At 70.9% G+C, this 112,256-nt stretch carries 109 protein-coding genes (1 of these 109 cut by a window edge); 64 read left to right on the top strand and 45 right to left on the bottom strand.

Annotated elements, in window-relative coordinates; all coding sequences use genetic code 11:
* Positions 1–283, bottom strand: the start of a protein-coding gene (locus tag AQJ27_RS01625; protein ID WP_067360441.1) for a GAF and ANTAR domain-containing protein. Its footprint begins 422 nt before the window's first position; 283 of the gene's 705 nt are visible here — the first part of the coding sequence; its start codon is at positions 281–283; its stop codon lies beyond the left edge, outside the window.
* 258 nt (positions 284–541) lie between these two features.
* Here AQJ27_RS01625 and AQJ27_RS01620 point away from each other — a divergent pair, with 258 nt between their 5' ends.
* From AQJ27_RS01620 to AQJ27_RS01605, 4 genes are all read left to right on the top strand, one after another.
* A complete protein-coding gene (locus AQJ27_RS01620) occupies positions 542–802 on the top strand; it encodes a WhiB family transcriptional regulator (protein WP_054232519.1) in 261 nt (86 codons plus the stop codon).
* Between the two features lie 112 nt (positions 803–914).
* The gene (locus AQJ27_RS01615; protein ID WP_067360438.1) at positions 915–1,349 is read left to right on the top strand and encodes an ATP-binding protein; all 435 of its coding nucleotides are present in this window, start codon (positions 915–917) and stop codon (positions 1,347–1,349) included.
* A 97-nt stretch (positions 1,350–1,446) separates the two neighbouring features.
* On the top strand, positions 1,447–1,851 hold the full coding sequence (locus AQJ27_RS56245; protein ID WP_067360435.1) for a hypothetical protein: 405 nt from the start codon (positions 1,447–1,449) through the stop codon (positions 1,849–1,851).
* 232 nt (positions 1,852–2,083) lie between these two features.
* A complete protein-coding gene (locus AQJ27_RS01605) occupies positions 2,084–2,419 on the top strand; it encodes a hypothetical protein (protein WP_201264235.1) in 336 nt (111 codons plus the stop codon).
* 66 nt (positions 2,420–2,485) lie between these two features.
* Here the strand turns inward: AQJ27_RS01605 and AQJ27_RS01600 are convergent, their stop codons facing one another.
* The gene (locus AQJ27_RS01600; RefSeq protein WP_067360432.1) at positions 2,486–2,944 is read right to left on the bottom strand and encodes an ATP-binding protein; all 459 of its coding nucleotides are present in this window, start codon (positions 2,942–2,944) and stop codon (positions 2,486–2,488) included.
* 402 nt (positions 2,945–3,346) lie between these two features.
* On the opposite strand from AQJ27_RS01600, the gene AQJ27_RS60475 reads away from it, so the two are divergent.
* The 3 genes from AQJ27_RS60475 to AQJ27_RS01585 all read left to right on the top strand — a co-directional run bounded on the left by AQJ27_RS60475 (position 3,347) and on the right by AQJ27_RS01585 (position 5,985).
* Positions 3,347–4,267 (top strand): lamin tail domain-containing protein, encoded by a 921-nt coding sequence (locus tag AQJ27_RS60475; protein ID WP_079064727.1) that lies wholly within the window; start codon positions 3,347–3,349, stop codon positions 4,265–4,267.
* Between the two features lie 135 nt (positions 4,268–4,402).
* On the top strand, positions 4,403–4,996 hold the full coding sequence (locus AQJ27_RS01590) for a helix-turn-helix domain-containing protein (protein WP_067360426.1): 594 nt from the start codon (positions 4,403–4,405) through the stop codon (positions 4,994–4,996).
* Positions 4,997–5,088: 92 nt separating this feature from the next.
* Positions 5,089–5,985: a class I SAM-dependent methyltransferase gene (locus tag AQJ27_RS01585; RefSeq protein ID WP_067360423.1), complete on the top strand. Its 897-nt coding sequence runs from the start codon at positions 5,089–5,091 to the stop codon at positions 5,983–5,985.
* A 2-nt stretch (positions 5,986–5,987) separates the two neighbouring features.
* Here AQJ27_RS01585 and AQJ27_RS01580 read toward each other — a convergent pair whose 3' ends face one another.
* From AQJ27_RS01580 to AQJ27_RS01570, 3 genes are all read right to left on the bottom strand, one after another.
* Complete coding sequence (locus AQJ27_RS01580; protein WP_067360420.1) at positions 5,988–6,392, bottom strand: hypothetical protein; 405 nt, start codon at positions 6,390–6,392, stop codon at positions 5,988–5,990.
* A gap of 71 nt (positions 6,393–6,463) precedes the next feature.
* Positions 6,464–6,862: a hypothetical protein gene (locus AQJ27_RS51625; protein WP_079064726.1), complete on the bottom strand. Its 399-nt coding sequence runs from the start codon at positions 6,860–6,862 to the stop codon at positions 6,464–6,466.
* 173 nt (positions 6,863–7,035) lie between these two features.
* Positions 7,036–7,926 carry an LLM class F420-dependent oxidoreductase gene (locus tag AQJ27_RS01570; RefSeq protein WP_067362617.1) on the bottom strand — a complete coding sequence of 297 codons (891 nt, stop codon included), beginning with the start codon at positions 7,924–7,926 and terminating at the stop codon, positions 7,036–7,038.
* 124 nt (positions 7,927–8,050) lie between these two features.
* Here AQJ27_RS01570 and AQJ27_RS01565 point away from each other — a divergent pair, with 124 nt between their 5' ends.
* The 16 genes from AQJ27_RS01565 (at position 8,051) to hypE (ending at position 25,037) form a co-directional block, all read left to right on the top strand.
* A complete protein-coding gene (locus AQJ27_RS01565) occupies positions 8,051–9,682 on the top strand; it encodes a glycoside hydrolase family 43 protein (RefSeq protein ID WP_067360417.1) in 1,632 nt (543 codons plus the stop codon).
* A 160-nt stretch (positions 9,683–9,842) separates the two neighbouring features.
* Positions 9,843–11,660: an enoyl-CoA hydratase-related protein gene (locus AQJ27_RS01560; protein ID WP_067360415.1), complete on the top strand. Its 1,818-nt coding sequence runs from the start codon at positions 9,843–9,845 to the stop codon at positions 11,658–11,660.
* Positions 11,661–11,709: 49 nt separating this feature from the next.
* Positions 11,710–12,798, top strand: a complete 1,089-nt coding sequence (locus AQJ27_RS01555; RefSeq protein ID WP_067360412.1) for an NADH-quinone oxidoreductase subunit B family protein — start codon at positions 11,710–11,712, stop codon at positions 12,796–12,798.
* 85 nt (positions 12,799–12,883) lie between these two features.
* Entirely contained in the window at positions 12,884–14,668 is a 1,785-nt protein-coding gene (locus AQJ27_RS01550) for a nickel-dependent hydrogenase large subunit (protein WP_067360409.1), read from the top strand.
* Positions 14,665–15,276 carry a hypothetical protein gene (locus AQJ27_RS01545; protein ID WP_067360407.1) on the top strand — a complete coding sequence of 204 codons (612 nt, stop codon included), beginning with the start codon at positions 14,665–14,667 and terminating at the stop codon, positions 15,274–15,276. Before AQJ27_RS01550 ends, AQJ27_RS01545 begins: the two co-directional genes overlap by 4 nt.
* Positions 15,273–15,929, top strand: coding sequence for a DUF5947 family protein (locus AQJ27_RS01540; protein WP_067360404.1), 657 nt, complete (start codon positions 15,273–15,275; stop codon positions 15,927–15,929). Before AQJ27_RS01545 ends, AQJ27_RS01540 begins: the two co-directional genes overlap by 4 nt.
* Positions 15,926–16,642, top strand: a complete 717-nt coding sequence (locus AQJ27_RS01535) for a DUF6084 family protein (protein WP_067360401.1) — start codon at positions 15,926–15,928, stop codon at positions 16,640–16,642. The genes AQJ27_RS01540 and AQJ27_RS01535 overlap by 4 nt, the downstream gene beginning before the upstream one ends.
* The gene (locus AQJ27_RS01530; RefSeq protein ID WP_067360398.1) at positions 16,639–18,087 is read left to right on the top strand and encodes a hypothetical protein; all 1,449 of its coding nucleotides are present in this window, start codon (positions 16,639–16,641) and stop codon (positions 18,085–18,087) included. The genes AQJ27_RS01535 and AQJ27_RS01530 overlap by 4 nt, the downstream gene beginning before the upstream one ends.
* Entirely contained in the window at positions 18,084–18,644 is a 561-nt protein-coding gene (locus AQJ27_RS01525; protein ID WP_096239665.1) for a hydrogenase maturation protease, read from the top strand. Before AQJ27_RS01530 ends, AQJ27_RS01525 begins: the two co-directional genes overlap by 4 nt.
* An 11-nt stretch (positions 18,645–18,655) precedes the next feature.
* Positions 18,656–18,760, top strand: coding sequence for a DUF6893 family small protein (locus AQJ27_RS60700; protein ID WP_373558897.1), 105 nt, complete (start codon positions 18,656–18,658; stop codon positions 18,758–18,760).
* Between the two features lie 156 nt (positions 18,761–18,916).
* Positions 18,917–19,312: a hydrogenase maturation nickel metallochaperone HypA gene (gene hypA / locus AQJ27_RS01520; protein WP_067360395.1), complete on the top strand. Its 396-nt coding sequence runs from the start codon at positions 18,917–18,919 to the stop codon at positions 19,310–19,312.
* A gap of 3 nt (positions 19,313–19,315) precedes the next feature.
* Positions 19,316–20,086 carry a hydrogenase nickel incorporation protein HypB gene (hypB, locus tag AQJ27_RS01515; protein ID WP_067360392.1) on the top strand — a complete coding sequence of 257 codons (771 nt, stop codon included), beginning with the start codon at positions 19,316–19,318 and terminating at the stop codon, positions 20,084–20,086.
* Positions 20,083–22,506, top strand: a complete 2,424-nt coding sequence (gene hypF / locus AQJ27_RS01510) for a carbamoyltransferase HypF (protein WP_067360390.1) — start codon at positions 20,083–20,085, stop codon at positions 22,504–22,506. Before hypB ends, hypF begins: the two co-directional genes overlap by 4 nt.
* 20 nt (positions 22,507–22,526) lie before the next feature.
* Positions 22,527–22,835 carry a HypC/HybG/HupF family hydrogenase formation chaperone gene (locus tag AQJ27_RS01505; protein ID WP_054232499.1) on the top strand — a complete coding sequence of 103 codons (309 nt, stop codon included), beginning with the start codon at positions 22,527–22,529 and terminating at the stop codon, positions 22,833–22,835.
* Positions 22,832–23,956 carry a hydrogenase formation protein HypD gene (hypD, locus tag AQJ27_RS01500; RefSeq protein ID WP_067360387.1) on the top strand — a complete coding sequence of 375 codons (1,125 nt, stop codon included), beginning with the start codon at positions 22,832–22,834 and terminating at the stop codon, positions 23,954–23,956. Before AQJ27_RS01505 ends, hypD begins: the two co-directional genes overlap by 4 nt.
* A gap of 91 nt (positions 23,957–24,047) precedes the next feature.
* Positions 24,048–25,037 (top strand): hydrogenase expression/formation protein HypE, encoded by a 990-nt coding sequence (hypE, locus tag AQJ27_RS01495; protein WP_235613445.1) that lies wholly within the window; start codon positions 24,048–24,050, stop codon positions 25,035–25,037.
* Between the two features lie 127 nt (positions 25,038–25,164).
* Here the strand turns inward: hypE and AQJ27_RS01490 are convergent, their stop codons facing one another.
* A complete protein-coding gene (locus AQJ27_RS01490) occupies positions 25,165–25,959 on the bottom strand; it encodes a COG4705 family protein (RefSeq protein WP_067360383.1) in 795 nt (264 codons plus the stop codon).
* 302 nt (positions 25,960–26,261) lie between these two features.
* Here AQJ27_RS01490 and AQJ27_RS01485 point away from each other — a divergent pair, with 302 nt between their 5' ends.
* Together AQJ27_RS01485 and AQJ27_RS01480 are read left to right on the top strand one after the other, a co-directional pair.
* On the top strand, positions 26,262–26,753 hold the full coding sequence (locus AQJ27_RS01485; RefSeq protein WP_235613416.1) for a VOC family protein: 492 nt from the start codon (positions 26,262–26,264) through the stop codon (positions 26,751–26,753).
* Entirely contained in the window at positions 26,750–27,586 is an 837-nt protein-coding gene (locus AQJ27_RS01480) for an SDR family oxidoreductase (protein WP_067360381.1), read from the top strand. The genes AQJ27_RS01485 and AQJ27_RS01480 overlap by 4 nt, the downstream gene beginning before the upstream one ends.
* Positions 27,587–27,635: 49 nt before the next feature.
* On the opposite strand, the gene AQJ27_RS57805 is transcribed toward AQJ27_RS01480, so the two are convergent.
* From AQJ27_RS57805 to AQJ27_RS57200, 5 genes are all read right to left on the bottom strand, one after another.
* Positions 27,636–27,791, bottom strand: coding sequence for a hypothetical protein (locus tag AQJ27_RS57805; protein WP_201264236.1), 156 nt, complete (start codon positions 27,789–27,791; stop codon positions 27,636–27,638).
* 204 nt (positions 27,792–27,995) lie between these two features.
* The gene (locus AQJ27_RS57800; RefSeq protein WP_201264237.1) at positions 27,996–28,403 is read right to left on the bottom strand and encodes an LLM class flavin-dependent oxidoreductase; all 408 of its coding nucleotides are present in this window, start codon (positions 28,401–28,403) and stop codon (positions 27,996–27,998) included.
* A 138-nt stretch (positions 28,404–28,541) separates the two neighbouring features.
* On the bottom strand, positions 28,542–28,730 hold the full coding sequence (locus AQJ27_RS01470) for a ferredoxin (protein WP_067360379.1): 189 nt from the start codon (positions 28,728–28,730) through the stop codon (positions 28,542–28,544).
* Positions 28,727–30,016 carry a cytochrome P450 gene (locus AQJ27_RS01465; protein ID WP_067362609.1) on the bottom strand — a complete coding sequence of 430 codons (1,290 nt, stop codon included), beginning with the start codon at positions 30,014–30,016 and terminating at the stop codon, positions 28,727–28,729. Before AQJ27_RS01465 ends, AQJ27_RS01470 begins: the two co-directional genes overlap by 4 nt.
* 91 nt (positions 30,017–30,107) lie before the next feature.
* Positions 30,108–30,347, bottom strand: coding sequence for a hypothetical protein (locus AQJ27_RS57200; RefSeq protein ID WP_167552103.1), 240 nt, complete (start codon positions 30,345–30,347; stop codon positions 30,108–30,110).
* 574 nt (positions 30,348–30,921) lie between these two features.
* Here AQJ27_RS57200 and AQJ27_RS01460 point away from each other — a divergent pair.
* Complete coding sequence (locus AQJ27_RS01460) at positions 30,922–31,716, top strand: SigB/SigF/SigG family RNA polymerase sigma factor (RefSeq protein WP_201264256.1); 795 nt, start codon at positions 30,922–30,924, stop codon at positions 31,714–31,716.
* A gap of 154 nt (positions 31,717–31,870) precedes the next feature.
* Here AQJ27_RS01460 and AQJ27_RS01455 read toward each other — a convergent pair whose 3' ends face one another.
* The 3 genes from AQJ27_RS01455 to AQJ27_RS01445 all read right to left on the bottom strand — a co-directional run bounded on the left by AQJ27_RS01455 (position 31,871) and on the right by AQJ27_RS01445 (position 34,498).
* A complete protein-coding gene (locus AQJ27_RS01455; RefSeq protein WP_067360377.1) occupies positions 31,871–32,176 on the bottom strand; it encodes an ANTAR domain-containing protein in 306 nt (101 codons plus the stop codon).
* A 216-nt stretch (positions 32,177–32,392) separates the two neighbouring features.
* A complete protein-coding gene (locus tag AQJ27_RS01450) occupies positions 32,393–33,703 on the bottom strand; it encodes an ABC transporter permease (RefSeq protein WP_067360375.1) in 1,311 nt (436 codons plus the stop codon).
* 3 nt (positions 33,704–33,706) lie between these two features.
* Complete coding sequence (locus AQJ27_RS01445; protein ID WP_067360373.1) at positions 33,707–34,498, bottom strand: ABC transporter ATP-binding protein; 792 nt, start codon at positions 34,496–34,498, stop codon at positions 33,707–33,709.
* A gap of 161 nt (positions 34,499–34,659) precedes the next feature.
* On the opposite strand from AQJ27_RS01445, the gene AQJ27_RS01440 reads away from it, so the two are divergent.
* Genes AQJ27_RS01440 through AQJ27_RS01430 form a run of 3 tightly spaced genes read left to right on the top strand, consistent with a single transcriptional unit; the run spans position 34,660 to position 36,955 of the window.
* Positions 34,660–35,340: an ABC transporter permease gene (locus AQJ27_RS01440; protein ID WP_067360371.1), complete on the top strand. Its 681-nt coding sequence runs from the start codon at positions 34,660–34,662 to the stop codon at positions 35,338–35,340.
* On the top strand, positions 35,337–36,008 hold the full coding sequence (locus AQJ27_RS01435) for an ABC transporter permease (RefSeq protein ID WP_067360369.1): 672 nt from the start codon (positions 35,337–35,339) through the stop codon (positions 36,006–36,008). Before AQJ27_RS01440 ends, AQJ27_RS01435 begins: the two co-directional genes overlap by 4 nt.
* Positions 36,005–36,955, top strand: a complete 951-nt coding sequence (locus AQJ27_RS01430; RefSeq protein ID WP_067360367.1) for an ABC transporter substrate-binding protein — start codon at positions 36,005–36,007, stop codon at positions 36,953–36,955. Before AQJ27_RS01435 ends, AQJ27_RS01430 begins: the two co-directional genes overlap by 4 nt.
* Before the next feature lie 55 nt (positions 36,956–37,010).
* On the opposite strand, the gene AQJ27_RS01425 is transcribed toward AQJ27_RS01430, so the two are convergent.
* A complete protein-coding gene (locus tag AQJ27_RS01425) occupies positions 37,011–37,850 on the bottom strand; it encodes a DUF1206 domain-containing protein (protein WP_067360365.1) in 840 nt (279 codons plus the stop codon).
* Between the two features lie 421 nt (positions 37,851–38,271).
* On the opposite strand from AQJ27_RS01425, the gene AQJ27_RS01420 reads away from it, so the two are divergent.
* Entirely contained in the window at positions 38,272–38,868 is a 597-nt protein-coding gene (locus tag AQJ27_RS01420; RefSeq protein WP_067360363.1) for a hypothetical protein, read from the top strand.
* Positions 38,865–39,263: a hypothetical protein gene (locus AQJ27_RS01415; protein WP_067360361.1), complete on the top strand. Its 399-nt coding sequence runs from the start codon at positions 38,865–38,867 to the stop codon at positions 39,261–39,263. Before AQJ27_RS01420 ends, AQJ27_RS01415 begins: the two co-directional genes overlap by 4 nt.
* Before the next feature lie 145 nt (positions 39,264–39,408).
* Here the strand turns inward: AQJ27_RS01415 and AQJ27_RS01410 are convergent, their stop codons facing one another.
* From AQJ27_RS01410 to rhaI, 7 genes are all read right to left on the bottom strand, one after another.
* Positions 39,409–40,593, bottom strand: a complete 1,185-nt coding sequence (locus AQJ27_RS01410; RefSeq protein WP_067360359.1) for an ABC transporter ATP-binding protein — start codon at positions 40,591–40,593, stop codon at positions 39,409–39,411.
* A gap of 22 nt (positions 40,594–40,615) precedes the next feature.
* A complete protein-coding gene (locus tag AQJ27_RS01405) occupies positions 40,616–41,263 on the bottom strand; it encodes a LutC/YkgG family protein (RefSeq protein WP_067360357.1) in 648 nt (215 codons plus the stop codon).
* Entirely contained in the window at positions 41,260–42,741 is a 1,482-nt protein-coding gene (locus AQJ27_RS01400; RefSeq protein WP_235613417.1) for a LutB/LldF family L-lactate oxidation iron-sulfur protein, read from the bottom strand. The genes AQJ27_RS01405 and AQJ27_RS01400 overlap by 4 nt, the downstream gene beginning before the upstream one ends.
* Positions 42,738–43,493, bottom strand: a complete 756-nt coding sequence (locus AQJ27_RS01395; protein WP_067360355.1) for a (Fe-S)-binding protein — start codon at positions 43,491–43,493, stop codon at positions 42,738–42,740. The genes AQJ27_RS01400 and AQJ27_RS01395 overlap by 4 nt, the downstream gene beginning before the upstream one ends.
* A 96-nt stretch (positions 43,494–43,589) precedes the next feature.
* Entirely contained in the window at positions 43,590–45,056 is a 1,467-nt protein-coding gene (locus tag AQJ27_RS01390; protein WP_235613418.1) for a rhamnulokinase, read from the bottom strand.
* Positions 45,053–47,092 carry a bifunctional rhamnulose-1-phosphate aldolase/short-chain dehydrogenase gene (locus AQJ27_RS01385; protein WP_067360351.1) on the bottom strand — a complete coding sequence of 680 codons (2,040 nt, stop codon included), beginning with the start codon at positions 47,090–47,092 and terminating at the stop codon, positions 45,053–45,055. Before AQJ27_RS01385 ends, AQJ27_RS01390 begins: the two co-directional genes overlap by 4 nt.
* Before the next feature lie 135 nt (positions 47,093–47,227).
* Entirely contained in the window at positions 47,228–48,388 is a 1,161-nt protein-coding gene (gene rhaI / locus AQJ27_RS01380) for an L-rhamnose isomerase (protein ID WP_067360349.1), read from the bottom strand.
* Between the two features lie 329 nt (positions 48,389–48,717).
* Between rhaI and AQJ27_RS01375 the strand changes: the two genes are divergently transcribed.
* From AQJ27_RS01375 to AQJ27_RS01325, 10 genes are all read left to right on the top strand, one after another.
* On the top strand, positions 48,718–50,235 hold the full coding sequence (locus AQJ27_RS01375) for a sugar ABC transporter ATP-binding protein (RefSeq protein ID WP_067360348.1): 1,518 nt from the start codon (positions 48,718–48,720) through the stop codon (positions 50,233–50,235).
* Positions 50,236–50,572: 337 nt separating this feature from the next.
* Positions 50,573–51,613 carry an ABC transporter permease gene (locus AQJ27_RS01365; protein ID WP_067360344.1) on the top strand — a complete coding sequence of 347 codons (1,041 nt, stop codon included), beginning with the start codon at positions 50,573–50,575 and terminating at the stop codon, positions 51,611–51,613.
* Positions 51,606–52,586, top strand: a complete 981-nt coding sequence (locus tag AQJ27_RS01360) for an ABC transporter permease (RefSeq protein WP_067360342.1) — start codon at positions 51,606–51,608, stop codon at positions 52,584–52,586. The genes AQJ27_RS01365 and AQJ27_RS01360 overlap by 8 nt, the downstream gene beginning before the upstream one ends.
* 100 nt (positions 52,587–52,686) lie before the next feature.
* Positions 52,687–53,772, top strand: coding sequence for a rhamnose ABC transporter substrate-binding protein (gene rhaS / locus AQJ27_RS01355; RefSeq protein ID WP_067360340.1), 1,086 nt, complete (start codon positions 52,687–52,689; stop codon positions 53,770–53,772).
* Between the two features lie 17 nt (positions 53,773–53,789).
* The gene (locus AQJ27_RS01350) at positions 53,790–54,110 is read left to right on the top strand and encodes an L-rhamnose mutarotase (RefSeq protein ID WP_067360338.1); all 321 of its coding nucleotides are present in this window, start codon (positions 53,790–53,792) and stop codon (positions 54,108–54,110) included.
* Positions 54,111–54,189: 79 nt separating this feature from the next.
* Positions 54,190–55,614 (top strand): BNR repeat-containing protein, encoded by a 1,425-nt coding sequence (locus AQJ27_RS01345; protein WP_067360336.1) that lies wholly within the window; start codon positions 54,190–54,192, stop codon positions 55,612–55,614.
* A gap of 76 nt (positions 55,615–55,690) precedes the next feature.
* Positions 55,691–56,716: a LacI family DNA-binding transcriptional regulator gene (locus AQJ27_RS01340; RefSeq protein WP_067360334.1), complete on the top strand. Its 1,026-nt coding sequence runs from the start codon at positions 55,691–55,693 to the stop codon at positions 56,714–56,716.
* Positions 56,717–56,850: 134 nt separating this feature from the next.
* Positions 56,851–58,152, top strand: coding sequence for an alpha/beta fold hydrolase (locus AQJ27_RS01335; RefSeq protein ID WP_067360332.1), 1,302 nt, complete (start codon positions 56,851–56,853; stop codon positions 58,150–58,152).
* Between the two features lie 31 nt (positions 58,153–58,183).
* The gene (gene sigJ, locus AQJ27_RS01330) at positions 58,184–59,086 is read left to right on the top strand and encodes an RNA polymerase sigma factor SigJ (RefSeq protein ID WP_067360330.1); all 903 of its coding nucleotides are present in this window, start codon (positions 58,184–58,186) and stop codon (positions 59,084–59,086) included.
* Positions 59,087–59,366: 280 nt separating this feature from the next.
* Positions 59,367–60,209, top strand: a complete 843-nt coding sequence (locus tag AQJ27_RS01325; RefSeq protein WP_067360328.1) for a pentapeptide repeat-containing protein — start codon at positions 59,367–59,369, stop codon at positions 60,207–60,209.
* On the opposite strand, the gene AQJ27_RS01320 is transcribed toward AQJ27_RS01325, so the two are convergent.
* Positions 60,177–61,661, bottom strand: coding sequence for a cytochrome P450 (locus AQJ27_RS01320; RefSeq protein WP_067360326.1), 1,485 nt, complete (start codon positions 61,659–61,661; stop codon positions 60,177–60,179). The genes AQJ27_RS01325 and AQJ27_RS01320 overlap by 33 nt on opposite strands.
* 122 nt (positions 61,662–61,783) lie before the next feature.
* Between AQJ27_RS01320 and AQJ27_RS01315 the strand changes: the two genes are divergently transcribed.
* Positions 61,784–62,401, top strand: coding sequence for a TetR/AcrR family transcriptional regulator (locus AQJ27_RS01315; protein WP_067360324.1), 618 nt, complete (start codon positions 61,784–61,786; stop codon positions 62,399–62,401).
* Between the two features lie 98 nt (positions 62,402–62,499).
* Positions 62,500–63,225, top strand: coding sequence for a DUF2470 domain-containing protein (locus tag AQJ27_RS01310; protein WP_067362597.1), 726 nt, complete (start codon positions 62,500–62,502; stop codon positions 63,223–63,225).
* On the opposite strand, the gene AQJ27_RS01305 is transcribed toward AQJ27_RS01310, so the two are convergent.
* From AQJ27_RS01305 to AQJ27_RS01290, 4 genes are all read right to left on the bottom strand, one after another.
* Entirely contained in the window at positions 63,193–64,422 is a 1,230-nt protein-coding gene (locus AQJ27_RS01305; protein ID WP_201264239.1) for a lactonase family protein, read from the bottom strand. The two genes, AQJ27_RS01310 and AQJ27_RS01305, sit on opposite strands and share 33 nt — an antisense overlap.
* A gap of 135 nt (positions 64,423–64,557) precedes the next feature.
* Complete coding sequence (locus tag AQJ27_RS01300; protein WP_067360322.1) at positions 64,558–65,598, bottom strand: hypothetical protein; 1,041 nt, start codon at positions 65,596–65,598, stop codon at positions 64,558–64,560.
* A 51-nt stretch (positions 65,599–65,649) separates the two neighbouring features.
* Positions 65,650–66,921, bottom strand: a complete 1,272-nt coding sequence (locus AQJ27_RS01295) for an aromatic acid exporter family protein (protein WP_067360320.1) — start codon at positions 66,919–66,921, stop codon at positions 65,650–65,652.
* Positions 66,922–67,054: 133 nt separating this feature from the next.
* Positions 67,055–67,684: a CGNR zinc finger domain-containing protein gene (locus AQJ27_RS01290; protein WP_067360318.1), complete on the bottom strand. Its 630-nt coding sequence runs from the start codon at positions 67,682–67,684 to the stop codon at positions 67,055–67,057.
* 134 nt (positions 67,685–67,818) lie between these two features.
* Here AQJ27_RS01290 and AQJ27_RS01285 point away from each other — a divergent pair, with 134 nt between their 5' ends.
* Both AQJ27_RS01285 and AQJ27_RS01280 read left to right on the top strand, forming a co-directional pair.
* On the top strand, positions 67,819–68,817 hold the full coding sequence (locus AQJ27_RS01285; RefSeq protein ID WP_067360316.1) for a quinone oxidoreductase family protein: 999 nt from the start codon (positions 67,819–67,821) through the stop codon (positions 68,815–68,817).
* A gap of 85 nt (positions 68,818–68,902) precedes the next feature.
* A complete protein-coding gene (locus AQJ27_RS01280; protein WP_079064724.1) occupies positions 68,903–69,796 on the top strand; it encodes a DUF3626 domain-containing protein in 894 nt (297 codons plus the stop codon).
* On the opposite strand, the gene AQJ27_RS01275 is transcribed toward AQJ27_RS01280, so the two are convergent.
* On the bottom strand, positions 69,736–70,383 hold the full coding sequence (locus AQJ27_RS01275) for a PAS domain-containing protein (protein ID WP_067360312.1): 648 nt from the start codon (positions 70,381–70,383) through the stop codon (positions 69,736–69,738). The genes AQJ27_RS01280 and AQJ27_RS01275 overlap by 61 nt on opposite strands.
* A 136-nt stretch (positions 70,384–70,519) precedes the next feature.
* Here AQJ27_RS01275 and AQJ27_RS01270 point away from each other — a divergent pair, with 136 nt between their 5' ends.
* The gene (locus AQJ27_RS01270; RefSeq protein WP_067360310.1) at positions 70,520–73,699 is read left to right on the top strand and encodes a bifunctional cytochrome P450/NADPH--P450 reductase; all 3,180 of its coding nucleotides are present in this window, start codon (positions 70,520–70,522) and stop codon (positions 73,697–73,699) included.
* A gap of 21 nt (positions 73,700–73,720) precedes the next feature.
* On the top strand, positions 73,721–74,704 hold the full coding sequence (locus AQJ27_RS01265) for a phosphotransferase family protein (protein ID WP_067360307.1): 984 nt from the start codon (positions 73,721–73,723) through the stop codon (positions 74,702–74,704).
* Between the two features lie 78 nt (positions 74,705–74,782).
* Here AQJ27_RS01265 and AQJ27_RS01260 read toward each other — a convergent pair whose 3' ends face one another.
* From AQJ27_RS01260 to AQJ27_RS01245, 4 genes are read right to left on the bottom strand one after another with little or no spacing between them, the layout of a single operon-like run.
* Positions 74,783–76,141, bottom strand: a complete 1,359-nt coding sequence (locus tag AQJ27_RS01260; RefSeq protein WP_067360305.1) for a GH1 family beta-glucosidase — start codon at positions 76,139–76,141, stop codon at positions 74,783–74,785.
* 29 nt (positions 76,142–76,170) lie between these two features.
* On the bottom strand, positions 76,171–77,064 hold the full coding sequence (locus AQJ27_RS01255; RefSeq protein ID WP_067360303.1) for a carbohydrate ABC transporter permease: 894 nt from the start codon (positions 77,062–77,064) through the stop codon (positions 76,171–76,173).
* Entirely contained in the window at positions 77,057–78,058 is a 1,002-nt protein-coding gene (locus tag AQJ27_RS01250; RefSeq protein WP_067362593.1) for a carbohydrate ABC transporter permease, read from the bottom strand. The genes AQJ27_RS01255 and AQJ27_RS01250 overlap by 8 nt, the downstream gene beginning before the upstream one ends.
* 14 nt (positions 78,059–78,072) lie before the next feature.
* The gene (locus AQJ27_RS01245) at positions 78,073–79,389 is read right to left on the bottom strand and encodes an ABC transporter substrate-binding protein (RefSeq protein WP_067360301.1); all 1,317 of its coding nucleotides are present in this window, start codon (positions 79,387–79,389) and stop codon (positions 78,073–78,075) included.
* Positions 79,390–79,558: 169 nt separating this feature from the next.
* Here AQJ27_RS01245 and AQJ27_RS01240 point away from each other — a divergent pair, with 169 nt between their 5' ends.
* On the top strand, positions 79,559–80,941 hold the full coding sequence (locus AQJ27_RS01240) for an ROK family transcriptional regulator (protein WP_067360299.1): 1,383 nt from the start codon (positions 79,559–79,561) through the stop codon (positions 80,939–80,941).
* Positions 80,942–81,265: 324 nt separating this feature from the next.
* Here the strand turns inward: AQJ27_RS01240 and AQJ27_RS01235 are convergent, their stop codons facing one another.
* Together AQJ27_RS01235 and AQJ27_RS01230 are read right to left on the bottom strand one after the other, a co-directional pair.
* On the bottom strand, positions 81,266–81,715 hold the full coding sequence (locus AQJ27_RS01235) for a DUF3455 domain-containing protein (protein ID WP_235613419.1): 450 nt from the start codon (positions 81,713–81,715) through the stop codon (positions 81,266–81,268).
* 166 nt (positions 81,716–81,881) lie between these two features.
* On the bottom strand, positions 81,882–82,385 hold the full coding sequence (locus AQJ27_RS01230; RefSeq protein WP_067360298.1) for a hypothetical protein: 504 nt from the start codon (positions 82,383–82,385) through the stop codon (positions 81,882–81,884).
* A gap of 91 nt (positions 82,386–82,476) precedes the next feature.
* On the opposite strand from AQJ27_RS01230, the gene AQJ27_RS01225 reads away from it, so the two are divergent.
* Together AQJ27_RS01225 and AQJ27_RS01220 are read left to right on the top strand one after the other, a co-directional pair.
* Complete coding sequence (locus AQJ27_RS01225; RefSeq protein WP_067360296.1) at positions 82,477–82,842, top strand: MerR family transcriptional regulator; 366 nt, start codon at positions 82,477–82,479, stop codon at positions 82,840–82,842.
* A gap of 251 nt (positions 82,843–83,093) precedes the next feature.
* Complete coding sequence (locus AQJ27_RS01220) at positions 83,094–83,927, top strand: alpha/beta fold hydrolase (RefSeq protein ID WP_067360293.1); 834 nt, start codon at positions 83,094–83,096, stop codon at positions 83,925–83,927.
* Positions 83,928–83,940: 13 nt separating this feature from the next.
* Here the strand turns inward: AQJ27_RS01220 and AQJ27_RS01215 are convergent, their stop codons facing one another.
* Both AQJ27_RS01215 and AQJ27_RS01210 read right to left on the bottom strand, forming a co-directional pair.
* Complete coding sequence (locus tag AQJ27_RS01215) at positions 83,941–84,900, bottom strand: SDR family NAD(P)-dependent oxidoreductase (protein ID WP_067360291.1); 960 nt, start codon at positions 84,898–84,900, stop codon at positions 83,941–83,943.
* A gap of 461 nt (positions 84,901–85,361) precedes the next feature.
* Positions 85,362–86,399, bottom strand: a complete 1,038-nt coding sequence (locus tag AQJ27_RS01210) for a PHP domain-containing protein (protein WP_067360289.1) — start codon at positions 86,397–86,399, stop codon at positions 85,362–85,364.
* 153 nt (positions 86,400–86,552) lie between these two features.
* Here AQJ27_RS01210 and AQJ27_RS01205 point away from each other — a divergent pair, with 153 nt between their 5' ends.
* From AQJ27_RS01205 to AQJ27_RS01190, 4 genes are all read left to right on the top strand, one after another.
* Positions 86,553–86,789, top strand: coding sequence for a hypothetical protein (locus AQJ27_RS01205; RefSeq protein WP_067360287.1), 237 nt, complete (start codon positions 86,553–86,555; stop codon positions 86,787–86,789).
* 276 nt (positions 86,790–87,065) lie between these two features.
* A complete protein-coding gene (locus AQJ27_RS01200; RefSeq protein ID WP_067360285.1) occupies positions 87,066–87,452 on the top strand; it encodes a hypothetical protein in 387 nt (128 codons plus the stop codon).
* Between the two features lie 3 nt (positions 87,453–87,455).
* Positions 87,456–88,208, top strand: coding sequence for a hypothetical protein (locus AQJ27_RS01195; RefSeq protein ID WP_067360283.1), 753 nt, complete (start codon positions 87,456–87,458; stop codon positions 88,206–88,208).
* Positions 88,205–88,582 (top strand): peptidase inhibitor family I36 protein, encoded by a 378-nt coding sequence (locus AQJ27_RS01190; RefSeq protein WP_067360281.1) that lies wholly within the window; start codon positions 88,205–88,207, stop codon positions 88,580–88,582. Before AQJ27_RS01195 ends, AQJ27_RS01190 begins: the two co-directional genes overlap by 4 nt.
* Before the next feature lie 103 nt (positions 88,583–88,685).
* Here the strand turns inward: AQJ27_RS01190 and AQJ27_RS01185 are convergent, their stop codons facing one another.
* The 3 genes from AQJ27_RS01185 to otr(A) all read right to left on the bottom strand — a co-directional run bounded on the left by AQJ27_RS01185 (position 88,686) and on the right by otr(A) (position 92,157).
* On the bottom strand, positions 88,686–89,246 hold the full coding sequence (locus AQJ27_RS01185; protein WP_096239714.1) for a VanZ family protein: 561 nt from the start codon (positions 89,244–89,246) through the stop codon (positions 88,686–88,688).
* 206 nt (positions 89,247–89,452) lie between these two features.
* Complete coding sequence (locus AQJ27_RS01180) at positions 89,453–90,115, bottom strand: DUF4230 domain-containing protein (RefSeq protein WP_067360277.1); 663 nt, start codon at positions 90,113–90,115, stop codon at positions 89,453–89,455.
* A 185-nt stretch (positions 90,116–90,300) separates the two neighbouring features.
* Complete coding sequence (gene otr(A), locus AQJ27_RS01175) at positions 90,301–92,157, bottom strand: tetracycline resistance ribosomal protection protein Otr(A) (protein WP_067360275.1); 1,857 nt, start codon at positions 92,155–92,157, stop codon at positions 90,301–90,303.
* 247 nt (positions 92,158–92,404) lie between these two features.
* Here otr(A) and AQJ27_RS01170 point away from each other — a divergent pair, with 247 nt between their 5' ends.
* A complete protein-coding gene (locus tag AQJ27_RS01170) occupies positions 92,405–93,358 on the top strand; it encodes a ribose-phosphate diphosphokinase (RefSeq protein ID WP_067362587.1) in 954 nt (317 codons plus the stop codon).
* A gap of 147 nt (positions 93,359–93,505) precedes the next feature.
* A complete protein-coding gene (locus tag AQJ27_RS01165; RefSeq protein WP_067360272.1) occupies positions 93,506–93,757 on the top strand; it encodes a hypothetical protein in 252 nt (83 codons plus the stop codon).
* A gap of 6 nt (positions 93,758–93,763) precedes the next feature.
* Here AQJ27_RS01165 and AQJ27_RS01160 read toward each other — a convergent pair whose 3' ends face one another.
* The gene (locus tag AQJ27_RS01160; RefSeq protein ID WP_235613420.1) at positions 93,764–95,761 is read right to left on the bottom strand and encodes a carbohydrate-binding protein; all 1,998 of its coding nucleotides are present in this window, start codon (positions 95,759–95,761) and stop codon (positions 93,764–93,766) included.
* A 246-nt stretch (positions 95,762–96,007) separates the two neighbouring features.
* Between AQJ27_RS01160 and AQJ27_RS01155 the strand changes: the two genes are divergently transcribed.
* The 7 genes from AQJ27_RS01155 to AQJ27_RS01125 all read left to right on the top strand — a co-directional run bounded on the left by AQJ27_RS01155 (position 96,008) and on the right by AQJ27_RS01125 (position 106,883).
* The gene (locus AQJ27_RS01155) at positions 96,008–97,399 is read left to right on the top strand and encodes an ABC transporter substrate-binding protein (RefSeq protein ID WP_067360268.1); all 1,392 of its coding nucleotides are present in this window, start codon (positions 96,008–96,010) and stop codon (positions 97,397–97,399) included.
* The gene (locus tag AQJ27_RS01150) at positions 97,396–98,337 is read left to right on the top strand and encodes a carbohydrate ABC transporter permease (protein ID WP_079064723.1); all 942 of its coding nucleotides are present in this window, start codon (positions 97,396–97,398) and stop codon (positions 98,335–98,337) included. The genes AQJ27_RS01155 and AQJ27_RS01150 overlap by 4 nt, the downstream gene beginning before the upstream one ends.
* Positions 98,334–99,200: a carbohydrate ABC transporter permease gene (locus AQJ27_RS01145; RefSeq protein ID WP_067360266.1), complete on the top strand. Its 867-nt coding sequence runs from the start codon at positions 98,334–98,336 to the stop codon at positions 99,198–99,200. The genes AQJ27_RS01150 and AQJ27_RS01145 overlap by 4 nt, the downstream gene beginning before the upstream one ends.
* Before the next feature lie 8 nt (positions 99,201–99,208).
* On the top strand, positions 99,209–101,032 hold the full coding sequence (locus tag AQJ27_RS01140) for a glycoside hydrolase family 36 protein (protein WP_235613421.1): 1,824 nt from the start codon (positions 99,209–99,211) through the stop codon (positions 101,030–101,032).
* A complete protein-coding gene (locus AQJ27_RS01135) occupies positions 101,029–102,027 on the top strand; it encodes a LacI family DNA-binding transcriptional regulator (protein WP_067360262.1) in 999 nt (332 codons plus the stop codon). The genes AQJ27_RS01140 and AQJ27_RS01135 overlap by 4 nt, the downstream gene beginning before the upstream one ends.
* A gap of 480 nt (positions 102,028–102,507) precedes the next feature.
* Complete coding sequence (locus tag AQJ27_RS01130) at positions 102,508–104,271, top strand: glycosyl hydrolase family 28-related protein (RefSeq protein ID WP_235613422.1); 1,764 nt, start codon at positions 102,508–102,510, stop codon at positions 104,269–104,271.
* 551 nt (positions 104,272–104,822) lie between these two features.
* Entirely contained in the window at positions 104,823–106,883 is a 2,061-nt protein-coding gene (locus tag AQJ27_RS01125) for a SpoIIE family protein phosphatase (protein ID WP_067360258.1), read from the top strand.
* Positions 106,884–107,038: 155 nt separating this feature from the next.
* On the opposite strand, the gene AQJ27_RS01120 is transcribed toward AQJ27_RS01125, so the two are convergent.
* The 3 genes from AQJ27_RS01120 to AQJ27_RS01110 are packed head-to-tail and all read right to left on the bottom strand — an operon-like array spanning position 107,039 to position 109,403.
* Complete coding sequence (locus AQJ27_RS01120; protein WP_067360256.1) at positions 107,039–107,299, bottom strand: non-oxidative hydroxyarylic acid decarboxylases subunit D; 261 nt, start codon at positions 107,297–107,299, stop codon at positions 107,039–107,041.
* A gap of 32 nt (positions 107,300–107,331) precedes the next feature.
* On the bottom strand, positions 107,332–108,750 hold the full coding sequence (locus AQJ27_RS01115; protein ID WP_067360254.1) for a non-oxidative hydroxyarylic acid decarboxylases subunit C: 1,419 nt from the start codon (positions 108,748–108,750) through the stop codon (positions 107,332–107,334).
* A 32-nt stretch (positions 108,751–108,782) separates the two neighbouring features.
* On the bottom strand, positions 108,783–109,403 hold the full coding sequence (locus AQJ27_RS01110) for a non-oxidative hydroxyarylic acid decarboxylases subunit B (RefSeq protein ID WP_067360252.1): 621 nt from the start codon (positions 109,401–109,403) through the stop codon (positions 108,783–108,785).
* A 118-nt stretch (positions 109,404–109,521) separates the two neighbouring features.
* Here AQJ27_RS01110 and AQJ27_RS01105 point away from each other — a divergent pair, with 118 nt between their 5' ends.
* A complete protein-coding gene (locus AQJ27_RS01105) occupies positions 109,522–110,463 on the top strand; it encodes a helix-turn-helix domain-containing protein (RefSeq protein WP_067360250.1) in 942 nt (313 codons plus the stop codon).
* Between the two features lie 164 nt (positions 110,464–110,627).
* On the opposite strand, the gene AQJ27_RS01100 is transcribed toward AQJ27_RS01105, so the two are convergent.
* Both AQJ27_RS01100 and AQJ27_RS56240 read right to left on the bottom strand, forming a co-directional pair.
* Positions 110,628–111,008 (bottom strand): anti-sigma factor antagonist, encoded by a 381-nt coding sequence (locus AQJ27_RS01100; protein WP_067360248.1) that lies wholly within the window; start codon positions 111,006–111,008, stop codon positions 110,628–110,630.
* A gap of 438 nt (positions 111,009–111,446) precedes the next feature.
* Positions 111,447–111,731: a hypothetical protein gene (locus AQJ27_RS56240; RefSeq protein ID WP_159064309.1), complete on the bottom strand. Its 285-nt coding sequence runs from the start codon at positions 111,729–111,731 to the stop codon at positions 111,447–111,449.
* Positions 111,732–112,256 lie beyond the last annotated feature (525 nt).

The following is a 112,256-nucleotide window of genomic DNA, read 5'->3' as shown; positions in this document are numbered from 1 at the left end:
TCTGCTGACGGTCGGTCACGGCGTCGAAGCACGGGCCTTCCCGCAGATCCTGCTGGATCCGGTCCGCACGTCGCACCACGTCGCTCGTCGCCGCCAGAGGACGCACCTCGCCCCGCCGCACGGTGAGGATGCCGGCGTCGTCGCAACCGTTGATCAGAACCGACGCATGCTCCACGACACGGTCCAGCGTGCCCTGGACCGTGTCCTGGGCCAGCAGATCCCGCGCCATTTCCGCCAGGGCGACGGCGAACTGCTCCCAGACCTCGCCGGGCTCGTGCGACATGTGCCACCTGCTTGTTCGTCGAAGCGCCGCCGACGCTCATCCGCGATCCCATCTTGCCACTCGGGCGTCCCCGCCGCGCCGGACGGGCGTGCGGGGGCGCCGTGCCCGTACACGGCTGTCCGCGCCGTTCCTCGTTCAAACCGTGCGGTCCCCACGAAACCGGCTGTTTCGCAGGTGCGATCAAGGGTGACCCGAAGGAGGACCGAAGTCCCACCAACAACAGATCGCGCAAGACCATCGCGATCACAGGAGGCCCCCATGAACGACTGGCGCGAGTCCGCGGCCTGCCGGAGCGTCGACCCCGACCTGTTCTTCCCCATCGGCAGCACAGGCCCCGCGCTGCCGCAGGTCGAGGAGGCGAAGGCCGTCTGCCGACACTGCCCCGTCCGTGAGGAGTGCCTGAGCTGGGCGCTCGACACGGGGCAGACCATCGGTGTCTGGGGTGGTACGAGCGAGACCGAACGACGCGCGCTGAGGCGGCGTACGGTCGCCCGCAGGTCCCGGGACACCGGATCGTAGGGACGCGGTCGCGAAGGGTGGACGACGCCCGCGCGGTGCGAGGACACCCTGTGCGAAGGCGCGTGGGGCGATGACGAGCAAGACATCCCGCCGACGAGACCGGGGAGGCGCGATGGAAAGCGACCCGAACGGGGACGAGAAGGTGCCGGGTGACGAGCCCCCGGGCCTCACCAGCACCTTTCCCGGACAGCTGCGCAACGTGACCGACGCCCGCCTCGTGGCGGACGACTATCTGTGCGAACTCGCGCGGACCTCACCGCCCGGAGCGGCCGAGCACTGGGACGACATCCTGCTGGTGGTGACGGAGCTGGCGGCCAACACGGTCCAGTACGCTCCCGGCCCCTTCGAACTCCGGATCCGCCCCACCTTCGACGGCGTGCATGTCACGCTCCGCGACAGCAGCCCGACGCCGCCCGCGCCCCGCCGCGTCGACCCGGCGCACGGCGCGGGCGGGATCGGCTGGCACCTCGTCCACGCGCTCTGCCACCAGGTGAGCGTCGTGGTGCGGCCCGACGGCAAGGATGTGCACGCCTTCCTGCCCTGGTGAGCGCTTCTTCGCCGCCGGCAGGTGTCGGTTCGCGCGACCGGGGCACACGGGACTGCCGAAGGACACATCAGCCCCCGCACCTGAACGAGGTGGAGCAGTGAGCCTGGAGCAGCACCGAGCGTCCGGTCCCGTCGACGACACGGGTGACGAGGTGCCGGAGCCCTCCGACGAAGAGCGTGCCGCCTGGGCGCGGGTACGCTGCTCGGCCACGGGAATGCGCCACCACGAGGCGAGGTCCGCGCTGGCCACCGCCCGCAAGGCGGCTCGCGGCGGTTCGCCCACCGGCCGGGACGCGGTCGTCGCACGGGCGGAGGCCGAGGAGTGGGAGCGGGTCACCGGGACGCTCGCCGACCACGCGGGGCCCTACGACCCCGCCGACGACCCCTTCGTCCAGGGCGAGCAGGACGCTCGCGACAGCCGCGCCCTTCTCGCCCTGCACGCCCCTGCTTCCCCTCCCGCCCCCGATGCCCCTCGCGCAGAGACACTGCCGCACCAACGGTGAACGGGACCCTGAACCGGACCGGAAGCGGACCGGGATCGGGTCGGGACCGGGGGAGTGCCCCGGAGCAGCCCGGACCGCATTGTCAGTGCCCTCCGCAACAATGCTGAGCAGCGAGAACGTCACCGCTCCCGGCGGTACGCGATCGAACCCGTCCGTCGAAAGGCCGCCCGCACATGACGCCCGCTCTCCGACGCCGCGCCGTGCCGCGAGCCCTGAACGGAGACTGCTGACGATGCTCCGATCCCTCCCGCGCACGCCCGCTCCGCTCGGCCCCGGCGGTGCCGAGGTCCTGCGTCTGATCACCGTCCAGCGCGTTCCCGTCTGCCTCACCGTGCATGCCAACGGGCGGCGCCGGTACGGCTACTGGCAGCCCCTCAGTTCCGTTTCCGGCCGCGGTGGTTGTTACGTGGCCCTGCCCACGGACGAGTGCGACGCGCTGCACGCGGCGGGCCGGATCGAGCTGGGCGACCCGGTGGTGGATCCGGCGAAGACCACGTACCCGGTGCGTCCCGTCGGGCGAGGCGCACCCTCCGCGACCGGCACACCCCGCCAGGCCCTCACGGCGTGAACTCGTTGCGGCCGCGGCCGACCCCTGGACTGCGGCGGCGTCGTCCCAGCCCTGGTGATCCCGGTCCTAGCGCGGTGAGAGCGGTACGACGGCAGTGATGCGCTTGCCGCCGGCGCGGAGCTCCGCGATGGTGATGTCGCGGGCGAGGCGGCAGATGATCGGCCAGCCATGGCCTCCGATCCTCATGGATCCCGGCTCGTCGGGATGCTCTGCCGGTGTGGGCAGCTCCCGGCTGTGGTCGCTCACCGACAGGCGTACTTCCCGGTCGACCAGCAGCACCTCGAACTCGGTGACACCGCCGCCGTGCAGCATCGCGTTGGTGGTGAGTTCCGAGGCGACGAGCAGGGCGTCGCCGACGGCGACGGCATCGCTCGCGCCGTCGCGCCCGCCGGAGCGTCGTACGTCTTCTTCGAGCGCGTGCCTGACCGCCTCGCGCACCTCGGCCGGGCTGCCCGGTCCGGGTGAACGCAGCCGGCCGGGAACGGTCGTGGTGTCGGGGGAGTTCGTCCGGTGCTCCGCACACATGCCTCTCTCCTCTGCGTTCTACTACTACGCCTGACCTGGGAAGCTCAGCGCAAACCTGTCCGTTGGGGCAGGACGCCCCCTGGGGCCGTGATCCACTTTCGGGTGATGGCCGGGTCGGGCGTGGAGGGTCGGCGCCTCACGGGGACCCTTCCGAGGCGTGTGCCCGCAAGGGAAAGCCTTCTGACGAAGCGGCAAATCGTCGCATTCAGGACATAAATGGACGTTACATGCGAGTGTCACGGAAATATGGCTGATCGGTAACAGAGCTCATGTATCGCCCGAATCATCGAAGGGTGAGAGCAATGTGTGCGCGTCGGCCAGCAGGCCGCACACCCGCACACGCACCCCGGAACGGACCGCGTTGGACGGCCGCGGGATGCCAGCACCCAGTAGGAGGGCTTTGTGTCCGCTTCTGCGTTTGTGACCGTTCGCCGTCTCGCCGCCGCCACGTTGACGGTGGTGGCGGTGGCCGGCGCGGCGACGCTGCCGGCGTCCGCGGCCGACCGCACGGATCGCCAGGCCGCCGTGAGAATCGCCGACGTGCAGCACGGCTTCGTGGGCCACGGGGTCCGCTCCAACCGGTCGCTCAACAGCGAGTGGGTGGAGGTCACCAACGGCGCCCGCCGTGCGGTGAACCTGAGCGGCTGGACGCTGTCGGACCGTGACGGTCACACGTACACCTTCCACCACTACCGGCTGGACGGCCGCTCCGTCGTCCGTGTCCACACCGGCATGGGCCGCGACAACTCCCGTGACCTCTACCAGGACCGCCGCAGCTCCGTGTGGGGCGACCGCTCCGACACGGCCGCCCTGCGCGACGAGCACGGCCGCCTGGTCGACACCCTCTCCTGGGGCGCCCGTCACCCCGGGAACCGTGACGGCAGCTACAGGGGTGAGCGCGGAGTCGAGTACCGCGGCGGGCGTGCCGGTGAGCACCGGGGTGAGCGTGGTGGCGAGCACCGCGGCGAGCACGGTGGCCGTCGTGACGTCGGCGGCCGCCACGACGTCGGTGGGCGTCATGACGTCGGTGGCCGCCATGACGTCGGTGGGCGTCACGACGTGGGTGGGGGCCGCGACCTCGGTGGCCGCCACGACGTAGGTGGGGGCCGCGACCTCGGTGGGCGTCATGACGTTGGTGGGCGTCACGACGTGGGTGGGGGCCGCGACCTCGGTGGCCGCCACGACGTAGGTGGGGGCCGCGACCTCGGTGGCCGCCACGACGTAGGTGGAGGCCGCGACCTCGGTGGGCGTCACGACGTAGGTGGAGGCCGCGACCTCGGTGGGCGTCATGACCTCGGAGGGCGTCACGACGGCCGCCGTTGATCCTGTTCCGTCGCTGACCGTATAGCCGTACGGCGGCTCGACCCCGGCATGGTGGAGGACCCCGCCCTGGTGGCGGGGTCCTCCCACGCGTACGACGCCGACCGCACCTTGCCGCAAAGGCATACGAAATTGCCCATGGCGCAAGACGATGGTGGACTGGACAGCCTGGTACGCAAACGCATCCGCGCCCTGCGTGTGGCCCAGGGCTGGTCCCTGGAGGAGCTGGCCACCCGCGCCCGGGTCAGCCAGTCCACGCTCAGCCGCATCGAGAACGGCCGGCGCCGCCTGGCCCTGGACCAGCTCGTCACCCTCGCCCGCGCCCTGGACACCTCCCTCGACCAACTGGTCGAGACCGCCGCGGACGACGTCGTCTCCCACCCGATGATCGACGCGGCCCACGGGCTGATGCGCTGGCCCATCAAGGCGGAACCCGGCATGACCGTCGTGCGCCGGCACATGACCGAGCCGCCGCCCGACAACCCCTCGCGCATGCGCGCCCACCCGGGCCGCGAATGGCTCGTCGTTCTCTCCGGCACCGCGAGCCTGCTTCTGGGCGATCGGCGCTTGCGGATCGAGACCAACCAGGCGGCGGAGTTCCCCACGATGCTCCCGCACGCCATCGGCGCCGAGGGCGGACCGTGCGAGATCCTCGGCATCTTCGACCGCGACGCCCGCCGCGGTCACCAGCGTGGCGAGGACGTCGGGAAGACGAACCGCCCGTCATCGTGACGGTTTGCGTGTTCCGCAGCCCAGCAGGCCATCGTCTTGCTCATTCAGCAACCCGCCAGGGCACACGCGCAGGGCCCGCTTAGCGTGGGCGCATGAACCCCCCCTCCCCGCACACGGCGCCCCACGGCGCGCACCCTGTTCACGAGCACGAGCACGAGCACGAGCACGAGCACGAGCACAACGCAGGCGACCAGACGGAGATCCTGGACCTGGACGCGGAAGTGCTCGCCGAACACCTCGCGTCCATCACCGCCTGGCTGCCCATCGGGACCGGCCCCCGCCACATCGTGGATCTGGGCTGTGGGACCGGAGCCGGTACCCTCGCTCTGCTCGAGCGCTTTCCCGAGGCGGAGTTGACGGCCGTCGATCTCTCGTCCGCCCACCTGAACCGTCTGCGGGAGAAGGCAGCCGCAGCCGGAGCGGCCGACCGCGTGCGTATCGTGCGGGCCGACCTCGACACGACGGCGTGGCCCGAACTCGGCACGCCGGAGCTGGTCTGGGCGTCGGCCTCCATGCACCACATGCCCGACCCCGACCGCACCCTGCGCCAGGTCCACGACCTGCTGGCACCGGGCGGGCTGTTCGCCGTCGTCGAGCTGGCCGGTTTCCCCCGGTTCCTGCCCGAAGACGCCCCGCAGGACGCTCCAGGTCTGGAGGAACGCTGCCATGCCGCGCTCGACCACCATCACGCCGAGCAGGTCCCCCACCGCGGCGCCGACTGGGGAACCAAGCTGACAAAGGCCGGCTTCACCGTCGAAGGCGAACGCACCGTCGCCGTCGACATCGGCCCGCCCCGCACCGACGCGGCAGGCCGCTACGCACTCAGCGGTCTGCGCCGCATGCGCGGCGGCGTCGCGTCCGCCCTGACGACCGAGGACCTGGCCGCTCTCGACCGGTTGCTCGACACCGGCGGCCCGCACAGCATCCTGCGCCGTATCGACCTGAGTGTGCGCACCGAGCGCACGGTGTGGGCCGCACGCCGCACCTGACGTTACGACGTGCAGACGTTCTTCAGCTCGTCGGCCGCGTCATTGATCTTGCTGGAGTCGGGGTCGGTGTCGCCGTTCAGGATGGCTCTGTTGTAGTCGGCGACGGCCTTGTTGAGCTTGTCGACCGCCTTGTCGACCTTGCCGTCGTCCGTCTTGTCGTCGATCTTGTCGAGGTTCTTGTTGATGGTCTCGATGGACTTGTCGGTCCGGGTGGGATCCTTCGCCGCGTCCAGGCCGGCCTCGTTGATCGCCTTGAGGCTGTCGGCGATCGTGTCGGCGTTCTGCAGGCAGTCCAGTGAGTTGTCGACGCCGTCGCAGCCGGTGGCGAGCCCGGCGGTCAGGGCGACGGCGGCCAGGGTGGTGGCGAGGGTGGCGACGCGGCGTCCATGTCGGCGGTCGGCGGTCATGGGAGGGTCCCTTCAGAGGAATTCGGGCGTGACTGGGCGAGGGGGCAGCGGAAGCGGGGTGGGTCGGCCGGTCAGTACCAGGGCTGGTCGACCGCCTGGACCGGCTTCTTCCGGCGGCCGGCGACGAGGCCGCCGGCGGCGCCCAGCGAGACCAGACCCATGCCGACGGCGGCCATGATCCCCTTCACGCCGTCCATGGTGAGGTAGCAGACCGCGGCCACGGCGCCGTTGAACAGGAACAGGAACCACAGCACCGGCGGCGTCGACAGGAACGCCTTGATCTTCGGCTTCTTCGCGATGCGCGAGCCCGCCACGAGTGACACGGCGATACCGGCGTACGTGGCCACGTCCTTCTGCGTGCCGTCGAGGACGGCGCCGGAGGCGGAACTCGCGGCGAGGCCGCCCACGAAGAACGACCAGAGCAGCAGGTTGGCGACGAACGAGCGCACGGCGGCGAACAGTGACTTCACGGGATCTTCCTTCGGCAGGGGACCCGCAGGTCCGTTGCGATCTCTGCCGTCAACGATCCCGTCGCCCGCCCGCCGCCACGAGGGACCGGCCCCCCGGATCGATGGTGTAGCGCGTTACACCATGTGAGCCACCACGGAGGGGACCGGCGAGGACCTGGAAGCGCGGGGGAGAGTCAGAGCAGGATGCCCGCCAGCCGGCGCCACTCCTCGAGCGGGAGGGATTCGGGGGTCTGTCCGGTCACCACCTGGAGCGCCACATGGTCGGCGCCCGCCGCGTGGAAGGCCTCGACACGGGCGCGGATACGGTCCTCGTCGCCCCAGGCGAACATCGCGTCCACGAGGCGGTCGCTGCCGCCGTCCGCGAAGTCGGACTCGGCGAAGCCCAGCCGTAGAAAGCTGTTGGTGTAGTTCGGCAGCGACAGATAGAAGGCGAGGACGCCCCGGGCGAGCGTGCGGGCGCGGTCCGGGTCACTCTCCAGGACGACCTTGAACTCCGGTGCCAGCAGCGGGACTTCGCCCAGGATCTCGCGGGCCTGCGCGGTGTGCTCCGGCGTCACGAGGTAGGGGAGCGCCCCGGCGGCGCGGTCACGTGAGAGCTCCAGCATCTTCGGGCCGAGGGCGGCGAGCATCCGGCGTCCCGCGGGCACTCCCTTCGCGTCGAGCTCGTCCAGATACGCGACCATGCTCGCGTAGGGGCGACGGTACTGGTCCGCGATCTTGGCGTGGCTCACCCCGAGGCCGAGCACGAAGCGGCCGAGGTGGGCCGTCTCCAGCTCCGCGAAGCCCGCCGCGCTCGCGAAGGCGTCCTGCGTCCAGATGCTCTGGATGCTGGTCCCCACGATGAGCCGCTCGGTCGCCGCGAGGAGCGGCGCCGCGTTCTCCGCGGTGCCGCTGCCGCCCAACCAGGCCGCGCCGAAGCCGAGTTGCTCCAGCTCGGCGGCGGCCTCGGCCCGCTCGCCACGCCCCTGCGCATCCTCCGAGCGCAGGCCCCCGCTCCAGATGCCGTACCGCCCGACGGCCTCCTTGAGCGAGCGGACCTGGCTCTCGGTCGTGACGTCGTTCATCGATTCCGATCCCTTCGGTGTGTACGGGCTCCCGGCGGCGGAACCACCGTTGCCTGCGAACGTGTTCGACACTACGGTCCTCTTCGATCACCCGCTCGCGATCATCGCCCGTCGAAGGAGACGCATGCGGCAGCGGACCGCGCAGGTCGTCCGGAACCCGGTCCTGGCCGGCTCGCACCCGGATCCGTCCATCCTCCGCGTGGGAGCCGATTTCTACCTGGCGACCTCGACGTTCGAGTGGTGTCCGGGGGTACGGCTGCACCATTCCAGGGACCTCGTGCACTGGCGGCCCCTGGGCGGCGCCCTGGACAGCACCCGCCTGCTGGACCTGACCGGGTGTCCCGACTCCGGCGGGGTGTGGGCGCCGAACCTGAGCCACGCGGACGGCTTGTTCCACCTCGTCCACAGCAATGTGTCGACGTACGCGGGCGGCTTCACCGACAGCCCCAACCACCTGGTCACCGCGGAGTCGATCGACGGGCCCTGGTCCGACCCGGTGCCCCTGCACGCGCGCGGTTTCGACGCCTCCCTCTTCCACGACGGCGCCGACAGCCGACTGGTGAACCTGGTCCACGACTGGCGTCCGGGCCACGGCGGCTCGGCCGGCCTGGAGGTGACCCGCTACGACCGGGCCACGCGTCGCCTGGTCGGCGAGCCCGAACCCGTCGTGCTGCCGCCCGGGGCCGGCTGGATCGAAGGCCCCAACCTCTACCGCCGCGGCCCCTGGTACTACCTGCTGACCGCGGACGGCGGCACGGGCTACGACCACCAGGTCACCGTCGCCCGCTCGCGCACCCTGACCGGCCCCTACGAACGCGACCCCGCGGGCCCCCTGATCACCGCCCGCCACCACCCGGACCTGCCCCTGCAGAAGGCCGGGCACGGCAGCCTGGTGGACACCCCCGGCGGCCTGTCGTACCTCGCCTACCTCGTCGCCCGGCCGCACACACGGCACGGACCGTGCGTCCTGGGCCGCGAGACCGCGCTGGCACCCGTCACCTGGACCCCGGACGGATGGCCGCGCACCCCCACCGGCCTGCCCTCCCTGGAGATACCGGCCCCCGATCCGCTCGCCGACGGCACAGACCCGCGCCCGGCCGACCACGACGACCTGGGAGACCCGGCGGATCCCGACGACTTCGACCGGCCGGTGCTGGGACCCCAGTGGTCCACACTGCGCCGGCCCCCGGCCCCCGACTGGCTGTCGCTGACCGACCGTGCCTCCCACCTGCGGCTGCGCGGCGGCCGCTCCCCGCAGAGCCTCATCGCCCCCAGCCTGGTGGCACGCCGGGTGACCGCCGCGCGCTGCGCGTTCGAGGCCACGATGGAGTACCGGCCGCGGACCTTCCAGCAACTGGCCGGGATCACCGCGTACTACAACACCCGCAACTGGTACTTCCTGCACGTCACCGCGGACGACGAGGGGCGTGCGGTGCTGCGCGTGGCGGCATGCGACCGGGGCGCGCTCACCGTCGACGAAGCGGGCGGGGAACCCCTCGGCGACGCCACGCGGCTGCGCCTCGGTCTCGACCTCGACGGATCCGCCCTGCGCTTCCGCTACGACACGGGACCCGGCTGGCGTCCCCTCGGCCCGGCACTCGACGCGACCGTGCTCTGCGACGAACACGCCGAGGAGATGGAGGGCGACCGGATCCGCGCCCTCGGGTTCACCGGCGCGTTCGTCGGCCTCTGGGCCTGGGACCTGACCGGGGGCGGTCTGCCCGCCGACTTCGACGAGGCGGCGTACCGCATTTAGGGCCTGTCGTCCGGATCAGGACCGGGCCGCCGGGTGGCGGGTAGGCGTCCGCTTTCGGGTGACCCCTCAGCCTGTCGTCGGGGCGCGGCGGTTCGGCGTGTCCGAGCATCGCAGTCGACCGGGGCGTCGCCGCCCGCACCGTCCGCCGCCGGAGCTCGCCGTGCACATCCTGCTCGTGGCCAGCGCCTTCAACAGCCTCACCCAGCGCGTCCACGTCGAACTGCGCGACCACGGGCACACGGTCGCGGTGGAACTCGCGCTGCCCGAGCGCCCGTTGGCCGAGGCCGTCCGACGGCACGCGCCGGACCTCGTGCTCGCGCCGATGCTGAAGACGGCGATCCCCCGCGAGGTGTGGGCCGCGTACCCGTGCTTCATCGTCCACCCGGGGCCCTTCGGGGACCGGGGGCCGTCCTCGCTGGACTGGGCGATCCAGCGGGGCGCCGACCGATGGGGGGTGACGGTCCTTCAGGCGGTCGAGGACATGGACGCCGGGGACGTCTGGGCGTCCGTCGACTGCGTGGTCCCGCCGGTGGGCAAGAGCGACCTGTACCGGGGCGAGATGGCCGACGCCGCGCTCACGGCCGTCCTGCTCGCCGTGGAACGCTTCGCCTCCGGGACCCACACCCCGCGCCCACAGGGCCCGGCCCACGCCGAATACACCCCGGTGCGCATCCGCCCGTACCTCGACCAGAGCGTCCGGCGGATCGACTGGGACGCCGACTCCACGGAGACCGTCCTGCGCAAGCTGCGCGCGGCGGACTCGCAGCCCGGCGTGCTGGACGTGGTGTGCGGCGCGGAGTGGTACCTGCACGGCGGACACCCCGAGGGCGGCCTGCGCGGCGCCCCGGGGGAGTTGCTGGCCACCCGGGCCGGCGCGATCTGCCGGGCCACGACGGACGGCGCCGTGTGGATCCCCGAGCTGCGGCGCAGGCGCGCTCCGGGACAGCCGCCCACGTACAAACTGCCCGCCGCGCAGGCACTCGGCGACCGGCTGCCGTCCCTGCCGGAGCTCGCCGCACCGGACTGCGCGGACCCGCGCCGGCGCACCTGGACGGACATCGCGTACCGCGAGGAGGGGAGCGTCGGAGTCCTCTCGTTCTCGTTCCCCGGCGGCGCGATGAGCACCACGCAGTGCCGACGCCTTCTCGACGCCTACCGACAGGCGTGCGCGCGGCCCACCTCGGTGCTGGTGCTGGGCGGGCAGCGGGACTTCTTCTCCAACGGAATCCACCTCAACGTCATCGACGCCGCCCAGGATCCCGCCGCCGAGTCCTGGGCCAACATCAACGCCGTCGACGACCTAGTCGAGGCGGTCCTGACCACCACGGACCGCCTCGTGGTCGCCGCGGTCGCGGGCAACGCCGCGGCGGGCGGGATGATGCTCGCCCTCGCCGCCGACGAGGTCTGGTGCCGCGCCGGCGCCGTACTCAACCCGCACTACCGGCTCATGGGCCTGTACGGCTCGGAGTACTGGACGTACACCCTGCCGCGCCGCGTGGGTGCGGCGACGGCCGACCGGCTGCTGGGCGAGGCCCTGCCGATGAGCGCGGCGAGCGCCCACGACCTCGGGCTCGTCGACCGGGTGGTCGACTGCGGCCCCGGGGACTTCGCCGCGGAGGTCGGCCGCCTCGCGGCCCGGCTGGCGGCGCTGCCGGGATCACCGTCCCGGATCGCCGCGAAGAAGGCCGAACTGGAACGCCAGGAGTGCGGCGAGCCCCTGGCCGCCTTCCGGGAGCGGGAGCTGACCAGGATGCGCCGCACCTTCGACGACCCGGACGCCCCCTACCACGCACTGCGCCGCGCGTTCGTTCACAAGCGACGACCGCAGTCCACCCCGCCGCACCTCGACCTCGCGGCGACCACGGCCACGAGGGCGGCGGCGGGAGCGGGAGCGGACCGGTCCACGAGGGCGCGTGTCACTGGAACGGCCCTGGATGACCTCTCGCGTCGGCCGGATGGCTGGTACGAAGAGAGCTGATGGTCGAAATATAGGCTTTTGTCCCTCACCTCCCCGAGGAGGCGGTCCCATGACAGCGGCGACACCCAGTACGGCCGGCGCGACGAACGCCGGTGGTGCGCCCGCCGACGAGACGCCCACGATCCACATTCTCTGGATCAACGCCGGGCTGAGCTGCGACGGCGACTCCGTCGCGCTGACGGCGGCCATGCAGCCGAGCATCGAACAGATCGCGCTCAGCGCTCTGCCGGGGCTGCCCAAGATCGCCGTCCACTGGCCCCTCATCGACTTCGAATGCGGTCCGGTCGGCGGCGCGGACACGTTCATCGAGTGGTTCTTCAAGGGGGAGCGGGGCGAGATCGATCCGTTCGTGCTGGTCGTCGAGGGGTCCATCCCCAACGAGTCGATCAAGCCCGAGGGCTACTGGTGCGGCTTCGGCGACAACCCCGAGACCGGCCAGCCGATCACGACCAGTGAGTGGATCGACCGGCTCGCGCCCAAGGCGCTCGCCGTCGTCGCCATCGGCACCTGTGCCACGTACGGCGGCATCCACGCCATGGCGGGCAACCCGACCGGCGCGATGGGCGTGCCCGACTACCTCGGCTGGGACTGGAAGTCGCACGCGGGCATTCCCATCGTGTGCGTCCCCGGCTGCCCCATCCAGCCCGACAACTTCGCCGAGACGCTGACGTACCTGCTCTACCAGGCGGCCGGCTCGGCCCCGATGATCCCGCTCGACGACAAGCTGCGCCCGTCCTGGCTGTTCGGCGCCACCGTGCACGAGGGCTGCGACCGCGCGGGCTACTACGAGCAGGGCGAGTTCGCGACGACCTACGACTCGCCCAAGTGCCTGGTGAAGCTGGGCTGTTGGGGACCGGTCGTCAAGTGCAACGTGCCCAAGCGGGGCTGGATGAACGGCATCGGCGGCTGTCCGAACGTCGGCGGCATCTGCATCGCCTGCACCATGCCCGGGTTCCCCGACAAGTTCATGCCGTTCATGGACGAACCGCCGGGCGCGAAGTTGTCCTCCAAGGCCAGCGGCGCCTACGGCGCGGTGGTCCGCAGACTCAGGTCGCTCACGATCAACACCGTGGACAAGGAGCCGAAGTGGCGCCACACGGGAGACAAGATCACCACCGGATACCGGCCGCCGTGGTGAACCCCCGCCCCACCTGAGACGCAGCTCCACCACCCCGTCCACACCCTCCCGGACCACCCGCGCGAAGAAGGGCACGACACACACGATGGCACCGAAGACGAAGGCGGCCGGCGACGGTAGCGGCCTGATGGAGATGGCCTGGGACCCGATCACGAGGATCGTGGGCAGCCTGGGCATCCACACGAAGATCGACTTCAAGCAGAAGCGGGTCGCGGAGTGCTACAGCACCTCGTCCGTCTTCCGCGGCTACAGCGTCTTCATGCGCGGCAAGGACCCCCGCGACGCGCACTTCATCACCAGCCGCATCTGCGGGATCTGCGGGGACAACCACGCCACCTGCTCGGTGTACGCGCAGAACATGGCGTACGGCGTGAAGCCCCCGCACCTCGGTGAGTGGATCATCAACCTCGGCGAGTCCGCCGAGTACATGTTCGACCACAACATCTTCCAGGAGAACCTGGTCGGGGTCGACTACTGCGAGAAGATGGTCAAGGAGACCAACCCGGGCGTCCTCGAACTCGCCGAGCGCACCGAGGCGCCGCACGCCGCCGAGCACGGCTACCGCACGATCGCCGACATCATGCGGTCCCTCAACCCCCTCGAAGGCGAGTTCTACCGCGAGGCGCTCCAGGTGAGCCGCTACACCCGGGAGATGTTCTGCCTCATGGAGGGCCGCCATGTGCACCCCTCCACGCTCTACCCGGGCGGCGTCGGCACCATCGCCTCGGTCCAGCTCTTCACGGACTACCTCAGCCGTCTGATGCGCTACGTGGAGTTCATGAAGCGGGTCGTCCCCCTCCACGACGACCTGTTCGACTTCTTCTACGAGGCGCTGCCCGGGTACGAGGAAGTGGGACGCCGACGGGTGCTGCTCGGCTGCTGGGGTGCGCTCAACGACCCCGAGTACTGCGACTTCACCTACGCCAACATGACGGACTGGGGCCGGCGGATGTTCGTCACCCCCGGCGTGATCGTCGACGGCAAGCTCGTCACCAACGACCTCACCAAGATCAACCTCGGTATCCGCATCCTGCTGGGCAGTTCGTACTACGAGGACTGGGAGGGCCAGGAGCAGTTCGTCACCCACGACCCGCTCGGCAATCCGGTCGACCCGCGCCACCCCTGGAACCAGCACACCATCCCCGCCCCGCAGAAGCGGAACTTCGACGACAAGTACAGCTGGGTCATGTCGCCCCGCTGGTTCGACGGCAAGGACCACCTCGCCCTCGACACCGGCGGCGGCCCCATCGCCCGCCTGTGGTCCACCGCGCTGTCCGGACTCGTCGACACGGGATATGTGAAGGCGACCGGCCACAGTGTGGTCATCAACCTGCCGCGCACCATGACCAAGCCCGAGACCACCTTCGAGTGGAAGATCCCGCGCTGGAGCAACGCGCTGGAACGCAACCGCGCGCGCACCTACTTCCAGGCCTACACCGCCGCCGTCGCCCTGCACTTCGCGGAGAAGGCGCTGGAGGAGGTCCGCGCCGGACGCACCCAGACCTGGGAGAAGTTCGAGGTGCCCGACGAGAGCATCGGCGTCGGCTTCACCGAGGCGGTCCGCGGTGTGCTCTCCCACCACATGGTGATCCGCGACGGCAAGATCGCCAACTACCACCCGTACCCGCCGACCCCGTGGAACGCCAGCACCCGGGACACCTACGGCACGCCCGGCCCGTACGAGGACGCCGTGCAGAACACGCCGATCTTCGAGGAGAACTCCCCGGAGAACTTCAAGGGCATCGACATCATGCGTGCCGTCCGCAGCTTCGACCCCTGTCTGCCGTGCGGCGTGCACATGTACGTCGGCGGCGGCAAGACCGTCCAGAAGATGCACATGCCCACCGGCCTGAGCGGACTGGGCGGATGAGCGCGGGCACGACCATCGACGCGACGAAGGCGGCACCGGCGGTCGACGCGGTGCGCACCGGGCAGCGGATCGAGGACGTACTCGACCGGCTCGCCACCACCGGTGACCCGGCCGCCCGCGCGGCGGCCGAGGAACTCGTCCAGGCCCTCATGGACTTCTACGGCGCGGGCCTGGCCCGGATGCTCCACCTGCTGTCCACGCCCGTGGGCCGCAGAACCCCCGGTGATCCGCTGGCGAGCCTGCTCGGCGACGAACTGGTCGCGAGCCTCCTCGTCCTGCACGACCTGCACCCCGAGGACCGGACGACCCGTATCACCCGGGCGCTCGACAGCGTCCGCGAGCACGAACTGGACGTCGTGGACTTCGACGAGGAGACGGGCACCCTACGGCTGCGGGCGCCCGGAGGCGGCGGATGCGGCTGCGCGGCGAGCGGTACGACGGCCCAGCAGGCGGCCGAGGACGCGCTGGCCTGCTTCGCGCCGGAGGTCACGGCGGTCGAGGTACAGGCCGCCGGCCGCTCGGGGGAGCCCACGCTGCTCCAGATCGGTACCGGCCCCGGAACCCGCGCCGGCACCACCGCAGGACCGGCCCCGGCGAAGGCCCCATGAACGCGCCCCCGGCTCCCCGGCCGGCCACGCGCGACTTCGGGCTGCGCAGGTTCCTGACGGGACGTGAACCGCGGCCGGAGCGATGCGGACTGTGCGCGGTGGCGGTGGACGAGGCACGCCACCGCCACCTGGTGGACATCGAGCACCGGGCCATCGTCTGCGCCTGTACGTCCTGCGCCCTGCTGATGGAACAGCCGGGCGCCGCGCGCGGCCGTTTCCGCGCCGTTCCGGACCGCTTTCTCACCGACCCGGACCACCACCTCGACGAGGGTGCCTGGGAGGCGCTGCAGATCCCGGTCGGCGTCGCCTTCTTCTTCCGCAACGCCGCGCTCGACCGGCTGGTGGCCCTCTATCCGAGCCCGGCCGGGGCCACCGAGAGCGAACTCGATCCGGCGACGTGGAGCGCCGTCCTCGGCGACAGCCGCCTCGCCGAACTGCTCGAACCCGATGTGGAGGCGCTGCTGCTGCGCCGCCACGAGGGCCGCTGCGAGTGCTATCTCGTGCCCGTCGACATCTGCTACGAACTGGTCGGCCGGATGCGCCTGTTGTGGCAGGGCTTCGACGGCGGCGCCGAGGCCCGCGCCGCGCTCGACACCTTCTTCGAACACGTCGGGCGACGCGCCCGCCCCGTACGCGAGGAGGGCCCGGCGTGACGGAGTTCGCCTTCACCTGCACCGGCGTGCGCGCGGACCGGTTCGCCGCCGGACCGACCCTGGTCTTCCGGCTGCGCATCACCGCGACCGGCGACGAACCGGTCCACGCCATGGCGCTGCGCTGCCAGATCCGAATCGAGCCCGCCAAGCGAGGCTACGAGACCGCGGAGGCCGAGGGGCTCGCCGACCTCTTCGGCGAGCGCTCGCGCTGGGGCAGCACCCTCCAGCCGGTGCAGTTCGCCCAGGTCTCCGTCATGGTCCCCGCCTTCACCGGGGAGACCGAGACGGACCTCGTCGTGCCGTGCACCTACGACATGGACATCGCCGCGACCCGCTACTTCGACGCGCTGACCAGCGGTGAGGTGCCGCTGCTGATGCTGTTCTCCGGCACGGCGTTCACCGGAGCGGGCGGCTTCCGCGTCGAACCCGTCCCGTGGGACCGGGAGGCGGTCTTCCGGATGCCGGTGGCCACCTGGCGGGAGATGGTCGAACAGCACTTCCCCGGCTGCGGCTGGATCCGGCTGCCCCGCGACACCATGGACGCCCTGCTCGCCTTCCGTTCCCGACGGGCCCTGCCCTCCTGGGAGGCGACCGTGCGGGCCCTGCTCGACGAGAGCGGCGGGGCGGCTCCCGCGCCACCCCGAAGATTCAGTCTCACCGGCATCACCAGCACCACCAGTACCACCAGTACCACCGGAAGGACCGCTCCGTGAGCGTGACCACGTTCGCCCCGGAGACCGAGGCACGCCTCGCCGTCGCCCGGCAGGTGGCCGACGCCGTCCTCTTCGAGGGCTATGTGCTCTACCCGTACCGTGCCTCCGCGGCCAAGAACCGGCTGCGCTGGCAGTTCGGCGTGCTCGTCCCGCCCGCCTGGGGCGCCGACTGCGAGGAGCACGAATTCCAGCACACCGAATGCCTGATGGAACCCAAGGCGGACGCCACCCTCGCGGTCGAGCTGCGCTTCCTGCGCGCCCGGCGCCGCACGGTCCAGCGGGCGCGCCCGGACGGCGCCTTCGAGACGGTTCCCGAACTCCGGCTCGGCGACCGGACGCTGGTCCCCTGGGACGAGGGAACGGAGGAGCGCGTCGAGGCGGTCGTGCCCGTCGACGAACTCCTGGGCGACGGAGTGCGGATCCCCTTCGACCGCCCCGCGGGTGAGGACACCGAGCCCGTCCTCGACGAGAACGGTCGCCTCGTCGGCCGGATGGTCCGCCGCTACGAGGAGACGAGCGGCGTACTCCGGCTGTCCGCGAGCGAACTCGACGGGCCCTACCGCGTGCTGCGGCTGACCGCGATCGTCGAGAACACCAGCACCTGGACACCCACGGACGGCACGGCGGCCGACCGGGACGCGGCCCTCCCGCGCTCCCTGGTCGCCACCCACCTCCTCATGGGGCTCGGCGCGGGGTCGTTCCTGTCGATGACGGATCCCCCCGAGTGGGCCAAGGGTGCGGTCGCGTCCTGCCGCAATCTGCACACCTGGCCGGTCCTTGCAGGCGAACCCGGGCGCGCGGACGTGGTGCTGTCCTCGCCGATCATCCTGGAGGACCACCCGGCGATCGCCCCGGAAAGCCCCGGGGCCCTGTACGACGCCACCGAGATCGACGAGATCCTCGCCCTGCGCACCGCCGCGCTCACCGACGAGGAGAAGCGCGAGGCCCGGGGCACCGACGACCGGGCTGCCGCCGTGATCGACCTGGCGGACACCATGCCGCCCGAGGTCCTGGAACGCCTGCACGGGGCGGTGCGCAGTCTGCGCGAGGTGACCGGAGCGGGCGCGACGACCGCGACGGCGTCGGCTCCGGTCGCGGACGGCTTCCCCGACGAGTTCGGCGTGCCGCGTCCCGACACCCCGTGGTGGGACCCGGCGAGCGACGCCGGCTTCGACCCGGGGCAGGACCGGATCGTCGTCGACGGCCGCTCGCTGGGCGCGGGAAGCAGGGTGCTGCTGCGGCCCGGGCTGCGCCGCACCGACGCACAGGACCTGTTCGTGGCGGGCCGTACGGCGAAGGTCGAGGCCGTGCTGCACGACGTGGACGGCGGAGTGCACCTGGCGGTGACGGTCGAGGACGATCCGGGCGCCGACATCCGCCGCGAACAGGGCCGCTTCCTCTACTTCCAGCCCGACGAGGTCGAACCGCTGGAGGACGAGGCATGAGCCTGCCCGTGGACCCACCCCGCCAGGAGAGCGGCAAGGTCCTCGTCGCCGGGATCGGGAACATCTTCCTCGGCGACGACGGCTTCGGCGTGGAAACCGTGCGCGCGCTCACCGGGCGGCAACTGCCCCCGCACGTCGAGGCCGTGGACATCGGCGTACGAGGCGTGCACCTCGCGTACCAGGTCCTCGACGGTTACGACACCCTGATCCTGGTGGACGCCACCGCGCGCGGCGAGCGCCCCGGCACCCTGTACGTCATCGAGCACGACAGCGCCGACGCGGGCGAGCCGCACGGCGTCGCGCTCGACGGCCACCGGATGACCCCCGACACGGTGCTCGCGCTGCTGGGGACCCTCTGCGCCACAACCGGCGGGCAGCCACCGCGCCGCACGCTGGTCGTGGGATGCGAACCCGCCTCCGTCGAGGAGGGCATCGGGCTCAGCCCGCCGGTGTCGGCCGCCGTGCCGGAGGCCGTCCGGCTGATCGAAGAGTTGCTGCGGGCCGACGAACCGGGAGAGTCCGCGCCGCGGGCCACGGTCGGCGAAGCCGCGAAGTGAGGAGAGAAGCCATGATCAAGACCCTCGTCGGCGGCGCGCTGGCCGCCGTTGTCACCGCCGTCCTCGTGCAGATCCTGCCCGACCTCAGACGCTACCTGCGGATCAGGAGCATGTGAGCCGGCGTCCTCCCGGTCGTACGCCCCTGCCGCGCGGCGCCGTTGCGGCGAACGGCGTACGCGGCCGGCCGACGACGGCGTGCCGGTCCGCCGCCCCCGGACGCCTCCCCTCTAATGAGGGGCGGCGGACGCCCTGCCCGAGACGGAGACCGGTCGATGCACGAGATGTCCCTCGCGATGGCGGTGATCGGCCAGGTGGAAGAGGCGGCGCAGCGGGCCGGTGACGTCACGGCCGTGCGCTCGGTACGGCTTCAGGTGGGCGAACTGGCCGGTGTCGTACCCGACGCCCTCTCCTTCTGCTTCGAACTGGCCTGCGCCGGAACCGTGCTGGAAGGCGCCGAACTGGTCACCGAAGCCGTGCCGGGCCGGGCCCGCTGCGCACCCTGCGCGCACGAATGGGCCGTCGGCATGCCGCCCGCGCTGACCTGCCCGCGGTGCGGCGGAGCCACCACGGAGCTACTGGCGGGCCGGGAACTCCAGATCCTCAGCGTGCAGTGGGAGGACGGCCCGACGCACGCCCACCCCCGCGAACCGATCTCCGAGGAGCGCTGAACCATGTGCCGTGTGGTCGATCTGCAGCAGGCCGTCCTGGCCAAGAACGACGAGACCGCGCACACCCTGCGCGCCGGCCTTGCGGCCCGTGGCACCACGGTCGTCAACCTGCTCTCCAGCCCCGGCAGCGGCAAGACCGCCCTGCTGGAGAGGGAACTGGGGCTCGCGCGCGAGCGGTCCGTGCCGGTCGCGGCGCTCACCGCCGACCTCGCCACCGAGAACGACGCGCAGCGGCTGGCCCGCTCGGGCGTCCCGGTCAAGCAGGTCCTCACGGACGGGCTGTGCCACCTGGAGGCCGGGATGCTCGGCCGCCACCTGGAGGGCTGGCTGCCCGACGACACCCGGCTGCTGTTCGTCGAGAACGTCGGCAACCTCGTCTGCCCGGCCTCCTACGACCTCGGGGAGACCCTGAGAGTGGTGCTCGCCTCCGTGACCGAGGGCGAGGACAAGCCGCTCAAGTACCCCACCGCCTTCGGCCTCGCCCACCTGGTGGTGGTCACCAAGACCGACATCGCCGAGGCCGTCGAGTTCGACGAGGCGGCGTTCCGCGCGAACGTCGAGCGGGTCAACCCCGGAGTGGACGTGCTGCTGACCTCGGCCCGCCGGGACCGGGGCGTCGGCGCCCTGCTCGACCGGGCGCTGGCGGCCGCGGACGGCGCCCCGCTCCATGAGCCCGTCATGGCACGCCGACCCGACGGAGCCTCACACACCCACCGACATCACGGCCACGAGCACCCGCACGGCACCGGCGCCATGGCGCACTCCCACTCGTGAGCGGTCCGCCCTCCCCGGCCGCCGTCGCCGACGGGACACCGCTGCGCCGACGGGTCACCGTACGGGGTGTCGTGCAGGGCGTCGGCTTCCGCCCGTACGTCTACACCCTCGCCACCGGCCTCGAACTGTCCGGCCATGTCACCAACACCCCCGAGGGCGTCATCGCGGAGGTCGAGGGCACCCCCTCGGCCGTCGCCCGCTTCTGCGACCGCATCGCCGTCCAGGCACCGCCGCTGGCCCGCGTGGACTCCGTGCACCACGACGACGTACCCGTCACCGGTGACGCCGCGTTCACCATCCTCGCCTCCCGCACGGGCGGACCGGCGGGCACCCTGATCCCGCCGGACACGGCCACCTGCGCCGACTGCCTGCGCGAACTCGCCGACCCCGCCGACCGGCGCCACCGCCACCCCTTCATCAACTGCACCCACTGCGGCCCCCGGTTCACCATCGTCACCGGCCTGCCCTACGACCGCTCCCACACCACCATGGCCGGCTTCCCGATGTGCTCCGACTGCGCCCGGGAGTACGCCGATCCGGCCGACCGCCGCTTCCACGCGCAACCCGTCGCCTGCCCGGCCTGCGGCCCGCGACTGCGGCTGCTCGTCCCCCGACCGGGCGTGAGCGGCCCTCCGGAGCCCGTCGCCGGAGCGGACCCGGTCGCCGAGGCCCGCCGGCTCCTGGCGGGCGGCGCGATCCTCGCGGTCAAGGGCCTCGGCGGCTACCACCTGGCCTGCGACGCCACGAACCCCGAAGCCGTCGCCCTGCTGCGCCGCCGCAAGGCCCGAGGGGACAAACCCTTCGCCGTCATGGCCCGAAGCCTCGACGACCTCTGGCACCTCGTACGGATCGGCGCCGTGGAGCGCAACCTGCTCGACGGCCCCACCCGGCCCATCGTGCTGCTGCGCCGCCGTAGGGAGGTACCCGTGGCGGGGGCACCACGGCCCGCCGACTCCGTCGCGCCAGGCAGCCCCGACCTCGGCGTCATGCTGCCGTACACCCCCCTGCACCACCTCCTGTTCGGACTGCCCGGCGACCCCGAGGGACCCCCGCTGCTCGTCATGACCAGCGGCAACGTGTCCGGTGAGCCGATCGTCACCGACGACGGGGAGGCGCTCGAGCGGCTGGCGCGGCTGGCCGACGGCTGGCTCACCCACGACCGGCCGATCCATGTGCCGTGCGACGACTCCGTGGTGCGCGTGTGCGACGGCGCGTTGTTGCCGCTGCGCCGTGCCCGCGGCTACGCGCCCCTGCCGCTGACCCTGCCGGTCCCGGTGCGCCCGGCCCTCGCCGTCGGCGGGGACCTCAAGAACGTGCTCTGCCTCGGCGAGGGCCACCGGGCCTGGCTGTCCGCCCACATCGGCGACATGGACGACCTCGCCACCCAGCACGCCTTCGAACACGCCGTGACCCAACTGGAGTCCATCACCCCCGTACGTCCCGAACTGCTCGTGGCGGACCGGCACCCCGCATACCGTTCGGCGCGCTGGGCCGACCGGAACGCGTCGGGCCGGCCCGTCGTACGCGTCCAGCACCACCATGCCCATGTCGCCGCCGCGATGGCCGAACACGGGCTGGACGGCAGTCGGCCGGTGATCGGGGTCGCCTTCGACGGCACGGGTTACGGCGACGACGGGGCGGTGTGGGGCGGGGAGATCCTGCTCGCCGACTACGACGGCTTCACCCGGTTCGGGCACCTCGCCTATGTGCCGCTGCCCGGCGGTGACGCGGCGGTGCGACGGCCGTACCGGATGGCGCTCGCGCATCTGCGCGCGGCGGGGATCGACTGGTCGGACGAGCTGGCCTGCGTGAGCGCCTGTCCGCCCGACGAACGGCGCGTGCTGGAGCGGCAGTTGGAGCGCGACCTGAACTGTGTCCCCACCTCCAGCATGGGCCGCCTCTTCGACGCGGTGTCCTCCCTCGCGGGCGTGTGTCACGCGGCCGGTTACGAGGCCCAGGCGGCGATGGAGTTGGAGGCCGCAGCGCTGGAGGCTCCCGCCGGGGACCCTGTCGCGTATGCGTTCGCCCTACGGCCGACAGGACCGATCGACCGTTCACGCGGCGGTGTGGAGGAGGGCCCCGTCCTCGCGGATCCCGCGCCTGTGCTCGCGGCGATCGTCGAGGACCTGCGCTCGGGTGCCGGACCGGCCGTCGTCGCGGCGCGCTTCCATCGGGCCGTCGCCGGTCTCGTGCACCGCGTCTGTGTGCTGGCGCGCGAACGGCACGCGGTGGAGACGGTGGCCCTGACCGGCGGGGTGTTCGCCAACTCGCTGCTGTCCTCCGCCAGCGCGGCGGCCCTGGGCGCGGACGGCTTCACGGTCCTGCGCCACCGTCTGGTCCCGCCGGGCGACGGCGGTCTGGCCCTCGGGCAGCTCGTGGTGGCCGCGCGCGCCGAGGACCGTACCCGAGCCAACGACTGACCAACAGCGAGGAGAGGCTCATGTGCCTGGCGGTACCCGGCAGAGTGCTGGACATCGAGGAACGGGACGGCACCCGGATGGCCAACGTCGACTTCGGCGGTGTGGTCAAGGAGGTGTGCCTGGAGTACCTGCCCGACCTCCAGGTCGGCGAGTACGCCATCGTGCACGTCGGATTCGCCCTGCAGCGCCTCGACGAGGAGTCGGCGAAGCAGACGCTCGAACTGTTCGCCACCCTCGGCCTGCTGCAGGAGGAGTTCGGCGACCCCTGGGAGATGGCCGCGGAGGCGGGCGAGGCCCTGCCTTCCGCGGGCGAGGAGGCGCGGAAGTGAAGTACATCGACGAGTTCCAGGACCCCGACCTGGCACGTCGGCTGCTCGACGACATCCACTCCACGGTGACCAGGCCATGGGCGCTGATGGAGGTCTGCGGCGGACAGACGCACACCATCATCCGCCATGGCATCGACCAACTTCTGCCGGAACAGGTCGAGTTGATCCACGGGCCGGGGTGTCCCGTGTGTGTGACCCCGTTGGAGGTCATCGACAAGGCGCTGGAGATCGCCTCCCGGCCCGGGGTGATCTTCTGTTCCTTCGGCGACATGCTCCGGGTGCCCGGCACGGGACGGGACCTGTTCCAGGTGCGGAGCGCGGGCGGCGACGTACGGGTCGTGTACTCGCCGCTCGACGCTCTGCGGATCGCCCAGCAGAACCCCGACCGCGAGGTCGTCTTCTTCGGCATCGGCTTCGAGACGACCGCGCCGCCCAACGCGATGACGGTGTATCAGGCCCGCAGGCTCGGCATCCCGAACTTCAGCCTGCTGGTGTCCCACGTCCGCGTACCGCCCGCCATCGAGGCGATCATGCAGTCACCGACCTGCCGCGTCCAGGGCTTCCTGGCGGCCGGGCACGTGTGCAGCGTGATGGGGGTGGGGGAGTACCCGGAACTGGCGGAGCGCTTCCGGGTCCCGATCGTCGTGACCGGATTCGAACCCCTGGACATCCTCGAAGGCGTACGCCGGACCGTGGCGCAGCTGGAGCGCGGCGAACACACCGTCGACAACGCCTACCCCCGTGCCGTCCGCCCGGAAGGGAATCCGGCCGCGCGGGCCATGCTGGAGGATGTCTTCGAGGTCACCGACCGGGCCTGGCGCGGCATCGGGGTGATCCCCGACAGCGGCTGGCGACTGTCCCCGAAGTACCGGGAGTACGACGCCGAGCACCGTTTCTCGGTCGAGGGCATCCAGACCCGCGAACCGGCCGCCTGCCGCAGCGGCGAGGTCCTGCAGGGCCTGCTCAAGCCGCACGAGTGCGAGGCGTTCGGCACGCTCTGCACCCCCCGCACCCCGCTCGGCGCCACCATGGTCTCCAGCGAGGGCGCCTGCGCCGCGTACTACCTCTACCGGCGCCTGGACCTCACCCCCGCGCCCCGGGAGGCGACCCCCGTTGTCTGAGACCACCGGCACCACCGAACTCCGTACGCCCGTACTCGACCCCGCCGCCTGGACCTGCCCGGCCCCGCTGCGTGACCAGCCGCGGATCGTCATGGGCCACGGGGGAGGCGGAGCCCTGTCCGCCGAACTCGTCCAGCACGTCTTCGCGCCCGCGTTCGGCGGTGATGTGCTCGCCCAGCTGGGCGACGCCGCGGCACTGTCGCTGGGCGGTGTCCGGATGGCCTTCTCCACCGACTCCTTCGTGGTGCGGCCACTGTTCTTCCCCGGCGGCAGCATCGGTGACCTCGCCGTCAACGGCACCGTCAACGACCTCGCCATGAGCGGCGCCCGGGCCGCCTACCTCTCCTGCGGCTTCATCCTGGAGGAGGGCGTCGAGATGGAGACCGTCGCCCGCGTGGCCGAGGCGTTCGGCGCGGCGGCGCGGACCGCGGGCGTCGAGGTCGCGACCGGCGACACCAAGGTGGTGGAGGCCGGGCACGGCGACGGGATCTTCATCAACACGGCCGGGATCGGGCTCATCCCGGCGGGCGTCGACCTGCGCCCGCAGCGGGTCGTGCCCGGCGATGTCGTGCTGGTCAGCGGTGCGATCGGCGTGCACGGCGTGGCGATCATGAGCGTGCGTGAGGGCCTGGAGTTCGGGGTGGAGATCGAGAGCGACTGTGCGGCGCTCGGCGGTCTGGTCGACGCCATGCTCGCCGTCACCCCGGATCTGCATGTGCTGCGCGATCCCACCCGGGGCGGCCTGGCCGCCGCCCTCAACGAGATCGCGGCGGCCTCGGGCACCGGCGTCGTCATCCGGGAGCGTGACGTCCCGGTCCCGCCGGCCGTCGCCAACGCCTGCGCCGTGCTGGGCCTCGACCCGATGTACGTGGCCAACGAGGGCAAGCTGGTGGCGTTCGTGCCCCGCGAGCACGCCGACGCCGTCCTGGACGCCATGCGGGCGCACCCGCTGGGCACGGAGTCCACGATCATCGGCGAGGTCGTGGACGCCCATCCGGGAATGGTGGTGGCCCGCACCGGGCTGGGCGGCACCCGGGTGGTCGACCTGCCGATCGGGGAACAGCTGCCGAGGATCTGCTGAGGCATGGCGGGACGGCGGCGCGGGCGTCAGGTGGTGAACCCCACGTGGACGACCGCGCGCCCGTCGGTCCGCGGTCGTCCACCACTGCGAGCGCGGCCTCGCCGGTCACCCCCGCACGGCCGGTGCCCTACGCGAGGCGCTCGGTGTCCCCGACGTCGTTGCGGGACACGGCCAGGTAGCCGACGAAGCCGATGATGGCGACGGTCCAGGACAGGGTGACCGGTCCCAGCCCGAGGCCGAGGCCGCCGCGGGCGTGGCTCAGGGCCATCCAGTCGGCGACCGAGGCGCCGAGCGGGCGGGTGATGACGTACGCGGTCCAGAAGGCGGCCACCGCGTTGAGGGTGCCCCACTTGTGCATGACGGCAGGGACGGCGATGGCGACGGCGTACAGCACGGCCGAGCCGAGGTAGCCGAGGCCGACCGTGGCGGAGAGGTCACCGGCGGCGGTGCCGAGCGCGAAGGTGGCCAGCACGGTGGCCCAGTAGAAGAGTTCGCGGCGGCGGGTGTGGATGCTGTGGATGGAGAGGGTCTTCTCGCTGGCGTACCAGACGGCGAACACGGCTGCCAGCGCGACCATGAAGAAGGGGGTGGAGATCGTGTACGGGACGCCCAGGCCGACGTGCAGGACGTCCGCGGCCATGGTGCCGAACACGCTGACCATCACGATCGCCGTCCAGTAGATCCAGGCGACGTAGCGACGGGCCTTGAGCTGGACAAAGAGCGCCACCACGAGGGCCAGGCCGCCGAGGCCGACGGCGGGGATCGGCCCGAGCTTCTTGGCGAGGAGATCCGAGGCGGTCTCACCCATGCCGGTGGTCAGCACTTTGATCACCCAGAAGTAGACGGTGACTTCCGGAACCTTGCTCGCCAGATGGGTGGGGCCGGCGGCGCGACGACGGCGGGTGAGGTGCTCTGTGCTCATGCCCGCACGATGACATGGCGAACAGCGCTGGCCACAGGGGTCTTTGCCATTGCTTTGGGGCTTCTGGTGCAGGAGTTGCCAGGGCCCGCGAAGGGCCTGAACACAACCTGAACACCCACGCCATGACCCCCGGATCCGTTGGGAAACGGCACACATCCGATGGTACGAAGAAAGGTCGTCGCCGGGCCTCGCGACGACCCCCGTCCTTCCATTGCGCTCCCCGACCGCACGTGAGAATATCGTTCTCATTTCGAAGAATGAACTTCTTTTCTGTGGTTGAACTCAATGACGAGGGAGACACGTTGGAAGCGACGGAGTACGGGCAGGCAGCTGTCGGCCGGGTGCTGAAGGCTCAGGACCAGTTCCATCTCGGCATCGTCGTCGAGGACTTCGAGACGACCCTGGCCGAGTTCTCCTCCCTGTTCGGGTACAAGTGGTGCGGCGAGATCAGCGGACCGGTCCCGGTCACGCTGCCGGACGCGGACGCCGTGGTCGAGCTCGGGTGCGTGTTCTCGACGACCACACCCCGTCTCGAGATCGTCCGGCGCGTCCCTGGGACCCTGTGGGAGCCGGCGGCCGGCGGCGCCGTTCATCACGTCGGCTACTGGTCCGACGACGTCGCCGCGGACGCCGCCGAACTGGAACGGCACGGTTTCGTCCGGGAGGCCACGCGCAAGGGTGCCGACGGCGCCCCGTTCGCGTTCCTGCGCAGCCCGGCCAGCGGCTACCGCGTCGAGCTGGTGAGCCGGGTGGCGCAGCAGAGCCTGGAACGGTTCTGGGGGATGAGCGCATGACGACCGTCGGGATCGTCACCGGCGCCGGCCGAGGGATGGGGCTGGCCTGCGCGCGGCGACTCGCCGACCAGGTGGACAGGCTGCTCCTCGTCGACCGGGACGAGGCGACCGTGACCGCGGCCGCCAAGGACCTGTCCGCCACCGGGCGGGGGGCCGTCGTCGAACCGTTCGTCCTCGACATCACCGATGCCGCGGGCCTGGCCGGACTCGCCGCACGCGTCGGCGAACTGGGCACCCTGCGCGCCGTCGCCCACGCCGCGGGCATCTCGCCCACCATGGCCGACTGGCGTCGTATCTTCACCGTCGACCTCGTCGGCACCGCGCTCCTTGCCCGGACGCTCCGCCCGCTGGCCACCGAGGGCACGGCCCTGGTGTGCTTCGCGTCGATGGCCCCACTGCTCGGCGGCACCGGCGCCGACCCGGCCGTCGACGCGGTGCTGGACGACCCGCTCGACGAACGGTTCCTCGACCGCGTCCGCGAGGCCGTCGGGCCGGGCATCGAGGACACCGGTATCGCGTACGCGTGGGCCAAGCGCGGGGTGCACCGCTTCGTCCAGCGCGAGGCGGTGCGCATCGGGCCGCTCGGTGCCCGTGTCTGCTCGGTATCCCCTGGGCTGATCGACACTCCTCAGGGGCGGCAGGAATCCGCGAGCCATCCGGGGATGGAGCTGCTGCTGCGGCAGACCCCGCTCGGCCGGCAGGGGCGGTCCGAGGACGTCGCCGCGGCCGTCGCCTTCCTGCTGTCGTCCGAGGCCGGTTTCCTCAGTGGGATCGACCTCCTCGTGGACGGCGGTGTGTGCGCCGCCGTCCGGACACGAGCCGGCCGCACGTGAGTCCGTACGAGTGCACGTGAGGCCCGTACGCCCCGTAGTGCCCGTGAGCTCAGCGGTTTGCCGCCGACCGCTGTTGGTGGGCGGTGGCGAAGGCGCGCAGTTCGCGGGCGACGTCGGGCCCGCTCGGTGTGGAGACGACCTCGCGGAAGCCGAGGTCGGCGAGCCGCGCCAGGCTTCTGCCGACCCGGGCCGCGTCGCCGACCATCGTCTTGAGGTCGATGTGATCGAGGAGTCGGCGGTCGCGGTCGGGGAGGTGCGTGACATGGCCCTCGAAGGTGAGCGGATGGCGTTCGTCCTCGGCGGCGAGTTCCTCGACAGCCGCCCGCCAGGCCCGGCCCCCGGGCAGGGCGTCGACCGCCTCGGCGCCGCCCTTGGCGTACGCGTTGTGCCAGTCGACGACCCGCCACGGTTAGATCGCCTCCCGGACGCGGTCCGAGTCCCGGTCCTCGCCGGGGTCGAGCACGGTGCCGGAGAGGATGGTCGCGGTCGGGAGCACGGGGTGCGGAGGTCCGATGACGCCGTCGGCCACCTTCTCGGCGAGCGCGGTGCCCCGGGGGCCGAACACACTGATCCAGAGCGGGACCTGCACCGGTCGCGAGGCGGTGAGGCCGCCCGCGTGCAGCACCCGCACCGGTTTGCCGTCCGCGATCGCCGTCTCCCCGGCGAGCAGCCGGCGCAGGGTCGTCATGGAGGCGGCGAGGGCGTCCAGCGTCATCGGGCGCCGGCCCACCGCGAGCCGGGCCGTGAACGCCGTACCGAAGCAGGCCCGGAAGCGCCCGCCGGAGACGCGGGCGACGGTGGCGATGCCGGAGGCCACGGCGCGGAGGCGAAGCCGCTGCGGCTGGCCGCGGCCGACTGCAACGTCGTGATCGTCTCCGGGTTCGAGATGCCGTCGCGATCCGCGTGGAGGAGCCTTGCCGGTCGCGGCCCGCGCGGTGTGCGCGGGCCGCGAGCGTCAGTCCAGCGTGATGGCGCGCTCGGGGCAACTGCCCATCGCCGTACGCACGGTGTCCTCGAACGCGGCGGGTACCTCCGGTGTGAGCACCACCGCGTAGCCGTCGTCGGTCAGGTCGAACACCTCGGGGCAGAGCGACCAGCAGACCCCGTGTCCCCGGCAGCGGTCCTCGTCGACCTTCGCCTTCACCGCGCCGGCTCCTCGGCGAGGGTGAACTCGACGTTCAGGTTGGTCAGACCGCGCAGGATGTACGTCGGGATGTAGTGGTAGCGGCGCTCGCCCTCGGGTCCGTGCACGCGCTCCGAGAGCCTGATGTCGGCCGTGCGGTCGAGGAGCCGCTCGATGGCCACCCGGCCCTCGGCGCGGGCCAGCGGCGCACCGGGGCAGGTGTGGATGCCCCGTCCGAACGCGATGTGGTGGCGGGCGTTGGCGCGGGAGGGGTCGAAGGTGTCCGGCTCCTCGAAGTGGCGGGGGTCGCGGTTCGCGGCCCCGTTCAGGACCATCACCGTGGTGCCGGCCGGTATGTCGACACCGCCCACCGTGGTCGGCACCCTGGACAGCCGGAAGTCGCCCTTGATCGGGCTCTCCATCCGCAGCGCCTCCTCGATGAAGTTGGGGATGAGGGCGCGCTCCTCGCGCAGTCGCCGCTGTAGCCCGGGGCGCTCGACGAGCAGCTTGAGGGCGGAGCTGAGCAGCCGGACCGTGGTCTCCTGGCCCGCCGCGAAGAGATTGGTCGCCACCCGGGCCACATCGGCGACGTCGGGCGTCGAGCCGTCCGGGAACGTCGCCGAGGCCAGACCGGAGAGCACGTCGTCGCGCGGTTCGCGCCGCCGCTCCTCGACGTAGGACGCGAACCGCTCGTACAGATACTCCAGCGGTGTGTGCTCCATCTCCCGTTCCGTGCTGCCCACGCCGCCGTCCGCCTGCGGCCTGTGCTCCAGCCCCCTCACGAACTCCTCGCGGTCCTCGTCGGGCACGCCGAGCAGGTCGGTGATGACCCGCAGGGTGAACGGCCCCGCGAACCCGCTGATGAAGTCGCCCTCGCCCGGGGCGAGGAACGTGTCCAGACCGCGGTCGGCCAGCTGCCACATCGCCGCCTCGTTCTCCTTGAGGCGTCGCGGTGTGATCAGCCGCATCAGCAGCGCGCGGTGGTCCGTGTGCGTCGGTGGGTCGAGGGTCGGAAGCTGGTCGCTGAAGGGGAGTTCGGCGCGGTGCAGCTCGATGAGCTCGCTCACGTCGTCCCCCTCGAGCGGGACCGGGAACCCCGGGAAGGGGCCGGTCACCGAGAGACACGACGAGAACGTCTCACTGTCGTTGAACACCTGAACCGCTTCGTCGTACCCCGTCACCATCATCACGTCGTGGTGGCTCTCGCGCTGTACGGGACACTTCCCGCGCATCGCCTCGAAGTACGGGTAGGGGTCCGCGACGAGCCCGTCGTCCCGGAAGAAGTTCATCGCCTCGAAGTCGTTCACCGTGTGCAACGCTCCCTTCGGCACCGCGACGCCTGTGTCCCGGTGGTCGTGAGTGGTGGGTCGGCTGGGCTCGGGCGGTCGCCGGGCCGGGTCAGGGCTGGTAGTCGGCGGGCCACAGCCGACGGGGTGCGCCCGAGGTGGTGACCATGCGGTGCGGGCTGTCCAGCGGCGTGATCATCGGGCATGTTGGGGAACGCCCGACGATGATCGAGGTGTCGGCGACCTCGATCTCCTTCGTGAAGCAACTCCCCTTGCGTCCTCGTAGGACACCACTCCCGTGCCCAGGTCCGGGTAGTGCTTCGTCCAGCTGCCCTCGGCCGGCTTCGGACAAGGGCCATCGCGTCAGTCCTCCGATACGGGCGTTGCCTGAACAGGTACGATCACGCGGGCGAGAACTGAATTCTCTTCATTGAACATTAGATTTCCATGGTGCGGCTGCCCCGTCAACGGTCGGCGGGGGTCCGGGTGGGCCTGGGGTCACGTGCGGGGCGGCACGGCCCTGGCGTCCCGTGTCGCGGTGGGGTGAGAGGTGCAGGTCGCCGGGGTGAAGCCCGTCTCGAAGCGCCGTCGACGTCGCGCGGCGGCGTTACGGAGGCCATGGAAATCGCGCGGAGGCGGAGATCGTGCGGTGAATTCACGGTGTACGGATATGGATTCGCGGACATGCGTGACGCTCCAGAATCGCCTCCTCGCCCGGCGTCACGCCCCTTGGGTGATTCTCCGGGATTGTCGCGGCATTGTTTGGGTGACCGATATGAGGGAATTGTCCTAGCAGTGCTTCGGACAGGAGGCACGTCCGTGGGAGCTGGTCCGCCAGGTCACCGGGTGTCTCCCGTCCGGTTTTTTGTGCGCGCTCTCCCACGGGGACTGCCCCGTCGGCAACCCCTGAGGGAGTTGTGAGCACTATGCGCATGACGTCCGGCACCAAAAGACACCCCCATGACGACGCCCCCGACACCGCCGGAGCCTTCGTCCGCCTCGCCGGCCTGCCCGCCGGGCCCGAGCGGGAGGCGCTTCGCGAGGAGATCATCCGGTCCTGGCTGCCCATGTCGGAGCGTGTCGCGGGCCGCTACCGGGGCAAGGGCGAGTCGGTCGAGGACCTCAACCAGGTGGCCGCGCTCGGCCTGGTCAAGGCGGTCGACCGCTACGACCCCGAGCTCGGCAACGCCTTCGAGAGCTACGCCGTCCCGACCATCACAGGCGAGATCAAACGCCACTTCCGCGACCACATGTGGACCCTGCACGTCCCGCGCCGCGTCCAGGACGTGCGCAACAGGGTGCGCGCGGCCCTCAAGGACCTGTCGCAGACGATGCAGGGCCAGCGGCCTACCGTCGCCGAGATCGCCGCGTACGCGCACCTGAGCGAGGACGAGGTACGTACCGGTATCGAGGCCCTGGACAGCTTCTCCGCCCTCTCGCTGGACGCCGAACTGCCCGGCGGCGACGACGGTTACGCGCTCAACGACGCGCTGGGCGCGCGCGACACCGGATTCGACCTGGTCATCGATCGCGAGTCGGTGAAACCGGCCCTGCACGAGCTCCCCGAGCGCGAACGGGCCATCCTCTACCTGCGCTTCTTCCAGGGCATGACGCAGAGCTGCATCGCCGATCAGCTCGGCATCTCACAGATGCACGTCTCGCGCCTCCTCAGCGACTGCTGCGCCACCCTGCGCGAACAGGTGCTCTCCGATGCGGCATAGCCCACGGGCGGTGGACACACCCGGCCGCCCGGGGGGTTGCCCCGGCCGGGCGGTCGGAGGCGAGCTCACTGCCGAACCCTCCCGGGAGCGGTTGGCCAGCGGGCCACCTCTCTTTGGACTACCTGGGTGGATCAGATCCAAACAAATTCCGCGCCTACGGTGCGGGGTGACTGTCGGGGATCTGCGTGGGCCCGTACTTGTCGAGCGTGTCCTCCAGGGCCGCGCGAATATCGGGCGGCAGATCTCCCCGCCGCCCCCAGACGAGGATCATTTCCGCGACGGTGCGCAGCTTGACGTTCGTGTGCTGCGAGACTTCCCGGAGCACGGCCCAGCCCTGGTCGGGCGACACCCGGCCGAGGGCGACCATCATGCCGATGGCCTGGTCCACCGTGGCGTGCGAGGTGACGGCCTCCTTCAGCTGGTCGACCTCTTCCCGCAGCTCGACCACCCGGTCCGCCATGTCGGAAGGCGAAGCCGACTCCTGCGGGGCGTCGCACGGTTCGGCGCCTCCCGCACGGGCGTCTGACGTCATCGTCCCCTCCGGGGCCTGGATCCTGGCGGCGCAAACCGTCGTCCTTCGAGTCCTGCGAGTCCTTCGACACCATCGTGGCCACGCGGCCGGGCAGGTGCCAGTGCGGACCGCACCCACGGACCGCCACCACAGTCCGCCGCCCGCTCACGCGACCAGCGTCACCGCCGTCACGGCCGGCGTCCGCAGGGTGCGGCGGGCCGTGAACAGGACGGTCCCCAGGGTCACCGCCGCCGCGACCGCGACGACGGCGAGCCAGATACCAGGTCCCTGGCCCGGCCACGGGGAGTCCGTGCGCACGGCGCTGAACGCGAGGACCCCGGCGAGCCCGGCCAGGGTGCCGAAGAAGACGCCCGTCACCGCCAGGATCAGACCCTCGACGCCGACCACCCCGAGCACCTGCCCAGGCGTCGCACCCGCCAACCGCTGCTGCCCGAACTCCCGGCCGCGGTAAGTCGTCGCCGCGTACAGGGAGTTGATCAGCATGACGCAGCAGAAGACCACGATGACGCCGACGACCGTGAGGTTGAGCGTCTCGAGGTTCTTCGCGTCGACCGACTTCGGAACACCGGAGGCCTTGAGCGCGTCGCTCTCGACCGCCTGCATGGTCAGCGTCGCCGACGCCATGCAGGTGAAGAGGATCAGCGGCATCAGGACACCGGACATCTCCGCAGCACGCCGACGCAGGTTCCGTACGGCCAGATACCCGCTCGGGCCCGCCAGGGGCAGCCGGTCCAGCAGGCCCTCCAGCAGCCGCGGCGCCAGCAGCGCGCACCCCACGGACAGCAGGATCGCCCCGTACGCGGGAGGCGCCATCAGCGCGGCGTCCTCGGCCGAGAACGCGAAGGTGGAACAGACCGCCGCACCACCGACGAGCAGAGCCGCGTACGCGAGGAACGTCCGTGCCCGACCCCGGGGGCGACGGCGGAGCGTCACCCGCCGCACCGCGAGCAACGCCGCGCCCGCCGCGGCCGACACCGTGATGCCGACGCCCGACCCCAGGGCGACGGGACCGAAGGAGTGGTCGACGGACCGGGCGACCTGGCCGCTGTCCTGGAAGACGCCCAACAGGGCGCGTCCGCCGAGCATCGCCGGACCGATCGCCAGTACCGCGCCCACCAGGGCGATCGCCACCGCCTCACCCACGACCATCCGCCCGATCTGCGCGGGAGTCGCCCCGGAGCACCTGAGCAACTCCATCTCGGCGCCGCGCTGACGGACGTTCACCGTCAGGGTCGAGGCGATCGCGAAGAACACCAGCAGGGTGCCGTAGCCGCCGACGACGCCCGCCGCGGTGGACAGCGACTGCGCGCTCACGGAGTCCACGCCCGGCCGAGCGGCCGTGTCGTGCAGGGAGTTGAAGGTCATGACGACCGCCGCGCCGAGGAACGCGGACAGCAGGGTCGCCGTGGCGCGCCCGGGGCGCTGCCGGAGGGAACGCAGGGCCAGAGCGAACACGGCTCACACCCCCACCCTCGTGTCGTCGCCGAGGTGCGCCAGGCGCTCGGCCACGGCGTCCGCCGTCGGCGCGGGCAGTCGGCCGGCCATCCGTCCGTCCGCGAGGAACACGACCGCGTCGGCGTACGAGGCGGCGAGGGGGTCGTGCGTCACCATGACGACCGTCCTGCCGTGCACCCGCACCGCCTCCTGAAGCAGCCGCAGCACATCCCGTGCGCCCCGGCTGTCGAGGGCGCCGGTCGGCTCGTCCGCGAAGATCACCCGAGGCTCGGCGACCAGCGCCCGGGCGATCGCCACCCGCTGCTGCTGCCCGCCGGAGAGCTGGTCGGGCAGGCTGCCGAGCCGGTCGCCCAGACCGACCGCCGTCAGGATCTCCCGCGCCCGGGCCCGGTCGACGCGCCGCCCGGCGAGCTTCAGCGGCAGGATCGTGTTCTGAGCGACGGTCAGCGTCGGCAGCAGGTTGTACTGCTGGAAGACGAAACCGATCCGGCCGCGCCGGAACCTCGTCAGCTCGGCCTCACCGCCGCCCGTCACCTCCACTCCGTCGACCCGCACGATGCCGCTGTCGGGCCGCTCGAGCCCGGCCGCGCACCGCAGCAGCGTGGACTTGCCGGACCCCGAGGGCCCCATGACCGCGGTGAAGCTTCCGCGCGCCAGGCCGAGGCTCACCCCGTCCAGCGCGGTCACGGCGCTCTCCCCGGCGCCGTAGGTCTTGCCGACCTTGACCAGCCGCAGCGCCTCCTGGGCGGGTTCCGATTCGTTCGTACGTCGCGAGGTGCGGCGAAACATCGTCATCACTCTCCGTCCGGCACGCCCTGTGCCTCGCTCACGACGCTACGGAGCGAAAGCCCGACCCACATGGGGCGCAGAACCCGTATCACGGGGTGTACTCAGCGACACCCCGTACGGGTCACCAGAACGCGCCGACTCCCGCCCGCCCCCGATGGAATGGACGCGTGACCGCGCCCCCGGACGACTGTCTCGCCCGCAACGAGTGGATCTGCGGTGAGTACCTGAGCACGCGCCGCCAGATCCTCCTGGACGCGGTCGTCCAGCACCTCCAGCTCACGGCGGTCTCCGTGCTCGTCGGACTCGTCATCGCGGTGCCGCTGGCCGTCCTGGCCCGGCGCTGGGGCTGGGCGGCCGGACCCGTCCTCGCGGTGACCACGATCCTCTACACCATCCCGTCCCTCGCGATGTTCTCGCTGCTCCTGCCCGTCTACGGGCTGTCGGCCACACTGGTCGTCTCCGGACTCGTCCTCTACTCGCTGACCCTCCTCGTCCGCAACATCCTCGCGGGCCTGCGCGCCGTCCCCGAGGAGACCCGGCAGGCCGCCCGCGGCATGGGATACGGGCCCATCCGCCTCCTACTCACCGTGGAACTGCCGCTCGCGGTGCCCGCCTCGATGGCCGGACTGCGCATCGCCACCGTCTCGGCGGTCTCACTGGTGACGGTCGGCGCGATCGTCGGCTTCGGGGGACTCGGCAATCTCATCTACGCGGGCATGAACACCTACTTCAAGGCGCAGGTCCTCACCGCGTCCGTGCTCTGCGTCGTCATCGCCGTCGCCGCGGACCTCCTCCTGCTCGCGGTGCAGCGGCTCATCACCCCCTGGACCCGGGCGGCCCGCGGATGAACACCCTGACCGGGGCCTGGGACTGGCTCGGCGACCCCGCGCACTGGTCCGGGGACGACGGCGTCTGGCACCGCCTCGCCCAGCACCTCGTCCTGACCGTCGTCTGCCTCGTCATCAGCTGCCTCATCGCGCTGCCCGTCGCCCTGGTCCTGGGCCACCTCGGCAAGGGCGGCGCGCTCGCCGTCAACATCTCCAACATCGGCCGCGCCGTCCCCACCTTCGCCGTACTGGTCCTCCTGCTGCTCACCCCGCTCGGCAAGTGGGGCGAGGGTCCGACCGTCGTCGCGCTGGTCCTCTTCGCCGTACCACCGCTGCTCACCAACGCCTACGTCGGCATGCGCGAGGTCGACCGGAGCGTGGTGCGCTCGGCGCGGGGCATGGGGATGACCGGCCGGCAGATGCTGTTCCACGTAGAGCTGCCCCTTTCGCTCCCGATGGTCATGAACGGCGTAAGGATCGCCGCGGTCCAACTCGTCGCGACTGCCACGATCGCGGCGCTCGCGGGCGGCGGTGGACTCGGCCGGATCATCACCGCGGGCTTCAACCTGGCGAGCACCCCGCAGGTCGTCGCCGGAGCGATCCTCGTCGCCGTGTTCGCCCTGATCGTCGAGGGGATCTTCGAGATCGCCGAACGGCTGGCACCGCGCTGCGCGAGGGGCATCCGATGAGGCGAGGCTGCGGCCTGCTGAGACTGGTTCTGCTGAGCCCGGTCCTGCTGACCGGCTGCGGCACCGGGCCGTCCCTGGAGAACCGCGGCGCGGTCACCGCGCCGCCCGGCGACAGCAAGCACCTGACCATCGGCTCGGCCGGGTTCACCGAGAGCGACCTGCTGGCCCAGATGTACGCGCTGCTGCTCGACCAGGCCGGATACCAGACCTCCATGCTGACGGTCGCCAACCGCGAACTCTACGAACCCGCCCTGGAATCCGGCCAGATCGACGTCGTACCGGAGTACGCCGCCACCTTCGCGGACTGGCTGAACGCCAAGACCCACGGTGCGGACGCGCCGCCCGTCGGCTCACCCGACCTCGCCACCACGATGAAGGCGCTCCGGTCGCTCGCCACACCGCGTGGCCTCACCGTCCTCGACCCCGGCAGGGCCGTCGACCAGAACGCCTTCGCGGTGACGGCGGCGTACGCCGGGCGGCATCACCTGAAGACGCTCAGCGACCTCGGCGCGTCCCGTCTTCCGGTACGGCTCGCGGCGGGCGACGAGTGCGTCCAACGGCCCTACTGCGAGCCGGGGTTGAAGAAGACGTACGGCATCGACATCACCGGCGTCGACCCGAAGGGCGTGGGCACCACCCAGGCCAAGCGGGCCGTACAGAGTGGTCAGGACCAGATGGTCCTGACCACGACGACGGACGCGACGCTCGACGAGTTCGGCCTCGTCCTCCTCGCCGACGACAAACATCTGCAGAACGCCGACTACATCGTGCCCGTCGTCAACCGCTCGCGGGCCGGCGGCGAGGGCGTCACCAAGGCACTCGGCAAGCTCAACGACGTACTCACCACCGCGGACCTGGCATCGATGAACCAGCAGGTCGACAGCTGGCGACGGCTGCTCGAGGACGTGGCGCGGACCTATCTGAAGGACAAGGGTCTGCTGAAGTGACGCCCTCGGACGCCCTCAGACGCCCTCTGCCGTGCTCAGCCGCCCTCAGCCCCCCTCAGATCCGGCGCCAGCGTGCCATCGCGAAGGAGAACAGACCGAACAGCACGAGTCCGGCGGCGACGCATACCAGCAGCCACGGCCCCGCCGGGGTGTGGGCGAACGAGCGGATCGTGTCGTCCAGCCCCTTCGCCCGGTCGGGTTCGTAGTCGATCGCCGCGCGCACGGCGAAGCACCCCGCCGCGGCGAACACCAGCCCGCGCGCGGCGCCACCGCCCACGCCGGTCACATCCACCAGCCGCCGCGTGCGCGCCGACATCTGGCCGAGCTTCAACTTCTTGTGGTACTTGCGCAACACGGCCCGCCCGCCGATCAGCAGACCCGCCACGACGATGCCGACTCCGGCGGCTCCGACGATCCACTGCCCCGCCGGCAGATCCAGCACCTTGGCCGTCACATCCCGCGACTGCTGGTCGCTCGAACCCTTGCCGCCACTGCCCGAGCCCGCCGCGAACGACAGCACCGAGTAGGCGACGAACGCGTAGAACACGAAGCGCACGGCCGACAGCAGTCGCTTCTTCGCCGCCCGGCCGTCCGGCCCGGCGGAACCGAAGCACGCCTCGGACAGCCGCCACAAAGCCATGCCGACGAGGCCGACAGCCAGCGCCCACAGCAGCACCGCGCCGAAGGGCTGCTGCGCGATCTCCGCGACGGCGCCGTTGCGGTCCGCCTGCTTCTTTCCGTCCCCGAAGGCGATCCGCAGTGCCAGGACGCCGACCAGCAGGTAGATCACGCCCCGCGCGGTCAGACCCGCCCGGGCGGCGTACTCCACCCCCGAGCCCCTCGCCGCGCGCCGAGCCTTGATGCGTCCGGTCCGTGCCGTCGCACTTGCGTTCATGTGGACCTCCCGCGGAACGGGTGCCCTCGCATCGGAGAGACACACGTGTGCGGGAGTGGCCAGATTGCGGTGTTCCGTTGCCGGATGAGGCCTTCCTCCTCGCCTTCGGCTCGCTACGCTTCAAGGAGAGGCTCTGCCACGGGGGGTTCACATGGGCGGTTCGGGATTCCTGTACGAGAACGAGCGCCGTCCCTCCAGCGCGCGGCCCAAGCCCGAGCCCGAGACCGAGACCGTGGCAGGGGGGTCGATCGACAGGTGGAAGGCACCTGAGGCGCCGGCAAGGACGCCGTATGGTGAACGGCCGACGACCGCGCCGGCACAGACGCCGTATCGTGAACGGCCGACGACCGCGCCGGCACAGACGCCGTATCGTGAACGGCCGACCACCGCGCCGGCACAGGCGCCGGTTGCGCCTCCTGAAGTGGATTCCAGGTTCATCGAGTTCTTCGGCGCTGCCGAGGGTTTGTATGAGGCGCTGCCCACCGCCGGGCCGCCGCTCATCGACTACCGCGACTACGACTCCTTGCTGCGCCTGGCCCGTGAGCCGAGTCCCGAGCAGATCAGCCCCCTGCGTCCCGACGAGCCGACGACCCCGTTGGTCTATGTCTTCGGACCGATCATCGACAGCCAGGTGGCGATCAACTCCCAAGGGAATGTGACCCAGAATCGGACCGACGTACGGCCCGAGCAGTCATACCGGGCGCACTTCCAGCCGGCGCGGCGTGCCGACCCCGTACAGGTGGTGGAAACTCTGCGGGTCGAGGTAGATCGGCTGGGGCTCGACCTCTACTCGCAGTACGTCATCCGGCAGGCCGCAGCGGTGATCAAGGTGGAGCTGGGTCGCCCCCGGATCAATGAGGAACGTGTCCGCAGGGCCGTCGAGCAGATCCTCGCCTGCCTGGCCGGGCAGCTCGGCGGCGCCCCGCTCACCGCCCGTCTGGCGGCCCTGGCGGCTCGCCTGGAGGCCGTCCTCGGTAGCGCGACGGAAGAGAACTCCGGTTCAGGAGGCGTACGTTGACGAGTTCGGGCGGTGCCCAGTTCCACGGGCCCATTCACGGCAGCCAGATCGCGATCGGCGGTCACAACGTCACCCAGCATCAGTACGTGACGGCCGACGAGGGGGCGAGCGCCCGGCTCGCCGAGGCCGTGCGGTCCGTGCTCGCGGCGCTGGAGCCGCTCGGCCTGGCCGCCGAGGATGGGACCGCCGTACGCCAGGACGCCGAGGCCGCTCTGGCGGAGGCCGCCCGGTCGCAGCCGGACGTGGGACGCCTGCGCGGTCTGCTGAGCCGGATCGGGGCCGTGCTCGCATCGGTGGCGGCCGGCGCGGCCACGGGGGCCGCCGCGGGCGCCGGCACCGGAGCGGCCGAGCTGGCACACGCCGTGCTCGTCGACCTGCAGAACGCCCTGCCCTGAGCCGTGCCGAGGGCGCCCCGAAGGAGCGCCCCAAAGGGGCGCGGGCAACTGCGCGCCCAGCCACAACAGTCCCGCGGCCAAAGCACGACCCGGACTCCGCAGCCAAAATCCGACCTGCACCCCACGGCCCAACCCAGCGGAGCGCTCACGCATCGGAGATCGAGTCGAACGACACCTGCCCCCGCCGCACCCCCCGCGCATCCGCGTCCACCGACCGCCGCAGCGCCTCGTGCAGCTTCGCCGGGGTGAGTACGCCGAGGAAGCGGGTCCCGTCCAGCACCGCGACCCAGCCCGCGTCGTGCTGGAGCATCACGCTGAAGGCCTGCTTCAGCGGGGCGCCCACCGGGACCCACGCCGGGGGTCCGGGGGTATCCCCCGGAGAGTGCAGCATTCGGTGGGCGCGGTCGCCGACGGACCCACCCGCCGCCAACTCGTCGACGCCCACCCACCCGTGCAGATCGTCCTCCGCGTCCAGGACGACCGCCCATCGCGCGCCCTGCGCGTGCAAGCGGGCGACCACCGTGTCGGCGGCCTCGTCCAGGCGGGCGACGGGCGGCTGTTCCAGGTCGTCGGGCTCGATGTCGGTGACCGACAGCCGCTTCAACCCGCGGTCGGCGCCGACGAACTCGGCGACGTAGGGAGTGGCCGGGGTGCCCAGCACGGCCCCCGGCGTGTCGAACTGCTCGATGCGGCCCTGCCCGTACACCGCGATGCGGTCGCCGAGCCGTACCGCCTCCTCGATGTCGTGCGTGACCAGCAGCACCGTCTTGCGCACGGCCTCCTGCATGCGCAGGAACTCGTCCTGCAACTGTTCCCGGACCACCGGATCGACGGCCCCGAAGGGCTCGTCCATCAGCAGTACGGGTGGATCGGCGGCGAGCGCCCGGGCCACCCCGACCCGTTGGCGCTGGCCGCCCGACAACTGTTCCGGATAGCGCGAGCCGTACGTCTTCGGGTCCAGGCCCACCAGATCGAGCAGCTCCGCGGCGCGCGTCCGCGCCTTCGCCTTCTTCCAGCCGATGAGCGTCGGCACGGTCGCCGTGTTGTCGAGGATCGTCCGGTGCGGGAACAGGCCCACCTGCTGGATGACGTACCCGATACGCCTCCGCAGCCGTACCGGATCGACCGTGGCGATGTCCTGGCCGTTCACGAAGATCCGGCCCGACGTCGGTTCGATCAGCCGGTTCACCATCATCATGGTCGTCGTCTTGCCGCAGCCCGACGGGCCGACGAGCGTGACGAGTTCGCCCTCCGCGACCTCGAACGAGAGGCCGTCCACCGCCGTCGTGCCGTCCGGATAGCGCTTGGTGACCTGTTCGAACCGGATCATCCCCTCACGCTAACCGGGCAGGTCACTCCCCGCTCACCAGCACCACTTCCAGGGTGCGCGGACCGTGCACCCCCTCGACCCGGTCGAGCTCGATGTCGCTGGTCGCCGACGGGCCGGAGATCCAGGTCAGCGGCCGGGTCGGATCCAGGCGCGCCAGGGCCTGGGGCACGGAGGAGACGACCTGGTCGGGGACGCGGACGACACAGATGTGGTGATCGGGGACCAGCGTGATGCGACGGCGTCCCTGGTCCGGGCCGCCGTCCAGGACGAGGGTGCCGGTCTCGGCGATCGCGAGCGCGCACGCGGTCACGACGCTGTCGACGCGGTCCAGCTCGCCCGAGGTGCCCTCGGCCCGGTCCGGGACGCGGGTCACCTCCGACGCCGCCAGCCACTGCGCGTCCAGGCCCGCCGGTAGGACCACCGACGTCGAACCGTGTCCGGCGAGCAGCCCGGCGATGGTGGGGGCCAGCTCGTCGGCCGCGCAGCGGTGCACCAGCGCCCGGTAGTCGGCGAGATTCTCGGCCAGCAGATCCACCGTCTGCTCGACGCTCCGCCCCCCGTGCTCGCGCAGGTACCCCCGCTCGATGGCCTGCTCGTACGGGGTGTCGTCCCGCGGCACGTCGGCGAGCGCGCGCCGTACCCGTCCCAGGATCAGATCCCTGCTGCTCACTTGTCCGTGTCCTTTCCGCCGTGCGTACGCTGCCACCAGTCACGGAACGGCTCCGCGGGCACCGTCGGGAGATCCCGGGTGTCGCTCCACGCCTTGCCCGGACCGGGCAGCGAGCGTGGATGGAAGCGGCGTGTCCGGGAGGCGAGCCGCTGGCCGGTGCGCAGCGCACCGGGGTGGCTGAACGCCCAGCGTGCCGCCCGCATCGCCGCCCGCTCGGCGGCGTGCCCCTTGGCGGGCTTGAGGACGACCTTGTTGCCCTCCCGGGTCACCGGTCCGCCCTCGGCGATCCGTTCGCGCAGGTGGACGAGGACCTCCGGGATGTCGATGGCGACCGGGCAGACCTCGTAGCAGGCGCCGCAGAGCGAGGAGGCGTACGGGAGCGAGGCGTCGATCTCGCTTGCGGTGCCCCGGAGTTGGGGGCTGAGGATCGCGCCGATCGGGCCGGGGTAGACCGAGCCGTAGGCGTGGCCGCCCGCGCGTTCGTACACCGGGCAGACGTTGAGACACGCCGAGCAGCGGATGCAGCGCAGGGCCTGGCGGCCGACCTCGTCGGCGAGCGTGTCGGTGCGGCCGTTGTCGATGAGGACCAGGTGGAAGGTCTGGGGGCCGTCCTCGTCGGTGATGCCCGTCCACATCGACGTGTACGGGTTCATACGCTCGGCGGTCGAGGAGCGGGGGAGGGTCTGGAGGAAGACCTCCAGGTCCTGCCAGGTCGGCACGATCTTCTCGATGCCGACGACCGAGATCAGCGTCTCGGGGAGGGTCAGGCACATCCGGCCGTTGCCCTCGGACTCCACGACCATCAGGGTGCCGGTCTCGGCGACCATGAAGTTGGCGCCGGAGATGCCGACCTTGGCGCGCAGGAACTTCTCGCGCAGGTGCAGCCGGGCGGCCTCGGCCAGTTCGGCGGGGGTGTCGGTGAGGCCTTCCGGCGCCGGGCGGCCCCACTCGCCCATCTCGCGCGCGAAGATGTCGCGGATCTCGCCTCGGTTGCGGTGGATGGCCGGGACGAGGATGTGGGAGGGCCGGTCCTTGCCCAACTGCACGATGAGCTCGGCGAGATCGGTCTCGTAGGCGTGGATGCCCTCGGCCTCCAGGGCTTCGTTGAGGCCGATCTCCTGCGTGGCCATCGACTTGACCTTGACGACCTCGCTCTCCCCGGTCATCTTCACCAGGTCGGTGACGATCCGGTTGGCCTCGTCGGCGTCGGCGGCCCAGTGCACGATGCCCCCGGCCGCGGTGACCGACTCCTCCAACTGCACGAGGTAGCGGTCGAGATGACGGAGCGTGTGGTCCTTGATCTGCTTGCCGGCCTCGCGCAGGGCGGCCCAGTCGTCGAGTTCGGCGACGGCGACCGCCCGTTTGGCGCGGATCGTGTGGGTGGCGTGGCGCAGATTGCCGCGCAGGGTCGGGTTGTTGACGGCCTCGTGCGCCGCCTTGGGAAACGCGGGCATACCGACGAACGTGCCACCGCTCATGCGCTCGGCTCCTCTTCCGTACTGGCCAGGATCTCCGCGATGTGCACGGGCCGCATCCGCGTCTCCAGCCGGGACATCGTGCCGCCGATGTGCATCAGACAGGAGTTGTCGGCGGCGCACAGCACCTCCGCGTTCGTCGACTCGGCGTTGTGCACCTTGTCGGCGCCCATCGCGGCCGAGACGTCGGGGTTCTTGACGGCGAACGTGCCGCCGAAGCCGCAGCACTCGTCCGCGCCCGGCAACTCGCGCAGTTCGAGCCCCTTGACGGCCTGGAGGAGCCGGCGCGGCCGGTCGCCGAGCCCGAGACTGCGCAGCCCGTGACAGGTGGGGTGGTAGGTGACGGTGTGCGGGTAGTACGCGCCGACGTCCGTCACGCCCAGCACATCCACCAGGAACTCGGTGAGCTCGTACGTCTTCGGCACGACCGGGGCGAGCGCGGCCGCGAGGGTGTCCCCGCGGCCCTCCGCCCGCGCCCGCTCACCCATGCGCGGATACAGCTCCCGCACCATCGCGCCGCACGACCCGGAGGGCGTCACGATCGCCTCGTACTCACCGAAGACATCGGAGAAATGCCGGGCCAGTGGCTCGGCCTCATGTCGGTACCCGGTGTTGTAGTGGGCCTGCCCGCAGCAGGTCTGCGCCATCGGGAAGTCGACCTCGACGCCCAGCCTGGTCAGCAGTTTCACCACGGCGCGGCCGGTGTCCGGATAGAGCGTGTCGTTGACACAGGTCAGGAACAGGGCGACACGCATCGCAGCTCCTTGGGATCGATCATCGGATGAGTGCAGGGTACGCGGAGGGCGAGCGGCAGGGGAGCCCCCTGCTCATGGACATGGGCGAGTCGCCGTTCACGGACGGGTGAGCCGGTCCTCCGCGGCGAGCCGGTCCTCCGCGGCGTGCCAGGCCGCCGCGTCGCCCCGGGGCTCGTACCGCCGCAACGGCTGCGTACGGGCGAGGAGTCGCCGCATCGACGTACGGTCGCCGACCAGACGGTGTGCGCGGGCCTGGACGAGGACGTTGCCGAGCGCGGCGGCCTCCGCCGGGCCGGCCACGACCGGCAGTCCGCAGGCGTCGGCCGTCAGTTGGCACAGGAGCTCGTTGCGGGTGCCGCCGCCGACGATGTGGACGACGTCGACCGGGTGGTCGGCGAGGGCCTCGGCCTCGCGGATCGCCCTGCGATGGGCGAGCGCGAGTGAGTCGAGAATGCAACGGGTGATCTCGGCGCGCGACTCGGGCACGGGCTGTCCCGACTTCCGGCAGGCGTCGGTGATCCGGTCCGGCATCCGGCCGGGGGCCAGGAAGGCGGCGTCGCCGGCGTCCACCACCGACCGCAGCGCGGGCACCTCCGCGGCGGCCCGCAGCAGCTCACCCAGATCGGGCTGCCCCCATTCCCGTACGCACTCCTGGAGCAGCCACAGCCCCATGATGTTCCGCAGATAGCGGACCGTGCCGTCCAGGCCCAGTTCATTGGTGAAGTTGGCCGCGCGGCTCGCCTCGGTGAGGACCGGCCGCTCCAGCTCCAGGCCCGCGAGGGACCAGGTGCCGGTGCAGATGTACGCGAACCGCTCGCCCGCCGCCGGGACGGCGGCGACCGCGGACGCGGTGTCGTGCGAGCCGACGGTCGTCACCGGGACCGGGCCCCTGAGCCCGGTCTCCTCCAGGACCCGCGGGAGCAGCAGACCGGCCGGGTCGCCCGGCTGCCGCAGCGGCGCGAACAGCTCGAGGTCGATGCCGAGCCGGTCCGCGAGGTCGTGGGACCAGTCACGGGTGCGCGGGTCGATCAGCTGGGTGGTCGAGGCGTTGGTGATCTCCGTGCCCGCCTCGCCCGTGAGCCAGTACGACAGCAGGTCGGGAATGAGCAACAGCCGCTCGGCGGCGGCGAGTTGCGCCGTCGAGCGGGCCGCCGTGAGCTGGTACAGGGTGTTGAAGGGCGCATACTGGAGCCCGGTCGCCGCGTACAGCTCGGCGGCGGGCACGGTGGCCCACACCTTCTCCGCGACCCCCTCGGTGCGGGCGTCGCGGTAGTGCACCGGGTTGCCGAGCAGCGCGCCGTCGGCATCCAGCAGCCCGTAGTCCACGGCCCAGCTGTCGATACCGACGGAGTCGACCTGCCCGGCCGCCCGCAGTCCGTCGAGCACCCCCGCGTACAGCGAGAGGATGTCCCACCGCAGCCCCTCGGGGACCCGCACCGGCCGGTTCGGGAAGCGGTGCGCCTCCGTCAGCTCCAGCGCCTCGGGGCCGACGCGGCCGACCATGACACGCCCGCTGGACGCGCCGAGGTCGACCGCGGCGAAGCTCTTCACGTGCTCGCTCATCGCAGGAAGGCCGCCGCGACACCCGCGTCGACCGGGACGTGCAGACCGGTGGTGTGGGTCAGGTCCCCACCCGTCAGGGCGAACACGGCGTTCGCCACGTGCTCGGGCAGCACCTCGCGCTTGAGGATGGTCCGCTGGGCGTAGAACTCGCCGAGCTTCTCCTCCTCGATGCCGTACGTCGCCGCGCGCTGCGCGCCCCAGCCGCCCGCGAAGATGCCCGAGCCGCGCACGACCCCGTCGGGGTTGATGCCGTTCACCCGGATGCCGTGCTCGCCCAACTCGGCCGCAAGAAGCCGTACTTGATGCGCCTGGTCGGCCTTGGTGGCGGAGTAGGCGATGTTGTTCGGACCGGCGAAGACCGAGTTCTTGGACGCGATGTAGACGATGTCCCCGCCCAGCTTCTGCTGGATCATCACCCGCGCCGCCTCCCTCGACACGAGGAAGGAGCCACGGGCCATGATGTCGTGCTGGAGGTCCCAGTCCTTCGCGGTGGTCTCGAGCAGCGGCTTGGAGATGGAGATACCGGCGTTGTTCACCACCAGGTCGACGCCGCCGAAGGCGAGCACCGCCGCCTTGAAGGCTTCGGCGATCTGCTCCTCGGAGGTCACGTCGACGGTGACGGCGACGGCCTTGTCGGGGCCGCCCAGCGAGGAGGCGACCTCGGCGGCGTTCTCCGCGTCGAGATCGGCGATCACCACGCACGCGCCCTCGGCGACGAGCCGCTCGGCGATCGCCTTGCCGATCCCGCTGCCCGCCCCCGTCACCAGCGCAACCCGGGTGGCGAGCGGCTTCGGCTTCGGCATCCGCCGGAGCTTGGCCTCCTCCAGCGCCCAGTACTCGATGCGGAACTTCTCCGACTCCTCGATCGGCGCGTACGCCGAGACCGCCTCGGCGCCCCGCATCACGTTGATCGCGTTGACGTAGAACTCCCCGGCCACGCGCGCGGTCTGCTTGTCCTTGCCGAAGGAGAACATGCCGACACCGGGGATCAGCACGATCGCCGGGTCCGCGCCGCGCATCGCGGGGGAGTCGGCGTCGGCGTGCCGCTGGTAGTAGGCCGCGTACTCCTCGCGGTACTCGCCGTGCAGCTCCGTCAGCCGCGCGATCGCCGCGTCCAGTTCCACGGTGGGCGGGAGATCGAGGACGAGCGGCCGGACCTTGGTCCGCAGGAAGTGGTCGGGGCAGGAGGTGCCGAGCGCGGCGAGGCGCGGGTGCTCGGCGCGCGCGAGGAAGTCGAGGACGACGTCGGAGTCGGTGAAGTGGCCGACCTGCGGCCTGTCCTGCGAGGCGAGGGCCCGGACGTACGGCGCCAGTGCCGCGGCCCGCTCCCGGCGCCGGGACGCCTCCAGGGCCGCGTACCCCTCGAGGACGGGCCCGAAGGGTTCCGCCTTGCCGCGCTCGACGAGGAAGGCCTCGGCGGTGCGGATGATGTGCAGCGAGTTACGCTCGCACTCCTGAGCCGTGTCGCCCCACGCCGTGATGCCGTGCCCGCCCAGGACGCAGCCGATCGCCCGCGGGTTGGCCTCCTTGACCGCCGCGATGTCCAGGCCCAGCTGGAAGCCGGGCCGGCGCCACGGCACCCACACCACACTGTCGCCGAAACACTCGGCGGTCAGCTTCTCGCCGTCCGCCGCACAGGCCAGCGCGATCCCGGAGTCGGGGTGCAGATGGTCGACGTGGGCCGCGTCCACCAGCCCGTGCATCGCCGTGTCGATGGACGGGGCCGCACCGCCCTTGCCGTGCAGGCAGTAGTCGAACGCGGCGACCATCTCGTCCTCGCGCTCCACCCCCGGGTAGACCTCCGTCATCGCCCGCAGCCGGTCAAGCCGCAGCACGGCGAGCCCCGACCCGGTCAGGGTGCCGAGATCCCCACCCGACCCCTTCACCCACATCAACTCGACATCACCGCCGGTCACAGGGTCGGTGTCGGTGCCCTTCGCGGAGGTGTTGCCGCCCGCGTAATTGGTGTTACGAGGATCAGCACCGAGCCGGTGCGACCGGGCCAACAGAGCGGCGGCTTCGGGATGGGATGCCATGTTCCTGGTCCTTAGAGAAAAGAAAGAGACGTACCTGCGGTGAAGCGCCCCGAAGGGGCGCGGGGAACTGCGCGATCAGCCACATACGGCCCGCAGCCTGCGACAAGCCGAACCAGGCAGACGAGACTCAGCCGCTCACGCCCCCCACCCCGCCTGCTGCCCACCCACCCGCTCCGCCGCGATCTTCTCCCCCCACCCGGATCGGCGGTACGCCGAGACGGGATCCGCATCCAGCCCCAGCTCCTCGCGCACCTCACCCAGCAACGGCCGCACATCGGTGTTGTACGCGTCCATGATCACCGCGTTGGCCGCGAGCACATCCCCGGTACGCTGCGCGTCGGCCAGCGCCGCGCCGTCCACGAGCAGCGCCTTCGCCGTCGCCTCCTGCACGTTCATCACGGAACGAATGATCGCCGGGATCTTCGCCTCGATGTTGTGGCACTGGTCGAGCATGAAGGCGACGTCCGGTGTGAAGCCACCGCCGCGGATCACCTCGTACATGATCCGGAACAGCTGGAAGGGATCGGCCGCACCGACCATCAGGTCGTCGTCGGCGTAGAACCGGGAGTTGAAGTCGAACGCGCCGAGCTTCCCCTCGCGCAGCAGCGTCGCGACGATGAACTCGATGTTGGTGCCGGGCGCGTGGTGCCCGGTGTCGACGACGACCTGCGCCTTGGGACCGAGCTTGAGGCAGTGCGCGTACGCCGTGCCCCAGTCCGGGACGTCCGTCATGTAGAAGGCGGGCTCGAAGAACTTGTACTCCAGCAGCATCCGCTGGTCGTCCCCGAGTCGCTCGTAGACCTGGGCCAGGCCCTCGGCCAGCCGGTCCTGGCGCTCACGGATGTCGTCCTGACCGGGGTAGTTCGTGCCGTCGGCGAACCAGAGCTTCAGGTCCTTCGAACCCGTCGCGTCCATGATGTCCACGCACTCGAGCAGGTGATCGAGGGCCTTCCGGCGGACGGCGGCGTCCGGGTGACAGATGGAGCCGAGCCTGTAGTCGTCGTCCTGGAAGGTGTTGGAGTTGATCGCGCCCAGCTTCAGGCCGCGCTCCTGCGCGTGCTTCGCCAGCGCCCCATAATCGTCGACCTTGTCCCAGGGGATGTGCAGCGCGACGGTCGGCGCGGCCCCCGTGAAGGCGTGCACCTGGGCGGCGTCGTCCAGTTTCTCGCGCGGATCGCGCGGGACTCCGGGCTGCGCGAACACCTTGAAGCGGGTTCCCGAGTTCCCGTACGCCCACGAGGGCGTCTCTACTGCCTGGGTCTTGAGGGCGGTCTTCACCGCGGCAAGCTCGGTCACTTCGGGGCTCCTGTGACTTCGGGTGTGGCTTCGGTTTCGAACGACTTGTGGAGTCGGGTCCGAACTGCACTTCTGCCTGATCGGAACAGCTCTTCCGCCTGAAACGATCTGAAACGATTCAGAACGCCGAAGCTATGAGCCGTCCGAAGGCGTGTCAAGCCCCTGGATGAAGACCGCCCTCCGTGACTCGGTTGTGACCATCGGCTATCGAAAATTTCGACCCGAACCCATTGACGTGACCTGGGCAACCTGCCTAACGTCCCGGCAACCTAGTTGAAACCTTTCACGACGTCGTGAGGCCTCGCCGCCCGCGTCGTTGAGGAGCTCACATGACCCACCGGTCCGACGCGGGTCCGGCCCCCGTACTGGCGCTGGAGGACATTTCCAAGTCCTTCGGCGCGGTACGCGCCCTGCGGGACGTGTCCCTGGAACTGTTCCCCGGCGAGGTGCACGCTCTCGCCGGTGAGAACGGCGCGGGCAAGTCGACCCTCATCAAGACGCTCGCCGGCGTGCACCGACCGGACGCCGGTCGGGTGCTGCTGGACGGTGAGCCCACCGTCTTCCACGGTCCCGCCGACGCCCGCGACGCGGGCATCGCGGTGATCTATCAGGAGCCCACCCTCTTCCCCGACCTGTCGATCGCGGAGAACATCTTCATGGGCCGCCAGCCCCGGCGCGCATTCGGCCGCATCGACCACAAGGCGACCCGCGAGGCGACCGCCGCGCTGATGAAGCGACTAGGTGTCGAACTCGACCCCGACCGCCCGGCGCGCGGACTGTCCATCGCCGACCAGCAGATCGTCGAGATCGCCAAGGCGCTCTCCTTCGACGCCCGCGTCCTGATCATGGACGAGCCGACCGCCGCCCTGACCGGCAGCGAGGTGGCCCGCCTCTTCGGTGTCGTGCGCACCCTGCGCGAGCAGGGCTCGGCGGTGCTGTTCATCTCGCACCGCCTGGAGGAGATCTTCCAGATCTGCCGGCGGGTCACGACCCTGCGCGACGGCGCCCTGATCTCCAGCGAGCCCCTCGACGGCATGACCGAGGACGACCTCGTACGCCGGATGGTCGGCCGCGACCTCGACGAGCTCTACCCCAAGCAGGACGTCGAGGCCGGCGAAGTCGCCCTGAGCGTGCGCCGGCTGACCCGCGAGGGCGTGTTCACCGACGTCTCCTTCGACGTGCGGCACGGCGAGATCGTCGGGCTCGCCGGACTCGTCGGCGCCGGGCGTACGGAGGTCGCCCGGGCCGTCTTCGGCGTCGACCGCTGGGACGCCGGAGAGGTCGAGGTCGACGGGAAGTCGCTGACGAACGGGGCGCCCTCCACGGCCATGGCCGCGGGGCTCGCCCTCGTCCCCGAGGACCGGCGCGCCCAGGGCCTGGTGATGGACATGTCCATCGAGCGCAACATCGGGCTCACCGGGCTGCGTACGACCGTGAAGGCGGGGCTGGTGGACCGCGGCGCCGAACGCAGCCGCTCCCTCGACTGGGCGGTCAGGCTCCAGGTGAAGTACGCCCGGATCGCCGACACGGTCAACACGCTCTCGGGCGGCAACCAGCAGAAGGTCGTCCTCGCCAAGTGGCTCGCCACCGGCCCCAAGGTGCTGATCGTCGACGAGCCCACCCGGGGCATCGACGTGGGCACGAAGGCCGAAGTGCACCGGCTGCTCTCCGAGTTGGCCGCCGACGGGGTGGCCGTCCTGATGATCTCCTCCGACCTGCCCGAGATCCTCGGCATGGCCGACCGGGTGCTGGTGATGCACGAGGGCCGGCTCACCGCCGAGATACCCCGCTCCGAAGCCACCGAGGAGACCGTGATGGCCGCCGCGACGGGGAGGGTTGCCGCGTGACAGCCGCCAGGCGTGCCACCCTCGACGCAGCACCGGCAGCACCGGCAGCACCGGCAGCACCGGCAGCACCGGCAGCACCGGCAGCACCGGCAGCACCGGCAGCACCGGCAGCACCGGCAGCACCGGCAGCACCGGCAGCACCGGCAGCACCGGCAGCCCCGGCAGTGGCCGGTGCGGGTGGTCGGTTCGCGCCCGAGAACGTTGAGCGGGCCGCCGGTGGGGAGTTCGGAGCCGCCGGTTCGGCCGCCCGCGCCACACCCCCCTCCCCCCAGGGGTCCGTTCCCCTCACTTCGACGGTCGTCCGCCAGACCCCGAACATCCCCCGGAGGGCCGCCGTATGACGGTGACCGCACCCAACCCCGCGCCCGCCGCCGAGGTGCCCAAGTCGAGTGGCACCCGGCTGGTGGACCGTGTCTTCAAGATGCGTGAACTCGCCATCCTGGTCGTCTTCCTGGTGATGATCGCCATCACCCAGATGGGCAACAGCGAGTTCCTGTCCGAACAGGGCATCAAGGACCTGCTGTTGAACGCGACGATCCTGGTGCTGGTCGCCACCGGTCAGTCGCTGGTCGTGATCACCCGGAACGTCGACCTGTCGGTCGGCTCCACCCTCGGCATCAGCGCCTTCGCCGCCGGCACCTATCTGCACGGCGGCGGGAACCCCGTCGTCGCGGTCTTCCTGGCCGTCCTGCTCGGCATCGGCTGCGGACTGGTCAACGGGCTGCTGGTCAGCCTCGGCCAGGTGCCCGCGCTGGTCGTCACCCTCGGCACGCTCTACATCATCCGCGGCGTCGACTCCATCTGGGTCGGCTCCCGCCAGATCACCGCGGCCGACCTCCCCGGCGGCTTCGTCGACTTCGGCTCCGGCGGCATCTCCGCGGTCCCGTACCTCGCCCTGATCGCGCTGGCGGTCCTGCTGGTCACCGCGTACTACCTCAAGCACTTCGGCAGCGGCCGCGAGCTGTACGCGCTGGGCTCCAACCCGGAGGCCGCCCGGCTCGCCGGCATCCCCGTCCGCAAGCGGATCCTCACCGCGTACGTCGTGTGCGGCGGCCTCGCCGGACTCGCGGGCGCCCTGTACCTCGCCCGGTTCGGCAACGTCGACTCCGGCACCGGCACCGGCTACGAACTCACCGTCGTCAGCGCGGTGGTGGTCGGCGGCGTCGTCTTCACCGGCGGCTCCGGCAGCGTCTACGGCGCCGCGCTCGGCGCGCTGCTGCTGACCTCCATCAACAGTGTGCTGCCCGCCCTCGGCGTCAGCTCCGTCTGGGTGCTCGCCATCAACGGCATCCTGCTCATCCTCGCCATCGCGGTCGACCGGATCGTCGCGCTGCGCGTGGCCTCCGCACTGAAGAAGAGGAACGCCCGCCATGGCTGACTCGTCCCTCGCGCGCGCCGTCCGCTGGGACACGGTCGTCGGCGCCCTCCTCATCGTCCTGCTGCTGTTCTCCTTCGGCTTCGTCGACGGCTTCGGCAACGCCCTCAACCTGTCGTTCCTGATCGGCAACACACTGCCCATCGCGCTGATCGCGCTGCCGATGACCCTGCTCGTGGTGGCCGGGGAGATCGACCTCTCGGTCGCCTCCACGGCGGGACTGTCCGGCTCGGTGATGGGCGCCCTGTGGAACCAGGGCATGACCATCGAGACGATCATCCCGCTGTGTCTGCTCCTGGGAGTGGTGTGCGGGCTGGTCAACGGTCTGCTGGTGACCCGGCTCGGACTGCCGTCCCTCGCCGTCACCATCGGCACGCTCGCCGCCTATCGGGGCATCGCGCAGATCGTGCTCGGCTCGGACGCGGTGACCGACTTCCCCACCCAGTACCAGGACTTCGCGTCCGGGCGCATCGGGAACACCTTCATCCCGCAGGCGTTCCTGCCCTTCCTCGTACTCCTCGCGATCGCCGTGGTCGTCCTGCACGCCACCCCGTTCGGGCGCTCGGCCTTCGCGGTCGGCGCCAACGAGGAGGCCGCCCGGTTCGCCGGCATCCGCGTCAAGCGGCAGAAGCTGATCCTCTTCGTCGCCACCGGCTTCATGGCCTCCCTCACCGGCATCTTCTGGGCCCTGCACTACGCCAGCGCCCGATACGACAACGCCAACGGCCTCGAACTCTCCGTCGTCGCCGCCGTCCTGCTCGGCGGCATCGACTTCGACGGCGGCAAGGGCACGTTGGGAGGTGCGATCGCGGGTGTCTTCCTGCTCGGGGCGCTGCAGAACGTGATGAGTCTGCTGAATGTTTCCGCGCAGTCGCAGATCGTCGTCACCGGTGTTCTGCTCGTCGTCTCTGTGCTTGGCCCTCGGGTTGCTCAGCAAGTCGCTGTGGCAAGGGCCGCGGCTCGCTCCACTGGATAGGTCGTTCTGCGTCTGCGGGACCCGATGTCGCTGGTCGCGCAGTTTCCCGCGCCCCTGAAGGGGCGCTCCCGCTCACCCTCGTATCAAAGGACCCCATGCCATGCGCAAGTCATCCCTCCGTCGTGCCTGCGCGGCCCTCGCCGCCGTCACGTCTCTCACCCTCGCCGCGACTGCCTGCGGCGGCACCACCAAGAAGGACGTCAAGGACGAGAACACCGGCTCGGCCGTCACCGGCGGCAAGGCGGACCCGAACGCCGCCCTCAAGAAGGGCCTCACGGTCGGCTTCCTGCCCAAGGCGGTCAACAACCCCTACTTCACCTCGGCGGACAAGGGCGGCGAGAAGGCGCTGACAGAGCTGGGCTCCAAGTACAAGGAGGTCGGCCCCAACAGCGCCACCGACACCTCCGGCCAGGTGAGTTACGTCAACACGCTCACCCAGCAGCAGGTCAACGCGATGGCCGTCTCCGCGCAGGACCCGGGCGCCCTGTGCACCGCGCTCAAGCAGGCCATGAGCAACAAGATCAAGGTCGTCACCTACGACTCCGACACCAACCCCGAGTGCCGCAACGCCTTCGTCTCGCAGGCCAGCGCCGAGGACCTGGGCCGCACCGAGGTCCAGCTGCTCGCCGAGCAGATCGGCTACAAGGGCGAGATAGCGATCCTGTCCGCCGCGCAGACCGCGACGAACCAGAACACCTGGATCGACTTCATGAAGGACGAGCTGAAGGACCCCAAGTACAAGGACGTCAAGCTGGTCAAGGTCGCCTACGGCAACGACGACGCCCAGCAGTCCTTCCAGCAGACCCAGGGTCTCCTCCAGGAGCACCCGAACCTCAAGGGGATCATCTCCCCGACCACGGTCGGGATCAAGGCCGCGGCCCAGTACCTGTCCGGATCCAAGTACAAGGGCAAGGTCAAGCTGACCGGCCTCGGCACCCCCAACGACCTGCGCAAGTACGTCAAGAACGGCACCGTCGACGCCTTCGAGCTGTGGAACCCGGCGAAGCTCGGCGAACTCGCCGCGCGTACGGCCGTGGCGCTCGCCTCGGGGCAGATCACCGGCGCCGAGGGCGAGACCTTCAAGGCCGGTGACATGGGCTCGTTCACCATCGGCAAGGGCGGCGTGATCAACCTGGGCAAGCCGACCGTCTTCGACGCCAAGAACATCGATCAGTTCAACTTCTAGGATCCGGTGGTCCCTTGATGCAGCGTGTGTGCTTTCTGCTGAAGGTCCGTGCGGACCGCCTCGACGCGTACCGCGAGCGGCACGCCGCCGTGTGGCCCGAGATGCTCGACGCGCTCTCGGCCACCGGTTGGCACAACTACTCGCTCTTCCTGCGCGAGGACGGCCTCCTGGTCGGCTACTTGGAGACCGAGGACTTCGCGGCCGCGCAGGCCGGCATGGAAGCCACCGACATCAATGCCCGTTGGCAGGCGGAGATGGCGCCGTTCTTCGAATCGCTGGACGGCGCCAGACCCGACGAGGCCATGAAGCCCCTCACCGAGGTCTTCCACCTCGCCTGACACCTTCCTGGCACCCCCGACACCCGCCGCCCCCGTCACCCGCCGACACCCGCGCGAAGCCCTACCCAGGAGTCCGGACATGAAGAGACGCACCCTGCTGGCCACCGCCCTGCTGACCGGTGTGGCAGGCCCCGGAATCGGCGCCGGTACGGCGCGCGCGGCCGACCCCGGCCCCTCGGTCTCCCTCACCGGCAGCACCCAACTCGACGCCCAGGCCCTGTTCTTCGTGTCGTACGACGGCCTGGTCAACAACAACTCGTTCCAGAAGAACGGTCTGTTGACCCACAAGGGCTACCAGTACGCCGTCTGGTACACCACCGACCGCAGCGCGGTCGTCGCCCGCCGGGCGCTCGGCGCGTCCGGTTGGTCGACGGTCACCCTCGCCCATCGGCTCAAGAGCTCCGACTCGCACAACGTGATCTCCATGGGCGTGTCGAGGACCGACGGCCGGCTGCACCTCAACCTGGACTCCCACAGCGACGGCTTCTTCTACGTCAAGTCGGTGGCCGGGCTGCTCGACAACCCCGCCTCCACCGCCTGGACCTCCGCCGTCTTCGGAGCCGTACAGACCTCGCTGGACGGCCTCGTGCTCACCACGCAGTTCACCTACCCCCAGTTCGTCTCCACTCCCGACGGCAAGCTCCAGCTGAGCTACCGGGTGGGCATCTCCGGAAACGGGCGCAACGCCCTCGCGGAGTACGACGGCTCGTCCTGGACCGCGCTCGGGGAGTGGTCCGGCTCGACCGGCACCTACACCAGCGAGCACGGCTCCAGCACCGCCCGCAACATGTACCTGCACGGCATCGACTACGACGTCAACGGGCGCCTGCACTCCTTCTTCACCTGGCGCGAGCAGAACAGCGCCGTGATGTGCAACAGCGGCGGCATCACCAACCACGACACCGGGTACGTCTACTCGACCGACCGCGGACGCACCTGGCGCAACGACGCGGGCACCCTCGTCGGCACCACGGGCGGTTCCGACACGGTGGGTGTCACCGACGCCGGACTCGTCGTCGACGCGCTCAACCCCGACCACTCCCTGATGAACCAGGAGAGCCAGGCCACCGACTCCACCGGCCTGCCGCACGCGATCATCAGCTATGTGCCCGGACGCTTCGGCCAGTGCACCACGAACTACGTCACCGACCGGACGAACAACGGCCGCGCCTTCCACCTCCGCAAGAACGCCTCGGGCGGCTGGACCAAGACCGAGATCCCGATCGCCCTCGGCTCGAGCCAGCGCACGAAGCTCATCCTGGACACGTACGACAACGCCTACGCGATCATGCCCTTCGGCCGGATCGCGGGCGCCTCGAAGTCCTCCGGGTACACGGACTGGAAGCTCCTGTACGACGGCAGCGCTCTCGACGCCTTCGGTGAGGTGGTGATCGACGAGACGCGCGTCTCACAGGACGGGACGCTGTCGGTCATGTACCAGGAGAAGTCCAGCGGGACCACGCCCTCGGCGCTCCACGTCGTCGACTTCCGGCTGCCCGCATGACCAGCACAGTCGGCGGACTCGCGGGTAATGTGAAGGCCCGCCCGCCGCTTCTCGTCCCCCTGGAGGTTCCTGCCTGATGGCACAGTCGGTGGGTATCAAGGACGTCGCCCGCGCCGCCGGAGTCTCCGTGGGCACGGTCTCGAACGTCATCAACCGCCCGGACAGCGTCGCCTCCGAGACCCGGGCCCGTGTCCAGTCGGCGATAGACCGGCTCGGCTATGTCCGCAGCGAGTCCGCGCGCCAGCTGCGGGCCGGACGCAGCCGGATCATGGGCCTGCTCGTCCTCGACATGGGCAACCCCTTCTTCGTGGACGTGGCCCGTGGCGCCGAGCGTGCCGCGCGGGACGCCGGGCTCGGCGTGATGGTCTGCAACAGCGCGCAGAGCGCCAGCGAGGAGGCCGACTACCTGTCGCTCTTCGCCGAGCAGCGGGTGCGCGGCGTGCTGCTGACGCCCGCCGACGCGACCGGGCGCAACATAGCGACGTTCCGCCGCAACGGCATCCCCTTCGTGCTGGTCGACCGGGTCGCCGAGGGCACCACCGAGTGCTCGGTCTCGGTCGACGACGTGGCGGGCGGCGCGCTGGCCGTACGGCATCTGGTCGACGCGGGCCATCGATCCATCGCGTACGTCAGTGGGCCGCCCGGCCTCAACCAGGTCAGGGACCGCCGCGTGGGCGCCCTGAACGCGCTGGCCGAGGCGGGCCTGGCGCCCACCGCGATGCGCGAGCTGCCCACTCAGCGCCTGGACGTGGCCGCGGGCCGCGACGCGGGCGCCCGGCTGCTGGGCCTCGCCGAGCGCCCGACCGCCGTCTTCTGCGCCAACGACCTGCTCGCACTCGGCGTCCTGCAGGCCATGTACGCGGCGGGCGTCGGAGTCCCCGACGACCTCGCGATCGTCGGCTACGACGACATCGAGTTCGCCGCCGCCGCGGCCGTCCCGCTCACCTCCGTACGGCAGCCCGCCATGACCATGGGTGCCCTCGCCGCCGAACTGCTGCTGGAGGAGACGGAGGCCGAGACGGCGCCCACACCGCACGAACACCGGCGCGTGGTGCTCCAGCCGGAGCTGGTCGTGCGCCGCTCCAGCCTGTCGGCGCGCTGACGGACGGCACGGTCCGCGCGCGTGTCCTGCTGAGCGACCATTCAGTACGACTTTCTTGATCCCCGGTCTCGGCCGGGCGGGGATCATGTGCTCAACTGGGACGCAGCCTGGATCCATACGTCTCGGGAGCCCCGTTGACCGTCAGCTACCGCCAGCCCGGTGTCGTCCTCACCGACCACCGTTTCACCGTGCCCCTCGACCACGACGACCCGGCGGGGGAGAGCATCGAACTGTTCGCCCGCGAGGTCGTCGCGAGCGACAAGGCGCACCAGGACCTCCCCTGGATGGTCTATCTCCAAGGCGGCCCCGGCTTCGGCGCCAACCGCTTCGTCGGCAAGCAGGCCTGGCTCGGCCGCGCGCTGAAGGAGTTCCGGGTGCTGCTGCTCGACCAGCGCGGCACCGGCCACTCCACGCCCGCCAATCGCCAGACGCTCCCGCTGCGCGGCGGCCCCGGCGCGCAGGCCGACTACCTCGCGCGCTTCCGCGCCGACTCCATCGTCCGCGACTGCGAGGCCATCCGCCCCCGGCTCACCGGCGGCGACCCCTGGACCGTACTCGGCCAGAGCTTCGGCGGCTTCTGCATCGTGCACTACCTCTCGACCGCCCCCGAAGGTCTGCGCGCGGCCCTCATCACCGGCGGCCTGCCCTCCCTCGACGCGCACGCGGACGACGTCTACCGGGCCGCGTACCCCCGTATCGAACGCAAGGTCGCGGCACACTACGCGCGTTACCCCCAGGACATCGAGCGCGCCCGGCAGATCGCCGACCACCTCCTCCGCCACGAGACCGTCCTGAGCAACGGCTACCGCCTGACCGTCGAGGCCTTCCAGTCCCTCGGCATCCTCCTCGGCGGTGGCGAGGGCAGCCACCGTCTGCACTACCTCCTGGAGGAGGCCTTCGTCCGCACCCCGCAGGGCCCGGCCCTCTCCGACGCCTTCCAGGAGGAGGTACAGGGCCTCCTCTCGTACGCCGGCCACCCCCTGTACGCGCTCGTCCACGAGGCCTGCTACGCCCAGGACGACCGGCCGACCGCCTGGTCCGCGGAGCGGGTGCGCGCCGAGTTCCCCCAGTTCGACGCGGCGAAGGCCCTCGCGGACGACGGGCCGCTGCTGTTCACCGGCGAGTCCGTGCACCCCTGGGTGTTCGACACCGACCCCGCGCTGCGTCCCCTCCGCGAGACTGCCGAGGAACTCGCCGCGCGCACCGACTGGCGGCCGCTGTACGACCCCGCCCGCCTCGCCGCCAACGAGGTGCCGGTGGCCGCGGCCGTCTACCACGACGACATGTACGTCGACCCGGAGCACTCCCTGCGCACGGCCCGCGCCATCGGTGGTCTGCGGACCTGGGTGACCGACGAGTTCGAGCACGACGGTGTACGGGCCGGGGGGTCGCGCGTCCTGGACCGGTTGCTGGCGCTGTCGCGCGACGAGGTCTGAGCGGGCGCCGTTCGGGGGAGAAGGCAACGCGATGGACGACGACGAACTCCTCGAACACCTCGCGGATCGGTTCCAGGAACACCGCGGTCGCCTGAGGGCGGTGGCGTACCGGATGCTCGGCTCGCTGAGTGAGGCGGACGACGCGGTCCAGGAGGTGTGGCTGAAGCTCGGCCGCACGGACGTCGGCGAGATCAGGAACCTCGCGGGCTGGCTGACCACGGTGGTCGGCCGGGTCTGTCTGGACCTGCTGCGTTCGCGTGCCGCGCGCCGCGAGGAGCCGCTGGACACCTATGTCCCCGACCCGCTGGTCAGCCCCCTGGAGCGGATCGACCCCGAGCAGGAGGTGCTGCTCGCCGACTCGGTGGGGCTTGCCCTGCTGGTGGTCCTGGAGACGCTGGAACCCGCCGAGCGCCTCGCGTTCGTCCTGCATGACATGTTCGCGGTGCCCTTCGACGACATCGCGCCCGTCGTGGGCCGCTCGTCGGCCGCGACGCGGCAGCTGGCGAGCCGGGCGCGGCGGCGGGTACGGGGCGCTGCCGCGCCGGAGCCCGAGCTCGATCCCGCCCGGCAGAAACTGGTCCTCGACGCCTTCCTCGCGGCCTCGCGCGCCGGGGACTTCGAGGCGCTGGTGTCCGTCCTCCATCCCGATGTCGTGCTCCGCGTCGACTCCGGTGTGCTCGTCGGCGGGGCGGCGGCGTCCAAGGTGGTCCACGGCGCGACCGGCGTCGCCCAGCAGGCGCTCATGTTCCGCCAGTTCGCGGAGTTCTCCCGGCTCGTGCTGGTCAATGGGGCGATCGGCGTCGTCACGGCCCCCGAAGGCCGCCCCCTGTCCGTCATGGCCGTCACCATCACCGACGGCCGCGTCATCGAGATGTACATCCTCGCCGACCCCGCCCGCCTGTCCGACTTGGCCCTCCCCGACCTGGCGGGCTGACCCCCGGTTCCTCGCCCCCGCCGCCCCTACCCGTCCCATCCCTGGGGGCTCCGCCCCCAGACCTCCGGTGTGTTCTTCGGCTGCGGGTGGGTGGGGGCTGGGCGCGCAGTTCCCCGCGCCCCCAAAAGCCTTCAGCCCGTCCGGCGTTTGAGGACGAGGCCGTTCAGGCCGATCGGGGGTTTGGGGGCGGAGCCCCCAAGTTGAGGATGGGACGGGTAGGGGCGGCGGGGGCGAGAGAACCCCTCACGGAGGGCGCCTGGCGGCTCAGTACGCTGGTGACATGCGAGAAGACAGCGTGACGGCAGTCGATGACCGGCTCCTTGAGTTGCGGGCCGACTGCGGTCGGTGTTTCGGGTTGTGCTGTGTCGCCCTGCCCTTCACCCGCTCGGCGGACTTCGCGATCGACAAGGACGCGGGAAAGCCCTGCCAGAACCTGCGGACGGACTCCCGGTGCGGAATCCACACGCAGCTCAGGGAGAAGGGGTTCAACGGGTGCACGGTGTACGACTGTTTCGGCGCCGGCCAGCAGGTCTCCCAGGTCACCTTCGGCGGGCAGGACTGGCGCACCGGCTCGCCGGAGCGGGCCCGGCAGATGTTCGACGTGTTCCCGGTCGTCCGTCAGCTCCACGAACTGCTCTGGTACCTGAACGAGGCCCTGACCCTCCCCGCGGCCGGCCCGATCCACGCCGACATCCGCCGCGTCCTCGCCGAGACGGAGCGACTGACGAACCGATCCCCGGAGGAACTCGGTGCGTTGGACGTGAACGCGCACCGGCAGCAGGTCAACACCCTCCTGCTGCGCACCAGCGAACTCGTGCGCGCGGGAGTCGGCCGCGGCAAGAAGAAGGAGCGGCGCGGCGCCGACCTCATGGGCGCCCGCCTCAAGGGCGCCGACCTGCGGGGTGCCAACCTGCGCGGCGCCTACCTCATCGCCGCCGACCTCACCGGCGCCGATCTGCGCGGCGCGGACCTGATCGGCGCCGACTTCCGCGACACGGATCTCACGGACGCGGATCTGACCGACGCGTTCTTCCTGACCCAGCCCCAGCTGAACGCGGCCAGGGGCAGTGCCGGGACCAGGCTGCCGCGGTCAGTCACCCGCCCGGGCCACTGGACGCAGTGACACCGGGTCCGGCGCGGGTGCCCGGTCGTCGAGGTGCAGCCGCAGCCCCTCCGGCATCAGCGTCAGCCGCTCGGCGACCCGCAGCCGGTAGTCCGGTTCGGGCCGCAGCTCATAGCGGCGCAGCAGCAGCCCCAGGACGAGCGTCGCCTCGTGCAGCGCGAACTGCCGGCCGATGCAGGCCCGAGCCCCGGTGCCGAACGGCTTGAAGGTGTGGGCGGCTCGGGACCGTACGGCCCCCGGGTCGAAGCGGTCCGGGTCGAATTCCTCGGCGTCCGCGCCCCACACCTCCGGGTTGCGGTGCAGCAGCGCCGTCAGGACCAGGGTCCAGGCACCCGTCCGCATCGGGTGGACCCCGCCCAGCACGGTGTCCTCGCGGGCCTCGCGCGCGAAGGCGGGCGCCGTCGGCCACAGTCGTAGCGACTCGTCGAGGACCCGGCGGACGTACCGCAACTTGGCGACCTGGTCGTAGGCGGGCAGGGGAGTGTCGCCCCAGACCCGGTCCACCTCGGCCCGGGCGCGGGCGGCGACGTCGGGGTGCTGGGCGAGGTAGTGCAGGGCGAAGGAGAGCGCGCCCGAGGTCGTCTCGTGGCCGGCGATCAGGAAGGTGATCACCTGGCGGCGGATGTTCTCGGGGGTCAGCCGTTCCCCCGTGTCCGGGTGGGCGGTCTCCAGCATCCGGTCGAGCAGGTCCCCCTCGCCGGAGGAGTGCCGTCGGGCGGCCACCACGGCGTCGACGGTCTGGTTCAGGTAGGCCATGTGCGCCTCGTTGCGGCGGGTGGCCTCGCGCAGCAGGACCGGGGCCAGTGGCGCGGGGAGCACGTTGAGGCGCTGCGCGTAGGTCAGGGTGCCGACCATCGCGGTGACGAAGGGGTGCGGCCTGGAGCGCTCGAAGGAGCCGAAGTCGTGGCCGAAGCCGGTGCGGGCGATCGTCTCCAGCGTCAGTTTCGTCATGTCGCCGGGTACGTCCACCGCCCGGCCCGCCGCGCGTTCCCCGTCCCAGCGGTCCATCAGCCGCTCGGCCACGGCGAGCATCATCGGGTGGTAGCCCTCCATCGCCTCACGGCTGAAGCCCGGGGCGAGGACGTCGTGGGCCAGCTGCCAGTTCGGTTCGTGGTTGTACGCCGTGAACAGACCGTCCCCGGCGACCGGCCGGAGGTTGGCGACCCCGAGGCCGACGTGCTTGGCGAACCGGGTCTCGTCCGCCAGCTCGGCCGCGAGCTCGGCGCCCCACACGAAGACGATCTCCTTGCCGAAGCCCTTGCGCCGGAAGATCGGCCCGAGCCTGCGCCCGAACCGCATCGAGTCCTGCAGGGGAGAGCGGACGTTCGCGCCGATGACATCCCCGACGAGGGGGAGCCGGTAGGGCGGGCGGGGGATGCGGTGCAGCTCGGGCCAGCCCAGTTCCGCGCTCCGGAACCCCTTGGGCAGCACGGCCCCTGTCGTCTCCGCCATGACGCGATCTCCCTTGTGCCTGTGGCACGTCGATGCTGCTGTCCTGACCATGTTGTACGCGGGTTCAATAGCGGTTTTCAGTGTGATCCCGTTGTTGAACCGACGTCAAGTAAGGTGCGGCCATGATGGGCAAACAGGGGGAGCGAGGGGAACGGACGCGCCGTCGGCTGAGTACCGAGGAGCGCAGGGAGCAGTTGTTGTCCGTCGGGGCGCGGCTGTTCTCGGAGAGTCCGTACGACGAGGTGTGGATCGAGCAGGTCGCCGAGATCGCCGGGGTCTCGCGCGGGCTCCTGTACCACTACTTCCCCACCAAGCGGGACTTCTTCGCGGCCGTCGTGGAGCGCGAGAGCGAGCGGATGCTGCGGCTGACGGCGGCGGTGCCGGGCATTCCCGTCCGCGAGCAGCTGAGCGCGGGACTCGACACCTTCCTGGCGTACGTGGAGGCCCACGCGCACGGCTTCCGCGCCTTCCATCGCGCCGACGCAGCCGGCGACCAGGCCGTGCGCAGGGTCTATCAGCGGGCGCTGGCCGCGCAGGAGCAGCAGATCCTGGCGGCGCTCGACGCGGCCCCCGACGTTCCCGGGGGGATCGAGGACCGGCCCGAGCTGCGGATCGCCGTCCGTGGCTGGCTCGCCTTCACCACGGCCGTGTGCCTGGAGTGGCTCAGGGGGGCGGAGCTGACCCGGGAGCAGCTGCGGGACCTGTGTGCGCGGGCGCTTCTGGGCGCCATCACGCCGTAACTCGTGCGAGGGACGCAGGTGTGCCGTGGTTGGCGTACACCCGGATCTCCGATAGGTTAGGCAAGGCTTACCTAAGGGAGGTTGGGATGGGTGACCGCATGGGTGACCGTCATACCTGGACGGCCGCGCCCGCCGCGGCCGAGCGCGCCCGCTCGGTGCTCGCCGCGGCATGGTCCTGCGCGGTGACCGCGGAGGGCGGCAGGGAGGAGCTCGTCGGCGCGCACACCGTCACCGCGGACGGGCGTGTTCTCCTGCACGTGCCGGACGACAGCACGCTGACGGCCGCGACGGTCTGCGCGCCGCGCGGAGAGCCCTCCGCCGTCCTGGAGTTCGCGGACGTCGCGCCCGTGCCGGTGCGCAACCGGATCCGCGCCCGGCTCTGGATGGCCGGCCGCTTCGTCCTGGCGGACGGGCATCTGGAGTTCCGGCCCTCGCGCGTGGTGCTGCGCGAGGCGTCCGGCGCGCTCGTGGTGGACCTCGACGAGTTCGCGGACGCCGTCCCCGATCCGCTCGCGACGGCCGAGGCGAGCCTGCTCACCCATCTGGCCGACGCGCACCCGGACGCCGTCGAGCGGCTGACCCGCCTCGTCGAGCCCGAGGGCCTGCACGGCGCGGTCCGCGTCCAGCCGCTCGCCGTCGACCGGCACGGACTGACGCTGCGGATCGAACGGGCGCGCGGCAACGGCGACGTACGCCTGTCCTTCCACTCGCCCGCCGACGACGTCTCGCAGCTCACCGAGCGGATGCATGTGCTGCTCACGCAGGCGAGCTCCGCGAACTGCCCCCGCGCGCTACAGCGGCAGCGCACAGACGGCGACGGGTGAGGCGAACGGCTTGCCCGCGAGCCGGAGTTCACCGCTTGCGCCCTCGACGTGGAAGACACTGACCGTGCTCGAGCGCTGGTTCGCCGTGAACAGCAGCCGTTCGTCCGGTGAGAAGGCGAGGTGGCGTGGGAAGTCGCCGCCGACCGGCACGGTGTCCAGGAGCCTCAACCGGGCGCCGGCCGCCTCGACCCCGTACCGCGTCAGGCTGTTGTGGCCGCGGTTGGCGAGATAGGCGTACGACCCGTTCGACGTCACCAGGATCTGCGCCGGGTAGTTCGTGCCAGCGCCCGTACCGGTGGACTGCGGGTCGCCCGGGGTGAGCCGTCCGCTCGCCGGGTCGTACGCGCAGACCACGACCGTGTTGTCGACCTCGTTGGCGAGATAGGCGAAACGGCCGTCGGGGTGGAAGGTGAGATGGCGTGGCCCCGCGCCCGGCCGGGTGTGCGCCTGGGAGACCTCGGTGAGTGTTCCCTTCGACTGGTCCAGGCGATAGGTGTAGACCGTGTCGGTGCCCAGGTCGACGGCGAGGACGTGGCCGCCGTCCGGACTGGTCACGAACTGGTGCGCGTGCGGGCCCTCCTGGCCGGGGCCCGGTGCCGGACTGGAGTGTGTGACCAGGTCGGTGCGCTCGCCGAGTGCGCCCGAGGCGTCGACGGGGTGCACGGCCACGCTGCCCGAGGTGTAGTTGGCGCTCAGCAGCCACCGTCCGCTCGGATGCACGGAGAGGTGGCAGGGGCCCGCGCCGCCGGTGCTCCGGGTGCCCAGCACTTTGTTGTCGGCGAGCCGTACGGCCGTCACGGCGCCCTGCGGCCGCTCGTCGACGGCGTACAGCGTGTGGCCCTTCGGATGCGTGGCGAGGTACGACGGGTCGCCGACGCCGGTGAGGGTGCCGGTGGCCGTGACGGCGCCCGACGTCGGGTCGTACGTGGCCAGGCCGATCCCCTTTCCACCGCCTTCGACCGAGGTGTACGTGCCGAGGAACAGCCGGCGGACGGTGGGGGAGGAAGAGGTCGGTCCGGAGGCCGAGGTGGCGGGGGAGCCCTCGGCCGGTGGGTTCGTGGCGCCCGCGGGACGGGTGCGCGGCGCGGCCGGTGCCGGAACCGTCGCCATCGCGGTGATCCCCGCCAGCGCTCCGATGAACCGGCGCCTGCCCCAGCCGCCGCCCGCGTCCCGCGCCGGATCCGCGCCACTGTTCATGCCTGCACCTCGGGTGTCGGTTGCCTCGGTCCTGACAGCCACCTTGGCGTGCGACACCCGAGAAGTGCAAGAAAGGCAATGATTGTTGCGCCCTGCGCAACGGCAGATGGGGGTCCGACGCCTGGGTGTGACTGCCTACCAGTCACCGTCCTCGACCGGCTCGCCCGGCGCGTCGCCCAGCTGTTTCACCTGGTGGGGCGCGGGCTCCTGCCAGGGCTCGTGGTCGTCGCCGAGCCACTCGCCGACCGGCCGCACCGCGCCCAGGGTGTCGGTGGGGGCGACGTCCTGGGCCGCGTCGTCGTAGTACTCGAACCAGGGCAGCCCGGCCCGTGTGTACGCCGCGCGGTCGACGGGGGACGGCGGGGGAGCCTCTCCCGTGATGCGGCGCCACTCGGGAGGTGTCACGAGGTGCACGAACACCCGGCCGGCGGGCTCCCTGGCCCAGGCGCCGGGCGAGCGCTGGTCCGCGTAGACCTCCTGGCGCATCGAGCCTCCCACGCCGAGTCCCATGGCCGGGGCGCTCCTCGCGCGGGCCGCCGAGGCGGGCGCGGCGGCCATGGCGGCGCCGGGAGCCGGCGGGGCGGCGCCGTAGGCGGACTCGCTCTTCGCCGACCTCGTGCTCACGGACCGGCGGCGCTCCCACTCACGCCACTTCGCGAGCTCCGCGTCATTGAGCCGGAAGGACTGCAGCTGGAGGCCGCCCCACACCTCCTCGCCGGTGACCTGGCCCTCGACCGTGGCGCCGAGTCCCAGCGGCACGGCCACGAACTGGCGGACCGTGCCCTTCCCGGAGTTGATACCGTCGAGCCAGGGCTGGCGGGGGAGCGCAAGGTAGTTCTGCGGGTTCCGGGTGAGCAGGGAGCTCCACGGCCTGCCCGAGACGGCGCACACCTTGCCCACGCCGACCTGGAGCGCGGCCGGCTCCGTCGAGCCCGCGAAGCTCAGCCACATGGCCTCGCGCAGATACACCGGCAGCATCACGCCGCCGCGCGCACGCCACTCGGCGGGCACGGTGTCCGCGTGGTCCTCGACGCGGCGCACGGGGAACTCGCCGAGCCCGGGTGGCAGTTCGTGCGTGCCCGTCTCGGGCAGGCGCAGCGTCCGCATGAACCGGACCCGCACCCCGCCCGGCAGGCGCAATGTGTTCCCGTCGATCCGCACCGCGTCGTCGGCCATCCGTCCGCTCCCCCCGTCGTCGCCCCCGTCCCCGAAACGGAACGGCTGTCCTCAAAGAGAACGACCGGAGACGGGGGGACGGTTCCGGTCCGAGCGCGGCTGTCGCGGCCCGCGGGGCATCCGAAGGCGCTGCCGCAGCCGGACGAGGTGGTCACGGCGCTCGCGCTCTTCGCGGGTGCCGCGGTCGAGCTCCTCCATGAGCCGCCGTGAGCGGTGCTCCGTGTCGAGCTCGTCCAGGATGCGGTTGACCTCGGTGAGGACGGCGCCGTGCAGCTGCCACTGCCGGGCGTCCCGCTGCACCTCGTCGAGCAGCAGCTGGGCCAGCTTGTCGCGGGTCGCCGTGGCGGTGGACAGCTCCGCGGCGAGCCGGGACTCGGCCGACTCGGCGTTCTGGCTGATGTCCGTGGTCACCAGGACCGCGAAACTCACCACGGCGTCGCCCACTTCGGACAGCAGCTGCTCCAGCGTCGCCCCCACCTGGGGCTCGAACAGCGGCTCGGGATCGCGCTCCTTGGCGAGGTCGGTGAGGGTGCGGGCGAGCACCCGCAGCACCACCGTGCAGATCTCCAGCGTGTCGAGGCCGGTGCGCAGCACGATCCGGTGCAGCAGGCCCTCCCGTACACGCGGATTGAGCTTGAGGCTGTCCTCGGCCTGCCGCAGCGCCGCGTCCACCTGGACGATGTCGTGGTCCAGGCGGCGCGCCTCGTGCAGCCGGGCGGTGGCGTGTTCGACGGGGGTGCGGCCGGCCGCCTCCTCGCCCATGCGCAGCATCAACTGGCGTACCCGCCGTGCCAGATCCTCGATGGACTCGCCGGCCGCGCCCACCCACACCGGGGGAGCGAAGAGTAGATTGCAGCCGAGTCCGACCACCGCGCCGATCAGTGTCTCCAGCACCCTGGCCCAGGCCGTGTCCCCGACCCTGGTCACGCCGAGGACGAGCATGGCGCTGATCGCCACCTCGGGCACGAACTCGCTGACCCGGACGAGATGGCCGACGGCCAGCGAGGCGAGGATGAGCAGGGCCAGACTCCACCAGGTCAGACCCACGAGAACGCTGAAAGCGATGGCGACGACGACCCCCGCCACCACGGAGTTCACCCGGCGGATGCCGGTGGTGAGGGTGGCGTAGAGCGTGACCTGTACGACCAGGAGCGCGGTGAGCGGGGCGGTGAGCGGCGCGGGCTCCGGACTGAGCCGCAGCGCGATCACGTACGCGACGGTCGCGGCCCCCGCCGACCGCACCGACTGGACGACCACGGGTTGCTCGTGCCACTTCCGGAGCTGTGAGCCTGCCACGGCCCACGCACCACGTACGTCTCGCATCCTTGGCCTTTTCCCTTTTCGCAGGCGTACCGAACGTGCTGATCGAGGACGGTAACTGTCCGCAAGGGTGAGTGAGGTGGCCGCCCCCCCCCGGGTATGCCGGAAGGGGCCGGAGTCGGGCCGGTCGGCGCCGTCACCGGCTGGAGTCGGCGCGGCTGCGGGACCGGTAGCCGGCCACCTTCGCGAGGTTGCCGCAGCGGTCCATGGAGCACCAGCGGCGCCGACGGGCCTGGGAGTCGTCCAGGAAGAGCAGCGAGCACTCGGGGTTCTCGCACTTCTTGACCCTGGCGAGGAGCGGGCCGCCGACCAGCAGGACGGCGTCCCGCGCCACGGTCGCGAGGGCCGCGGGTCCGGGACGCTCGGCCTTCCAGCGCAGGGGCTGCCCGGGTCCCGCGCCCTCGTCCTGCGGCTCGGCGAGTTGGGGGGCGAGGTCGGGGCGGGCCGCCGCCTCATTGGCCCGCGCGACATCGGCCGGGGCGGGCGCCTGCCCGGCCATCGCGGCACGTACGAGCCGGTAGAGGGCCTCGCGCAGGGTGCGGGCGTACGCGAGGTCGCCCTCGGTGACGCGCACCGGGGTGTCGTCGGCCCCGGCGCTCAGGCCCGCCTCGGTGATCCAGCGGGCGAGGGCGTCGGGGTCCGGGAGCCGCTCCAGGGGGGTGGCGTGCCGCTTGCCGAGCGTGGCCACGAAGTTCAGGCAGGGGCGTCCGCCGATGAAGGGGAACGGCGAGGCGGGCTCGGGGGCGGCGGCGGGAGCGGAGGACATGGTCCGAGTGTAGCGCCTTGACACCGGTTGAAGCGGTGTCGCATGGTGACACCACTTCAACCGGTGTCACTGCTCTCGTGGGCCTCCTCGGACTCCGTGGTGCTCCGGTGCGTCCACCAGGAAGCAGGTGCGGTATGCGTGCGGTGCGGATCGACGAGTTCGGCGGGCCCGAGGTGTTGGTGCCGACGGAGGTCCCCGACCCGGTCGCGGGCCCGGGTCAGGTGCTGCTGCGGGTCGTGGCGGCGGGGGTGAACCGGGCGGACGCGCTGGTCCGTGCCGGGCGGTACCACCGGGCCGGGCGTCCACCGCTGATCCCGGGCGTGGAGGCGGCCGGCGTCGTCGCCGCGGTGGGGGAGGGGGTGACCGACATCGAGGTCGGACAGCGGGTCATGGCCCTGGACGGGGTGAACGCACCCGGTTTCTACGCCGAGTTGGCCGTCGTGCCCGCCCGGCAGGTCACGGTCGTGCCGGACGGTCTGGAGCTGACCGAGGCCGCCGCCCTGCCCGTCGCCTGGCTCTCCGCCTGGTACTGCCTGCGCCATCTGGCGAAGGTGACCAAGGACGACACCGTGGTGGTGAAGGCCGCCGCGAGCGGAGTGGGCAGCGCGGCCGTCCAGATCGCCGCAGGGGCCGGCGCCCGTGTTGTCGCGCTCGCGGGTTCACCCGACAAGACCGCCTGGGCCGCCGGATTCGGCGCCCACGACACCCTCGACACCTCCGCGCACCCGGGCGACGCGGAGGTCGAGGAGGTGCTGCGGCTGACCGGCGGACGGGGCGCGGACGTCGTCCTCGACACCGTCGGCGGCCCCGCCTTCGGACGGAGTCTGCGCGAGGTCGGGCACGGCGGGCGGGTGGTCGCCCTCGCCAACGTCGCGCTGGAGCCGAGCACGATCGACACCCGCGACTTCTATCCGAAGAACGCCGCCGTCCTCGGCTTCCAGCTCACCAATCTGCAGATCCACGGCTACGACCCCCGTGAGGACCTGCGCGAGCTGGCCCGGCGGGTCGCGGCGGGCACCTACCGAGTGCCGGTCGAGACGGTGGTCCCGCTGGACCAGGCGCGCGCGGCACACGAACGCCTGGAGCGGCGCGACAACCGGGGCAAGATCGTGCTCGCCGTACAGGAGAAATGAGTTGCGGATGTCCCGCCCGACGAGTGATCTCTAAGGGTCCCGCAGTGGGGCGAAGAGGTGCGGGAACAGGGCGGAGAGGGGTCGCGTGGACTTCAGGGGCGGACGCACACCCCAGGAGCGGGCGTTGCGCCATGTGGCGGCTCTCTCCCGGGGCGCGGCGGTGGACCCGGCGCTGCGCATCACCCTGAACTTCCACCCCGACCGGCTGGTGGGTGGGCTCCCGATCCTGGAGGTGCTGGCCCGGGACGGCGCGTATGTCTCACAGTTCGTCACGGGTACGAGCAACGGCGGGCTCACCGCACACCCCGGCGGCGACCGATGGCGCTGGGAGAGCCGGATCTTCGGCGCGGCGTACGACGCCGAACCCGCGCACGAGCGACCCGTGTACGGCGGACTGAACTTCCGGCGCCAACTCGTCGGCGCGGCGCCCCGCTTCGGCTCCTCGCACTTCCGGCTGACCGGTGCGGCCCTGCGGCGGGCCACCTTCTGCTATCCCGACAGCGCGGCCGAGCCGTCCGCGTTCGGGGTCGCCGCCGGGATGTCCCTGATCGAGTTGGCCGAGGCGGACGAGCAGGACGCGCTCGACGACTACATCGAGGCGCAGGTGCACGGCCCCGTCGACCTGGCGAGGGACACGGAGGCCCTGGTCCTGGACGCGAGCTACCGCGGTACGGCCGTCGAGGCGGCGGCCCGGCGGCTCCCGTGCCCCGTGGAGTGGCACCCCGGCTACCGGCTCCCGGTCGAGGAACTGCGGCGCCACCCGGACTTCCGTGGCCCGGAGTTCGTCGCGCTCGGCGCCCGGATCGCCGAGGACGGCCTGCTCGACCCCCGGATCATCGGGGACGCCGCCCGTTCCGGCCGCCACGAACTCCAGGACCTGAAGAGGGTGTGGCACTGCCTCGCGCGCTTCGGAGCCCCTCAGGGAGCGGGCACGGCCGCCGGCGGCCACACTCCCGGCGTCAGTACGCCCAGCGCGTAGGCGCGTGCGACCAGTTCCGTACGGTTGGCCGCGCCCCAGCGCTCGGACAGGCGCCGCAGGTGGTAGTTGACGCCGTCCACGGTCAGGCCCGTCTCCCGGGCGGCCCGCGCGGTGGTCGCGCCCCCGGCGAGCAGCGTCAGAATGCGGATCTCGGCCGTGCCCGCCGCCGGCTCGGGCGACTGCTCCACGACCGGGCACTCGCCCAGCACACGGACCATGACCAGCAGTGCGGTGCTCGCCTCGACGGAGTCACTGACCGGGTCCGCGGTCAGCTCGCCCTCGCGCCGCACCCCGTCGGCCGCGTCCCAGCGCACCGAGACCGGATAGCGCGAGCGACGGCGCAGCCGCAACGCCTGTGCGATCCGCTCGATCTGCCAGGGCTCCTGCGGCCGGAACAGGTCCAGGACCACGCGCCCCCGCAGCCCGCTCGACGTGGCGCCCCACTCCGCCGCCATCGCCGGATTGGCCAGGATGATCGCCCCGTACACATCACAGACCGCTACCGGCATGGGGATGCGGTCGAACAACGTCATGGCCCGGTTGCGCCACACCACCGCGTCCACCGCCACCTCCCGGCCTCCTGCCATCCCGCCGCGGCCGTGGCAAGCGCGACCCGGCCCCGGTGACTACAGAATCATGTAGTGAGGCGGTGCGGGCACGCCGGGTCCGACGATCAAGCTGGGAGGCCAGGACTCCCGTACCGCGAAAGGCAGTTGTCGCGCCATGCCCCCCACCGCGCCGCACCCGCAACCCACACACTCCCTCCATGACATACCGGTCGTCGACATATCCGACACCGGACCCGGCCGAACCCCGCTCCAGCAGGTGATGGAGCTGATGCGCGCGCACGGCCCCGCGCTCGTACGACGGCTGCACGGCCGGGACACCCTCTTCGTCGGCGATCTCGACCTGGTCACCGACCTGGCCGACGAGACCCGGTTCGCCAAGGCCGTCGGACCCGCCCTGGAGAACGTCCGCGCGTTCGCCGCCGACGGACTGTTCACCGCCTACAACGACGAGCCGAACTGGGCCAAGGCGCACGACATCCTCATGCCCGCCTTCGCGCTGGGCTCCATGCGCACCTACCACCCCGTGATGCTGCGCGTCGCACGCCGGCTGATCGACTCCTGGGACCGCGGCGCCCGCACCGGACAGCCCGTGAACGTCCCCGACGACATGACCCGCATGACCCTCGACACCATCGGGCTCGCCGGATTCGGCTACGACTTCGGCTCCTTCGAACGCGACGAACCCCACCCCTTCGTCGAGTCCATGGTCCGCTGCCTGGAGTGGAGCATGACCCGGCTCAGCCGCACGCCGGGCAGCGACCACTCGGCGGCGGACGCGGCCTTCCGCGCGGACGCCGACCACCTCGCGCAGGTCGTGGACGAGGTGATCGCCGCCCGCGTGGACTGCGGACCGAACGCGGCCGACGCCGGGGACCTCCTCGGACTGATGCTCACCGCCGAGCACCCCGCCGACGGCACCACGCTCGACACCGCCAACATCCGCAACCAGGTGATCACCTTCCTGATCGCCGGCCACGAGACCACCTCCGGCGCGATGTCGTTCGCGCTCTACTACCTGGCCAAGCACCCCGCCGTGCTCCAGCTCGTGCAACGCGAGGCCGACGCGCTGTGGGGCGACGCGACGGACCCCGAGCCGACGTTCGAGGAGATCGGGCGGCTCACCTACACCCGGCAGGTGCTCAACGAGGCGCTGCGACTGTGGCCGACCGCCGCCGCGTTCAGCCGGTACGCCCGGGAGGACACCCTGCTCGGCGGCCGGATCCCGCTGCGCGCCGGACAGGCGGTCACCGTGCTCGGCCCGATGCTGCACCGGCAGTCGGTGTGGGGCGACAACCCCGAGCTGTTCGACCCCTCGCGCTTCACGGCGGAGGCGGAGGCCGCGCGCTCCCCGCATGCGTTCAAGCCCTTCGGCACCGGTGAACGCGCCTGCATCGGGCGGCAGTTCGCCCTGCACGAGGCCACCATGCTGCTCGCCATGCTCGTCCACCGCTACCGGCCGCACGACCACGCCGACTACGCGCTGACGGTCAAGGAGACGCTCACCCTCAAGCCCGAGGGGTTCACCCTCACGCTCACCCCGCGCACGGCCGCCGACCGCGTCCAGGCGCCCCTGCCCGGCGCCGCCGCCCAGCATCCGGCGCAGGCTTCGGCCGACGCGTCCACCCTGCCCACCCGGGTGCGTCCCGGCACCCGAGCCCTCTTCCTGCACGGCAGCAACTACGGCACCTGTCGCGAGTTCGCCGCCTCGCTCGCCGACGAGGCCGCCGGGATCGGCTGCGACACGGAGGTGGCGCCGCTGGACGCGTACACCGACGGGCTGCCCACCGACCGCCCCGTCGTCATCGCCGCCGCCTCCTACAACGGGCAGCCCACCGACGACGCCACCGCCTTCGCGGCCTGGCTCGACACCGCCCCGCAGGCCACCGGCGTGACTTACGGCGTCCTGGGCGTCGGCGACCGCAACTGGGCCGCCACCTACCAGCACGTTCCGGCCCGCATCGACGAGCGCCTCGCGGAAGGGGGCGGCACCCGGCTCCTGGAGCGCGCCGCGGCCGACGCCTCGGGCGACCTGGCAGGCACCGTCCGCACCTTCACGGCCCGGCTGCGCACCGCGCTGCTGGAGCGGTACGGCGACCCGGACGCCACCGGCACCGTGGAACCCACGGCGGCGTACGAGGTCCGGGCGCTGACCGGCGGCCCCCTGGACGCCCTCGCCGAGCGGCACGGGCTGCTCCCCATGACCGTCACCGAGGCCTACGACCTCACCGCGCCGACGCACCCGCGCACGAAGCGTTTCGTCCGGCTGGCCCTGCCCGACGGCACGACCTACCGCACCGGAGACCACCTCACGGTGCTTCCCGTCAACGACCCGGCCCTCGTCGAGCGGACCGCCACCGCGCTCGGCCTCGACCTGGACATGGTCCTGGACATCCGGGCCACCCGCCCGCGACGTGACGGCATAGCGGTCGACCGACCCTTGACAGTACGTCAACTCCTCGCGCATCACGTTGAGTTGCAGGGACGTCCGACTTCCGACCAGCTCACCGTCCTCGCCGCGGCCAACCCGTGCCCGCCGGAGCGAACGGCCCTCGCGGCGCTCGTGGACGACCCGCGCACCCTGGTCGAGGTGTTCGAGGCCTACCCCGCCCTGCGCGGCGCGCTGGACTGGCCGGCCCTGGTCGACCTCCTCACCCCGCTGCGGCCCCGCCCCTACTCGGTGTCGTCCTCACCCGCGACCGACCCCGGCCACGCCGACCTGATGGTCTCCCTGCTGGAGGCCCCGGCCCGCTCCGGCCTGGGCACGTACACCGGAGTCGGCTCAGGCCATCTGCACACGGTCAAGCCCGGCGACACCGTCCTCGCCCGCGTCCAGCCCTGCCGGGAGGCCTTCCGGATCGACGCCTGCGCGCCGGTCGTGATGGTCGCGGCGGGCACCGGACTCGCCCCGTTCCGCGGTGCCATCGCCGACCGCCGCGCCCGGCTGACCTCGGGAGCCGAACTACCGCTCGCTGTCTGCTACTTCGGGTGCGACGCCCCGGACGCGGACTACCTCCACGCGGAGGAACTCCACGCCGCCGAGGCCGTCGGAGCGGTCTCCCTGCGCCCGGCCTTCAGCGCGGCGCCCGTCGGCGGTGTGACCTTCGTGCAGCACCGCATCGCCGCAGAGGCGGACGAGGTCTGGGAGCTGCTGGGGGCCGGAGCCCGGGTGTACGTGTGCGGCGACGGCTCGCGCATGGCACCCGGCGTCCGCGAGGCCTTCCGTACGCTGTACCGGGACCGTACGCCGGACGCGGACGAGGCGGCCGCCGAGACGTGGCTGAACGAGCTGATCGCGAACGGGCGTTACGTGGAGGACGTGTACGCGGCCGGGTGATCGAAGGGGCGGGTGGGGCGTATGACGGAGGACTCCTGGGAGCGGGCGCGGCGGATCCTCGCGGCGGCCGGACTGCCGCCGGACCGCCTCGCCCGCTGCCGCCCGCTCGACGGCGGCACCTACAACACCGTCGAGGAACTCCTTCTCACCGACGGCACCCGCCATGTGCTGAAGGTCCCGCCCCCGGAGAGCGCCCCGGGCATGCGCCATGAGCGCGAACTCCTGGTGTCCGAGGCGGAGTTCTATCGTTCGGCGGCCACCGTCAACGTACCGGCGCCGCGCGTCGTGGCCACCGGGGGCCGTCACCTCCTCATGACGGCCTGCCCGGGCCAGTCGTGGAACGGCACGCTCACTCCAGACGAACAGACCGCTCTGCGCACGGAGTTGGGTGGCCTGGTGGCCCGGCTCCACCAGGTCACCGGACCCGGGTTCGGCTACCCGTCCGGGGCCCTCGGCCCACTCGCCCCCGACTGGCGCACCGCCTTCACCACCATGTACGACGCCGTCCTGGACGACGCCCGCCGCTATCGGGCCTGGCTGCCCCGGCCCGTGGCGGAGGTGGCCCGCACCGCGAAGGAGGCGTACGACGCCCTGGACGAGGTCACCGACCCCCGCCTGGTCCACTTCGACCTGTGGCCGGGCAACATCCTCGTGGACCGGCCGGAAGGAACACCCCGGATCGGCGGCCTGATCGACGGCGAGCGCATGTTCTGGGGCGACCCCCTGGCGGACTTCGTCTCCCTCGCCCTCCTCGGCGACATCGAGGACGACTCGGCCTTCCTGACCGGCTATCGGAAGGCGGGAGGCCGCGCGGACTTCGACCCCGCGGCCCGCCGACGCCTCGCCCTGTACCGCAGCTACCTCTACCTGATCATGCTCATCGAGACCGTGCCCCGCGCCGTGGGTGACGACGATGCCGCCTGGACCCGGAAGGTGGTGGCTCCGCAACTCGTGGCGGCCCTGGACGACATCGGCCGGCATGGAGCCGGCAGGTCGAAGGGGTGACCTCGTCCCACGCCTTCGGCTGGACGCGAGCTCCGTTCGAGGGAAGACCCGCGTCCAGCGCGAAGGCCGGGACGTACGTCAGGCCGCGCTGCGCCTGCGCTCCCCGTGGGCCCGGATGATGTCCGCGTACCGGTGGCCGGTACCCTTCACCGTGCGCCGCTGGGTCTCGTAGTCGACGTGCACGAGGCCGAAGCGCTTGTCGTAGCCGTAGGCCCACTCGAAGTTGTCGAGCAGCGACCAGGCGAAGTATCCGGCGAGCGGGACGCCCTTGCCGGCCGCCGCGGCACACGCGGCGAGGTGCTGCTCCAGGTACCGCGTGCGCTCGGGATCGTCGACGGTGCCGTCGGGGCGGACGACGTCGGGATAGGCGGAGCCGTTCTCGGTGACGTACAGCTTGCGGGCGCCGTAGTCGTCGGTGAGGCGCAGCAGCAGGCGCTCGATGCCGGAGGCGTCGACCTCCCAGTCCATGCCGGTGCGGGGAACGCCCAGACGGCGCACCGTGCGCACGCGCGGCGCGGGTCCTGAGGGGTCGTCGGCGACGGTGGACGGGAAGTAGTAGTTGAGGCCCAGCCAGTCCAGGGGCTGCGCCATGGTCTCCAAGTCGCCCGGCAGCTCCGGGAGTTCGACGCCGTAGACCTCGCGCATGTCCGCGGGGAACCCGCGGCCGTGTACCGGGTCCAGCCACCAGCGGTTGGTGTGTCCGTCCAGCCGGCGGGCCGCGGCGACGTCCTCGGGGCGGTCGGTGGCGGCCTCGACGCTGGAGAGGTTGTTGACGATGCCCACCTGGGCGCCCGGTGCGGCCGCGCGGATGGCCTGTACGGCCAGGCCATGGCCCAGGAGCAGGTGGTACGAGGCACGGACCGCGACCTCCAGATCCGCGAAGCCGGGAGCCATCCGGCCCTCCAGGTGACCGATCCAGGCCGAGCACAGCGGCTCGTTCAGCGTCGTCCAGTGCTGGACGCGGTCGCCCAGACGCTCCGCGACCACCGACGCGTACGAGGCGAAGTGGTGCGCCGTGTCGCGTGCCGGCCACCCGCCGCGGTCCTGGAGCACCTGCGGCAGGTCCCAGTGGTAGAGGGTGACGGAGGGGGTGATGCCCGCCTCCAGCAGGGCGTCGATCAACTGGTCGTAGAAGTCGAGCCCCTTCGCGTTGACCGGGCCGTCGCCGCCCGGCACCACCCGGGGCCAGGCGATGGACAACCGGTAGGCGTTGGTGCCCAGTTGGCGCATGAGTCCGATGTCCTCGCGCCAGCGGTGGTAGTGGTCGCAGGCGATGTCACCGTGGTCGCCGTTGTCGATCTTGCCCGGGGTGTGCGAGAACGTGTCCCAGATGGACGGCGAGCGGCCGTCCTCGGCGACGGCTCCCTCGATCTGGTAGGCCGACGTGGCCGTGCCCCACAGGAAGTCCTCGGGGAGTGCGGCAAGGTCGATGGTCACGGAAGTCCCTTCAGGGGATGAGGAGTCGGTCACTTGACGGCTCCGGCCGTCAGGCCGGCGACGAGGTAGCGCTGGAGCAGCAGGAACCCGGCGACCACCGGGACGCTCACCACGAGCGAGGCGGCCATGATCTGGTTCCAGTACACGTTGTTGAGCGTGGAGTAGCCCTGGAGCCCGACGGCGAGCGTGCGCGTGGTGTCGTTGGTCATCACCGACGCGAACAGCACCTCGCCCCAGGCGGTCATGAAGGCGTAGACGGCGACGGCGACGATGCCGGGGATCGCGGCGGGCACGACCACCCGCAGCAGCGCGCCGAGCGGCCCGCAGCCGTCCACCAGGGCCGCCTCGTCCAGATCGCGCGGCACCGAGTCGAAGTACCCGATCAGCATCCAGATCGAGAACGGCAGGGAGAAAGTGAGATACGTGAGGATCAGGCCGCCGCGTGAGCCGAACAGCGCGATGCCCGTGGCGTTGCCGATGTTGACGTAGAGAAGGAAGAGCGGGAGGAGGAAGAGGATGCCGGGGAACATCTGCGTCGACAGCACGGTCACCGTGAAGACGCGCTTGCCGCGGAAGCTGTAGCGGCTCACCGCGTACGCCGCGAAGACCGCGATCACCACCGAGCAGACCGTCGCCGCGCCCGCCACGATCAGCGAGTTCACGAAGTATCTCGCCAGCGGGACCGTCGACCAGATGTCGATGTACGGGCGGATCGTCAGCCCGCTCGGCAGCCAGCGGAACTTCCCCGAGACGTCCGCGAGCGGCTTCAGCGAGCTGGAGACCATGACGTAGACCGGTACCAGGACGAACCCGGTGAGCAGGGTGAGGAAGATCCTGCGGGACCAGAGGAAGGAGCGCGGGGGAGCCATCGGCGAGCGGGGCGCCTTCGAGGCGCGGGGCGCCGTCTGCGCGGTGCTAGACATCGGCCGTCTTCCTTCCCCGGGAGGTCAGCAGCAGGTAGACGCCCGTCACGACGAGCAGGAAGAGCAGCAGCAGGACCGACATCGCGGATCCGGTGCCGAAGTTCCAGGTGACGAAGGAGGCCTGGTAGATGTGCACCGAGATGAGGTCGGCGGCCTCCGGAGCGGTCCTGCCGAAGAGGACGAACGGCGTGTTGAAGTCGTTGAACGTCCACAGGAACAGGACCAGCACCAGCACCTGGTTGACCGGGCGCAGCGACGGCAGGGTGATGCGGCGCAGCTGCTGCCACAGACCGGCGCCGTCGAGGGCGGCGGCCTCGTACAGCTCCCCGGGGATGTTCTGGAGGCCCGCCATGACGATGAGGAACGCGAACGGCCAGCCCTTCCACACCGAGACGGTGAGCAGGGCGTAGAAGCTGTTGTCGCCGATGAGCCAGAAGGACGGCTTGTCGGTGAGGTGCAGCTGGTCGTGCAGGACGTGGTTCACCAGGCCGTTGTCGTGCTGGAACATGAACACCCAGGTGATGACCGCCGCGTACACGGGCAGCGCGTACGGGACGAGGAAGAGCGCCCGCAGCAGACCGCGGCCGCGGAAGGTGTCCTGCATGTAGATCGCGGCCGCTGTGCCGATCAGCCAGCACAGGCCCACCGACAGCAGGGTGAAGCCGACGGTGACGAGGAACGAGTGCAGCAGCGCCTTGCCGACGGGCGCGCTGAAGTCCACCGACACCTTGTAGTTGTCGAAGCCGGACCAGGGCGCGGTGCCCCAGTCGCGGATGTAGAACTGGGTGAGCTCCTTGAAGCTCATGAAGATGCCGATCACCATCGGCACCAGGTGGACCAGGAGTTCGAGGATCAGGGCGGGCAGGAGCAGCAGATAGGGCAGTGCGATGCGCCGGATCCGCCCGGGGCGGCGCGGTCCGCGCGCCGCCCCGGGGGAGTCCTTGGGCACCGCCCGTTCGCCGGAATCGGCGGAGGCGGCGGTCGTGGTGGTCATGAGGGAGTCCGCGCTCACTTCGCAGGCATCTGCTGCTGGGCCTTCTCGAGCTCAGCCTTCACCGACTCCGTGGTCACCGCGTGTCCGGCGGCCGCGGCCGCGAACAGTGTCTTGACGGCCGTACCGACCGTCGTCTCGAATTGGGACTCGTCGGCGACCTGGGGAAGCGCGGCGGCGCTCTTGGCCAGGGTGTCCTTGAGGACCGCGTTCGCCGGGGTGTTGAAGGTGGCGTCCGTCTGGGCCGTCTTCACCGGCGGGATCGAGCTGTACGCCGTGTTGAGGATCTTCTGCTCGGCGTCGCTGGTCATGAACTTCACGAACTTCGTGGCGCCGTCGAGGTTGTGGCTGTTCTTGAAGACGGCCAGGTTGATGCCCGCCACCATCGAGTTGACGTTGGTGCCGGTTCCCGGGGTGCCGGACTGCACGGGGACCGGGGCGATGCCGTACGCGTCGTCACTCATGCCCTGCGACTTGAGGTTGGCGGACGCCGACTGCCACAGCAGCATCGCGTTCTTGCCCTTGGCGAAGTCGCTCACGGACTGGTTCTGGGCGTACTCGGCGTTGCCGGGCGCGATGATCTTGTCCTTGGCCATCAGGTCGACGTACTGCTTGACCGCCGCGACCGTGCCGTCCGAGGTGAAGTCCGGCTTGCCGTCGGCCGTGAAGAAGTCGGCTCCGTGCTGCTTGGCGAAGACGAAGGTGTGGTGGATGTTCTCCGAGGGGTTCGAACCCTCCGCCCCCAGGCCCCACTTGCCGCCCTTGGACAGCTTCTTGCCGTCGGCGATCAGCTCGTCCCAGGTGGCCGGCGGCTTCGCAATCCCCGCGTCGGCGAACATCTTCTTGTTGTAGTAGAGCGCGTACGCCATCGAGTACAGCGGGACCGCGGCCGGGTCCTTGCCCTGCGCGCCTGTCGAGCCGAGCGCCGATTCGACGAAGCGGTCCTTGCCGCCGATCTTGGCGAAGTTGCTCGCGTCCCACGGCAGCAGCGCGCCGGTGGCCTGCAACGAGGCGCTCCAGGTGTTGCCGATGTTCAGGACGTCGGGGCCCTGACCCGACGTGGTCGCGGTGAGAATCCGGTTCAGCAGGTCCGACCAGGGGACGACCTCCACCTTCACCTTGATCCCGGACTGCTTCTCGAACTTGTCGAGTTCCGGCTGGAGGACCTTCTTGTCGACCTCGATGCTGGCGCCCTGGTTGGAGGCCCAGTAGGTGAGCGTCTTCGGCGAGTCGTTGGACCCACCGCCTGTCGACGAGCCGCCACCACAGGCGGTCACGGCGGTCAGCAGGGAGACGGTGACCGCACCGGCGGCCGCGGCTCGGATTCTGCGCATGGCTGCGTATGTCCCTTTCCCGGAGGAAGAGCCATGAGGGGCGCCCGCGTTCACTTCTCGAACGACCCTCATGTCTTAATTTAGGACGTGAGTTAAGACCCGGAAGAAAGTCGCGTCAAGGGATCGCGCAGGGGTATCTTGCAGGTCGGGCGGGCCAGGAGGGACTCACATGGCGGTGCGGAACGGGCGAACAGTGCGTGACCTGCGGCGCGGCAATCGCACCGCAGTGTTGCAACGGTTGTATTTCGACGGCCCCATGAGCCGCTTCGAGCTGGGCCCGGCCACCGGCCTGAGTTCTGGTTCCGTCAGCAACGTGGTCGCCGAACTCGTCGCGGACGGTCTGGTCGAGGAGGCCGGAAGCGTCGATTCCGACGGCGGTCGCCCACGCACGTTGCTGCGGGTCGTACCCGGCAGCGGCCACATGATCGGCGTCGACGTCGGCGAAACCCGCGTCCGCGTCGAACTCTTCGACCTGACCCTCACCGAACTCGCCCGCACGGAACGGCCGCTGGAGCAGCGGAGGTACGGGGGTGACTGGGCGTCGGACGGCGAGGGAGCGGCTCAGGGAGAGGGACCGCCGCTGGGCGGCGGACCGTCGTCTAAGCGTCGGGAGTACGACGTCGATGTCATCGTCGGGCACATCCGGGACGGCGTCGCCGAGGTGCTGGACGAGGCGGGCATCGCTCCCGAGCGGTTGCTCGGCGTCGGTATCGGCGTTCCGGGAATCGTCGCCCGTACGCCCGAGGAGGGCGCGGTGGTGCACGGTCAGACGATCGGCTGGGACGCCGTCCCGCTGGAGTCCCTGCTCCGTTCGGCCTGCCAACTCCCCGACACCGTCCCGTACTTCGCGGACAACGGCGCCCGGACCCTCGGCCAGGCCGAGATGTGGTTCGGCGCCGGACGCGGCGCGCGCAACGCGGTCGTCGTCCTCTTCGGATCGGGCGTCGGCGCCTGCCTCGTCACCGAGGACGTGGAGCACGGCCGCTCGGTGGAGTGGGGCCACCTGACGGTACGGGTCAGGGGGCGCCGCTGCCGGTGCGGTGCCCTGGGCTGCCTGGAGGCGTACGCGGGCGCGGAGGCGCTCCTCGACCGCTGGCGCGAGGAGGGCGGACGCCCGCCCGAGGAGACCGACGAGGAGACCGCGCTCACCGCGATGCTCACCGCGGCCTACCCGGCCGAGGAGGGCGTCGAGCCCGACCCCGTCGCGCTCGCCGTCCTGGAGGAGACCGCCGAGTACCTGGGCGCGGGCCTGTCCGACCTGATCAACCTCTTCCAGCCCGAGCGGATCCTGATCGGCGGCTGGGCGGGCCTCCAGCTCGGCACCCGCTTTCTGCCCGCCGTACGCCGGTACGCGGCCTCGTACGCCCTGCGTTACCCGGCCGAGCGCGTCTCCATCGACCTCGGCCGGCTCGGCCCGGACGCGGTCACCGTCGGCGCCGCGATCCTGCCGCTCGCCGACTTCTTCGCGCGGGGCGGCCGACGCGCCGAGCCGGTGAGCGAGGGCCGCTCCCCGGCCTGGCGCACCGCCCTGGAGGAGCGCGCCCCGCACTGACCCACAGCCGGGGGTTCTCGACGCCCGTTCGCGCACGGTGAGTCGGCCGCGATCACTTGGAATCCGTCAGCCAGCCAAGCTTGTTCAGCTGCGCCTTGGTGATCGCGTCCGGTATGACAGCCGGCTCTTTGCCCCTTGGCCCCGCCGTCCGGCGAGACGCCGAGGGAGCAGTCAGTGTCGGGTTGACCTCGTAGCCGTCGAGATCCGTTTCCGGCGCTGCGCCTGCCGGGGCACCCTGCTCGGATCCGCATGCGACGAGCGCCCGCGGCAAGGCAGGGGCCCTTGAGATCGTCCGGAGGACCCCTGCCGTCGCTCGTTACCGCATCACTTGGCGGGCTTGTAGAAGGCGTAGGTGGCGGAGTAACGGACGCTGATCTGGTCGGTACCGGTGCAGGCGGTGGTGGGTGCGACGCCGCCGTGGGTGTTGAGGCGCTGGAGGTAGGAGACGCCGGCGAAGACCCCGGTGCCGCGAGTGGCGGTGGACTGCAGGAGAAGCTCGGGGATGGTGCCGGTCTTGGGGGAGTTGGCGATGGCGGCGGCGTTGACCGCGCTGCCGTCCACCGTGGACACCCAGACGGGGCCGCGGGAGTCGAGGGCGACGGGGCGGTGGGAGCGGTCGTTCTTGGCCCACAGGGTGGCGGCGGGTTCCAGCAGCTTCCAGACGCCGTCGGTGCAGGCGTAGGTCTGGACGCCCGCGGCGGAGAAGACGCCGGTGAGCCGGTTGCCGTCGGGGACCTTCAGCGCGGCGGGAGCGTCGAGGGTCGTTCCCGCCACACCGGGATCTTCGACGCGATGACGAGTAGGGAGTATCGCCGTACGGGTGTCGGCTCGACGAGGGACTACGGGGCACGTGGCCGGGCACGCCTCGGCGTACTCGCGGCGTTCGACGGGCCGTCGAGGCAGCGGGGTGCGGCGGCTCACAGCGGCCCTCGACAGGGTGTCACCGGCCCTCCGTGGGGAGTGGATGCCCGACGGCCGGGCCGGCCTCGGTGTCCAACGGGTTCGTGTTCCGGTTTCGCCACCATGGCATGTTCCGGTTTCGCCCCCACGGCACCAGCTGGACGAGGCCGAACATCACCTCGACGCCGAAGAACAGCCAAAGCAGTCGCATGGCACCGTGGGCCAGCGCGTACGCCTGCCACGCCGCGAACAGCGTGCGCGCGATGCCGTCGAGCAGTCCGTGCACCGGAAGCGGCCGGACGATGCGCAGGACGGCCCAGACCACCACGACCGAGCCCATCAGATTCGCGTACAGGGTCTGCACCGGGTCGAGTTCGGGCAGGGCTCCCAGCCCGAGTGCGTTGCCCGACGACGACAGCGCATCGTGCACCAGCGCGTACGTCCACGGCGTCGCGAAGCCCGCGGTGACGACGAGGTCGTACCAGGCGCTTGCCCGTACGGCGCGCAGGTAGGCGGGGCGTTCGGGGGCGAGAGTCCGGATCACGATGAGGCTCCAACTGGTCTTGGGACAGCGACGCCTCACGCTAAACAGTGGAGTACGGTCCAAGGTCAAGCCCACCGTCCGATGGAGGGACATGCGTATCGGAGAGCTCGCCGCGCAGGCGGGTATGAGCAGAGACACCATTCGGTTCTACGAGAAGGTGGGCCTCGTCACGGGTCGGCGGCTGGCCAACGGCTATCGCGACTTCCCGCCCGAGGCGGTGCCCTGGTTGCACTACGTCCGCACCGCGCAGACGCTGGGATTCTCTCTCGCGGAGATCGCGCGGCACGGTGAGGAGTTGCGGGAGGCGCCGGACTCCGCGCAGGCGCTGTCTGTGCTGTTCGAGCAGAAGATCCAGGTCATCGACGCCCGGATGGCCGAACTCGCCACCCTGCGAGCCGAACTCGCCACACGCGTCGACACCGGGTGCCCGTTGCGGGCCATCGGCCGACCGAGCTGACCACGAGGTCGGGGGCGCGGGCGGCCCGGCAACTGTCCGGCCATGGCCGGGCGTTGCACTCCGCTGTGCCCGGCAGTGCCTTCCGGCCCGTACGCTGCCGAAGGCCACGCCCCGGGCCTCGGCCACCGCGGCGCCGGCCAGGCCCTCGCACACTCGGACATGACCTCGGGGGTAATCGACCCCGCCCAGGCCCTCCGGAACCATGAAGGACGTACCCACTCGTCCCGCCACCGGATTCCGGGAGGTTTCCCATGCCGTACTTCGAGAGCCCCGTCGATGGCACCCGACTGCACTTCGTCGACTACGGTCCCGCCACCGGACAGATCGTCGTGTTCGTCAACAGCGCCTACTTCGGGACGGAGATGTGGGAGTACCAGATGCTGCCGCTCGCCACGGAGGGCTACCGGTGCGTCGGCTTCGACCGGCGCGGCCACGGCCGGTCCGACGACGTGTGGGGCGGGTTCGACCTCGACACTCTGGCCGACGACGTCGACGGGCTGCTGCGCCACCTCGACCTGTCCGGGGTGACACTGGTCGGGCACTCCATCGGGACCGCGGAAGTCGTACGTTGTCTGACCCGGCACGGCGTCGAGCGGGTGGCGAGGGTGGCACTCGTCGCGGGCATGGCGCCCGGGGCCGTACGGTCCGCGGACCATCCGGAGGGCATCGACCCGGGCGCCGTCGAGGCCGGCAACGAGGTCTTCCGCCGCGACCGGGCAGCCTTCTTCGTGGACGGGGCCCGCTCGTTCTTCGCCCTCGACCTCCCCGGGAACGAACTCTCCCCGGCCTATGTGCAGTCCATGATCAACCGCTGTCACGGCGCCACCGCGCGCGGCGGGGCGGCGTTGGGAGACCTCGCGGCCACCCTGAACGTCGCCCCCGAACTGGCCAAGCTCGACCTGCCCGCGCTGGTCGTCCACGGCACCCACGACACCTCGGCGCCGCTGGACCTGACCGGCCGCCGGGCGGCCGAACTGCTCCCCAACGGCACACTCAAGGTCTACGAGAACGCGGGCCACGGCCTCTTCGCCACGCACGCGGAACGACTCCTCGCGGATCTGCGGGAGTTCATGGCCCGCGACTGACGCCCCGGGCGCGTCACGCGAACGCGTTCACCCCGGTCAGCTCCGCCGACAGCGTCCACAGCCGCGCGGCCTGCTCGGGGTCGATCGCGTAGTCGCGTACGCCGGTCCGCTCGCCGTCCGCCGGAGCGACCTCGGCGATGTCACAGTCCTCGCAGTACACCCCGCCCAGGCCGGCCAGCTGGGGTGAGGTCGCGGCCCACACCTGGGTCGCCGCACCCTCCTGGGGCGATTTGAAGCCGGACGGGTTCAGCGGGTTGCCGTCCTCGTCGATCCAGCCGCGCTCCACCATCTCCTCCTTGGCGAGGTGGCGCTGCAGCGGGGTGAGAATGCCGCCGGGGTGGAGGGCGAAGGCCCGGACGCCGGAGTCCCGGCCGAGCCGGTCGAGGTGGACGGCGAACAGGATGTTCGCGGTCTTCGCCTGTCCGTACGCCTCCCACTTGTCGTAGCCGGTGCGCCAGTGCACGTCGTCCCAGCGGATCCCCGAGTTGTGGTGACCGCCCGAGGAGACGGACACGACCCGCGCGCCGCCCGGCTCGATCGCGGGCCACAGACGGTTCACGAGCGCGAAGTGGCCGAGATGGTTGGTCGCGAACTGGGCCTCCCAGCCGGGACCGACGCGGGTCTCCGGGCAGGCCATGATCCCGGCGTTGTCGATGACGATGTCGATGGTGCGGCCGGAGGCGAGGAAGCGTTCGGCGAAGGCGCGGACGCTGTCGAGGTCGCCGAGGTCGAGCTCGTCCACCTCGACCCCCTCGATGCCCTCCACCGCCTCCCGGGCCACGTCCGGGCGGCGCGCCGGCACGACGACGTGGGCGCCCGCCTTGGTGAGCGCGCGGGTGGTCTCCAGGCCGAGCCCCGAGTACCCGCCGGTGACGATCGCGAGCTTCCCTGTCAGGTCGACGCCCTGGAGGACGTCGTCGGCGGTGCTGTGGGCGCCGAACCCCGAGCCGATCTTGTGCTGTGCAGTGGTCATGTCCCGACGCTACGGATTGGAGAGCACTCGAAGTCAAGCGGAGACCGCCGCCCGCGGCGGGGGCAGGACATGGCCGGGGGCCGTGCAGGGGGCCAGGCATGGAAAGGCCCCGACCGGACGGGGGAATCTCGGTCGGGGCCGTCTGTGGTGGGCACGGATGGCGGTCACCTCTCGGCGAGAGGCTCCACAGGGCTTCAGCCGAACGATCGTCCCTGTGGGCAAAAGGTGAGGCCCGGGGACACCGTCCCATCCGCACCCACGGTTGGTTTAACGGGGAACTACCGATGGGTGTTCCCGCGTGACCAGGGCAGGCGCGGTGATCTGCGTCACCCGGAGGGGGCAAGAGGGGCGGACGGTTCTCGGGTCGCCCTACGACTCACGTCTCTCGCCGTACGGCTTCACGCGTCCGGGCGCTCGGGCTCGGGTTCTCGGGTTTGCTCTCGCGTTCCAGCGTACGCCCGTCAGGTGCCGGCGACACGGGTCGGTGCCGTCCGCGACCGGGTCCAGGCCAGCAGCTCGTCCTCGCTCCAGGTGGTGATCACGCGCTCGGCGGGCACCCCGCACTCCTCGGCCCGCGCGCAGCCGTGGATCTGCCAGTCGAGTTGGCCAGGAGCGTGCGCGTCGGTGTCGATCGAGAAGAGCACGCCCGCGTCGAGCGCCCGGCGCAGAAGCCGGCGCGGTGGGTCGAGCCGTTCCGGGCGGCAGTTGATCTCCACGGCGGTACCGGACTCCGCGCAGGCGGCGAAGACCGCGTCCGCGTCGAACTCCGACTCGGGCCGCCGCCGCTCGGTGAGCAGCCGGCCCGTGCAGTGCCCGAGCACGTCCGCGAGCGGATCGCGTACGGCGGCGACCATACGGCGGGTCATCGACCTGGCGTCCATGCGCAGCTTGGAGTGCACCGACACCACCACGACGTCCAGCGACTCCAGCAACTCCGGCTCCTGGTCGAGCGACCCGTCGTCGAGGATGTCGCACTCGATGCCGGTGAGCAGCCGGAAGGGGGCCCACCGGCGGTTGAGCTCCGCCACCACCGCCAACTGCTCGCGCAGCCGCTCGGGGGACAGGCCGCGCGCCACGGTCAGCCGCGGCGAGTGGTCCGTGAGCACCGCCCACTCGTGCCCGAGGCGCGCGGCGGTCCGGCCCATCGCCTCGATCGGGCTGCCGCCGTCCGACCAGTCGGAGTGCAGATGACAGTCGCCGCGCAGCAGCGCCCGCAGCCGTTCGCCGCCCTCGGCGAGGGGTCCCGCGGCCTCCTGTTCCAGCGTCTCGAGATAGCCGGGCAGCCGACCGGCCACCGCCTCGCGCACGACCTGCGCCGTCTTCGGCCCGATGCCCTTCAGCGACTCCAGGGTTCCGGCGGCGACGCGTCTGTCGACCTCCCCGGCGGGCAGCGCGGCCAGCACGGCCTGCGCGGTGCGGAAGGCCCGTACGCGATAGGTGGGGGCCTGGGTGCGCTCCAGCAGGAACGCGATCCGGTCCAGGGCCTCGACGGGATCCATCGGCACCGCCTTCCGTGAGCTCCTCACCCCTTGCACGCCACTCAAGCCCTTCAAGCCGTTCAAACCCTTCAAGCCTTGCTCAGCCGCCGTCGGCCCGCACGGCGGGTGTCACTCACCTCGGCCCGCTCGTGGGAATGGATCTACGCTCTAGGCATGACCGAAATCTCGAGCCCCCACATCTCCTACCCGCGGGTCATGGTGCTCGGGGTGCAGCCGTCCGACCCGCCGTTTCGCATCATGGAGATCGACGGGGAAATGGTCGGCGAGGCGAAGTCGATCACCGATGTCCTGGTGATCGCCGGCTCCCACGGGATCCACATCCACGATCTCGACGACCCGGACGTGGTGCGCTGGGTGGGCGGCGACAAGTTCACCTGGGCGTCGCGTTAGGGCCTGACCGGCGGATCAGGTCGGAGGGAAGCCACAGCGCCGTGTCGGCACCGGCGGATCGTTCCGCAGCGCCGGACAGCTTGATCGAGGGGCGGGGAGCGCGCGGACCTCGGGTTTCGCGCCGGTGTGAGCTGTCGCGGGAGGAATGACCCCGCACCCCAGGAAAGATCACCAAAGGGTGGGAACCCGGCATGGGCCGATTCCCGCGAGGGCACGGTTGATCTTGCCGGGTGATCACGACCGCCCCGGCGCCCCCTCTTCCCTCCGGGAGTCGTCATGCCCCGTGGTTTCGCCGTGCCCGCCGCCGCCCTCCTCGCCTCGACCGGTCTGCTGGCCTCCTCCGCCCTCCTCACCGCCGTACCGGCGAGCGCGGTGACGCACGGCGCCTCGCGGGCCGGAGACGTGTGCTTCTGGACTGCCGCCGGACAGCACGGCTCGTCGTGGTGCTACACCCCACCGGGCTATACGGACGTCCCGGAGTTCCTGCACGACAAGGCCGCATCCTTCAGGTCCAACGCCGACACCGCCGTGTACGCCATCGACTGGGGCCGCGGCACCTGCTACGCCCGGCTGATCCGGGCGCACGACCTGGCCGACAACTGGCCGTGGGGCGCCCGGCTCGACGGCGTCGCCGACACCATGATGGGCTGCGAGGTCGGCTGACCCGTGCGACTCCTTCGCGCGTTCGCCGCCGCCGCGCTCGCGGTGCTGGCGTTGACGGGGTGCTCCACGGCGACGGCGCAGCGGGCCGTGCCCTCGCTGCCCAGGACCGAGCGTGACCGCGACGACCTCATCGACGCCGCCCAACAGGTGCTCGTCGACCGCTGTCTGGCCGGGCGGGGACTGACCCTCCCCAACGCCTCGGCTCCGCGGGACCACAGTGCCTCGGCTCCGCAGGACCACAGCGCCTCGGCCCCGCAGGACCGCCGACTGCAGGGCGCTCTCTTCGGCCGCGGCCGACCCGAGCTCTCCGTCACCCTCGCCACCGGCTATACCGTCACCGCCCACACGGACGGCTGCCTCGCCGCCGCCGAGCGCGATCTCTACGGCGACCAGCGGCTCTGGTTCCGTACTCGGGTCGTGGTGAACAACCTGCGGGCCGAGGCCCAGCAGCGCATGAAGCGCGACCCCGACTACCGCGCCGCGACCGCCCGCTGGACCCGCTGTGTCACCCCGGCGCACGGGGCCCGCCCCGGCCGCCCCGACCCCGCCGTCTCCACGCGCTGCGCACGCGAGAGCGGCCTCACCCGGCTGCGGGCGCGGCTGGAACCCGCCCTGCTGGCCCGGGTCCGCGCCGAGCGGCACGGACAACTGACCACCTACCGGCAGCTGCGCACCCGCGCACTGCGCCGCGCGGCGGATCTGTACGCCGAGCGGACCGTCCAGGTAACCCTGAAGAAAGGCAGTGACCCTTCGTGATCACCCAGCGTCTCGCGCTCTCCGCCGCAGCGGCCCTGCTCGCCCTCACCGGCGGCCTCGCCCTCGCTACCCCCTCCGGCGCGGCCGACTGCCCCAGCGGCAACTTCTGCGTCTGGGAGAACGCCAACTTCGACGGCCAGCGCGCCAACTGGTCGGGGGACGACGGGTGGTGGGAGAGCTGGATCGCCGACACCGACTCCTCCTGGGCCAACCACGGCATCTCGGGCCCCGGCGTCAAGGACCACGTGAAGGTCTACGAGGACGCCTGGCAGGGTGGCGCCATGACCATCTGTCTCGGACCGGGGGAGGAGGTCGGCTACAACGCCGTGGCGAACGACCGCGGTGACTCGCACACCTGGTCCATGGGGTGCTGAGAGGCCGACCCCAGCTGATCGACCCCAGCTGATCGACTCCGGCCGATCAACGCCGTCCGCCCGCGGTGGGGGCCGCGGGCGGACGGTCATGCCGTGCGGCCCCTCAGGCCTTCGGGGCCTCGCGCCGGTTGCGTCGGCCCTGCCGACGGCGCTTGGGATGCACCGCCCGGCCCATCCGCCGTCCCAGCAGCAGATAACCCACCAGCGCTCCGGACGTGTTGAGGATGACGTCGTCGATGTCGAAGGCGCGTCCGGTGATCAGCGTGCCCTGGACCAACTCGACCAGCAGCATCACCACCGCGGTGAGCAGCAGAACGCGCAGGATCCCCCTGGCCTTCGGAATCAGCACGGGCACCAGCACGCCGAACGGCACACCGAGTACGACGTTCCCGCCGATCTGCTTCACGGCGTCGCGCAGTGCCGGCTGGTCGAGATAGGCCCGCAGAGAGCTGCCGGGGTGCAGATTGGTGTGGATCAGCGCCTTCGACGCCGGTGACGGCTCCAGCGTCAGCCGGGCCAGCGCGACCGCGAACGCCACCATGGCCACGAAGGCCAACAGCATCACGAGCAGCCGCACGGGCAGCGGGAGCGCCTTGCGCTCCTGCGCGGGTACCGATGACCGTCGACCGGATTTCGCCGTACCGGTGGTGCGCAGGGTGCTCATGAGTGACGCCGTACGGACCATTCGATTCTCCCGGTTTCAACTGTTCCCAGGTAAGGGCGGTTACCCGCAAAGCGTGCTTCGATGCCGAGCCCCGAACGACGGAAAGAGGGGGCCATGAAACGGCGTCCCGCGGGCACTCGGCGGCAAGGGCGCCCGGTGGGGCGACGGCCTCGCCCCACCGGACCCTCGCCGAAGTGCAGCCCGGCTCAGGCGCCGTAGCTCACGCTCACCTCCTTGAAGCCGAGGGAGCGCAGCAGACCGTCGAGCATGCCGGTGGTGTTCTCCTCGGCCCGCTTGGTGAGCTCGCTGTCCTTCGCCGCGTCGCCGATGTGCTTGACCGCGAGCTTCTGCACGGCCTGTTCGCTGTCCGGGTTGTCGGAGAAGAAGTCGCCGAGCCGGTCGAGCAGCCCACGCTGTTTGGAGACGGCGTACGAACGGTTGGGATCGAGTGCGGGCTTGCCGAGGAACGCGTGCGGCAGCCGCAGGGTGGCCGTGGTGCGGTCGGAGTCGACCGTCACGTCGTTCTTGGCGAGCGAACCGAGGTCGACATACGCCTCGACCGTGCCGGCCCCCACGTACAGCGTGCGGGTGCCGCGGATCGCGTCGGGCAGGTACTTGGCATCCTTCTCCAGGTCCACCACCACCTGGAAGTTGCCCGATGCGGCATCGTAACGGCTCATGTCCTGGATCGACTTGAGGAGGGCTGGTCCGGAGCGGTCGTGCGTCTGGGTGCCGAACAGGTCGCGCAGCCCAGGCAGAACGGCCAGGCGCAGCCCGGCGAACAGCACCACGAGCACCAGCACGACGGCAGTGATCGCCTTGGCCCACGCGGGCATGCGCTTGGGCAGGCGCTTGATGGACGTTGTCATTCGACGGTCCTCCTTCCTGCTCACCGGATGCCCCCCAAATCACTTACTAGACCGCCCTGTTGGTGGATTGACGTCGCTGACGGGGAGCGCGGGCGGGAGCGCGTCCACTGTGGAGGCACCCGCCGCCGCACTTCGCCGTACGCCGAATGAGCGCCGCGTCCGCCCGCCGTACCGCATCCGCCGCACTACATACGGCGGTCCCCCGACGGGCGGGACCACCAGACCCCTTCCCCGTGGGTGAGCCCCGGCAGCCGCAGCTCGACCTCCCGCACATGCCGGGCCGGCAGCTCGCCGGTCACGATCCAGGAGGTCCGGCCGCCGGTCGTCTCCCCGAACTGCGCGCCGTGCGCGGCGAGCCGAGCGGTGACCGGGGCCAGCGCATCGAGCGGGAGTTCCACCTCGAAGGCGTGGTACGGCTCGTACACCCGCGTCCCCGCCCGCTCCAGCGCGCGTCGCAGCACGACCGGGGTGAGGCCGCGGAAGTCGGCGGCCGTGCTGAGCGGCCCGACGAATCCGGAACGGACGAGCGTCACCCGGTAGTCCGTGACCGGCCGCCCGTGCCGACCGGAGAGCAGGGTCGCGTGGACCGTTTCCTCGATCGCCTGGTGGAAGGCGCGGGGCAGGGCACCGAGTTCGGTCTCGTACGTGAAGACGCCGCCGGAGCCGTGCGGTCCCGGCTCGATCCGCAGCCCGACCGTGGCCCAGAACCCGACGTGCCCGTGCCGCTGGATCTCCTCGCAGGCCTCGCCGGTGCCGTCCGGCCGTTCCAGGAACCGCACCCGGCTCGGCTCGAACTCCGCCTCGATGCCGAAGTCCTGGGCGAGCGTGGCCGCCAGGACCTCTTTCTGCACCTCGCCGTAGAGGAGGAGCGCGGTGCTGCCGGACGCGGCGGGCCGGGCGTGCATCAGCGGGTCCTGGTCGGCCAGCGCGAGGAGGGCCGAGCGCAGCGGGGCCGCCTGATCGGGGTGCCGGGCCCGGACGAGGGTCTCCAGGGTCGGCGCCGCGAACTGCGGCGCACGGTCGGTGACCTCACCGAGACGGTCGCCGACGCGGATGCCGCCGACGCCCCGGAGCGCGGCGATGTTGCCCGCGGTCAAGGTGGCCGCCCCCGGCCGCCCCACGACCTCCAGTTCCCGGGCCCGGCCGGGGACCCGAGTGGTGCGCCCGTCGGCCTCGCGCCGGGTGAACGCGAGCCGCTGACGACGCGTCACTTCACCGTCGTACAGCCGCAGATACGCCGTGCGCTCGCCGCCGGGTCCGGGGCGCACGGCGAAGACCGTGCCCCGTGGCTCGGCGGAGTCGGGGGCCGTCGGGCGCGGGACGAGCCGGCTCAGCCCCTCGACCAGCTCGGTGACCCCTTGCCCGCCCAGGGCGGAGCCGAAGAAGACCGGGTGGAGGGAGCCGTCGGCGGTGCGTGCGACGAGCGCGGCCGCCAGGTCGTCCGGGGTCGGGGGAGGGCCGTCCACGACCGCGGCGAGGACGTCCGTGTCCACCTCCGCGAGTGTGCCGGCCGCCGTCTCGTCCAGCGGGCGCGGGACGAGACGGGCACGCGCGGTGCCCAGGCCGCGCACACCGACGAGCGGGACGACGTACGGCGTGAGGCGGCGCCGGATGTCGTCGAGGAGCCCCGCCTCCCGCGCACCCGCCCGGTCGATCTTGTTGACGAAGATCAGGGTGGGCAGCCCGAGCCGGCGCAGGGTCTTCATCAGGACGCGCGTCTGTGCCTGCACGCCCTCCACGGCGGACAGGAGCAGCACGGCGCCGTCCAGGACCTCCAGGGCGCGCTCGACCTCGGCGATGAAGTCGGCGTGCCCGGGGGTGTCGATGAGGTTGATCTGGACGTCGCCGACGGTGAAGGCGGCGACGGCCGAGCGGATGGTGATCCCGCGCCGGCGCTCGATCTCCCCGTCGTCCGTGCGGGTGTCACCGGCGTCGACGCTGCCGAGCCGGTCGATGGCGCCGGCGTCGAACAGCAGCCGCTCGGTGAGGCTGGTCTTACCCGCGTCGACGTGGGCCAGAATGCCGATGTTCAGAGTGTCCATGCGTGGTCGAGTCCTCGGGAACAGTCGTCCGGTGGGGGCGCTGAGAAGTTCCGAGGAATCGGCGCACGTCGTTCTCCCATGGGTGAGGGGCGCTGGCCGGACCATCCTGGCGTATGCCCCGTGACCGTGCGCAACCGAATTTCCCCCGGTGGGAGTACCCGGGCGAGGCCCAGTAGCATGAGGCACGCATCCCGGGTCGATCATGCCGACCGGCGGCGCACCCGGATCGATCTTGCGAGGAGCGGTCGTGCGTGACATCGCCGTGTTCAGCGGTAGTGCCCATCCCGAGCTGGCGGCAGAGGTCTGCGCCCATCTCGGCGTGCCCCTCAGCCCGACCCGGGTCAGCCGGTTCGCCAACGACTGCCTGGAGGTACAGCTCCAGGCCAACTGTCGCGAGCGTGATGTCTTCCTCGTGCAGCCGCTCGTCACCCCGGTGCAGGAGCACCTCGTCGAGCTGCTGATGATGTGCGACGCGGCCCGGGGTGCGTCCGCCGGGCGGATCACCGTGGTCATGCCCCATTATTCGTACGCGCGTTCGGACAAGAAGGACATGCCGCGGATCTCCATGGGCGGGCGGCTGGTCGCCGACCTGCTGGTGGCGGCCGGGGCCAGCCGCGTCCTCGCGATGACGCTGCACTCCCCGCAGGTCCACGGGTTCTTCTCGGTGCCGGTCGACCATCTGCACGCCCTGCGGGAACTCGCCGCGCACTTCCGCGGTCACGATCTGTCGCGTACGACGGTCGTGTCGCCGGACCTGGGCAACGCCAAGGAGGCCGCGGCCTTCGCGCGGCTGATCGGCGCCCAGGTGGCCGCCGGTGCCAAGCAGCGGTTCGCCGACGACCGGGTGAGCATCAGCTCCGTCATCGGTGAGATCACCGGGCGCGATGTCATCGTCCTCGACGACGAGATCGCCAAGGGCAGTACGGTCCTCGAACTCCTGGAGCGGCTGCGGGAGTTGGGGCCACGGTCCATCCGGGTCGCCTGCACCCACGGGCTGTTCGCGGCGGGCGCGCTCAAGCGGCTGAGCGAGCAGGAGGACATCCTGGAGATCGTGTGCACCAACACCGTGCCGGTGCCGGACGAGGAGCACACCGAGAAGCTGCGGATCCTGTCCATCGCCCCGGCGCTCGCCGAGGCCGTGCGCCGCATTCACAACGGTGAGTCCGTCAGCGCCCTGTTCGACGCGCCTCCGAACGAATAGACAGGAAGAGCGGCACCTCCTGACATCGTTCCGCGCTCGGCCCATCGCTCGGCCCCCAGCCGGGAAGCGGCGCAGCAACGCCGGGCGTCACCCGGTGATCGGGAGGGCTCGCAGTGGCGAAGGCGAAGTTCGAGCGGACCAGGCCGCATGTCGCCATCGGGCGCGATCCTGGAGCGGTTCCAGCACGAACTGTGGACGCGCTTCGCGATCCCCCTCGTGCGCCCGGACTCCAGCGGCATCGGGCGCATCCGGAGGAACATTCCGACCGGCCGTGAGCCCTTCTGGAATGACAAGCGTGCCGTCCTCGCCCTCGCCCGACGACGCGTCAACGTTCTCCGGGCGCTGGTCCGCGGCCGAAGGTGCTACCAGATCACGCCCGCGGTGATGGCGACGCCTTGACAAACCTCATGGGGAAGCCACCTGCACCACCGCCGTCGCCCCCGCCCGCACCGTCGGCGTCGCGTACGTGTACGTCACGCCGTCGATCGTCTTGGTTCGCACGCGCTGGGGGACACCGTTGACCGTGATCTTCTTGTGGACCCCCTGGAAGCGGGCCTCCCAGCGGTAGGCGCCACTGCGCGCGTTGTTCGTCAGCGTGGTCCTCGTCGCGCCGTCGTGCCGGACGGTGATCGTGCTGCTTCCGATGGGTACGTCCGCCGCCTGGAGCCACTTCATGCCGGACGGCAGCCGTGACTGCGTGGTCACCATGCGGTTCGCCGCGTCCGGCGCGATACCCATCAGGCCCTCGATGGTCTGGCTGACCAGGGTGAACGACACCTCGGGGTAGTCACCGTTGGGGCCCTGGCTGGAGTTGACGTGCTGGAGCTCCCGTTCTCCGTAGATCTTCTTCATCCACTGCCAGGCGGTGTCGTCGCGGTTGTTCTTGAAGAACATGTCGGGCAGGTACGTCGTGGACTCGATGTTGGGCGAGCCTTCCGGCCCCAGCTCCTGCGCCTCGATGTAGTCGAGATAGGCGTCGTTGCGCGGGCCGGGTTCGATGATCTGCTTCATCGGCATGAACACGCTGTTCTCCTTGCCCCAGCCGGTGACCGGGGTGCCGGACAGGGTGTACGCGCGGACCATGTCGGCTCCGCTTCCACCGCCGCTCCAGTCGTCGTTGAAGTACGCCTTCAGATCGGCGGCACGCCGGTCGAACGTCATGGCCAGCGCGGTGTCTCCCTTGCCGCGTGCGAGCGTGGCCATCGCCAGATACGCCTGGTACTCCGCGGCGATGCCGTCCCCGGCCTCGGCGAGACCGTCACCGTCCTGCTCGTTGTAGCTGGCGGCGCCGGAGAAGATGCCGTTGCCCGTGCCCTCGGCGACCTTGACCTTGCCGTTGTCCTTGGCGGAGTTGTGCAGGTCGATGAACTGGTCGGTGGCGTGCCGGTAGAAATCCCACAGCACCGGGTCGTCGACGTATCTGCGGTCGCCGGTCCAGAGGTACGCCTGGGCGGCCTTCTCGACGAGTTCGAAGGTGGCCGGCACCTCGCGCACGAAGTTGTCCGGGCTCTTGTAGTCGATGCTCAGGTAGGTCTTGGCGTCGAAGTTGAGCGACCACACCGGGAAGTACCTGTGCTCGGCGGTGGCCGACGCCGCGTACGAGCGGAGCATCGTCTCGTTCTCGGTGTCGAGGCCGAGGATGTGGGCGCCGGCGAGCTGGTGGGTCATGTCGCGGGAGTAGTAGGCGCTGCGGTTGGCGTATCCGGCCCAGTAGGTGGGCGCGTACGGCGCGGTGCCGGTGCCGCCGGTCTGGTACTCGTCGACGTTGATCGGGCCCGTCGTGCCGGGCAGCTGCACCCAGCTGTTGGCCTTCTTCCGGGCCCAGTCGAACATCGCGACGACCTCGGGGTCGGACGAGGTGACCTTGGGGTCGGCGGGCGCGGCGGGTGAGATCATCAGGTCGTCGGCGTTGACCCAACCGCTGCCGGAGCCGAAGGCGATCTCCAGCCGGTCGCCGGCCTTCAAGTCGACGTGGCTGATGGTGTATCGGGCGTACGCGGCGCGCTGCGGCAGGTTGGTCGTCTCGACGGTCTCACCGTTGCGGCGGACCGTGTACGTGCCACCGGTGCCGGCGCTCCCGACCCACGCGGAGAAGTCGTAACTGCCGTTCCGGGGCGCGACGACGGTCAGCTCGGCGGTCTTGCCGGCTCCGGAGTCGAGGTAGAGGAAACGGGCGCCGCCGTGGGAGTTCCCGGTGCCGACCCCGGTGCCCGCGCCGAAGGTCCAGCCTGTGCCGCCGTTCTCGAAACCCGGGTCGTCGAGGGCGAGTTGGCGGCGGCCGGCGGAGGTGGTGTCCGCTGCGGGAGCCGCGCCGTGTCCCGGCGCCGCCGTGGCCGACAGTGCGGGGGCCATCGGTGCGAGCAGGGCAACAGCGGTGAGCAGCATGAGCCTTGAGGGCTTCATCGGGTCTCCCGGTCTTCGGTGACGGCGGGGCGGGGCGGCCGAGTGGTGGCGGAAAGCTAACAGGGGCCGAAGAGGAGATTCAATGGTCATGCGCAAGAAACGTGCAAGACATGCAACCTTGGTGCCGCGAAAGATAGACAGTCCGGCGGAAAGTTTTCACTTGTCTCTTGCAAGTCGAAAAGGTCGCTTGTTAGCTTCCAGCCGCGCAACAAGAGCCGCGCACACCGCCGGACCCCCGGAGCAGCCATGGACGCCTCGCCCCTGAACCAGCCACCGCCGGACGACCCGCCACAAGGCGGTCTGGACCGACGGCGCCTGCTCGCGCTCGGCGGTTCGCTGCTCGCCGCCGGGGCCGCGACCTCGCTGCTCGGCGCCTGCTCGGTGACCGGTGCCACCAAGGCGGGGAGCCTCGGCGACCCGGACCGGGCCGCGATCACCGTCTGGAGCTGGCAGGGCCCCGCCGCCGCCATGAAAGCCCTGGTCCCCGCCTTCGAGGCGCAGCATCCCGGGATCGACGTCACCGTGCAGGACATCGGCAACCCGGCGATCTGGGACAAGATCACCACGGCCATGGCGGCCGGCGGGCAGGGCCTTGCGGACGTCCTGCACATCGGCGTCGACTATCTGCCGGCCTACACCGAGAAGTTCCCCGACGGTCTCGCCGACCTCGGCCCGCTCGGCGCCGACCGTTACCGCGACGCCTTCGCCGACGGCATGTGGCAGACCGTCACCCGCAAGGGCAAGGTCAACGCACTTCCCTGGGAGGCCAATTCGGCCGGGTTCTACTACCGGGCCGACCTCTTCGAGGCCGCCGGTGTCGACGGCGAGGCGTTGGTGACGTGGGACGACGCCATCGACGCCGGGAAGAAGATCAAGAAGAAGACCGGAGTCCATCTGCTGGGCATCGACAAGCCCGCGTCTCAGCCGGACGCCGCCAACTTCTTCCAGATGCTGCTCCAGCTCCAGGGCACGTTCTACTTCGACGCCGAGGGCCGGATCACCCTCGGTTCCCCCGAGGCCGTCACCGCGATGACCCTCATCAAGGAGATGAACGACGCCGGCTTGGTCAGCGATCTGGCAGGCGGCTGGACCGCGCTGGAGAACTCCATCAAGTCCGGCACCGCGGCCGTACTGCCCTGGCCCACCTGGTTCGGCAGCATCATCGAGGGTCTGGTCCCCAAGGAATCCGGCAAGTGGAAGGTCCGCCTCCCACCGGCGGTGAAGCCCGGCGGCACCACGGCCGCGACCGTCAACTCCACCCATCTCGCCGTCGCCGGCTCCAGCATGCACCAGGCTGCCGCCTGGGCGTTCGTCGAGTACGTCCTGACCAGGCCGGCGTCGCAGGAGGCCATCTACCGCACCGAGGGCATCGCCCCCGCCCTGCTTCAGGCGTACGAGGCCCCCGTCTTCCACGAGCCGTCGAAATTCTTCAGCGGCCAGCACAAGGGCGAGATCTTCCTGAACGCCCTCAAGGCCCGCTCGCCCGCCGTCAATTACTCCGCCGACTACGCCCGCGCCCTCAAGACCGTCGACGACGCGCAGACCCAGGTACTGCTCAAGGGGGCCGACCCCGCACGCGCCCTGCACAACGCCGCCGACCAGCTCGCCCGCCAGACCGGACGGGAGCTCGCCTCGTGACCACGACCACCACCCCCGACAGCATCCTGAAAGCCGCCGGCGCCGCCCGCCCGGCAGCCGCGCCCCGCCCCACCGCACGGATCCTGCGCCGACAGGCCGTCCCGTATCTCTTCGTCCTCCCCGCGCTCGTCCTCCTCGCCGTCTTCAAGCTGTACCCGATCGGCTCGTCGTTCCTGATGAGCCTGTACGAGAACGTCAACGGCACCCAGAAGTTCGTGGGCGCGGGCAACTACACGCGGGCGATGGACGATCCACTGCTGTGGACCGCGCTGAAGAACACCGCGATCATCCTCGTCGTCCAGGTGCCCGTCATGCTGGCCCTGGCCGTCGGCATTGCGGTCGCCCTCAACTCCACGCTCCTGCGCGGCCGCGCCTTCTTCCGGCTCGGCTTCTTCCTGCCGACGGTGACCGGACTGGTCGCGTACGGCATCATCTTCGCCGTCCTGCTCAACACCCAGTACGGACTGGTCAACTGGCTGCTCGGCCTGGTGGGCATCGGAGAGGTCCCCTGGCTGACCGACCCGCTGTGGGCCAGGATCTCCCTCGGCCTCGCACTGACCTGGCACTACACCGGCTACAACGCGGTGATCTTCCTCGCTCGACTCCAGTCGCTGCCGGCCGAGCTGTACGACGCGGCGGCCGTCGACGGCGCCTCCGCCTGGCAGTCGTTCCGCCATGTCACGCTGCCGGGGCTGCGGCCCGCGCTCCTGCTGACGACGGTGCTGTCCACGATCGGCACCCTTCAGCTGTTCGACGAGCCGTACGTCCTGACCGGCGGCGGGCCGGACAACGCCACCCTCACCATCGGCGTGTACCTCTACCAGAACGCCTTCAAGTACTTCGACTTCGGCTACGCCTCGGCCGTCGCATACATCCTCACCGTCCTGATCGGCATCCTGGGCATCGTGCAGTTCCGCCTGCTGGGAGAGAAGTCGTGACCCTCACCGCCACCCGGCCCGACCGTACGCCCAGCAGCCCCCGCCCGGTCCGTTCGCGCTCGATCCTGCTGACCTCCTCGCTGGCCATCGCCGTCGCGGCCGTCCTGCTGCCGTTCTACTGGCTGATCATCGCCGCCACCCACAGCTCCAAGGAGATCTTCGACAGCCCGCCGCCGCTGCTGCCCGGCGGGCACCTGATGGACAACCTCTCCACCCTGGAGTCGTCGGCGCGGTTCAGCGACGTCATCGTCAACTCGCTGCTGATCACGGTCATTTACACGATCGCCGCCGGAGCGATCTGCACGCTGGCCGGATACGGCTTCGCCAAGTTCCGCTTCCGCGGCAGCAGCGCACTGTTCGGGCTGCTGATGCTCGGGCTCGTCATCCCCACGCAGGTCACACTGATCCCGTTGTTCAAGATGATGGTCGACCTGGAGTGGCTGGGCACCTACCAGGCGGTCATCACGCCCAACCTCGCCCTGCCGTTCGGGATCTTCCTGATGCGGCAGTCGATGGCCGCGCTGCCCGACGAACTCATCGACTCCGCTCGGATGGACGGCTGCGGGGAGTTCAGGCTCTTCCTCAAGGTCGTCCTGCCGCCGATGAAACCGGCGCTCGCAGCCCTCGCCATCTTCCTGTTCCTCTTCCAGTGGAACGACTTCATCTGGCCGCTCGTCGTCCTGCGCGACGCCGGCGAGTTCACGATCCCCGTCGCGCTGGCGTCCCTCCAGGGCCTGGACCAGACCGACTACGGCGCCCTGCTCACCGGCACGGCCCTCGCCGCGATCCCGATGGCCCTCGTCTTCCTCGCACTCCAGCGCCACTTCGTCTCCGGGCTCCTCGCCGGTGCCGTGAAGGAATGAACCCCGCAATGACCCTCAGCACCACCCAGCCCGTCACCACGGCCGAACTTCCCCCGGCGCGCTACGAGCCACTCGTCGACGGCGTCCGTATCGCGGTCCTCGCCCACGCGCCGGGCGCCGGCGCGCACTGGTCGGTGACCGAACTCGGCGACGGGAAAGCCCTGTTGGAGATCCAGACGGACGGTGGCGGTCCGGTTCCGATGGAGGTGAGGATGAGCGTGCCGCTCGGCGACGCGGCCGGCTACTGGCACCCGGGTGCCGGCTGGGAGCGCACCCTCGTCGCCGACTGGGCGGGCCGCTCGCGCGTCAGCCTCGTCGACGGCATCGCCGCCGGCTGTCTCTACGACCACGACGGCCGCACGCGGCTCACCTTCGCCGTCGCCGACCCGGTCCCCGAGACCGATGTCGTCTTCGGGGTCTCGGAGGAGAACGACACCCATGTGGTGCACCTGCACCTGGCTCCCGCTCCCGACGGCAGCCCGCGCCGCGTCCTGCTGGCCCGCTCGGCGCCCACAGTCGCGACGGCCATGCGCGGGCTGCGGGAGTGGTTCGCCGCGCAGCCGCAGTGCGCCCCCATGCCGGTCCCCGCCGGCGCCTGGGCGCCCGTCTACTCCACCTGGTACGCCTTCAACCAGCGCGTGGACGCCGCATCGGTCGAGGCCGAGGCCCGCGTCGCCGCCTCCCTCGGCTGCGAGGTGCTCATCCTCGACGACGGCTGGCAGGAGTACGGCAGCGGTCGCGGCTACGCCGGATGCGGCGACTGGCGCCCCGACCCGACGACGTTCCCCGACTTCACCGCGCATGTGTCGGCCGTGCGCGCGCAGGGCCTGCGCTACCTCGCATGGGTCGCTCCGCTGCTGCTCGGCCCCGGTGCGGAGTGCGCCGAGCAGCTCACCCCCTATGCCCCCGCACCCGCCGGTGTCCCGGGCGCCCATGTCCTCGACCCGCGCCGCCCCGAGGTCCGCGACCATGTCGTCCGTGTGTGCACCCGACTGGTCGCCGACCACGGCCTCGACGGACTAAAGATCGACTTTCTGGACGAGGCCATGGCGTACCGCGGCGACGGCGCGTACGCCCACAACGAAGGCACGGACATCAGCGATGTCGGCCAGGCCATGACCGTCCTGCTCACCGCCCTGCGCACCGCACTCGAAGAACTGCGGCCCGATGGCGGACTGCTGCTGGAACTGCGACAGCCCTACGTCGGCCCCGGCATGGCCCCGTTCGGCAACATGCTGCGCTCCTTCGACTGCCCGGGCGACGCCACCGGTAACCGGGTGCGCACGCTCGACACCGCCATGCTCGCCGTCGGCGGCGCGGTCCACGGCGACATGCTCCTGTGGGACCGTGATGCGCCCACGCACGCGGTGGCCCGGCAGCTGATCGGCTCCCTGCACTGCGTCCCGCAGATCTCCGTACGGCTGACCGACCTGTCCTGCGAGCACCGCGAGACGCTGGCGTTCTGGCTCGCCGAGTGGCGGCGGCTGCGGCCGGTGCTGCTGCACGGGGACGTCGAGCCCGGCCGGCCCGACGATCTCTACACCCTGGTCACCGCGGCACGGGGATCGACCTGCGTCACCGCCGTGCACAGCGAACGGACCGTGCCCGTCGACACGACCGCGTACGACGACATCACCCTGGTCAACGGCACGGCGTCGGACCGGCTGGTGATCGAGGTGACCGGCGGGCAGCGCCCGTTGCGTATGACCGTCCGTGACGAGCGTGGACGTATCATCGACGACTGCGAACGGTCGCCGGCACCGGGGCTGCACGTCGTGCGCGTACCTCGCTCGGGGCTGGTGGCACTACGGGTGACGGAGGGAACCGCATGAAGGTCGGCATCACCGAGGTCGCGGACCGTGCGGGGGTGAGCGAGGCCACGGTCAGCCGTGTCATCAACCGGCGCCAGGGCGTGTCGCGCAAGACGCGCGAGGCGGTCGAGCAGGCGATGGCCGACCTGGGGTACGAGCGGCAGACGCGGGGCCAGCTCATCGCGGTCATCACCGAGTTCGTCTCCAACCCGTTCTTCGCCGATGTCTGCGAACGGATCGAGTCCACGCTCGCCCCGCACGGCCTGAAGACGATCCTGTGCCCGTGCTTCCCCGGTGGAGTGCAGGAGCTGGACTTCGTGACCTCCCTCGCCGACCGGGGGGTCGCCGCCGTCGTCTTCCTCTCGGCCAGCAACACGATCGAGGGCGCGGACCCGGAGGCGTACGAACTCCTGCGCACCCGTCGGATCCCGTTCGTCGGGGTCAACGGCCAGTTCGAGGGCGGGGGCGAGGCGCCGGTTTTCTCCACCGACGACCTGCTGGCCGCCGAACTCGCCGTCGACCACCTCCACCGGCTCGGTCACCGCCGTATCGGCATGGCCTCGGGCCCGGTCGGCAACCGCCCGGCCGATCGCCGGGTCAGCGGCTTCGTCTCCTCGCTCGCCAGACGCGGTGTCGAGGACCCGGAGCAGTGGGTGGTCCGCCAGTCCTACACCGTCGAAGGTGGTCAGTCCGCCGCGGTCTCGCTGCTCGGCCGAGGCGCCACGGCCATCGTCGCCGCCAGCGACTACATGGCCCTGGGTGCGATCCGCGGTGCGCGCCGCCAGGGGTACGACGTCCCGGGCGACGTGTCGGTCGTCGGCTACGACGGCGCCATGATCATGGATTTCGTGGACCCTCCGCTCACCACGGTCCGCCAGCCGGCCGACCGCCTGGCCTCGGAGGTGGCTCGCAGCATCATCGCCCTGGTCGGCAACCGCGACGTCCCCGTCGGCGAACTCCTCTTCGACCCCGAACTGGTGATTCGCGCGAGCACGGCGGCGCCGAGGACGGAGTGAGGGGATGGGGGACCTCCGGGCACCGGCCTCGGCGCCGCGGCGTTCGGTACGGGCGATCCTGACGTAATGCGTCGCGCGACAGCGGTCCGTCTCGCATCCGGTCCGTCTGGGGCTCGCACAGGTTTGAAGGAGTGCGGCGGCGCGCCGTGTTTCCGGCGTCCGTCGCTGCCGCAGACGGTGTCTCCCACCCATGGCCTTTGAACTGCTCGGTTCGAAAGCGAAGTTGAAGATCTGTCGGCCCTCGGTATCAGTTGCCATTGCTTGTCCACATCATTGACCTAGACATCGGATCTATGGACACTCTGCTCGGAGATCTGACCGAGTAACGGGCGGCAACTCCGCCTATTCATTGGGTGTTTCGTGACTTATGGATGCTCCGGAGGGGCTATGTCAAAGTCTCGGTTCGTGTTTCTCGGGTTGGCACTCGCCTTGCTCGGAGGTGCTGCCAGTCCTGTCGCCGCAGCACCAAGAGCGAGGCCCGTGGTCGTCGACGTGGACGACTACGGAGCCGACCCCACGGGCCGGACGGACTCGACGCCCGCCGTCACCGCGGCGCTGCGGCACGCCAAGAGCGTCGATCGGCCGGTCAGGATCGTCTTCTCGAAGGGCACCTACCAGCTCTTCCCCGAGCGGGCCGAGACGCGTGAGCTGTACGTCTCCAACACCGTTGGCGCCGACCAGCGTTACCGGGACAAGAAGATCGGGCTCCTCGTCGAGGACATGCACGACGTCACCATCGACGGCGGCGGGGCCGAGCTCGTCTACCACGGCCTTCAGACGGCGTTCGCATCGATCCGCTCGACCAATGTGACCTTCACGAACTTCTCCTTCGACTACGCGGCCCCCGAGGTCATCGACGCGACCGTCGCCACCACCGGTGTCACCGACGGGCACGCCTACCGCGTCCTGTCGATCCCGGCCGGCAGCCCGTACCAGGTGAACGGCACACACATCACCTGGCTCGGCGAGAAGAGCCCGGCCACCGGACAGCCGTACTGGTCGGGTGTCGACGGACTCCAGTACACCCAGATCCACGACCCCAAGGCGCAACGGACCTGGCGCGGGGACAACCCCCTGTTCAATGACGTCTCCTCGGTCACCGACCTCGGCGGACGCCGGATCCGCATCGACTACACCAGCGCGGCACGGCCGGCGGACGCCGGGCTCGTCTACCAGATGCGCCTCATCGAGCGGACGGAGCCGGGCGCCTTCATCTGGGAGTCCAAGAACGTCACGATGCGCTCGATGAACGCCTACTACCTCCAGTCCTTCGGCGTGGTCGGGCAGTTCAGCGAGAACATCTCCATCGACAAGGTGAACTTCGCACCCGATCCGAAGTCCGGCCGGTCGACGGCATCGTTCGCGGACTTCGTGCAGATGTCCGGCGTCAAGGGGAAGGTCTCGATCACCCGGAGCGCCTTCGACGGCCCGCACGACGACCCGATCAACATCCACGGCACCTACCTCGAAGTCGTCGGGAAACCCGGGCCGAACACCCTCACCCTCGCCTACGAGCACCCCCAGACCGCCGGCTTCCCGCAGTTCGCCCCGGGTGACGAGGTCGAGATCACCACCAAGCGCACGATGGTCCCGCTGGCGGACTCGCACGCGAAGGTCACCGCGGTCGACGGGCCGAGCGGCATGGACCACACGAAGTCGCTGACCTCGATGACCGTCACCTTCGACCGGCCGGTTCCCGCCGGCGTCGAGATCGGCGGCACGGTCGTCGAGAACATCACCGCCACCCCGTCGGTCGTCATCTCCGGCAACGTGTTCCGCAACGTGCCGACCCGCGGCATCCTGGTCACCACCCGCAAGCCCGTCCTGATCACCGGTAACCGGTTCGACGCGATGTCCATGGCCAGCATCTACGTCTCCGCGGACGCCTACCAGTGGTACGAGTCCGGGCCCGTCGCCGACCTCACGATCCGCGACAACTCCTTCACGCGACCCAGCGGTCCGGTCATCTTCGTGGAGCCGACCAACCAGGTCGTCGACCCGGCGACCCCGGTGCATCACAACATCTCGGTCGAGCACAACTCGTTCGACATCAGCGACGTCACCGTCGTCAACGCGAAGAGCGTCGGCGGGTTCGCCTTCGCCGGCAACACTGTCCGGCGGCTGGACGGCCCGGATCACCCGGCCTACACCTCCCCGCTGTTCGTCTTCCACGGCAGTTCAGGCATCCGGATCGCGCGCAACCACTACGACAAGGGTCTGAACACGTCCGTGGTCACGGACTGACTCGTTCATGACGGCGGGGTCCCGGCTCGGTCCGTACCTGCGCAACGCCGGGCCGGGGGAAAGCGGCTCCGCCCCGCCCGGCTGCGTGCGCATGCCGTCCAGCAGCCGCAGGGGGCGCCGCCACAGGTCGGGCTGTCCGGTGTCGTCGTTGACGCCTGAGATTCGGCCGGGGCGCCCGGCGGCACCCGCTCGCTTTGTCCGGCCGTGCCCGGACGTCACCGTGGCCGATGGCGCGCTCTTCGCCCGCTGCCGGGCGAGGCCGTCGTGCTCGGTGCCTGGGGCAGGGCCCGCGCTGGTGGCGCTGCCCTCCGCATGGGTGGTTTTCGTCTGCGGCCCGCGGCCTCCGCTCCGCCGTATCGCACCCCCGCACGCGGGAGGTCGGAGCCTTCGTCGGTGAGCCATTGCCGGGGCGCGGCGAGCTGTCTCGCTCGACCGCGCGGCCGCCCAGATCCGGGGGACCATGGAAGCACGCGAGGTACAGGGGGCACAGGCCACAGCCTGAAGCCCGCGCAGGGCGGCGTGTCGCGTCGGCAGGCGGAGGGAGTGCTTGGATGAGGACAGTCGATCCCTTCGGTGCCGAGGGCGACCAGGCGGGCGCCGGGCCGCCGCAGCGCAGTGGGTTGCTGGATCTGCTGAGTGTCGCGGCGGTGCTGCTGGATGCCGAGGGGCGGATCGTGTTGTGGAGCCCGCAGGCCGAGGAGCTGTTCGGCTATACCTCGCAGGAGGCACTGGGCCAGTACGCGGCGCGGCTGCTGGTCGACGAGCAGAACCTCGACCTGATGATGAGGCTGTTCGCCGAGGTCATGAAGACGGGCCAGGGGTGGGCCGGCGCCTTCTCCGTCCGGCACAAGGACGGCAGTAGCCGGTTGGTGGAGTTCCGCAACATGCGGCTGTCGGACGACCGGGGTGACTTCTACGCCCTGGGCATCGCCACCGATGAGGCGACCCTGCGTCAGGTGGAACGGGACGTGGCCCTGTCCATGCGGCTGGTCTCGCAGTCCCCGATCGGGCTGGCCGTCTTGGACACCGACCTGCGGTACGTGGCCGTCAACCCGGCGCTGGCGCGGATCAACGGCGTCACCGCCGAAGAGCACCTCGGGCGGCCGGTCCGCGAGGCCCTGCCCTTCCTGGAGGTCGATGCGATCGAGGCCGCGCTGCGGCATGTCCTCACGTCCGGAGAGCCCCTGATCGACCAGCACAGTGTGGGACGCACTCCCGCCGACCCCGAAAACGATCACGCCTGGTCAGCCTCCTACTACCGGCTCGATGGTCCCGGCGGGCGGGTACTGGGGGTAGCCATCGTGTTGGTGGATGTCACCGATCGCCACCGTGCCCGGCAGCGCTTGGCCCTGATCGCCGACGGCTCCGCCCGTATCGGCACCACCTTGGATGTGGAACAGACCGCCCGCGAGCTGGCCGACGTCGCCGTCCCCGAGGTCGCCGACATCGCAGCCGTCGACGTCCTGGACTCTGTCCTGGACGACCGCCAGCCGACGGCACCCGGCGCCGGCCGGGCACTCTTCCGTGCCCTCGCCGTGAAAGCCGCGTACCCCACCGAGGCCGTCCGCGCCGCCGACCCCGCCGGCCACCTCGCCAGCTACGGCGCGGAGCGCCTGGCCACTCAATGCGTGCGGACCGGTCGCCCCATCCTGATACCCCATGTCGGCGAGCGGGACCTTGCCCGTATAGCCCGTGACGCCGAGGCCGCCGCCATCCTGGCCCGCGCCGGCGTCCACAGCTATCTCCTGACGCCTCTGATCGCCCGCGGCGAGGTGCTCGGCACCCTGGGCCTCACCCGCGCCCGCAACCCGCTGCCTTTCGACAACGACGACCTCACCCTGGCCGGTGAACTGGCCGATCGAACCGCGGTGTGCATCGACAATGCCCGTCTGTACCAAGGCGCACGCAACACCGCGGTCACCCTCCAGCGCAGCCTGCTGCCGGACCTCCCACCGCAGCAGGCCGGCCTGGAGGTCGCCTCCCGATATCGGCCCGCCGGAACGACCATCGAAGTCGGTGGCGACTGGTTCGATGTCATCCCCCTCACGGAAGACAAGACCGCGCTGGTCGTCGGCGATGTGATGGGCAGCGGCATAAGCGCCGCCACCACCATGGGGCGCCTGCGCACCGCCACCTCCACCTTGGCCGACCTCGACCTCCCACCCACCGAGCTGCTGCACCACCTCGACAAGATCACCGCCGGCCTGGAGCAGTACGCCACCTGCGCCTACGCGGTCTACGATCCGCACCGCGCCCTGTGCCACATCGCTGTCGCCGGACACCTGCCCCCCGTGCTGATGCGCGCGGGCGAGCCCCCCGAACTGCTCGATCTGCCCACCGGCGCACCCCTCGGGGTCGGCGGTGTCGCCTTCGAAGTCACCACCTTCGGCCTGGCCCCGGGCGACCAACTGGTCCTCTACACCGACGGCTTGGTCGAGACCCGCCACCACGCCATCGACGAGCGCCTGGACCTCCTCCTCCAACTGCTCCACGGCCCCGACCGATCCTCGGAAGAAACCTGCGACCGGCTCCTGGACGCACTGCGCGATCCGGACGACCACGACGACGTCGCCGTACTCATCGCCCGAGCCCGCCGCTGGCCCCGGCCCTAGGCCTGTCGCTTGGATCAGGCCTGGGCCGCGGCGCCCATGATGATCGGCTCGGACGCCTGATCCAGCAAGGCGCACTGCAGGCTCGGCGGCAGCTGTGACGACCGCCCCGGCCGGCGCGCGGACGTGGATTTGGTCGTGCACATGTCCGCGGGTGTTCAGGACTTCCGCAGCGGGGGGATGACGGGCAACTCCACCGCGTTGCGGATGTCCTCGATGGTCATCTTGAAGCTGTCCGGGTAGGCGTCGCGCTGGGTGCGACGGGCCGGCTCGGAGGTGCGCCAGCTGTACAGGCACTGCTGGCAGTGGTAGATCTCCCAGACCCCGGCGACGGGCGAGGTGTGGATCAGATCCAGCTTGTCGTGGCCGCAGCGCGGGCACTCGGTGGGCGCTGTCTTCTTCGTGGTCTTGGTGGTCATGGGGGCGGGTCTCCAGGGGGGTCAGGGGGCGGTCACTTGGCGAGCTGCTGCAGCTTGGTGAGCCACTCACCCATCTCGGGCAGATCGCGGACCTGGTTGCCGTAGTTGCCGCGGTTGTCCGGCTTGGCCGGGGTGGTGGCGTCGATGATGAGCTTGGCGCCGGTGCCGGGGTTGTCCGACTGGGGAGCGAGTTCCATCAGCGACAGGTGCGGCACGACGATGAGGTCGTCGCTGGGGTTCATCTTGGTGGACAGCGCCCACATCACCTGGGGGAGGTTGAACGGGTCGACGTCCTCGTCCACCACGATCACGGTCGCGGCGTAGCCGAGGCCGTGCGGGGTGGTCAGCACCCGCATACCGACCGCCTTGGCGAAGCCGCCGTAGCGCTTCTCGGTGGAGACGATGATGACCAGCCCGTGGGTGTACATCGCGTTGACGGCCTGGACTTCGGGGAAGTCCTTCTTGAGCTGCTGGTAGAGCGGGACGCAGGTGTTGGGGGCCATGAGGTAGTCGATCTCGGTCCACGGCATCCCGAGGTAGAGGTGCTCGAAGATCGGGTCGGTGCGGTAGGAGATCTTGTCGATCCGGATCACCGGCATGTTGCGGCCGCCGGAGTAATGTCCCGTGAACTCGCCGAACGGGCCCTCGACCTCGCGCTTGCGGCCCTCGATCACGCCCTCGATCACGACCTCGGAGCCCCACGGCACCGGCAGGCCGGTCAGCGGTGCCTTCGCGATCGGCGCCGGGGCGCCCCGCAGGGCGCCTGCCATCTCGTACTCGTTCTGGTCGTACTCCATCGGTGTGGAGGCCACGATCGAGATCACCGGATCGTTGCCCAGGGTGATGGCGATCGGCAGGTCCTCGCCGCGCTCCTCGGCCTTGCGCAGGTGCAGGCCGATGTCGTGCACCGGTCCGGGCTGGATGGCGAGCTTGCGCGGGCCCTTGACCTCGATGCGGTAGATGCCGACGTTCTGCTTGCCGGAGTTCTCCGGGTCGTCGGGGTCCTTGGAGACGATGCCGGCCTTGTCGATGTAGAAGCCGCCGTCGCCGTCGTTGAGCCGGACCAGCGGGAGGATGTCGAAGATGTTGATGTCCTCGCCCTCGACGGAGTTCTGCGCCCACAGCGGGTTGTCCCGCCACTCCGGCTCGACCGGGAACTTCGCCCACCGGTTGATGAACTCGGCCACCTGCTCCTTGGTACCGGTGGTCTTGGGCAGGTCCAGGGCCAGGGCGTGGTTGGCCCAGGAGCCGTGGACGTTCATGGCGATCCGGGCGTTGTCGAAGCCGGCGACATTGTCGAAGTACAGCGCCGGGGCCGCCTCACCCAGGCGGCTGGCGGCGTTCGCGGCGGCGGCGACGTCCGGCTCCGGCATCACCTCCTCGGTGATGCGAAGCAGTTGGTTCTCCTTGTCCAAAGCGTCAAGGAAGCTGCGAAGGTCGTCGTAGGCCATGTCTGGTCTCCTCCAGGTGTGATGACGAAGTGTCAGGAAGCTTGAACGCCGTCGGGAACGGGAGCCTTATCGGGCGCGAGAGCACGTGCGGAGCGCATCCCCTCCCAGCGCCTGGCGGCCGGAAACGGCAGATCGAACTGGTCGAGGATGCGGGCGGTGACGTGGTCGACGATGTCGTCGACCGATTGCGGGTGGTTGTAGAAGGCGGGCATCGGCGGCACCATCCGCACGCCCATCCGGGACAGGGCCAGCATGTTGTCCAGGTGGATCTCGCTCAGCGGGGTCTCCCGGGGCACCAGCACCAGCTTGCGGCGCTCCTTGAGGACGACGTCCGCGGCGCGACCCACCAGCCCGTCGGCGTAGCCGGCCCGGATGCCTGCCAGCGTCTTCATCGAGCAGGGCACGACCACCATGCCGTCGGTGCGGAACGAGCCCGAGGAGATCGTCGCGCCCTGGTCGTCCGGGCTGTGCACCACATCGGCGAGCGCGCCGACTTCACGGGCCGAGAAGCCGGTCTCCAACTCGACAGTGGTACGTGCCCAACGCGACAGCACCAGATGGGTCTCCACTTCGGGAAGCTGTTTCAACGCCTGCAGGAGCCGTACCCCGAACGGTGCCCCGGTCGCCCCGGTCATCCCCACAATGAGCCGCATGACTGCCCTCCTTCATACGTCAGGCGGATTCCGTTTCGCATTCCACGCTAGGCGCGTTCGCAGGTCATCTCGGGTACGGTCTGGACAGGAGGTGTTCAAAATCGGACAGCTTCGGATTGTGGAGGTCCCGTTCCGCCCGGCTGCCGGTGCGCTGCCCGGCCTGGAGGTGCTGCCGCTGGCCCGGCTCGCACGACGCGCCGCCGGGCACGGGTTGGATGTGCGCACGCCGGTGCGGGCCGCCTTCCACCACCTGCTGATGGTCGAGAAAGGGATCCTCCGGCTCACCGTGGACGGGGAACCGCTGCCGGTGCCGCCCAGCGCCTGGCTGTGGATCCGGCCCGAACAGGTCTACCGTTTCGACGAGGGGCTGGAGCATGCGCAGGGCACCCTGATCCTCTTCCAGCTCGGCCTCCTCGACCCGGCCACCATCGCCGCGGCCAGCGTCGACCCGCCCTTTGCGTGGGGCGCGCTGCTGCCGTCCGCGGAGGAGGCCGAGCCGATCGAGCGGACGCTCGAGCTGCTCATGGAGGCGTACGAGGAGACCGGCGCGCTGCGGCTGGATGCGCAGATCGAGCTCGTCCGGCATCTGCTGGCGGCGCTGGTGCTGAGGCTGTCCCACCTCTATGTCCGCGAGCAGGGTGCGTCCAGGACCGCGGAGGCGTTCCGCGCGTTCCACGCGGCGGTCGAGCGCGACTTCACCGAGAGCCGCACGGTCGCCGACTACGCTCGGGCGCTCGGGTACAGCTCGCGGACGCTGACCCGCGCGTGCCTCGCGGCGACGGGGGGTACCGCGAAGCGGTACCTGGACGACCGGATCGTCCTTGAGGCCAGGCGCCTCCTCGTCCACACCGAGCTGCCGACCTCGGTGGTCGGTGACCGACTCGGCTTCCCCACTCCCACGGCCTTCTCGAAGTTCTTCAAGCACCACACCGGCGAAACCCCCACCGACTACCGTTCACACGCCTCGGGGCGGAGCAGTGAAAGTAGCGTCGTCCGCCCGGAGGGCGGGCCCGGCGGCGTCCGGTGCGTGCGATCCCAAGGCGGCGGGGCGTCCGCGTAGTGGGCCTACTCGGGCGATCCCGACAACGCAGCGAGTGTGCGTGCCAGGCGTCGCCGGGCCGGCGGGACTCTCGCAACACACCCCAGGCGGTACTTCTGATCGGCCGCCCGCCAACTCGGGCTGCGTGCAGCCCATCCAGCCCATCGCCGTCCGGCCGGCAGGGGTCATAACGTGCCCGACGTGGTCTCCGGCTGCCCCAGCGCCGCGTCCAGCGACGCCGAGGGCGGCAGGAGCCGGGCCAGGCCGGTCACCTTGAGGACGCGCAACGTCAGCGGCCGGGTGCAGACCAGATGCAGCCGGCCGCCCCGGTCGAGAACGCGGCTCCTGGCGCGGTACAGCAGACGCAGCCCGGAGCAGTCGAAGAACTCCACGGGCCGCAGGTCGATCACGATCTGCGGCTCCGGGTGCCCCGTCACAGCGTCCAGGTACGGCGTGATCTCCAGCGCCGCGACGATGTCGATCTCCCCGTGGAACTCCAGCACCGTGTGCCCCCGGTCCAGGCGGACGCGCAGATGGCGGGTGGGCGGTGCGGGGTCGTACGTCACGGCGACATCGCCTCCAACCGGCTGCTGACCCACTCCTGGTGGCAGGGCCCGCAAAACCGTTCCCTGCTCTGCAAGTTACCCTCGTTGGAGTGAATTCCAGCATGTTCGATTGGTATCTGAAAAGCCGGTATAGCAGCGATCATCCCTGACGGCAAACGTACAGGTCGCAGCGTTAGAGCCCCGAAGTGATCCGGGGCTCTTGCTCTACCCGTGCTGAGTGTGTGCTGACCTGGAGGCACCTGTGAACACCCCAGGAAACCTGTCCCGTGCTGGGTCGGCGCTGATCTCCTTGTGCATTCCCGTTTCGGGCGTGGCGTTGCCGTGGTGGTCGACTGCTGCGTCTGTGTGTAGCGGAGCGTCGTCGCAGACCCGGCACCGCAACGCGCCGCCGGCGTCGGGAGAGTAGGTGCCGGTCCGTGAGCGCGAGGCTCGCGCCAATCACGGTGCGCTTCTGTGGCCCGGACGCGGCTGCTCACGCCATCTTCTCGCTCGAAGCCGTTCGCGGAAACAAGCCTGCCCCTCCGTGACGTTCTCGATCTTCGAGCCGAGGAGGGGAAGGTGTCGGGCCTGAAACTGTTCCACACGACGCATCACGTCGAGTGCGTCGCGATCCTTGAGCCTGCCGGAAAGGGCTCCTGACCTGCGGTTTCGTGTGTGCGTATTATGTGCGATCTGGGCGTTATTGGAGATATCTTCACGATGAAATGACGTCGTGACGGTCATTTGACGCTCGTTATGATGCGGTGTCAGGCGTGCTGCGCCGCTGGTCAGGCGATCTCAGACATAGCCCGGTGAAGCAGCATCGCCGAGATTCCTTGGCGCCAAGCGGCTTACTCACCCACTTAACGCAGGGCGCCCAGCAGGTTCTTGGTCCACTGGTGGTACAGCAGTTGCACCCAATCTGACCAGCGGAAACAGTAAATGGTGCGGCTCTCTGGCGGGGACTGGTCCGGAAATGGCCCGGATCTTGGTCCGTATCGGCTTGCGCAATGTGCTGCTGCTGGGCGGGGCCTTCTCGGACCGGCGCTGTGATCGGCAGCGCGACGAGCTGGATTCCGCCGGGGACCTCCTCCGATTGCCGAGCGCGGCCGCCGGGTTCAGACGTTCAGGCGGCGCCGGGCAGGCCGTTGAGGAAGTCGGTCGCCTTGTGGCCTTCGGCGGTCAATGAGTCGCAGCGGAACCGTTCGGACGCTGCGGAGGCGGAGGCAGGAGCGGCAGCGAGGAGCATGGCGGCGCCAACCCCGAGGG

The organism is Streptomyces olivochromogenes (assembly GCF_001514115.1).
Lineage (GTDB): Bacteria > Actinomycetota > Actinomycetes > Streptomycetales > Streptomycetaceae > Streptomyces > Streptomyces olivochromogenes.
This window is presented reverse-complemented; position numbering and strand designations above follow the sequence as displayed.

What these genes read in the sequence shown, in the direction of transcription:
- AQJ27_RS01620 (WP_054232519.1), top strand. Translation starts at nt 542, where the DNA reads ATGAACGACTGGCGCGAGTCCGCGGCCTGCCGGAGCGTCGACCCCGAC.
- AQJ27_RS01615 (WP_067360438.1), top strand. Translation starts at nt 915, where the DNA reads ATGGAAAGCGACCCGAACGGGGACGAGAAGGTGCCGGGTGACGAGCCC.
- AQJ27_RS01605 (WP_201264235.1), top strand. Translation starts at nt 2,084, where the DNA reads ATGCTCCGATCCCTCCCGCGCACGCCCGCTCCGCTCGGCCCCGGCGGT.
- AQJ27_RS01600 (WP_067360432.1), bottom strand. Translation starts at nt 2,944, where the DNA reads ATGTGTGCGGAGCACCGGACGAACTCCCCCGACACCACGACCGTTCCC.
- AQJ27_RS01590 (WP_067360426.1), top strand. Translation starts at nt 4,403, where the DNA reads ATGGCGCAAGACGATGGTGGACTGGACAGCCTGGTACGCAAACGCATC.
- AQJ27_RS01585 (WP_067360423.1), top strand. Translation starts at nt 5,089, where the DNA reads ATGAACCCCCCCTCCCCGCACACGGCGCCCCACGGCGCGCACCCTGTT.
- AQJ27_RS01580 (WP_067360420.1), bottom strand. Translation starts at nt 6,392, where the DNA reads ATGACCGCCGACCGCCGACATGGACGCCGCGTCGCCACCCTCGCCACC.
- AQJ27_RS01570 (WP_067362617.1), bottom strand. Translation starts at nt 7,926, where the DNA reads ATGAACGACGTCACGACCGAGAGCCAGGTCCGCTCGCTCAAGGAGGCC.
- AQJ27_RS01565 (WP_067360417.1), top strand. Translation starts at nt 8,051, where the DNA reads ATGCGGCAGCGGACCGCGCAGGTCGTCCGGAACCCGGTCCTGGCCGGC.
- AQJ27_RS01555 (WP_067360412.1), top strand. Translation starts at nt 11,710, where the DNA reads ATGACAGCGGCGACACCCAGTACGGCCGGCGCGACGAACGCCGGTGGT.
- AQJ27_RS01550 (WP_067360409.1), top strand. Translation starts at nt 12,884, where the DNA reads ATGGCACCGAAGACGAAGGCGGCCGGCGACGGTAGCGGCCTGATGGAG.
- AQJ27_RS01545 (WP_067360407.1), top strand. Translation starts at nt 14,665, where the DNA reads ATGAGCGCGGGCACGACCATCGACGCGACGAAGGCGGCACCGGCGGTC.
- AQJ27_RS01540 (WP_067360404.1), top strand. Translation starts at nt 15,273, where the DNA reads ATGAACGCGCCCCCGGCTCCCCGGCCGGCCACGCGCGACTTCGGGCTG.
- AQJ27_RS01525 (WP_096239665.1), top strand. Translation starts at nt 18,084, where the DNA reads ATGAGCCTGCCCGTGGACCCACCCCGCCAGGAGAGCGGCAAGGTCCTC.
- AQJ27_RS60700 (WP_373558897.1), top strand. Translation starts at nt 18,656, where the DNA reads ATGATCAAGACCCTCGTCGGCGGCGCGCTGGCCGCCGTTGTCACCGCC.
- hypA (WP_067360395.1), top strand. Translation starts at nt 18,917, where the DNA reads ATGCACGAGATGTCCCTCGCGATGGCGGTGATCGGCCAGGTGGAAGAG.
- hypB (WP_067360392.1), top strand. Translation starts at nt 19,316, where the DNA reads ATGTGCCGTGTGGTCGATCTGCAGCAGGCCGTCCTGGCCAAGAACGAC.
- AQJ27_RS01505 (WP_054232499.1), top strand. Translation starts at nt 22,527, where the DNA reads ATGTGCCTGGCGGTACCCGGCAGAGTGCTGGACATCGAGGAACGGGAC.
- hypE (WP_235613445.1), top strand. Translation starts at nt 24,048, where the DNA reads ATGGGCCACGGGGGAGGCGGAGCCCTGTCCGCCGAACTCGTCCAGCAC.
- AQJ27_RS01490 (WP_067360383.1), bottom strand. Translation starts at nt 25,959, where the DNA reads ATGAGCACAGAGCACCTCACCCGCCGTCGTCGCGCCGCCGGCCCCACC.
- AQJ27_RS01480 (WP_067360381.1), top strand. Translation starts at nt 26,750, where the DNA reads ATGACGACCGTCGGGATCGTCACCGGCGCCGGCCGAGGGATGGGGCTG.
- AQJ27_RS57805 (WP_201264236.1), bottom strand. Translation starts at nt 27,791, where the DNA reads ATGGTCGGCGACGCGGCCCGGGTCGGCAGAAGCCTGGCGCGGCTCGCC.
- AQJ27_RS01460 (WP_201264256.1), top strand. Translation starts at nt 30,922, where the DNA reads ATGCGCATGACGTCCGGCACCAAAAGACACCCCCATGACGACGCCCCC.
- AQJ27_RS01455 (WP_067360377.1), bottom strand. Translation starts at nt 32,176, where the DNA reads ATGGCGGACCGGGTGGTCGAGCTGCGGGAAGAGGTCGACCAGCTGAAG.
- AQJ27_RS01445 (WP_067360373.1), bottom strand. Translation starts at nt 34,498, where the DNA reads ATGACGATGTTTCGCCGCACCTCGCGACGTACGAACGAATCGGAACCC.
- AQJ27_RS01435 (WP_067360369.1), top strand. Translation starts at nt 35,337, where the DNA reads ATGAACACCCTGACCGGGGCCTGGGACTGGCTCGGCGACCCCGCGCAC.
- AQJ27_RS01430 (WP_067360367.1), top strand. Translation starts at nt 36,005, where the DNA reads ATGAGGCGAGGCTGCGGCCTGCTGAGACTGGTTCTGCTGAGCCCGGTC.
- AQJ27_RS01425 (WP_067360365.1), bottom strand. Translation starts at nt 37,850, where the DNA reads ATGAACGCAAGTGCGACGGCACGGACCGGACGCATCAAGGCTCGGCGC.
- AQJ27_RS01410 (WP_067360359.1), bottom strand. Translation starts at nt 40,593, where the DNA reads ATGATCCGGTTCGAACAGGTCACCAAGCGCTATCCGGACGGCACGACG.
- AQJ27_RS01400 (WP_235613417.1), bottom strand. Translation starts at nt 42,741, where the DNA reads ATGAGCGGTGGCACGTTCGTCGGTATGCCCGCGTTTCCCAAGGCGGCG.
- AQJ27_RS01395 (WP_067360355.1), bottom strand. Translation starts at nt 43,493, where the DNA reads ATGCGTGTCGCCCTGTTCCTGACCTGTGTCAACGACACGCTCTATCCG.
- AQJ27_RS01390 (WP_235613418.1), bottom strand. Translation starts at nt 45,056, where the DNA reads ATGAGCGAGCACGTGAAGAGCTTCGCCGCGGTCGACCTCGGCGCGTCC.
- AQJ27_RS01385 (WP_067360351.1), bottom strand. Translation starts at nt 47,092, where the DNA reads ATGGCATCCCATCCCGAAGCCGCCGCTCTGTTGGCCCGGTCGCACCGG.
- AQJ27_RS01375 (WP_067360348.1), top strand. Translation starts at nt 48,718, where the DNA reads ATGACCCACCGGTCCGACGCGGGTCCGGCCCCCGTACTGGCGCTGGAG.
- AQJ27_RS01365 (WP_067360344.1), top strand. Translation starts at nt 50,573, where the DNA reads ATGACGGTGACCGCACCCAACCCCGCGCCCGCCGCCGAGGTGCCCAAG.
- AQJ27_RS01360 (WP_067360342.1), top strand. Translation starts at nt 51,606, where the DNA reads ATGGCTGACTCGTCCCTCGCGCGCGCCGTCCGCTGGGACACGGTCGTC.
- rhaS (WP_067360340.1), top strand. Translation starts at nt 52,687, where the DNA reads ATGCGCAAGTCATCCCTCCGTCGTGCCTGCGCGGCCCTCGCCGCCGTC.
- AQJ27_RS01350 (WP_067360338.1), top strand. Translation starts at nt 53,790, where the DNA reads ATGCAGCGTGTGTGCTTTCTGCTGAAGGTCCGTGCGGACCGCCTCGAC.
- AQJ27_RS01345 (WP_067360336.1), top strand. Translation starts at nt 54,190, where the DNA reads ATGAAGAGACGCACCCTGCTGGCCACCGCCCTGCTGACCGGTGTGGCA.
- AQJ27_RS01340 (WP_067360334.1), top strand. Translation starts at nt 55,691, where the DNA reads ATGGCACAGTCGGTGGGTATCAAGGACGTCGCCCGCGCCGCCGGAGTC.
- sigJ (WP_067360330.1), top strand. Translation starts at nt 58,184, where the DNA reads ATGGACGACGACGAACTCCTCGAACACCTCGCGGATCGGTTCCAGGAA.
- AQJ27_RS01325 (WP_067360328.1), top strand. Translation starts at nt 59,367, where the DNA reads ATGCGAGAAGACAGCGTGACGGCAGTCGATGACCGGCTCCTTGAGTTG.
- AQJ27_RS01320 (WP_067360326.1), bottom strand. Translation starts at nt 61,661, where the DNA reads ATGGCGGAGACGACAGGGGCCGTGCTGCCCAAGGGGTTCCGGAGCGCG.
- AQJ27_RS01315 (WP_067360324.1), top strand. Translation starts at nt 61,784, where the DNA reads ATGATGGGCAAACAGGGGGAGCGAGGGGAACGGACGCGCCGTCGGCTG.
- AQJ27_RS01310 (WP_067362597.1), top strand. Translation starts at nt 62,500, where the DNA reads ATGGGTGACCGTCATACCTGGACGGCCGCGCCCGCCGCGGCCGAGCGC.
- AQJ27_RS01305 (WP_201264239.1), bottom strand. Translation starts at nt 64,422, where the DNA reads ATGAACAGTGGCGCGGATCCGGCGCGGGACGCGGGCGGCGGCTGGGGC.
- AQJ27_RS01300 (WP_067360322.1), bottom strand. Translation starts at nt 65,598, where the DNA reads ATGGCCGACGACGCGGTGCGGATCGACGGGAACACATTGCGCCTGCCG.
- AQJ27_RS01295 (WP_067360320.1), bottom strand. Translation starts at nt 66,921, where the DNA reads ATGCGAGACGTACGTGGTGCGTGGGCCGTGGCAGGCTCACAGCTCCGG.
- AQJ27_RS01290 (WP_067360318.1), bottom strand. Translation starts at nt 67,684, where the DNA reads ATGTCCTCCGCTCCCGCCGCCGCCCCCGAGCCCGCCTCGCCGTTCCCC.
- AQJ27_RS01285 (WP_067360316.1), top strand. Translation starts at nt 67,819, where the DNA reads ATGCGTGCGGTGCGGATCGACGAGTTCGGCGGGCCCGAGGTGTTGGTG.
- AQJ27_RS01275 (WP_067360312.1), bottom strand. Translation starts at nt 70,383, where the DNA reads ATGGCAGGAGGCCGGGAGGTGGCGGTGGACGCGGTGGTGTGGCGCAAC.
- AQJ27_RS01270 (WP_067360310.1), top strand. Translation starts at nt 70,520, where the DNA reads ATGCCCCCCACCGCGCCGCACCCGCAACCCACACACTCCCTCCATGAC.
- AQJ27_RS01265 (WP_067360307.1), top strand. Translation starts at nt 73,721, where the DNA reads ATGACGGAGGACTCCTGGGAGCGGGCGCGGCGGATCCTCGCGGCGGCC.
- AQJ27_RS01255 (WP_067360303.1), bottom strand. Translation starts at nt 77,064, where the DNA reads ATGTCTAGCACCGCGCAGACGGCGCCCCGCGCCTCGAAGGCGCCCCGC.
- AQJ27_RS01250 (WP_067362593.1), bottom strand. Translation starts at nt 78,058, where the DNA reads ATGACCACCACGACCGCCGCCTCCGCCGATTCCGGCGAACGGGCGGTG.
- AQJ27_RS01245 (WP_067360301.1), bottom strand. Translation starts at nt 79,389, where the DNA reads ATGCGCAGAATCCGAGCCGCGGCCGCCGGTGCGGTCACCGTCTCCCTG.
- AQJ27_RS01240 (WP_067360299.1), top strand. Translation starts at nt 79,559, where the DNA reads ATGGCGGTGCGGAACGGGCGAACAGTGCGTGACCTGCGGCGCGGCAAT.
- AQJ27_RS01225 (WP_067360296.1), top strand. Translation starts at nt 82,477, where the DNA reads ATGCGTATCGGAGAGCTCGCCGCGCAGGCGGGTATGAGCAGAGACACC.
- AQJ27_RS01220 (WP_067360293.1), top strand. Translation starts at nt 83,094, where the DNA reads ATGCCGTACTTCGAGAGCCCCGTCGATGGCACCCGACTGCACTTCGTC.
- AQJ27_RS01215 (WP_067360291.1), bottom strand. Translation starts at nt 84,900, where the DNA reads ATGACCACTGCACAGCACAAGATCGGCTCGGGGTTCGGCGCCCACAGC.
- AQJ27_RS01210 (WP_067360289.1), bottom strand. Translation starts at nt 86,399, where the DNA reads ATGGATCCCGTCGAGGCCCTGGACCGGATCGCGTTCCTGCTGGAGCGC.
- AQJ27_RS01205 (WP_067360287.1), top strand. Translation starts at nt 86,553, where the DNA reads ATGACCGAAATCTCGAGCCCCCACATCTCCTACCCGCGGGTCATGGTG.
- AQJ27_RS01200 (WP_067360285.1), top strand. Translation starts at nt 87,066, where the DNA reads ATGCCCCGTGGTTTCGCCGTGCCCGCCGCCGCCCTCCTCGCCTCGACC.
- AQJ27_RS01185 (WP_096239714.1), bottom strand. Translation starts at nt 89,246, where the DNA reads ATGAGCACCCTGCGCACCACCGGTACGGCGAAATCCGGTCGACGGTCA.
- AQJ27_RS01180 (WP_067360277.1), bottom strand. Translation starts at nt 90,115, where the DNA reads ATGACAACGTCCATCAAGCGCCTGCCCAAGCGCATGCCCGCGTGGGCC.
- AQJ27_RS01165 (WP_067360272.1), top strand. Translation starts at nt 93,506, where the DNA reads ATGTCGCCATCGGGCGCGATCCTGGAGCGGTTCCAGCACGAACTGTGG.
- AQJ27_RS01160 (WP_235613420.1), bottom strand. Translation starts at nt 95,761, where the DNA reads ATGAAGCCCTCAAGGCTCATGCTGCTCACCGCTGTTGCCCTGCTCGCA.
- AQJ27_RS01155 (WP_067360268.1), top strand. Translation starts at nt 96,008, where the DNA reads ATGGACGCCTCGCCCCTGAACCAGCCACCGCCGGACGACCCGCCACAA.
- AQJ27_RS01140 (WP_235613421.1), top strand. Translation starts at nt 99,209, where the DNA reads ATGACCCTCAGCACCACCCAGCCCGTCACCACGGCCGAACTTCCCCCG.
- AQJ27_RS01135 (WP_067360262.1), top strand. Translation starts at nt 101,029, where the DNA reads ATGAAGGTCGGCATCACCGAGGTCGCGGACCGTGCGGGGGTGAGCGAG.
- AQJ27_RS01125 (WP_067360258.1), top strand. Translation starts at nt 104,823, where the DNA reads ATGAGGACAGTCGATCCCTTCGGTGCCGAGGGCGACCAGGCGGGCGCC.
- AQJ27_RS01120 (WP_067360256.1), bottom strand. Translation starts at nt 107,299, where the DNA reads ATGACCACCAAGACCACGAAGAAGACAGCGCCCACCGAGTGCCCGCGC.
- AQJ27_RS01115 (WP_067360254.1), bottom strand. Translation starts at nt 108,750, where the DNA reads ATGGCCTACGACGACCTTCGCAGCTTCCTTGACGCTTTGGACAAGGAG.
- AQJ27_RS01110 (WP_067360252.1), bottom strand. Translation starts at nt 109,403, where the DNA reads ATGCGGCTCATTGTGGGGATGACCGGGGCGACCGGGGCACCGTTCGGG.
- AQJ27_RS56240 (WP_159064309.1), bottom strand. Translation starts at nt 111,731, where the DNA reads ATGACCGTCACGACGTCATTTCATCGTGAAGATATCTCCAATAACGCC.